Consider the following 94,034-nt stretch of genomic DNA (forward strand, 5'->3'; position numbering starts at 1 on the left):
AGCGACTCGGCGTACCGCTTGGCACCATCAAGTCCCGGCTGCGACTGGCCCTGCAGAAACTCAAAGAGCAGGTGGAACGTCATGATGCATAGCCTCGTCATGACCAGGAGCGACCCTGTGATGGGTGGTGCCCCGGGGCCAGGCTCATATCGATCGCACATATTTATGGAGCAGTATCATGATTAAATCCCATCCGACCGAGCAGATGCTGCGTGCCTTCGCGGCCAACGAGCTCCCCCTGCCCCTGGCGGTCGGGGTATCGGCCCATTGCGAGCTCTGCCCCGAATGTGCCGCCCGGGTGACGTTGTGGGAGGCGCAGCTGGCCGAGGCACTCGAGGCCGCCCCCCTGCCGGATCAGGTCGCCCCCGAGCTGGACGCCATGCTGGCCATGATAGTGCAGCAACCCCTGCCCGAACTCATCCCTGTGTCTCACACCGACACCCAGCTTGAGGTAGCGGGTCGGTGTTATCGGTTGCCGAGGGTGCTGGCCCGTTACCGCTCCCCCAAGTGGCGGCATTTTGGACCCGTTCGCCAACATAGCCTGCCCCTGGGGGAGTTGGGGGTGCGGGCCAGCCTGTTGCACATCGATGCGGGCGGTGCCATTCCCGAGCATACCCATCAGGGCTATGAACTGACCTTGCTGCTGGCGGGCAGCATGCAGGATGGCGATCAGCGCTACGGGGCCGGTGATTTCATCTGGCGAGATAGTCGCCATGCACACAGTCCGCACACGGTCGATGGCTGTCTCTGCTACACGGTGCAGGATGCCCCCATCCAGTTCACCAAGGGGCTGTCGCGCTTGCTCAATGGTATCTCTGGGCATCTCTATTGAGGCCAAGGGCTCGGCGGGGCAGCACCGCCATTCACGCATCAAAAAAGGGACCCTGGGGTCCCTTTTCACATTCAAGCCTGATTCGTCACGGCAGATTAATGCACGAACACCATGTAGACGGCGAAGGCGACGACGAAGCGATAGATGGCAAAAGGCACGAAATCGAGGCGACGGATCAGCGCCAGGAAGGTGCGGATGGCGAACATGGCCACCACGAAGGCGGTGACAAAACCGACCGCAAACATGGGGAAATCGGTCATGGAGAGGAAGTCCCGGCTCTTGTAGAGATCCAGGCCGCTCGCCGCGATCATCATGGGGACCGCCAGTATGAAGGAGAACTCGGCCGCCGCCTGGCGACTGATCCCCATCAGCATGCCGCCACTGATGGTGGCTCCCGAGCGGGAGAAACCGGGCCAGAGTGCCAGACACTGGAACAGACCTATGCCAAAGGCTTGCTGGTAGCTGATGTCATCCAGGGTTTCGGAGCGCACCGCAGGGCGTTTCCATTCGGCGATCAACAGCAGTATGCCGCCGGCGACCAGGGCATACATCACCGTCTGGGGGCCGAACAGATTTGCCTTGATCCAGCTATGAATGGCGAGGCCTATCACCACGGCGGGCAACATACCGAGGATGATGTGCACCAGAGAGAGGGTGGCGTGATCCTGAGGGGGCTTCTGGCCAAAATGAATGCCGATGAGGCCGAACAGTCGGCGCCAGAACACGACGACGACTGCCAGGATGGAGCCCAGCTGGATCACCACCTCGAAGGTGGCGGCCTTGGGGCCTTCGAAGCCCAGCAGATGGCCGACGATGATCAGATGGCCGGTGGAGGAAACGGGCAGAAACTCGGTCAGGCCTTCCACTACGCCTAACACGAATGCGACAAACAGGGTGTAGTACTCTGTCATGGATCGGATCTCTTGGTTGTCTGGATATGATGCGCCCCCGCAAGCGGGGGCGCGCCAATGATGGCGGAAAACCACGCAGGCAACCAGAGAATATTGCCGCTGGCTCAGTCGAGGGCGGTCAGGATCCGCTGCTGCCAGGCTGTATCCAGAGGGGGCTGAGCCAGGGCCTGAACGGCGCTGACGATCTGTTCTGGCCTGCTGGCGCCAATGAGGGCGCTGCTGACCACTGCATCGCGCAGCACCCACTGCAGCGCCAGCTGTGACAGGCTCTGTCCGCGCTCCTCGGCCAGGGTGTGCAGGGCACGTATCCGGGCCAGTTTTTCCGCCGTGAGCTGGTCCGGCTTGAGGAAGGGGCTAGGGCTGGCGGCGCGGGAATCGGCAGGAATGCCCGCCAGGTAGCGGTCGCTGAGCAGGCCTCCCGCCAGGGGCGAGAAGGCCACCACGCCCATGCCTTGTTCACGGCAGACCGGCAGGGTCTGCTCTTCAATCTCCCGCTGAAACAGGGAGTATTTGAGCTGATTGACCAGGCAGGGAGTGCCCAGCTCTGCCAGCCGGATCGCGGCCTGACGGGCCAGCTCGGCGGGATAGTTGGAGAGACCGACATAGAGCGCCTTGCCCTGACGCACCATGAGTGCCAGGGCCTGACAAGTCTCTTCCAGGGGCGTGTGCGAGTCCGGCCTGTGGTGATAGAAGATGTCCACATAGTCGAGGCCGAGGCGGCGCAGGCTCTGGTGCAGGCTGGCAAACAGATACTTGGCACTGCCGCCATCGCCATAGGGGCCATCCCACATCACGTAGCCCGCCTTGGTACTGATGATCAGCTCATCGCGATGGGCGGCCAGATCCTGCTTGAGCAGGCGACCGAAGCTTGTCTCGGCACTGCCCGGCGGCGGCCCGTAGTTGTTGGCCAGATCGAAGTGAGTGATACCCAGGTCGAATGCCTGACGCACCATGGCGCTCATCTGCTGGGGGGCAGCCTCTGCCCCGAAGTTATGCCAGAGCCCGAGGGCGATGGCGGGCAGGCGCAAGCCGTGGCGACCGACGGCGCGATAGGGCTGCTGCTGGTAGCGAGCCGGGTTGGCCTGATAGGGCTGATCCATACAAGTTCCTTTTGAATATCAATGTCATCGATTTCAGTGGCTCGGGCCAGTCATGCCCGACATGGCAGACCTCTCCTGCTCGCTCAGGGTCAGCGCCTCTCGCTGACCGCTCAAACCCGTGCTGGTTCAGCGAGGCTCAAAGCGGTAGCGGGTGAGGTGGTGATAGCGCTGACCCGGCAGCAGCCAGGGATCCCCCAGCTCGGGTCTGTTCGGGCTGTCCGGCAGCTGCTGGGCCTCCAGGCAGAGGCCGTCGTAATCCTGATAGCGCTGCCCGTCACGACCCTGGGTCTTGGCCAGCCAGTTGCCGGTGTAGAGCTGCAGCGAGGGCTGATTGGTATGCACCTCCATCGCCAGCTGTCCGTCACCCGAGACCAGCAGGGCGGCCCATTCCGATGGTGGCCCATTGAGCAGGAAGGCGTGATCGTAGCCCTTGGCCTGACGTTGCTGGGGGTGGCTCAGCCACTCATCCCCAAGGAGGCGACCGCCACGAAGATCGAAGGGGCCCTCGACAGCGTGGGGCGCCAAGGGCAGGCCGCTGGCATCCGTGGCGAGGAAGCGGTCCGCCTTCAGGGTGAGCTTGTGATGACGCACATCTCCCCCCCCATCGAGGTTGAAGTAGGCGTGGCTGGTCAGGCTGACCGGGGTCGGCGCATCGGTACTGGCCCAGCACTCCACCACCAGATCCCGCTCCTCGAGCCGGTATTCCAGCGCTACCCTGAGGTTGCCGGGAAAGCCCTGATCCCCATCCGGGGAGAACAGGCTGAGCCGCACCCGGCTGGCCTCCAGGGTTTCAATCTGCCAGGGTTGGCGATGAAAACCCCCCGCCCCCCCATGGAGGGTGTGGGGAGGCTGATTGGCATCCAATGGCCAGCATTGGCCGTCTCGCGCAAGGGTTGCGCCCCCGATACGGTTGGCAAAACGTCCCGCCACCGCCCCCAGCCACACCTGCTGGGTCGGATAGTCGGCGTCGGAGCAGCCGAGCAGCAGCTCTCGCCTCATCCCACCAACCGGCAGGCTCAGGGAGCTCAGGGTGGCACCAACATCGAGGCCGCGTAGCCGCAGCCCGCACTCATTTTCCAGCTCGAAGGATCTCACAGCCGACCCGCTCCGGCGCTGGCGCGGCAGACATAGCTGTCGGCCTGCAGGCCAAAACGGGCGGGATATTCGACGTCGATGGCGGCGATCACCTCATTCAAGCGCTCCGGGCGCAGCAGGGCGACCACGCAACCCCCGAAGCCACCGCCGGTCATGCGCACCCCGCCTTCGCTGCCAATCTTTGCCTTGATGATCTCCACCAGGCCATCGATGGGGGGCACTGTGATTTCGAAGTCATCGCGCATGGCGGCATGGGACTGCGCCATCAGTTCGCCGAGGCGTACCAGATCCCCTGAGGCGAGCGCCTCTGCGGCGGCCAGGGTGCGGCCATTCTCGCCGACGATGTGGCGGGCACGGCGATAGCAGGCCTCGTCCAGCCCGGTTTTATTCGCCTCCAGGGTGGCGGCATCGAGGTCGCGCAGCGCCTTGACGCCGTAGTGACGGGCCGCGGCCTCGCACTGCTGGCGGCGCAGGTTGTATTCGCTGTCCACCAGGCCACGGCGCACGTTGGAGTTGATGATGAGCACAGCGAGATCCATCGGCATGGGGATGAGCCGACTCTCCAGACTGCGGCAATCGAGCAGCAGGGCATGGTCCGGCTTGGCGCAGGCCGAGATCATCTGATCCATGATGCCGCAGTTGCAGCCGACAAACTGGTTCTCCGCCTGCTGACCGTTGAGGGCTATCTCGGCCTGGCTGATGTCGAGGTTCAGCGCCTCCTTGAAGGCCTGGCCGATGGCCACCTCCAGGGAGGCGGAAGAGGAGAGCCCGGCCCCCTGGGGCACATTGCCGGAGACCACCAGGTCCAGGCCGCGCAGGGGCTGGCCCCGCGCTTGCAGGTACTTCACCACGCCACGGATATAGTCGCTCCAGCGCTGGTCCGGGTGGTGCTCGATGGGAGCATCCAGGGAGAACTCGTCGTGCTCCTCCCCGTAGTCGGCGGCGATGACCCTCACCCTGGCATCCTGGCGCAGGCCGATGGCGACGCAGGTCTCGTAATCGATGGCGCAGGGCAGCACGAAGCCGTCGTTATAGTCGGTGTGCTCGCCGATGAGGTTGACCCGACCGGGCGCGCGTATCATCAGGTCGGCGGCCCGGCCAAACACCTTGTGGAAGAGGGCGCTGGCCCTGTGGCTGGGGTGATTCATGGGGTGGATCCTTGCATCTTGTAGTGGATGGGGCTCAAGGTACGCAGTCGCTCGGCGGCCTGCTCCGGGGTGAGATCACGCTGGGTCTCGGCCAGCATCTCGAAGCCCACCATGAACTTGCGCACAGTGGCAGAGCGCAGCAGGGGCGGGTAGAAGTGGGCATGAAGCTGCCAGGCCTCGGGGCAAGTCGAGTGCGGCGGCGCGAAGTGCCAGCCCATGGAGTAGGGGAAGCTGCACTCGAACAGGTTGTCGTAGCGGCTGGTGAGCTCCTTGAGGGCCAGGGCCAGGTCTTGCTGCTGCGCCGGGCTGAGATCCAGCATGGAGGGCACATGGGCCTTGGGCAGCAACAGGGTTTCGAACGGCCAGGCGGCCCAGAAGGGCACCACCGCCAACCAGTGGGCGCTCTCCACCACGATGCGGGATCTATCTTTCAGCTCCCGTTCCACATAGTCGAGCAGCAGGGGGCGGCCATGCTCGGCCAGCCACTGCTGCTGGCGCTCCTGCTCCCTGGCTATCTCGTTGGGCAGAAAATCGCTGCCCCAGATCTGACCATGGGGGTGAGGGTTGGAGCAGCCCATGACGGCGCCCTTGTTTTCAAAGACTTGCACCCAATCCCACTGCTGGGAGAGCTCGGCCACCTGGTCGCGCCAGGTCTGGATCACCGCCTCTATCTCGGGCAGGGCCAGCTCGGGCAGGGTCTTGCCGTGATCCGGCGAGAAGCAGATGACCCGGCTGGTGCCACGGGCCGCCTCCAGTTGCAGCAGCGGATCCTGGCCCTCCTGCGCAGCCGGGGTGTCCTGCATCAGGGCGGCGAAGTCGTTGGTGAAGACGAAGGTGTCGCTGTAGTCGGGGTTCTTGTCGCCACTGACACGGGTATTGCCGGCGCAGAGAAAACAGTCGGGATCATGGGCGTGGCCCGGCGCCTCGCTTATCTTCTCAATCTGGCCCTGCCAGGGGCGCTTGGCCCTGTGGGGGGAGACCAGCACATACTGGCCGGTCAGGGGATTGAAGCGGCGGTGGGGGTGATCCAGGGGATCGAACATCATCACACCTCGTGACTGTCTGTCATGGAAAGGGAGGCTATGGCACCGGGCCGTAGCGAGCGGGTAGCGGCGGTCAGCAAGCGGCTCATTGGTCATAACCCTGGGGGTTGAGGGATTGCCAGCGCCAGCTGTCGGCGCACATGGCCGGGAGATCCCGGGTGGCATGCCAGCCCAGCTCACGTTCGGCCTTGGCGGGATCGGCCCAGCACTCGGCGATGTCTCCCGGGCGCCTTGGTTCCAAGGCGTAGGGAACAGGTCGGCCGCATGCCTGCTCGAATGCCTGAACCATTTGCAATACGCTCTGGGGCTGGCCCGTTCCCAGGTTATAGGCATGAACGCCGGGGCGACTGACGCAGTGTTGCAGCGCCTTGACGTGGCCCTCTGCGAGATCCATCACATGGATATAGTCGCGAACACCTGTGCCATCCAGGGTGGGGTAATCGTTACCAAATACCGATAATTGCGGGCGTCTGCCGATGGCCACCTGAGTCAAAAAGGGCATGAGATTGTTGGGTATGCCCTGGGGATCCTCCCCCATGGTGCCGGATGCATGGGCACCAACCGGATTGAAATAACGCAGTTGCGTCATGCTCCACTGGGGTTCGGCGGCCTGCAGATCCTCGAGGATCTGCTCGATGATCAGCTTGGATCTGCCATAGGGGTTGGTGGCCGAGCGGGGGAACTCCTCGCGGATCGGCACGCTGGCCGGATCGCCATAGACAGTAGCCGAGGAGCTGAATACCAGGTTGTGCACCCGGGCCCGCGCCATGGCCTGTAGCAAATCCAAGGTACCGGCGACATTGTTCTGGTAATAGGCCAGCGGGATCCGGGTCGATTCTCCCACTGCCTTGAGTGCGGCAAAGTGGATGACGGCGTCAATCTCATGCTCGGTGAAGATGCGAGCCAGCAGGGCGGAATCCCTGATATCCCCTTGATAAAAAACAGGCTTCTGACCAGAAATGGTGGCGATGCGATCCAGCACGGCCAGCTTGCTGTTGCAGAGATTATCCAGGATCAGCGGTGTGATACCCGCGGCCTGCAGTGCGAGGCAAGTGTGGCTGCCTATGTAGCCGCAACCGCCTGTGACCAATACCTTCATCCCTTGTCTCCGGTAAAGGGGGTGTGGATCAGGAGTCTAGCCGAGCCTCTGATGGCTAAACTGTGAGCGGGTTAACAATATCGTGTAAACGATTACACTCTTTTGTTTATAGCCGACTCGGGGGCAGTGCGCTTTTCCCCTGTTATCAAAGGGATTGCTGGTTATAATGGCCCGGTCGCGGTCAGTGAAAAGAGTGAAAACAGCATGAGCACCATCAAGGATGTCGCCCGTCTTGCCAATGTCTCGGTGGCAACGGTTTCACGGGTGATGAACAACTCTCCCAAGGCGAGTGCCACCTCGCGCGCCCTGGTCCAGCAGGCCATGGCAGAGCTGGGTTACACCCCCAACGCCAACGCGCGGGCCCTGGTCAGCCGTACCTGTGACACCATGGGGGTGGTGGTCAATGATGTGGCCGATCCCTTCTTCGGTGCCCTGATCAAGGGGGTGTCCGGGGTCGCCGTGGAGCGGGGCTTGCACCTGTTGATGGGTAATGGTTTTCACAATGCGGAGCAGGAGCGGGGCGCCATCGAGCTGCTGATCGGCAAACGCTGTGAGGCCCTGGTGGTTCACAGCAAGGTGCTCAGTGACGAAGTGCTGATTGATTACGCCATGCGAGTACCTGGTATGGTGTTGATTAACCGAGACATTCCCGCCTTGAAGGGGCGCTGTATCTCCCTCAACAACAGCTTGGGGGCCGCCACCGCCACGCGCCACCTGCTGGAGCTGGGTCATCGCCGTATTGGCTTCCTCGGCTCGGATCACGCCATCGAAGATGCCAGCTCCCGGTTGCAGGGCTATCGCGACGCCCTGAGCGATGCGGGGGTAGTGGCAGATGCCGAACTGGTGGAGTGTGGCACCCCCAATGAAGAGGGGGGAGAGCGCGCCATGCTCAATCTGCTCGCCAAGGGGCTGAAGGTGACCGCTCTGGTGGCCTACAACGACGCCATGGCGGCCGGCGCCATCTCCGTGTTGGCCGATAACGGCTTCAAGGTGCCGGAGGAGGTGTCCGTGGTCGGCTTCGATGACATCATCTACGCCAGATACCTGAGACCCAAACTCTCTACCATGCGCTACCCCATCGAGCTCATGGCGGCCCAGGCGGCCAAGTTGGCGCTGCAGCTGGCCGCAGGTGAAGGTGAGGCGCAACAGAGCCGCATCTATACGCCGACCCTGATCAATCGTCACTCGGTCGCCCCCCTGCGCAGTTAAATCCCCACCTTGGCCTCGTTTAGACAGCAGACCCGCCTGATGGCGGGTCTGCTGTTTCTGGCATATTCAGCGATGCCACCGTGGCAGGAGGCTGAGGGATCTGCGGCCAGCTCCCCCGATCGACGGGACAATGCGGGTTGCTCGCATGATGGCTATTGTGACTCTCACCCCGCATTATCCCGGCCTTATATATCGAAGTGTAATCGTTTACATCTTTGTGAGGCAGATCGCCGTTTCCCCATAAAAACTTCACTACACTGCAGCTGTTTTCCGAATAATCAGGGAGAGGAAACATGCTCAGGGAGATTCTGGCGCGCCGAGACTGGCAGAACCAAGGGGTAACCTCGGTCAATCGCCTGGCAGCGCATACCCCCCTCGCCAGTTGGCGCGACGAAGAGGCGGCACGTGCCGATCTGCCCTCCGACTCCCGCTTGCTGCTCGACGGCGACTGGCACTTCTCCTTCTTCGAGACTCCCGAGCTGGTGCCCGAGCAGTGGATTCAGCAGGATCTGGCCGATGCCTGCCTCATCCGGGTGCCCGGCAACTGGCAACTAGATGGTGCCTATCCGGGCACACGGCCGCAGACCGATGGCCCCATCTACACCAATATCAAGTACCCCTTCCCCTGTGATCCCCCTCGGGTGCCAAGCCAGAATCCGACCGGTTGCTACTCTCGCAACCTGCATTTACCCGCCAATTGGCTGGCTTCTGGACAGACGCGCATCATCCTGGATGGAGTCAGCAGCGCCTGCCATCTGTTTTGCAACGGCCACTGGGTCGGTTATTCCCAGGACAGCCGCCTGCCCGCCGAGTTCGACCTGACCCCTTGTCTGCGCGAGGGGGAGAACCGGATAGCCCTGTTGGTGCTGCGCTGGTCCGATGGTTCTTATCTCGAGGATCAGGACATGTGGTGGCTTTCCGGCATCTTCCGCTCGGTCACGCTGCTCCATAAGCCTGAGCGCCACATCGCCGATCTGCGTATCACCCCGTTGCTCGATGCCTGCTACCGGGATGCGCGGCTCACGCTGGCGGTGCGGGTGGCGGGTGGCGCCGGACTGAGTCTGAGAGCCACCCTCTATCAGGGTGATCAGCCGGTGACCAGTCTGGAGCAGGGAGTGGGTACGGCCATCATCGATGAGAAAGGGAGCTTTGAGGACCATGCCGAACTGATCCTGAAGGTGGACAATCCCGCCAAGTGGAGCGCCGAGACCCCGCACCTCTATCGTCTGACCCTGACCCTGCTCGATGAGCGGGGTACCCCCATAGAGAGCGAGGCCCATGATGTGGGCTTTCGGGCGGTGGAGATCCAGGGCGGCCTGCTGCGGCTCAACGGTCAGCCCTTGCTGATCCGTGGCGCCAATCGTCATGAGCATGATCCCGCCCGGGGTCATGCCATCGATGTAGCCAGCATGGCGCGGGATCTGATCCTGATGAAGCGGCACAACTTCAACGCGGTGCGCTGCGCCCATTACCCCAACCATCCCGAATTCTACCGGCTCTGTGACAGGCTGGGTCTCTATGTGGTGGATGAGGCCAATCTGGAGACCCACGGCATGAGTCCCATGGGGCGCCTGGCGCAGGATCCTGACTGGAGCGGGGCCTTTTTGGAACGGATCACCCGGCTGGTCGCTCGCGATTTCAACCACCCCAGCATCATCACCTGGTCCCTGGGCAATGAGTCCGGCTATGGGGCGGCCCACGATGCCATGTATGCCTGGGTCAAGCGGGCAGACCCGAGCCGGCCGGTCCAGTACGAGGGGGGCGGTGCCGACACCCCGGCCACCGACATCATCTGCCCCATGTATGCCCGTACCCATCAGGATCAACCCTTCCCGGCGGTGCCCAAGTGGGCGCTGACCAAGTGGATCGGCCTGCCTGGCGAGCAGCGGCCGCTGATCCTGTGCGAATACGCCCACGCCATGGGCAACAGTTTGGGTGGCTTCGCCGAATATTGGCGGGCATTTCGTGACCATCCTCGCCTGCAGGGTGGCTTTGTCTGGGATTGGGTCGATCAGGGACTCGACAAGTTGACCGAGGATGGCCGTCATTTCTGGGCCTATGGCGGTGATTTTGGCGATCTGCAAAACGATCGCCAGTTCTGCATCAACGGCTTGCTGTTCCCGGACAGGACGCCCCATCCCGCATTGTTCGAGGCCAAGCGGGCCCAGCAGCCGTTCCGCTTCGAGCTGCTGTCACACAGCCCTCTGGTGGTGCGCATCGAGAGCGAGCTGCTGTTTCGCGTGACGGATAACGAGCGGCTACGTTGGCGGTTGTGCGAGCAAGGGGTGGTGCTGCAAGAGGGTGAGTGCCCACTCACTTTGGCGCCTCAGGCGGCGCTGACCCTGACCCTGCTGCCCACTCTGCCTGCTTTCGCTGCCGGTACGCTGGCCTGGCTGGATCTCTGCATCGAGCAAGTGAATGCCACCCCCTGGTCAGCCCAGGATCATGACGTAGGGCGCCAGCAGTTTTCCCTGCCGACCCCCCTCGCACTCCCTCAACCCCGGACATCGGCTCGATTGATGGAGCAGGCCGAGAGTTGGCTCGTGCTGGCCGGTGAGAGCCAATGGTGTCTGGACAAGGAGAGTGGCCGCATCACGGGCTGGCGCAAGGGTGGCCGTGAGCGTCTCCTCGGGGAGCTGGCGGATCACTTCTACCGTGCGCCACTGGATAACGACATCGGCACCAGCGAGGCGGATCATCAGGATCCCCACTCCTGGATTGCTCGCTGGCAGCAGGCCGGGCTCGGCGAGCTGAGCCACCGTTGCCTGGGGATAACGCGAGTGGGGGAGGCCAGCTTGCAGGTGGAACATGGCTACTTCGTCGGCGAGCAACTGAAGATTCTGACTCACTGGCGCCACGACTTCGAGGCAGGCGGCGCCATGAGGCTTGCCATCGACGCCCTGGTGAGTGATGACTTCCCCTCCTTGCCCCGGATTGGCGCCAGCCTCTGGTTGGCGGAGACAGTCGACAGTATCGAGTGGCTAGGCCGTGGCCCTCATGAGAACTATCCGGATCGCTGTCTGAGCGCGGACCTCGGTCGTTGGCAACTGCCCATTGCCGCGCTGCACACCCCCTATATTTTCCCCACCGACAATGGCCTGCGTACTCAGGTTCGGGAGTTGCAGCTCGCCGACCTCAGGGTCGAGGGGGAGTTTCACTTCAGCATCAGTCCCTACCGTCAGTCGCAGCTGACCGAGGCCCGCCATCAGACCGACCTGATTGCAGAGGGGGGTCTGCACCTGTGCCTCGATGGTTTCTATATGGGGATCGGGGGGGATGACTCCTGGAGCCAGAGCGTGCGCCCTGAATATTGGCTGACACCGGGGAGATACTATTGGAACTCTGTACTAAGCTGACTTCGGCGACAGAAGCTGACATTTACCCCAGTGACAGAAAGGTTCAAACAGGCCTCAAGTTAATATAACCATTTGTTTTATATCAAACAAATCACAATGTAACAGAGTGTAAACGTTTTCATTTTGTCGTCAGGATCACAGATTAAATGACAACAACCTGATTACATTAGAGTTACACCAGCTCGATTGGTGTACAGCTTTCCTACAAAACAGATAGACACACCGGAGCATAACAATGAGAAAAATCACGACAGTTGCCGCCCTGCTGATGGGACTGACGGCAGGCGCCACCGCCCACGCTGAAACCCGTATCGGGGTTACCGTCTATAAGTACGACGATAACTTCATGGCAGTTGTTCGCAAGGCGATCGAGAAGGAAGCGGCGGCGACCCCGAGTGTGGAACTGCTGATGAATGACTCCCAGAATGACCAGTCCAAGCAGAACGACCAGATCGACGTGCTGTTGGCCAAGGGCGTCAAGGCCCTGGCGATCAACCTGGTCGATCCGGCCGCAGCCCCTGTCGTGATTGAGAAGGCCCGTGGCGAAGAGATCCCGGTTGTGTTCTACAACAAGGAACCGAGTGCCGCCGATCTGGCCAGCTATGACAAGGCCTACTACGTGGGCACCGACTCCAAGGAGTCGGGCATCATCCAGGGTCAGCTGATCGCCAAACACTGGAAAGCTCACCCTGAGTGGGACTTGAACAAAGATGGCATCATCCAGTTCGTACTGCTCAAGGGCGAGCCGGGCCACCCGGATGCGGAAGCCCGTACCACCTACGTCATCAAGACCCTGAACGATGGCGGCCTCAAGACCGATCAACTGCACATGGATACCGGTATGTGGGATACCGCCATGGCCAAAGACAAGATGGATGCCTGGATCTCCGGCCCCAACGCCAACAAGATTGAAGTCGTCATCGCCAACAACGATGGCATGGCAATGGGCGCCGTCGAGTCGCTGAAGGCGCAAGGCAAGTCAGCGATTCCGGTATTCGGTGTCGATGCGCTGCCCGAGGCGCTGGCCATGGTCAAGAGCGGTGCCATGGCAGGTACAGTGCTGAACGATGCGGCCAACCAGGCGAAAGCCACCTTCGATCTGACCAAGAATCTGGCGGAAGGCAAACCGGCCGGGGAAGGTACCAAGTGGAACATCGTCGACAAGGTCGTCCGTGTTGCCTACGTGGGTGTAGATAAAGACAACCTGTCTCAATTCGAGTAATCCCCCCTCCAGGGCAAGGGAGATCCCCTTGCCCTTTTTTCAACCAGATGTGATGGCTGATATGACAACACAGCAACAATCAGAATGGCTGTTGGAGATGATTGACGTCAGTAAGAGTTTTCCTGGCGTCAAGGCACTCGATAATGTCAATTTACGGGTCCGTCCTCATTCTGTGCATGCGTTGATGGGCGAGAACGGGGCAGGTAAATCCACGCTGCTCAAATGCCTGTTCGGCATCTATGAGAAAGATCAGGGCAAGATCTTCTTCAAGGGACAAGAGATCAACTTCACCTCCTCCAAAGAGGCGCTGGAGAACGGCGTCTCCATGGTGCACCAGGAGTTGAACCTGGTATTGCAACGCACCGTGATGGACAACATGTGGCTCGGCCGCTACCCCACCAAGGGTTGGTTCGTCGATCACAACAAGATGTACCAGGACACCAAACACATTTTTGACGAGCTGGATATCGACATCGATCCCCGGGTCAAAGTGGGCACCCTGTCGGTGTCCCAGATGCAGATGATCGAGATCGCCAAGGCATTCTCCTACGATGCCAAGATTGTCATCATGGATGAGCCCACCTCCTCCCTGACCGAGAAAGAGGTCAACCACCTCTTCAAGATCATCAACAAGCTGAAAGAGAAGGGCTGCGGCATCGTCTACATCTCCCACAAGATGGAGGAGATCTTCCAGCTATGTGACGAGATCACCATATTGCGGGATGGCCAATGGGTGGCGACTCAACCGCTCAAGGGCATGACCATGGATCAGATCATCGGCATGATGGTCGGTCGTGAATTGACCCAGCGCTTCCCGGAAAAAACCAACCAGCCGAAAGAGGTGATCCTCGAGGTCGAGCACCTGACGGCCAAGAACCAACCCTCCATTCAAGACGTGACCTTCAACCTGCACAAGGGCGAGATCCTCGGTATCGCCGGGCTGGTGGGGGCCAAGCGCACCGACATCGTCGAGACCCTGTTCGGGATCCGCGACCACAGCGAAGGGGTCATCAAGCTTCATGGCAAGCAAGTGGCGAACCATACGGCCCACGAGGCCATCTTGAACGGTTTCGCCTTGGTGACGGAGGAGCGCCGCTCCACCGGTATCTATTCGCGCCTCGATATCGCCTTCAACTCCCTGATCGCCAACATGGACAGCTACAAGGGCTCCATGGGGCTGCTCAGCAACAAAAAGATGAAGAGCGACACCCAGTGGGTCATCGACTCCATGCGGGTCAAGACCCCGACCCAACAGACGCAGATCGGCTCCCTGTCCGGCGGCAACCAGCAGAAGGTCATCATCGGCCGCTGGCTGCTGACTCAGCCGGAAATTCTGATGCTGGATGAGCCGACTCGCGGCATTGATGTGGGCGCCAAGTTCGAGATCTACCAACTCATCCTGGAGCTGGCCAAGAAGGACAAGGGCATCATCATTATCTCGTCAGAGATGCCTGAGCTGCTGGGGATCACAGACCGCATCATGGTCATGAGCAATGGCCGGGTCGCCGGGATCGTCAATACCAAAGAGACTGACCAGAGCGAGATATTGCGCCTGGCTTCTCTGTACCTCTAGAGACAGGAAGATATTTATGGAGTCGGCTAAAAATTTCAATCTGATGCAGGCGCTCAAAGAGAACGCCATCTACTTGGTGCTGCTGGTGCTGCTCATGATCATCGTGATCCAGGAGCCATCCTTCCTGAGCCTCACCAACCTCAGCAACATCCTGACCCAGTCTTCGGTGCGGGTCATCATAGCGTTGGGTGTGGCAGGTATCATCATCACCCAGGGCACCGACTTGTCGGCGGGTCGTCAAGTTGGCCTGGCGGCGCTGATCGCGGCCACCATGCTGCAGTCGCTGACCAACGTCAACAAGGTGTTCCCCGCCCTGGGGGAGGTGCCCATTCCCATGGTGATCCTGTTGGTCTGTGCCGTGGGTGCCCTGATAGGCCTCGTCAATGGCCTGATCGTGGCCTACCTGAACGTGACGCCCTTCATCACCACCCTGGGCACCATGATCATCGTCTACGGCATCAACTCGCTGTACTTCGATTCCGTGGGCGCCTCTCCGGTGGCGGGCTTTGACCCCCGCTTCTCCAGTTTCGCCCAGGGGTTCATCAGGATAGGCAGCTTCAAGCTCTCCTATCTCACCTTCTATGCGGCCATCGCCAGCGTCTTCGTCTGGGTGTTGTGGAACAAGACCCGCTTTGGCAAAAACATCTTCGCCATCGGCGGCAACCCCGAAGCCGCCAAGGTGTCCGGCGTCAACGTGGCCGTCAACCTGGTGATGATCTATGCCCTGGCCGGTGTCTTCTACGCCTTCGGCGGCATGCTGGAAGCGGGGCGGGTCGGCAGCGCCACCAACAACCTCGGCTTCATGTATGAGCTCGATGCCATCGCGGCCTGCGTGGTGGGCGGTGTCTCCTTTGCCGGTGGTGTGGGCACGGTTGCCGGGGTGATCACCGGGGTGCTCATCTTCACCCTGATCAACTACGGCCTGACCTATATCGGCGTCAGCCCTTATTGGCAGTTCATCATCAAGGGCGGCATCATCATATTGGCGGTGGCGTTGGACTCGATGAAGTACGCCAAGAAGAAGTAAGCAGATTGGCAGCTAGAAAACGCAGGTTCGCCCTGCGTTTTCTTTTGGAGGTACCATGGCTTTTAAGATCAAGATATATGCGCTCCTGCTTCTGGCCATTTTGATCACGGTCGCCACCTCCTGGGTGAGCGTCAATCACTTCATCAGCGGTTACATCCGTGACCAGGCAAGCCACAACATCGATGAGCAGATAACCCTGGTCAAAGAGAAGCTGGCGGGGGACATCAATCAGAAGATAGTGCTGGCGGCCAACCTCAACTTCGGGGTGACCAACGTCAAGAAGACCCTGGAGGAGACAGGGTTCCTCAACATCGTCAAGGTGATTGGGGACATGGCCTTCGACACCAACGGCGTCATCAAGGAGCCGGCCCGGGTCGAGGCGCTGCGCCAGCTGATCCCCCAGGCCCGCAATCAGATCCAGGTGAGCGGTTTGCAACAGATAGAGGGCAAGCCTGCCATCTCCATCCTGGTGCCGCGCGGTGATGATTCTGCCTACATCTATTACCTCGACATGAGTGAGTTCAGCGCCCTGCTGCAGAAGATGAGTGGCGAAGGACGTCACTTCGAACTGGCCGATAGCCAGGGGCAGCTGCTCTATAGCGACAAACCGGATGGCGAGTCCCTCCCCAAGCTGCATGAGCTGGACATTCGCGGTCAGCCATGGCGACTGACCGGCTTCGTCGACCAGGCCTACATCCGGGCCATGACCCAGGCCATCAACGGCAAGATCACCCTGGCTCTGCTGGGGGTGGCTCTGGTGGTGATGGTGCTGGCCATGGTGGCGTTCAACCTGGCTTATAGACCTATTTTGTCCTTGAAGGGATTGGTGCTGGCCCTCTCCGAGGGGAATGGGGATCTGACCCGGCGTTTACAGGTGACAAGCCATGATGATCTCGGCCAGATCTCGGCGGGCATCAATCGCTTCATCGCCCAGCTGCAGGAGATGATGCAGGAGGTGAGCCAGGCCAGCGGTCAGTTGCATAGCGAGATAGGGGGACTGACCGGGCAAACCCAGGCAGCTCAACGGCTGCTGGCAACCCATGTCAGCGAGACGGAACAGGTCGTCACGGCAGTCAACGAGATGAGCGCCACCGCCGTCTCAGTCTCCCGTAGCGCCGCCGATACTGCCACGCTCACTCGCCAGAGCGAACAGCTTGCCAATGCCTCACGGGCGGTGGTGGATGACGCCATGCGCAGCGTCATGGCCCTGGTGGACGAGGTGGAAGCGACCTCGGGTTCGGTACAAGCCATGCAGCAAGAGGTGCAGCAGATTGGCTCTGTCTTGGGCGTCATCGGCAGCATTGCCGAGCAGACGAATTTATTGGCGCTCAATGCCGCCATTGAAGCGGCGCGTGCCGGCGAGCAGGGGCGGGGGTTTGCGGTGGTGGCCGATGAGGTTCGCTCCCTGGCGGCACGCACTCAACAGAGCACGGCAGAGATACAGGCCATGCTGACCCGTTTGCAGCGCGGCAGCAGTGGGGTGGTGGAGGCCATGTCCATGACAAGGCAACGCTGCCAGAGCGCCGCCGAGAACACGACACGGGTCAATGAGTCTCTGGATACGATGATGGGCGAGGTGGTGGAGATCAATGGCCTCATCACTCATATCGCCACTGCCGCTGAGCAGCAGAGTGCCGTCGCCGAGGAGATCAATCGCAACATGAGTGCCATCGCCGAGGTGATCCGCCAACTGAAGGGCAATGGTGAGGCGACGGTGGCAAGCTCGGGGGCCATGAAGCAGACTTATGACCGGCTGGGCCGGATAGTGGCGCACTTTCGTCTGGCGTAGCCAGAGGGGAGATAAGCAGAAGAGTGAGTACGACTCACGCAGTGATGAAGCGGGGTGGCGAAAGCCGCCCTTTACTATTGATGCGGGGAGCTTGTGGCAAAAATCCAAAAAAGATGGGGGCGACTTGCGTCGCCCCCGATAGTCTTATCGTTCATATCCGTGAACGAAGTTGCTCCCTGCAATCCCTGACTATACCTCTTCCTTTAGGTTTCCCCTTCCCAATCCTTTGGGGTGTCCTTTAGCCATCATGGCCTGACGAGTCATCCATTCCCGTCGCACTTTCTCCATCCTGGGAGGTGTCCTTTACCACATCCTGTGGTGAGTCCATTTGCCCAACCCTGGCAGCCAATCTTCCTGATTGACTTCAACTGCGTCCGTGCAGGAGTAACTATAAGGATTTTCGACTGGCTCACAACGCCATCTTGAAAAACGTTTTAGCTGGTCGCCTTGTCATTCATGTTGCGTTGTATTTTTTCGATTATAAATCAATTGATTATAATTTATTTATGCTGTTTATAAGATCTATCAATCCGATTATACCTGTCCAGTAATGGGCGTATTGCTCACGCATTCAGTGGCGAATATCTCACAACTTCTTCAAGCCAGTCTCAGTCGGGCTCACTCGAATGGATTAAGCCACAGGTTCTGCATCTGTTGGTGCGGGTGATGGCGTCGGGAGCAGCTGCCATGGCGGCATGGGTTGTGGGGCTTGGCGCCCGGATTCTTGTTCAGGATACCGGGGTGAACCGCCAGGCAAGTTTCAGCAAGGTGCCTCTCAAGACGGGGAAGGCGAGCGATGCAGCCCGTGCCATGCCGGTCACCATGGCGACAGGAGGAGAGGGGTAGCCGTCGGGGGACGCAGGGCGCTCTGGCAGCGAATGGCAGGGCAGGCGCGTAACGATCGGATATGACTATTGGGGGATGGGGAGAAGATGCAAGGGAAGGCTCGCCTTCCCTTGCATTGCAGCTTAGTAGTGTTGAGTGCCACCGCGCCAGATGCAGACATATTCGGGTACCAGCATTTGCGGCATGTTGTCGACATGGCATACCACCAGCGGCATGGCGGGGGCACCGTCTGCCTGAGCCAGGGTTGGCGTCATGGGCAGAACCAGCGCGGCAAGCAGAAGCAGGGGTTTGATGTTCATGGAGCTCTCCTTGATGACATTTATGACGGAAGCGTTAACGTCATATGGATACCGTTGTGATCCGGATCACTTTTCTAGTTAAGTTGAGCAAACCCCCACTGCAAGGATTTGTCATAAATTCAACTAATGAAAAAAGTTTCAAAATAGTGGAAGTCGATGTCATGGGAGGGACAAGCCGCAAGATGCGGTTTTATTGCATAGTCAGCCGGACAGCCCCATTTCTCTTGGGGCCAGCAGCCCTTCCCCCACTATCCTGAGTCCCTTGCTTTGATCCAGAACAATAAAATATCTATGCACGAAATCGTAGGGAGATGACTTTTTATCTCGCTGAGCTCCCCGCAATGGCGAGTGAAAAATTCAAACTCTTGCATATAAAGCCAGTCATGGCTGAGCGTCACATTTAAGTTGTTGTATTAATTTAATTAAAATTGTATTTGGTACTTATGTAATATGAGTTTACCCCATGGCAACCTGGCCGAGAAAAGGAATAAAAGCGTATGGAAATGAATGATTATGCGATGCATCCAGGGGATTAATTGCTGGTTATGTCGGTGGGGTCAAATAAATGCGCTGCATTTTATTCAGCTATGGCTCGATGTGATCTAAGTCTGGTTTTTCATGTTTTCACAGACCTAATCTCTACCTCGAAAGGCAGAGGCAGGATAGAACACAAGCCGAGTACCCTACAAAAAGAATATCCCGCCTTGGCCATGAGAAAGAATAGAAGGAGTCTATTCAATCACTCGCATGGACCCCAGAAAGACGGAATATAACCATGAGCAAATTTTATGTAGGTTCTGAAGTTGGCCAACTGCGTCGTGTCATGTTGCATCGCCCCAATCTCAGTCTCAAGCGTCTGACCCCTTCCAACTGTCAGGACCTGCTGTTTGACGATGTCCTCTCTGTTGAGCGGGCTGGCGAGGAGCATGACAAGTTCGCCCAAGTGCTGCGCGATCAGAATGTCGAAGTCTTCCTGCTGACCAACCTGCTGGCCGAAACCCTGGATGTGCCAGAAGCCAAAGCCTGGCTGCTGCAACATCAGGTCTCCGATTATCGCCTCGGCACCGCCTTGGCCAATGACGTGCGCTGCTTCCTGGCTGACATGCCGCACCGCGAGCTGGCCCGCATCCTCTCCGGCGGCCTGACCTACGCCGAGATGCCCTTCAGCGGCGTCAACATGGTAGTGGGCATGCACGCTCCGACCGACTTCATCATAGAGCCGCTGCCCAACCACCTTTTCACCCGTGATACCTCCTGCTGGGTTTACGGTGGCGTCTCCATCAACCCCATGGCCAAGGCCGCCCGTCGCCGCGAGACCAACCATGTGAAGGCCATCTACCGCTGGCACCCGCAGTTTGCCGGTCAGGACTTCATCAAGTACTTCGGTGACGAGGATCGTGACTACGACAACTCCACCATCGAAGGCGGTGACGTCCTGGTCATCGGCCGTGGCGCCGTGCTCATCGGCATGTCCGAGCGCACCACGCCGCAAGGGGTGGAGCACCTGGCCCGCGGCCTGTTCAAGCACGGTCAGGCCAAACAGGTCATCGCCATGCAACTGCCGAAACACCGCAGCTGCATGCACCTGGATACCGTCATGACCCACATGGACATAGACACCTTCTCCGTCTATCCGGAAGTCATCCGCAAGGATGTGAACTGCTGGAGCCTGACCCCGGGCGGTGCCAGTGGCATGAACATCAAGGAAGAGGGTTACTTCGTGACCGCCATCGAGAAGGCGCTGGGTGTGGATCAGCTCAAGCTCATCACCACCGGTGGCGACAGCTTCGAAGCCGAGCGCGAGCAGTGGAACGATGCCAACAACGTGCTGACCGTGCGTCCTGGCGTGGTCGTGGGTTACGAGCGCAACACCTACACCAACGAGAAGTACGATAAGGCCGGCATCACTGTGCTGTCCATCCCGGGTGAAGAGCTGGGACGTGGCCGCGGCGGCGCCCGCTGCATGAGCTGCCCGATGGAACGTGACGGCATCTAACAAGACGGCGTGGCGCCGGCAGAGGCTGGCGCCACACAGACCCCGAATCGAGATCAACCACTATGAAAAAACCAACTGTCGTCGTCGCCCTGGGGGGCAATGCCCTGCTCCGTCGCGGTGAGCCGCTTGAAGCTGATATCCAGCGCAAGAACATCGCCACCGCCGCCAAGACCATCGCCCAGATCGCTCAGGAATACAACGTGGTGCTGGTGCACGGCAACGGCCCGCAGGTCGGCCTGCTGGCCCTGCAAAACAGTGCCTATACCAAGGTCTCCCCCTATCCGCTGGATGTGCTGGGCGCCGAGACCCAGGGCATGATCGGTTACATGCTGATCCAGGAGCTGAAGAACCTGATGCCGAGCAGCAACGTCACCGCGCTGCTGACCCAGGTGCAGGTCGACCCGCAAGATCCGGCCTTCGCCAATCCGACCAAGTTTATCGGTCCCGTCTATGAAGAGGCCGAAGCCCGCGCCCTGGCGGTCGAGAAGCAGTGGAGTGTCAAGGCCGACGGCAAGTTCTTCCGCCGCGTGGTGCCGTCCCCGCTGCCCCAGCGCATCGTCGAAGGCGATGCCATCGAGACCCTGATTGCCCAGGGGCACCTCATCATCTGTACCGGTGGTGGCGGCATTCCGGTGACCTGGGATGGCCAGCGTCTGACCGGCATCGAAGCCGTCATCGACAAAGACATGTCTGCCGCCTACCTGGCCAGACAGATCAAGGCCGACGCCCTGCTGATCCTGACCGACGCCGATGCCGTCTACCTGGATTGGGGCAAGCCGACCCAGCACCCGCTGCGGGTCACCAGCCCGGATGAGCTGGCTGGCGTCAAGTTCGATGCCGGCTCCATGGGGCCCAAGGTCGAAGCCTCCTGCGAATTCGTCAAGGCAACCGGCGGCATGGTCGGGATCGGTTCCCTGGAAGATGGCCTCGCCATCCTCAAAGGCGAAGCCGGCACCAATATAGTCGCCACCCATACCGTGAATGCCTGAGTAACCGAACAACTTTGAACTGTGTACTGCGTAGTCAGTAACACCGCCCGAATGCGGCCTGAACAACTTTGTAATGTGTATGCGTAGTCAATAACACTGCCCAAATTGGTCTGAACAAATATAGAGAGAACTCATCATGGCTTTTAATCTGCGTAACCGTAACTTCCTGAAACTGCTGGACTTCACCCCGCGCGAAATCCAATACATGATCGATCTGGCCATCGACCTGAAAAAAGCCAAATACGGTGGCTATGAGCGCAAACACCTGACCGGCAAGAATATCGCCCTCATCTTCGAGAAGACCTCCACCCGCACCCGTTGTGCCTTCGAAGTCGCGGCCTTCGACCAGGGCGCCCAGGTCTCCTACCTTGGCCCAAGCGGTTCCCAGATCGGTCACAAGGAGTCCATGAAGGACACCGCTCGTGTGCTGGGCCGCATGTATGACGGCATCGAATACCGTGGCTACGGCCAGGAGATAGTCGAAGAGCTGGGCGCCCATGCCGGCGTCCCGGTCTGGAACGGCCTGACCAACGAATTCCACCCGACCCAGATCCTGGCGGACTTCATGACCATGCTGGAGCACGGCAAGGGCAAACGTCTGGATCAGATCAAGTTCGCCTACCTGGGTGATGCCCGCAACAACATGGGCAACTCCCTGATGGTCGGTGCCGCCAAGATGGGCATGGACATCCGCCTGGTTGCGCCCAAGGCCTTCTGGCCGGAAGAGGAGCTGGTCGCCAGGTGCCGCCAGATCGCCGAAGAGACAGGTGCGCGCATTCACCTGACCGAAGACGTGAAAGAGGGCGTGCTGGGTACCGACTTCCTCTACACCGACGTCTGGGTCTCCATGGGTGAAGCGAAGGAAGCCTGGGATCAACGGGTGAAACTGATGACCCCCTATCAGATCAACATGGACGTCATCAACGCCACCAAGAACCCGGATGTGAAGTTCATGCACTGCCTGCCGGCGTTCCATAACGATGAGACCACCATGGGCAAGGAAGTGGCTGACAAATATGGCATGAAGGGTCTGGAAGTGACCGAGGACGTGTTCGAATCCGAGCACAGCATAGTCTTCGACGAGGCCGAAAACCGGATGCACACCATCAAGGCAGTGATGGTGGCTACGCTGGGCGACTAAGGTCGCCGGTGGTGCCGGGGGGTGACCCCCGGCTTTTCGACCATGTGACGGCGGCATAACACCTCTAACCCTACGACCCGCAGATACATGGATACCGCACCACAGAAGGAAGCTGGACCATGACCAAATTCAAGTTCCCGTCAGCCTACACCATATTGTTTGTGCTGATCGCCCTGGTGGCCGCCCTGAGCTGGATAGTGCCAGCCGGCAAATACGACATGGTAATGAATGAAGCCCTCGGCAAAGAAGTGCCGGTGGCTGGCACCTACAAGCTGGTAGAGGCCAATCCCCAGGGCATCGTCGACGTGCTGCTGGCACCCATCGACGGCCTCTACAACCACGATACCTATGAGGCTGGCGCCATCGACGTCTCCCTCTTCATCCTGATCATCGGCGGCTTCCTTGGCATAGTGACCAAGACCGGCGCCATCGATGCCGGTATCGAGCGCGTCACCGATCGTCTGCGTGGCCGCGAGGAGTGGATGATCCCGATCCTGATGGCGCTGTTCGCCGCAGGGGGCACCATCTACGGCATGGCGGAAGAGTCACTGCCCTTCTACACCCTGCTGGTGCCGGTGATGATGGCCGCCCGCTTCGACCCCGTGGTCGCCGCCGCGACCGTGCTGCTCGGCGCCGGTATTGGGACGCTGGGCTCCACCATCAACCCGTTTGCCACCGTGATTGCCGCCAACGCGGCCGGCATCTCCTTCACCGACGGTATCTGGCTGCGGGTCGCCATGCTGGTGGCCGGCTGGCTGCTGTGCGTGGCTTACGTGATGCGCTACGCCAAGATGGTGCGCAACGACCCCAGCAAGTCCCTGGTGGCCGACAAGTGGGATGAGAACCGTGCCCACTTCCTCGGCAACAAGAGTGACGAGATGCTGGAGTTCACCCTGACCCGCAAGATAGTGCTGGGTATCTTCGTGGCCTCCTTCGCAGTGATGATCTACGGGGTGGCCGTGCTCGGCTGGTGGATGGCGCAGATCTCCGGCGTCTTCCTGGCCGCCGCCATCATAGTCGGTGTGATTTCTCGCATGAGCGAGGAGGAGCTGACCTCCAACTTCATCGACGGTGCCCGTGACCTGCTCGGTGTGGCCCTCATCATTGGTATCGCCCGCGGTATCGTGGTGGTGATGGACAACGGCATGATCACCCACACCATCTTGAACAGTGCGGAAGGGATCGTCACCGGCCTCTCCACAGTGGTGTTCATCAACGTGATGTTCGTGCTGGAAGTGGTGCTCTCCTTCCTGGTGCCGTCCTCCTCCGGTCTGGCGGTGCTGACCATGCCGATCATGGCGCCCCTTGCCGACTTCGCCAACGTGGGTCGCGAGCTGGTGGTCACTGCCTACCAATCCGCCTCCGGTCTGGTGAACCTGGTGACCCCGACCTCCGCCGTGGTCATGGGTGGCCTGGCCATCGCCAAGGTGCCTTATGTGCGCTGGCTGAAGTGGGTGGCACCGCTGCTCGGCATCCTGACCGTGCTGATCGTGGTCTGCCTGAGCCTGGGGGCCATGCTGTCCTAAGCCTTACCCTTGTGATGAAACGGGAGCCGCTGGCTCCCGTTTTTTATGGCTGGAAAAAGTGGCTGGCCATTTGCCGTGGAGCAATTTGGACGGCGTGGGGGAAAACGGCAGCGGCGGATGATGATACGAGCGGCGCTCAGGCAAGAAAAAGGCGACCCAGAGGTCGCCTTGCTGCATTCGGGGCTGGTTTAGCGCGCCTGGGCCAGGGTGCGCAGCACGGCTTCATGAGCCTGATGGGTGCGACTGATGTGGCGCGGGGCGACCAGCACCACATCATTGCCCGCGACGGCGCCCAGGATCTCGGGATTCGCATGACGATCCAGCAGTCGAGCCACCACGGTGGCGGCGCCCGGGGTGGTGTGGATCAGCACCAGCTGGCGGTTATGGTCGACGGAGCGCACCATGTCGTGCACAGAACGGCTGCAACCGGCAGGCTCCAGTTGATCCTCCACTAGCGTGTAAATCTTCTTGCCGCTGGCATTCTGGGCCTTGGCCACGCCGAGACGGCGCAGCAGCCGGGAGATGGTGGACTGGCTGATGTCGGTGAAGCCCTGCTTGGCAAGCTCGTGGCGGATCTCTTCCTGGGTGCTGAAGCAGTGCTGGCCTATGATGCGGCGGCAGGCATCGAGCTGAGCCGTGTCTGTTTCCTGCTCCAACGGGTGGAAATGGGTCTTGACCAAGATGGATGTCCTTTGCCCTTGTCATCAGTGAGATCTATGCCAGGGCGTGACAACACTGGTGGGATCGACTGACAAGAAAGTATCGGGTAGTGGATCCATGGGGCTAACCATGGCTGAGATGGCAAATTATAGCTAAACGACAGCTGCGGGCTGTGACCCGTATCAAAAATGGGCCCCTTGGGGCCCAGTCGAAGATGGAACATTCCTCTTGCCAGGCCCAGTGGCCCGGATATCAGTAACGCTCGCTGACGATATCCTGGGTGAAGGACTTCTCGCAGTATTTGCACTTCATGCGTACCGCACCCTTGACCTCGCGCACGCTGAAGTAGCTATCCACCGGCTCGTTGTGGGAGATGCAGTTGGAGTTGGGGCAGTGGAACACCCCGGTGATGAACTCCGGCAGGGCCAGCTGGTGCTTCTTCACCACGTTGAAGTTTTCGATGATGTTGACGGTCGCATTGGGGGCGAACAGCGCCAGCTGGTTGGCCTGCTGTTCGGTCAGGCGGGTGTTCTCAATCTTGATGAGATCCTTCTTGCCGAGGGCACCGGATTTGAGGTTGAAGCCGACGGTGATCCGCTCCTGGGTCTCGATCAGCTGGAACAGTTTCAGGATCTTGATGCCCTGACCGGCAGGGACGTGGTCGATGACGGAGCCGTGACGGATGGCTTCGACTTGCAGTTGGTTCTTGTCAGGCATGATATTCCCCTCAGACGAATTCATTCAGCACCAGTGTCTGGCGCGCAATAGAGTGACGGATTGCCGCTGGCCGGGCCAGGAAGCGCTCCTTAAACGGTTTCGTTCAGCACCAGAGCAAGCAGTGCCTGGCGCGCATAGACCCCATTTTCCGCCTGCTGGAAGTAGTAGGCGTGAGGGGTCTTGTCGACGGCGACGTCTATTTCGTCAACCCGGGGCAGGGGGTGCAGTATCTTCATGCCCGGCTTGGCGCCGGCCAGGGTACTGAGATCCAGCACGAACTTGGCGGCCATGTGCTTGTATTCGGTCTCGTCGAAGCGCTCTTTCTGGACCCGGGTCATGTAGAGGATGTCCAGCTCCGGCATCACCTCTTCCATGGTCTCGTGCACGCTGAACTGGATGCCCTTCTCTTCCAGCTCTTCGCACAGGTAGTCCGGCATCGCCAGCGCTTCCGGAGAGATAAAGAAGAAGCGGCAGTTGAACAGGCTCAGGGCCTGGGCCAGGGAGTGCACGGTGCGGCCGTACTTGAGGTCGCCGACGAAGGCCACGTTGAGGCCGTCCAGCTTGCCTTGGGTCTCCCGGATGGAGAAGAGATCGAGCAGGGTCTGGGTCGGATGTTGATTGGAGCCGTCACCGCCGTTGATGACAGGCACCCGGGAGAACTCGGAGGCGAGGCGGGCAGCCCCTTCCTTGGGGTGACGCATCACCACGGCATCGGAGTAGGAGCCGATGATCTTGATGGAGTCGGCCAGGGTCTCGCCCTTCTTGGCGCTGGTGTTGCCGCCGTCGGCGAAACCGATGATGTTGCCGCCCAGGCGCTGTACTGCGGTCTCGAAGGAGAGTCGAGTACGGGTGGAGGCTTCGAAGAAACAGCTGGCGACCAACTTGTTGTGCAACAGCTGGGTGTTGGGTTCGGCCTTCAACCGCTGAGCGGTCTCGACCACCAGTTCCATCTCGGCGCGGGTCAGATCCGAGATAGAGATGACGTGTTTGTTATAGAGTGGATTGGTCATCGTCTGCATTCCCTTTGGCATCTATGAAGGTTTTTCTGGCACAAAAAAAAGCCCCTGAAACAGGGGCTCTTCTCAAAATAAGTTGGGGATCTGTGGGTCGGGAACCGGAAACAACGGGGCCGCTCTGGTGCGCTCCACCCGTCTGCAAGGCTGTTTTCTTGTTCAAAAACTGCATCGTCATGTCCCGACCTTTTTCAAAACCGGACAGATTATAGAGTCGCTTTTTGAATTGTCAAAAATTTATTTCTTAGGCACTTTTACGGCAAAAAAACGTTTAACTGTTGCGAATGGGGCGACAAAGCCAGATCTGGTGCAGAGGCTGCTGCGAGGCCCCCTCGAAGGCCATGGCCCGTAAATAGGCGAGCCGATGATGTCCCTCCAGCAGACAATAGGGGGCAGGCATGGCTCGGCCGTCCGGGTACCGGCTCTGCTCATCGGTCGCCAGCACTATGATGGGCTCGGGCCAGCTACCCTGACTCAGCATGTAGTCACCGAGCCAGGAGCGGCGCACGTAACTGTTGTGGTTGAGCAGCTCCTGCCAACGTGCGATCGCCTCCATGTGGCGGGAGCCGACCTGGGTGACAATCTGCGCCGTGGGCCAGGCTTCACACTCGAATCGGTGCTGGGCGAGGTCGATAAAGCTCCAGTTGGACTCAAAACCGCGCCAATGACGGTAAATCCACTGGGCCAGCACATTTTGGGGAATGAAGGGCACCAGCGGGGCGACCCGATCGAGATAGTCGGGCAGGGACTCGGTGTTGCGTTCATCCCTGAAGTTGAGCGGTGCAAGTTGTTGAAGTAATCGGTAATTGAGCATGAGCAGCCTCCTCTTGCCAAGATCCACCCTACCCCCATTAGTGGGCCTTTCCTACCCTGGCAAGGCTGCAAATACAGCAAGTTACCCGGTGAAGTTGTGCAAATAACCCTGAGTTGCTCGTCATTTGTGCAATCGCATCGAAAGTGAGAAAAAAGCCTTTACCTTTGATCCCGGCTTTGTATAATTCGCCTCGTTTGTTGCAGGGGCGTAGTTCCAATTGGTAGAACAGCGGTCTCCAAAACCGATGGTTGCGGGTTCGAGTCCTGCCGCCCCTGCCATTTTTAGAAAGGCCAGCTCATTGAGCTGGCCTTTCGCATTTCTGCGTTTCCTGCTCTCCAGGGCGACCTTGCTCGTTTGTCTCCCCTGACGCCTGCTGCTCACCCCCGGTGTCCCCTGCTTTTCAGGCCAGGTCGCCCTTCGCTCGTCCTTGTTGCCGTTTTCTACCCTGCCGTTTCCGGCAATGGTGCCATCCGTTTCCTTGCGCGACACCACATGGACTGTGCCACCCAGTGCCGGGAGGTTGCGTGAGCGGTTCGTCGGCCTGGCTGCTCCAGCCGCAGGCGGGCGGGCGGCCTCATTGTGCGTTTTGCTCTTCGGTGGGCGTGGTGGCGGGCACCGCCTATTGACCTATCAAAAATTAAGCAGTGGTGGTTCATGGTCGGGTGTTTTCGGTCGATATAGACCACATAAGGTGTGCAGTTTTTATTTGACACCCTCTCTACCGTTATGAGGAGTTTCCATGAACCTTTCCCTTCGCGGCAAGTTGCTGGCGACCAGTTTGGGGGTCGTAGTGCTGACTGTCTGCCTGCTGGGCTCGATCGTCTACTTCAGCCTGAAGAGCCAGACCCTGAATGCCATCGACAGCGAGGCACGCAACTACGCTGGCGCCCACGCGGAAGGGATAGGCAACTGGATGCAGGACAGGCGGGAGAGCCTCAGTGCCCAGGTGGATGTGATTGCCCGGTATCCGGAGGCGGATCTGGTGTCTCATCTGCAGCAGACCCTGCGCTCCGGTGGCTTCGGACTGGCCTACTACGGTTCGACCGAGGGGGTGATGACCCGCAACGACCCTGCCCTCAACAAGGGGGATTATGACCCCAGGGAGCGACCCTGGTATCAGGATGCCGCCAAGGTGGGCGGGCTCATCATCACCGAGCCCTATGTCAGCGTCACCATGCAGCAACTGGTGGTCACTTTGGCCGCGCCCGTGATGCAGCAAGGCAGGCTGGCCGGCGTGGTCGGTGCCAACCTGGCATTGGACAAGTTGATCAAGGACGTGCTGGCCATGAGGGTGCACGGAGATGGCTACGCCATGTTGCTGGACAAGAGCGGCCTCATCGTCGCCCATCCCGACCAGGCGCTGACCCTGAAGCGGAGCCAGGATCTGGATGCCAATCTGGATGTCGCCCATCTGCAAGCCATGAGTCAGCAGGGGTCACTGCAGGAGGTCGAGATAGGCGGCCAGGCCAGCATGGTGCTGGTGCGGGCCATTCCCAATACCGACTGGCTGCTGACCATGGTCATGAAGCGGGATGTATTGCTGGCCCCCCTCGACAGCCTGCTCTGGCAGTTGGTGATGATAGGCGGCGGCCTCTTGCTGCTGTTTGGCCTGATCCTGACCAGCACCTTCAAGTACCTGTTCCAGGATCTGGGCCGGGTGGCGAGCGCTCTCAATGACATCGCCCATGGCGAGGGCGATCTCACCGTCCAGATCCAGACTCGCAGCCAGGATGAGGTGGGCCAGCTTGCCCGCAGCTTCAACCAGTTTGTGGCCCGGTTGCACGGTATCGTCAGCCGGCTGCGGGAGGTGGGTCAGCAACTGGCCGAACAGTCTCGCAGTCAGGCAGCCGGTGCCCAGGCCCGCAGCCAGCAGGTGCGTCAACAGCAGGACGAGATCGTCATGGTGGCGACCGCGGTGACCGAGATGGCGTCAGCCACCCAGGAGATAGCGGGTAATGCCGAATTTGCTGCCACCACCTCGGGGGAGGCGGTCAAGCTGGCCGTCGCCGGTCAGTCCCAAGTCGGTCAGAGTCAGCGCAGCATCACCGGGCTGGCGGACGAGGTGGCCGATGCCAGCCAGATCATCCACGAGCTCGATGCCCACGCCCAGAAGATTAGCGGCATATTGGCCACCATCAGCGGCATCGCCGAGCAGACCAACCTGCTGGCGTTGAACGCCGCCATCGAGGCGGCCAGGGCCGGTGAGCAGGGCCGTGGCTTCGCCGTGGTCGCCGACGAGGTACGGGTGCTCTCCAAGCGCACCCATGACTCCACCGACGAGATTCAACAGATGATAGAGACACTGCAGCAGACCACTCGCCGAGCGGTAAGTGGCATGGAGACCAGTCGTCAGCTGGCGGGCACCAGCGTCGAGGATGCGGAATCGGCCAACCAGAGCCTGAGCCGGATCAACGAGGCCATCGGCACCATCAGCGACATGGCGACCCAGATAGCGGCGGCAGCGGAGGAGCAGACCTCGGTCACCGGCGAGATCAGCCGCAACACCGAAAATATCCGCCATGTCTCCCAGGAGCTGGCCGAGCAGGCGCAGGAAGAGGCGGCTCAGGCCGCCGAGCTCAAGTCGTTGACCGAGCGCCTGGCCGAGGAGTTGGGGCGCTTCCGGCTCTAGGGGCAGACCCTGATGTGACAAAGGCGACCCGGGGTCGCCTTTATTCATCCGGTGTATGGATATTTTGTCACCATGCACCCACTGAATAATGCCGAATTCTGGGCTCGAAACCGGACCGGTCAGGGGCTCAGAGCGGCTTGATCTAGCTGTAGGAGTCGATGTCCCGCTGGTCGCCGTGCCCCTCGTAGAGGGCCTGGGCACCCTGATTGTCGGTGGCGGCGCTCAGGCGGCTTCGGGCTGGGCAGGCAGCCGGTCGCCCGATATTGCACGAACAGGGGAGTGACCCGGGGAGTGTCCGGCGGGGTGGCCTGGAAGATCTTCAAGGTGTGTTCCCGGCCGGATCCTGGCTGACCCAGATAAGCTGGTCGGTGGCAAAGCCCAGCCCCCTGGCCTTGGCGATCAGCGCATCCACCTTGGCCTTTGGCGGCTGGGGGGAGCGGGAGAGGATCCACAGGTAGTCGTGGTTGTAGCTGGTCACCAGGGAGAGCTGGTAGTCGGGGTCCAGATCGATGACGTTGTAGCCGCCGTAGAAGGGGCCGAAGAAGCTCACCTTGAGCCGCGCCTCGGTAGGCTTGTCCACGAAGTAGGCCTTGCCTTCGGCCTCGCGCCAGCTGCCATCGCTCTGCAGGCCGCGGTTGAGCACCTTGACGCCGCCGTCGTCACGCAGGCTGTAGGTGGCGCTCACCCGCTCCAGCCCCCGCTCGAAGCTGTGGTCGAGACGGGCGATTTCGTACCAGGTGCCGAGGTAGCGATCGAGCTGGAAGCCGGTGACGGGGCGGATGCCGTCGGCGAGGCCGGTACAGGCCGTCAGTAGCCAGGCGGTGAGCAGACAAAGCAGTGAACGCATGGGGGATCCCTCTCTGTTAGCCTTCGATGATGTGCAACTGGCCTTCCCGGAAGCGGGAGGCCTGATCCGTCGGCGTGCTGCCGAAGAAGCGCTTGTACTCCCGGCTGAACTGGGAGTTGCTCTCGTAGCCGACCCTGGCCGCCGCCGCTCCCGCCTTGATGCCGTCGTGCAGCATCATCATGCGCGCCTTGTGCAGGCGAAACGACTTGATGTACTGCAGGGGCGAGGTGGCGGTGACCGCCTTGAAGTGGTGGTGGAAGGCGGAGACGCTCATGTTCACCTCCCGGGCCAGCTCCTCCATGGTCAGGGTGTCGGCGTAGCGCGCCTCTATCATACGCAGCACCCGGGCTATCTGGCCCACATGATTGTGACGATTGGCCAGCGCCTGCAGCGCCGGGCCGCCCCCCTCGTGCAGGGCGTAGAACAGCATCTCCCGCACCGTCTGCGGCCCCAGCACCCGGGCGTGGTGGGGCTTGTCCATCAGATCGATCAATCGCTCGGCGGCACAGAACATGTCTTCGGACAGGGGGACAGAGTGCACGCCGCTCTTTTGCACAGCCGGGGCGGGCAGGGAATCCCCCAGCTCCAGCAGCAGTTCTTGCAGGGTGGCGACGTTGATCTCCAGGGAGAAGCCGATGAGGGGCTGCTCGGGGGAGGCGAAGCACTCGCACTCGCAGGGCAGCGGCAGTGTCATCAGCAGGTAGTGGCTGGGGTCGTAGCGAAACACCTGATCCGCCAGATAGCCCACCTTGTGTCCCTGCAATATGACGATCATCCGGGGCTGGTAGAGCACGGGCGTGCGGCCGTGATACTCGGTGGTGTAGATGAGGTTCACCTGATCCACCGGGGAGGGGGTGATGCCCGGGGTGGTGACGTGGCGGGCCAGCCTGGCGGCGAGATCGGCGTAACGGTTGGACATGGTCGCTCCGGGTGGATTCTGATGGTTTGTAGAAATAGGCAAACAATGTGCAGAATGTTGCCTTGATGGTAGGTGTTGTCTGTAGAAAAATGCAATCAACATTTTGCGGCCAGGCCGCCGGACTATCAGAAGAAGGCAATGTCGATGAACAACTTTACTCTCCATACCCCCACCAAGGTGCTGTTCGGCAAGGGCCAGGTGGCCCAGCTGCGCGGCCAGATCCCGGCCGACGCCCGTGTCCTCATCACCTACGGTGGCGGCAGCGTGGTGCGCAGCGGCCTGCTGGCGCAGATCCGCAGCGAGCTGGCGGGCCTGACCCTGTTCGAGTTCGGCGGCATAGAGCCCAACCCGGCTTACGAGACCCTGATGGGGGCGGTCGAGCTGGCCCGTGCCGAGCAGATCGACTTTCTGCTCGCCGTCGGCGGCGGCTCGGTGCTCGATGGCACCAAGTTCATCGCCGCCGCCGCTCACTACGATCTGGCCAGGGAGCCCTGGCACATCCTCGAGACGGTCGGTGGCGAGGTGGCTTCCGCCATTCCCCTGGGCGCCGTGCTGACCCTGCCGGCCACCGGCTCCGAGATGAACATGGGGGCCGTCATCACTCGCAGGAGCAGCGGCGACAAGCAGCACTTCTTCTCGCCGTTGGTGATGCCGCGCTTCGCCGTGCTGGATCCCGTGCTCACCTATACCCTGCCGGCCCGCCAGGTGGCGAACGGCGTGGTGGATGCCTTCATCCACACCCTGGAGCAGTACCTCACCTACCCGGTCAACGCCAAGGTGCAGGATCGCTTTGCCGAAGGCCTGCTGCTGACCCTGGCTGAGGATGGCCCCAAGGCGCTGGTGGAGCCGGAAAATTACGAGGTGCGCGCCAACATCATGTGGAGTGCCACCCTGGCGCTCAACGGCCTGATCGGGGCCGGCGTGCCCCAGGACTGGGCCACCCACATGCTGGGCCATGAGCTGACCGCCCTGCACGGCCTCGACCACGCCCAGACCCTGGCGGTGGTGCTGCCCGCCCTGCTCGCTGCCAAGCGTGAACAGAAGCACGCCAAGCTGCTGCAATACGCCGAGCGGGTCTGGGATCTGCGCAGCGGCAGCGAAGAAGAGCGCATCGACGGCGCCATCAAAGCCACCCGCGACTTCTTCGAGCGGATGGGGGTCAAGACCCGGCTGCGGGACTACGGCCTGGCCGACGCCAATATCGACACCCTGCTGGCCAAGCTCGAAGAGCACGGCATGACGGCGCTCGGGGAACACGGCGACATCGACCTGGTGCAGAGCCGGCATATTTATGAAGCCGCCTGGTAAGGGGAGCATTCACCTTACCACCGCACTAAACGACTGACAGTAGGGGCCGGATCCTGCCATTTTGGCGGGGGATCGGCCCCTTCCTTGTTACGAAACCGTTACTTTTACCCTGTTCACTCCGATATCTGCGATTGGAGTGAATTTCGTAAGAACAAAAAGCGCTAAGATAGAGGGCCAGCAAAACATTTTTTTTGACTGGTTGGATCACTTTTTCCAGTGCTTTTTACTGGTATAAGTCGCTAATTTGGTTTGTTTTTTTAAATCACGGTCCTGGATGGGCTGATTTCTGTACGCGTACCATCCGGACGGCGGTTGTAATAAAACTCCAAAATTTGATACTAATCACCTTCGCACCTGAAAAGCGGGGGCCTGACCATGACAGGAGGTTGCGGAAGAGCCTGCTGATTTTCATAACAAAGAGTCCTTGGCCTGCAATTTGGCCGCGCCTTGTTTCGCGAGAGATGAGACACTAGGTCGCGATTATTTATTAACCATCAGGGAATAGTCATGCAGATTGGAATACCGAGAGAGAGTCTCGCCGGTGAGACCCGGGTCGCAGCGACCCCGGCCACCGTTGAGCAGCTGAAAAAGCTCGGCTTCGAGGTTGCTGTCGAGACTGGCGCCGGCCAGTTGGCCAGCTTCGATGACGCCGCCTTCGAGGCTGCCGGTGCCAGCGTGGTGCCGAACGTCTGGCAAGCCGACCTTATCTTCAAGGTCAACGCCCCGACCGACGCCGAGATCGCCGAAATTAAAGATGGTGCCACCCTGGTGAGCTTCATCTGGCCCGCTCAGAACCCCGAGCTGGTCAAGAAGCTGTCGACACGCAACATCAATGTGATGGCGATGGACATGGTGCCGCGGATCTCCCGTGCCCAATCCCTCGACGCCCTCTCTTCCATGGCCAACATCGGTGGCTATCGCGCCGTGGTCGAAGCGGCGCACCAGTTTGGTCGCTTCTTCACCGGTCAAATCACCGCAGCTGGCAAGGTACCCCCTGCCAAGGTATTGGTGATCGGCGCCGGTGTGGCCGGTCTGGCTGCCATCGGCACCGCCGGTTCCCTGGGCGCCATAGTGCGTGCCTTCGATACCCGTCTGGAAGTGGCCGAGCAGATTGAGTCCATGGGGGGCAGTTTCCTCAAGCTCGACTTCGGCGGCGAAGATGGTGCCTCCAGCGATGGTTACGCCAAGGTCATGTCCGATGAGTTCATCAAGGCCGAGATGGAGCTGTTTGCCCAGCAGGCCAAGGAAGTGGACATCATCATCACCACCGCCCTGATCCCGGGTCGTCCCGCTCCCAAGCTGATCACCAAAGAGATGGTCGACAGCATGAAGCCGGGTTCGGTGATCGTGGACTTGGCAGCGGCCACCGGTGGTAACTGTGAATACACCAAGCCGACCGAGTTGTTCGTGACCCCGAACGGCGTCAAGGTGATAGGTTACACCGACCTGCCTGGCCGCCTGCCTGCCCAATCCTCCCAGCTCTACGGTACCAACCTGGTCAACCTGATGAAGCTGATGTGCAAGGAGAAGGACGGCCAGGTTGCCATCGACTTCGAGGATGTGGTTCAGCGCAACATGACGGTGATCCAGGCCGGTGACGTGACCTTCCCGCCCCCCGCCATTGCCGTCTCTGCCGCGCCGCAAAAACCGGCAGCCGCCCCGCTCAAGAAGGCCGAAGCCAAGAAGCCATCCAACAAGAAGTATGTGTTTGGTGCCCTCGGCATCGCCGCCTTCGGTTGGGTCGCCGCCGTGGCACCTGCCGCCTTCTTGTCCCACTTCACCGTATTTATCCTGGCCTGTGTGGTCGGTTACTACGTGGTGTGGAACGTATCTCACTCCTTGCACACGCCGCTGATGTCGGTCACCAATGCCATCTCCGGCATTATCGTGGTCGGTGCCTTGCTGCAGATTGGTCAGGGTTCGACACTCGTCACCGCGCTCTCGTTTGTCGCCGTGCTGATTGCCAGTATCAACATCTTCGGTGGCTTCACCGTGACTCAGCGCATGCTGAAGATGTTCCGTAAGGATTAAGGGGGTTTAACGTGTCTCAAGGACTGGTAACAGCATCCTATATCGTTGCCGCCGTGCTCTTCATCCTCAGTCTCGCCGGACTGTCGAAGCAAGAAACGGCCAAGCATGGCAACCTGTTCGGTATCGCGGGGATGGCCATCGCCCTCGTCGCCACCGTACTCAACCCGGAAACCAGTGGTGTGCACTGGATCATTCTGGCCATGGTCATCGGCGGCGCCATCGGCGTGCGGCTGGCACTCAAGGTCGAGATGACCGAGATGCCCGAGCTGGTGGCGGTGCTGCACAGCTTCGTGGGCATGGCGGCGGTGCTGGTGGGCTTCAACAGCTTCATCGATCTGCACCCCTCCGCACCGGCGGCTGTCGTGGTCTCTGTCGGTTCCAATCTGGATGCGACTCTGGCCGCGGCCCGGGCGGCGTTCGAGCAGGCGGCCAGTGCCGCTCAGGCCGAGCACCTCACCGGCGCCATGCTGAACATCCACCTGGTGGAAGTCTTCCTCGGTATCTTCATCGGCGCCGTGACCTTCACCGGTTCCATCGTGGCGTTCGGCAAGTTGCGTGGCCTGATCTCCTCCAAGCCGCTGATGCTGCCCCATCGCCACAAGCTGAACCTGCTGGCCGTGCTGGTTTCGCTGGCGCTGATGGTGCACTTCGTCAACGCCGGTGGTTCCACCATGGCGGTGGTGCTGATGACCCTGATCGCCTTCGCGTTCGGCTGGCATCTGGTGGCCTCCATCGGTGGCGCCGACATGCCGGTGGTGGTCTCCATGCTCAACTCCTACTCCGGTTGGGCGGCGGCGGCGGCGGGCTTCATGCTCTCCAACGACCTGCTTATCGTGGTCGGTGCCCTGGTGGGCTCCTCCGGTGCCATCCTCTCTTACATCATGTGTAAAGCGATGAACCGCTCCTTCATCTCGGTCATCGCCGGTGGCTTCGGCTCCGACGGTGTCGCCTCTACGGCTGATCAGGAGATGGGTGAATACCGCGAAACCAACGCCGAAGATGTGGCCGACATGCTGAAGAACGCCAGCTCCGTCATCATCACTCCGGGCTACGGCATGGCGGTGGCGCAGGCCCAGTACCCGGTGGCCGAGATCACCCAGAAGCTGCGGGATCGCGGCGTCAAGGTGCGCTTCGGTATCCACCCGGTTGCCGGTCGTCTGCCAGGTCACATGAATGTGCTGCTGGCGGAAGCCAAGGTGCCGTATGACATCGTTCTGGAAATGGACGAGATCAATGACGACTTCACCGATACCGACGTGGTACTGGTGATCGGTGCCAACGACACCGTCAACCCGGCCGCCATGGAAGATCCGGGCAGCCCCATCGCCGGCATGCCGGTGCTGGAAGTGTGGAAAGCGCAGAACGTCATCGGCTTCAAGCGCTCCATGAACACAGGCTATGCCGGTGTCCAGAACCCGCTGTTCTTCAAGGAGAACACCCAGATGCTGTTTGGCGATGCCAAGGCCAGCGTCGAGGCTATCCTCAAGGCGCTCTGATCCAGGTCACAGCAAGAGTATTCAAGGGGGCCAAGGCCCCCTTTTCTGTGCCTGCCGTTTGGCGTTCTGATGGCGTCGGGCCCTGTGGTGCCTTGCCCTGAGCATGTCTCATCGCCTGACAGACGCCAGGTGGTGGCCTCGTTGAAGTGGATGGCCGAGGGCGATAGCCACTCGGCCCTCACTGCCGATTCCTCAGATTTGATCCCGCCATTATTCCCAGGGCTTGGTTGTGGTAATCGCTCAAAAGTCGGGCATAATGCCTGCCATCACGCCGGGGTTTATCAACTAATTTTTAGTTTTCCCGCAATATTTAGTATGTCGGACATAGAAGAGGCGCCGCGCCAGACCATGGAGCACTTGCAGATGAAGTCACAATGGATCGAATTTATTGCCCTGCTCAAGCGTGAGGTCGTGCCGGCCCTGGGGTGCACCGAACCCATGTCGGTGGCCCTGGCCGCCGCCAATTGCCGCCGTCTGCTGGGCCAGACGCCGCAGCGCCTGAGCGTCTGGGTCAGTGGCAATCTGTTCAAGAACGGCATGGGGGTCGGGGTACCCGGTACCGGCATGATAGGCCTGCCTGTGGCTGCGGCGGTGGGCATCACGGGGGGTAACCCCGATGGTGGGCTGGAGGTGCTCAAGCAACTCACTCCGGCCCAGGTGGAAGCCGCCAAAGCGTTGCTGCCTCTCATCAAGGTCGATGTGAAGGATGTGCCGGACGTGCTCTACGCCGAGGTGCTGGCGGAGGCCGATGGTCACAGTGCCCGGGTGGTGATTTGCACGGATCACACCCGCATCGTGCTGATGGAGAAGGATGGCGAGGTGCTGATGGAGCAAGCCAGCGCCCCCGGGGTGCAGATCCAGCCAGCCAGATCGGCCAAGCCCGCCCTGACCCTGAAGGAGATAGTCGAGTTTTCTCTCGAGGTGCCGCTTGCCGACATTACCTTCATTGGCGAGGCGGCCAGCATGAATCAGGCCCTGGCTGACGAAGGGTTGCAGGGTTATGGCCTGAGCATCGGCAAGATGTTGACCGATCAGGTGGAGCGCAAGCTGCTCTCCGACGATCTGATGACCCTGGCCATGCGACTGTCGTCTGCCGCCTCCGATGCGCGCATGGACGGCGCCATGCTGCCCGCCATGTCTAATTCGGGCTCGGGCAACCAGGGCATTGCCGCCACCATGCCGGTGGTCGCCGCCGCCCGCTTCCTCGCATCGAGCGAGGAGCAGCTGATCCGGGCACTGGTGATGAGCCATCTGGTGGCCATCTACATCAAGATGCATCAGAACAAGCTCTCCGCCCTGTGCGCGGCCAGTACCGCTGCCATGGGGGCGGGATCCGCCATCACCTGGCTGCTGGGCGGCAAGTTCGAACAGATAAGCCACTGCATCAACAACATGATTGGCGATGTTTCCGGCATCATCTGTGACGGCGCCGGCAGTGCCTGCTCCATGAAGGTGTCGACCTCTACCTCGGCGGCGGTCAAATCCTCCCTGATGGCGATCAACAACCTGCGGGTGCCTCAGAGCGAGGGCATCGTCTCGGATGACGTGGATCAGACCATTGCCAACCTGGGTCAGCTATCCAGGAAGGGCATGCTGGATACCGATATCGAGATCATCAACATCATGCGAGCCAAGCAGCGCAACTGAGTCAGTCGTGTGGCGGGGCGCGAGTTGTAGGCTGCTGTGCCCCTACCCGAAGAAGATATTGCCGGGCAGCGTCGTATCGACAGGCAAAAAAAAACCGATGGCCGGGGCCATCGGTTTCTGTTCGGGTAGAGGTGATCAGCCCTTGGCGTGCCGGTTTTCCGGGTAGTTCTTGCCAAGCACTTCGCGGGCGTGCTGGGCCAGAGTTGGCATCTTGAGGGTGTCGTAGGACTCGATCATGATCTCCAGCGCCTCTTCGGTCTCCGGCGTGTCCGGGTAGGTCTCAACCACCTGCTTGGCGCGGTTGGCGGCGGCGATCAGCGCATCACGCTTTACATAATATTTGGCCACGCTCAGATCGTAGCGCGCGAGGCGGTTTTTCAGGCCTATCATGCGCGCACGGGCATCGGCGGCGTAACTGCTGTTCGGATAGTTCTGCAGCAGGGTCTTGAAGTCCTGGAACGCCTGACGGGCATAGGAGGGATCCTTGTCATCCCGCTCTATGCCGAGCTGATCCTGGAAGAAATTGTAATCGCCCGCCATGTTGGTCAAGCCACGCATATAGAAGACGTAATCTATATTTTTGTGCGCCGGATTGAGGCGGATAAAGCGGTCGATATTGGCAGTCGCCTGGGCGGTATCATCCTGCTTGTAATAGGCATAGATGAGGTCGAGCTGCACCTGATTAGAGTAGGCGCCGAAGGGATAACGAGAGTCCAATGCTTCCAATAACTCGATAGCATTCACATAGTTACCGGCATCCAGCTTGAGGCGTGCTTTCTGGTACAGGGTCTCCGGCGGTTCGTCGGGTACCTTGGGTTTGGTGCTGGAACAGCCAGTGATCAGGGTAGCGACCAAGGCGAGCGACATCAGCAGGTGAGACTTCTTTCCCATCAACAACATCCGGTCCATTTCCACGAAATTGGCAAAGTATCCGTTATGCTTGGCTAAAAGAAAAGCTAGAATACCCGGATTATTTCGAATTGAAACCCCCGCTCAAGAGACCATACATGAGCCAGCATATTGAATTAACAGGCGAATTCCAGGATCACCAATTCGGGCAGCGACTCGATCAGGCTCTGGCAGAAATATTTCCCGACTACTCCCGCACCCGGATCAAGGAGTGGATCCTGCAAGACAGAGTGACCCTGGATGGTCAGGTTGCCAACATCCCCCGTGAGAAAGTCATCTCGGGGCAGCAGGTCCATGTCACGGTCGAGCTGGAAGACGACACCCGCTGGGATGCCCAGAATATAGCGCTCAACATCGTTTTCGAAGATGAGCATATTCTGGTGATCGACAAGCCGGCTGGTCTGGTGGTTCACCCGGGGGCAGGCACGCCGGACGGCACAGTGCTGAACGCCTTGCTGCACCTCTATCCCGAGATAGCCGAAGTGCCTCGCGCCGGCATTGTCCACCGTCTGGACAAGGACACCACTGGCTTGATGGTCATCGCCAAGACAATCCCGGCGCAGACCCATCTGGTGGAGGCGCTGCAGGCCCGCCAGATCACCCGTGAGTATGAAGCGGTTGCCATCGGTCACATGACCGCTGGCGGTACCGTGGATGCGCCCATAGGCCGTCATCCTACCCAGCGTACCCACATGGCTGTCATTCCCAATGGCCGTGATTCCGTGACCCACTATCGGGTGCATGAGAAGTTTCGTGGCCACACCCGCCTGCGACTGCGACTGGAAACCGGTCGTACTCACCAGATCCGGGTACACATGGCGCACATCAAGCACCCGCTGGTGGGCGATCCCGCCTACGGTGGTCGCATGCGTCTGCTGCGCAACGGCACCCCCGAGCTGACTGCTGCCCTGCGCGGCTTCCACCGTCAGGCCCTGCACGCCACCATGCTGCAACTGGCTCACCCCATCACCGGCGAAGTCATGCAGTGGCACTCCTCAACGCCGCAGGACATGCTGGATCTGATGGAGGCAATGCGTGCCGATACCCTGGCCAATCCGGATGATCTGATCTGGGGCTAAGCGCGTCGACCAGGCCGGATGATACGGAGTGGTCCAAGAGAGTGCGAAGGGCGGGGTACCCAGTGGGTGCCCCGTTTTTTATGGTATTTTTTCATGATTGATAAGGAGTCAGTGATGGAGACGATAGTACCGAACTGGCCTGCCCCGGCGCGGGTCCGGGCCCTTTCCACCACCCGGGATGGCGGCCTGAGCCAAGGCGCCTTTGCCGGTCTCAACCTGGGGGCCCATGTCGGGGATGACGCTGCCTTGGTCGAGGCCAATCGTGGCTTGTTGCAACAAGCCGCCGGGATCCCGGGTCGGCTCAACTGGCTCAATCAGGTGCACGGCATCGCCGTCCACCCCGTCAGCAACGAATACGACGGGGCACCGGAGGCCGATGCCGCCTGCGCCCACGAGGCGGGGTTGGCCTGCATAGTGATGACGGCCGACTGCCTGCCGGTGCTGCTGTGCGACCGGGCGGGCACCGTGGTGGCTGCCGCCCATGCCGGTTGGCGTGGTCTGCAAAATGGCGTACTGGAGGCCAGCATCAAAGCCATGGGCTGCAAGCCCGCCGAGATACTCGCCTGGCTGGGCCCGGCCATAGGGCCCAGTGCCTTTGAAGTCGGTGGCGAGGTGCGCGACGCTTTTCTCGCCGAGCAGGCCGAAGCCGTTGCCGCCTTCATCCCGTCTGCCAACGAGGGCAAGTGGCTGGCAGATATCTACCAGCTGGCCCGGCTGCGCCTGGCCCGCGCCGGAGTGAGCGCCGTCTATGGGGGCGAGCACTGCACCTTCAGCGACCGCGAGCGTTTCTACTCCTATCGCCGGGATGGCCAGACCGGCCGCATGGCCTCCCTCATTTGGCTGGCAGAGTAGACAGGTGGGCGCTCAGCGAAGCCGGTGAGCGCCCACCTATGAATGCCTGTCCCTCTGGCCGGAACAGCGCACCGGCTCGCCCCTTGCCGGATAACGCGCCGCCCTCTCTGAAACCGCCATTGAGGAAAAAATAAACAACCACTCCCCTTGAAATCCTGGCCGCAGACCTCATCTTCCTTATCAGAAAGTTCCGTTGTTGCCGCCCAAGGCGGCGTCTGTTTCAAAGGGAGGAGTGCAATGCGCCTCGATCGCCTGACCAGTAAATTCCAAGTAGCTATTTCTGATGCCCAGTCCCTCGCGCTGGGTCGTGATCACCAATTTATCGAACCCGTCCATCTGATGACCGCCCTGGTCAATCAGGATGGTGGGTCTAGCCGTCCCTTGCTGACCCTGTGCGGGATAGACATCAATGCCCTGCGCTCCCGCCTCGGCGAGGAGCTCGACCGCCTGCCCAAGGTGAGCGGCGTCGAGGGCGATGTACAGCTCTCCAATGGCCTGGGTCGTCTGCTCAACGTCTGTGACAAGCTGGCTCAGCAGCGCAAGGATCAGTTCATCTCATCCGAGCTCTTTCTGCTGGCGGCTCTCGATGAGAAGGGCAACCTGGGCGAGCTGCTGCGCAGCCAGGGTCTGACCAAAGAGAAACTCGAGCAGGCCATCGACAAGGTCCGTGGCGGCAAGAAGATCGATGACGCCAATGCCGAGGAGAATCGCCAGGCGTTGGAGAAGTACACCATCGATCTCACCGAGCGCGCCGAAATAGGCAAGCTTGACCCCGTGATCGGCCGGGACGAAGAGATCCGTCGCACCATCCAGGTGCTGCAGCGCCGTACCAAGAACAACCCCGTGCTGATCGGTGCCCCCGGGGTCGGCAAGACCGCCATCGTCGAGGGGCTGGCTCAGCGCATCATCAACGGCGAGGTGCCGGAAGGGCTCAAGAACAAGCGGGTGCTCTCCCTGGACATGGGGGCCCTGGTCGCGGGCGCCAAGTATCGCGGTGAGTTTGAAGAGCGCCTCAAAGCCGTGCTCAGCGATCTCGCCAAGGAGGAGGGCAACGTCATCCTCTTCGTCGACGAGCTGCACACCATGGTCGGCGCCGGCAAGGGCGAGGGGGCCATGGACGCGGGCAACATGCTCAAACCGGCCCTGGCGCGCGGTGAGCTGCACTGCGTCGGCGCCACCACCCTCGATGAATACAGACAGTATGTGGAGAAAGATGCCGCCCTGGAGCGCCGCTTCCAGAAGGTGCTGGTGGAGGAGCCCTCGGTGGAGGACACCATCGCCATCCTGCGTGGCCTTAAAGAACGCTACGAGCTGCACCACCATGTGCAGATCACGGATCCGGCTATCGTCGCGGCGGCTCAGCTGTCCCACCGTTACATCGCCGATCGCCAGCTGCCGGACAAGGCCATCGACCTCATCGACGAGGCGGCGGCCAGCATCCGGCTGCAGATCGACTCCAAGCCGGAGTCGCTGGATCGGCTGGAGCGGCGCATCATCCAGCTCAAGCTGGAGCAGCAGGCGCTGCTCAAAGAAGATGACGACGCCAGTCGCAAGCGCTTGGAGTTGCTCAGTCAGGAGCTGACCGAGAAGGAGCGCGACTACAACGAGCTGGAAGAGATCTGGAAGGCGGAGAAGGCGGCGCTGGCCGGTACCCAGCACATCAAGGCCGCGCTGGAGCAGGCCCGTCAGGATCTCGACGTCGCACGCCGCGCCGGGGACCTGGCCCGCATGTCCGAACTGCAATACGGCCGCATCCCCGAGTTGGAGAAGCAGCTCGATCTCGCCACTCAGGCCGAGATGCAGGAGACCAGCCTGCTGCGCAACCGGGTCACCGATGTGGAGATCGCAGACGTGCTGGCGCGCTGGACCGGGATCCCGGTGGCGCGGATGCTGGAAGGGGAGCGCGACAAGCTGCTGCGGATGGAAGATCAGCTGCACAGCCGGGTGATCGGCCAGGAAGAGGCGGTGGAAGCCGTCTCCAACGCCATTCGCCGCTCCCGGGCCGGGCTGTCCGATCCGAACCGACCGATCGGCTCCTTCCTGTTCCTCGGCCCGACCGGGGTGGGCAAGACCGAGCTGTGCAAGGCGCTGGCGGAGTTTCTGTTCGATACCCAGGACGCCATGGTGCGCATCGACATGTCCGAGTTCATGGAGAAGCACAGCGTGGCGCGGCTGGTGGGGGCGCCTCCCGGCTACGTGGGTTACGAGGAGGGGGGTTATTTGACCGAGGCGGTACGCCGTCGCCCCTACTCGGTGATCCTGCTCGACGAGGTGGAAAAAGCCCACCCGGATGTGTTCAACATCCTGTTGCAGGTGCTGGACGATGGTCGCCTGACCGATGGTCAGGGCCGCACTGTGGACTTCCGCAATACCGTGGTGATCATGACCTCCAACCTCGGCTCGGATCTCATCCAGGAGCACTATGCCGAGAAGGACTATGAGGAGATGAAGGCCCTGCTGATGGAGTTGCTGACCCGCAGCTTCCGGCCGGAATTCATCAACCGGATCGACGAGACTGTGGTGTTCCACCCCCTCGGCGAGGATCACATCAAGTCCATCGCCCGGATCCAGCTCAAGAGCCTGATGGGCCGTCTGGAGTCCCAGGGCTTCGAGGTGGAGGTGAGCGAGGAGCTGCTGACCAAGCTGGTGCATGCCGGTTTCGATCCCGTCTACGGGGCGCGACCCCTCAAGCGGGCTATCCAGCAGAAGGTGGAGAACCCCTTGGCCCAGGCCCTGCTCAGTGGTCGGGTTGTCCCAGGCAAGCTGTTGAGCCTAGGGGCCGACAGCCAGGGTCTCACCATCTCGCAATGAGGCCAGTGATCTCATCCGTTATAACAACGCCAGCCCTCGGGCTGGCGTTTTCTTTGGCCAGATCGGACCACTGGAGAGCAGCTATGCTATGGCTACCCCTCTTCGATAGGGGGTGTTACCCTGACAAGTAATATGGATTTTACCGCTGTTGATTGGAGATACATCCTTGTCGATAAAGATGCGAGCACTGCTCACCACCCTGTTGACCTGTCTGGTGCCCCCTTTGGCCCAGGCCGCTCAGGCAACCCAGGATGTACCCCAAATCTGTGCCACCTGCCATGGTCTGAATGGCGTGCCGAAAGAGTCCAATATTCCCAGCCTCTGGGGACAATCAGAAGCCTATCTGACTGAGCAACTGCACGCCTTTCGCAGCGGAAAACGGGTCAGCGACTTCATGAATCCCATCATCTATCAACTCAGCGACGAGCAGATAAAGCGTGCAGCCAACCACTTCGCCAGCCAGTCGGCGGCCAAGGAAGTGGTGCTGCATTGGAGCGGAGACAAGTGGCCGGGAGATATGGAGGCTGGTGAGCGGCTGGCTCTGGCGGGCAAACCGGATCGTAACTTGCCTGCCTGTGTTGCCTGTCATGGGCCCAGTGGCATAGGGGTCATGCCCCTGTTTCCCCGCCTCGCCGGCCAGGATCCGGCCTACCTCAAGCGTCAGCTGATGTATTGGAAAGCGGATAAGCGTCCGGCGGGCGCCATGGGATCCATGTCTGCCATCGCCAAGTCGCTTAGCGAGTCAGAAGTGGAGGCCGTAGCCAACTACTTCGCCGCCCAGGGGGTGACGAAATGAAATATCTCTATCTGATGAGCTGCCTGCTGGCTGGGCTGGTCCATGCCGAATCCTTTGATGATCAGTTCAGCGTCCCCCTTGGAGAGAAGGCGCAGGATGGCAACTATCACAAGGTGCCCGACTGGTCTGCGGTGCCGGATGGTGAGATGGGTGCCGCCATCAAGCGGGGCTACAGCCTGTTCGTCAACACCCAGCAACTCAAGGGGCAGGGTCAGCCCGGTAATGGCCTGCAGTGCAGCAATTGCCATCTGGGTTCCGGGATCATTCCCGGCGCCAGTCCGCTGTGGGGTGCCTATCCTTCCTATCCCGCCTATCGCAAGAAGAACAACAAGGTGAACACCTATGAGGATCGGCTGCAAGGCTGCTTCCTCTATTCGATGAATGCCAAGGGGGGGCAGCCTCCCGCCTATGACAGCCCTGCCATCCGCGATCTGGTGGCCTACTCCTACTGGCTGGCGAGCGGTGCCCCCATCAGTGACAAGCTGCCGGGTCGCAACTTCTTCACCATCGCCACCCCTCCCCAGTCCCCCGACTTCAAGCGGGGCCAGAGCGTCTATGCCGAGCGGTGTGCCGATTGCCACGGCGCCGAGGGGGAGGGCAAGAAGGTAGTGGATCGCTACGTCTTCCCGCCACTGTGGGGCAAGGAGAGCTACAACTGGGGCGCGGGTATGCACGGCATCGACAAGGCGGCCGCCTTCATCAAGAGCAACATGCCGCTCTCTCAGGGGGGAAGCCTGAGCGACCAGCAGGCCTGGGATGTGTCGCTTTACATCAATAGTCAGGAAAGGCCCCAGGATCCCCGCTTCAAGGGCGACCTTGGTCAGACCACCAAGGCGTTTCATGGCAAGAACTCCCAGTACGGCTTACCCTCGCCGGTCGATGGTCACTTGCTGGGCAGCAAGGCATATTGAGCCTTCATGGGAGACAAGCTCGCTGAGACGCTATGCGCAGTGTCAGTGAGCCGCCAGGGCCAACGTTAGCCTGACAAGCGTCGACACTATCCGCCGTTTTTCGCATTGCAGCGAAAGACGGCGGATTTTTTCATGGCATTGCCAAGTCCGAAGGGGGCCGCTGTGTGCTGAGCCGCTGCCGTTGGGATCATGATGGGGCTGGCAAAGGAGGGGCTTGAAGTCGCAGCATGGCGGGGCCCCTTGTGGCTGGGGGCCAGCCGAGCTCAGGAAAATCGAGTTCTTTCAGCTTGCGGGTGAGGGTTGCTCCAGCGCCGTCTCCAGCATGATGCGTTCGGGCGTTGGAGCATGGCGTCGGTCGATATTCAGGAGAAATCGAGTTCCTTGAGCTTGCGGGTGAGGGTGTTACGACCCCAGCCAAGCAGGCGTGCCGCTTCCTGCTTGTGACCATGGGTATGCTCCAGCGCCGTCTCCAGCATGATGCGTTCGAACTGAGGCATGGCATCGGCCAGTATGTCTATCTCTCCCAGAGCCAGCTTGGCTGCGACCCAGTCGCGCAGCTGTTGCTGCCAGCCACCGGCCAGTGCAGGCTGCCCCGGCTCGGCGACGCTGGTGATCGGGGTCAGCAGCTCGGGAGGCAGATCGGCGACCAGCACCTCCTGTCCCGAGGCCATGACGGTCAGCCAGCGGCAGACGTTTTCCAACTGACGCACGTTGCCAGGCCAGGGGAGCCGGCTGATGAACACCTGGGTATCCGGGTGCAGACTCTTGGCCTCGACGTTGAGCTCCTTGGCGGCTCGCAGCAGGAAGTGGTGCGCCAACTGGGGGATATCCTCACGGCGCTCCTTGAGGGCCGGGATATGGATGCGGATGACGTTGAGGCGGTGGAACAGATCCTCCCGGAATTCGCCATCGGCGACCCGCTTCTCCAGATTCTGGTGGGTGGCGGCGATGATGCGCACGTCCACCTGTACTGGCTGATGGCCGCCGACGCGATAGAACTGGCCATCGGCCAGTACCCGCAACAGCCGGGTCTGCACATCGAGTGGCATGTCGCCGATTTCATCGAGAAACAGGGTACCGCCATCCGCTTGCTCGAAGCGGCCATGGCGAATGTTGTTGGCCCCGGTGAAAGCGCCCTTCTCATGGCCGAACAGCTCAGATTCGATGAGATCTTTCGGGATGGCCGCCATGTTGAGGGCAATGAAGTTTTTGTGGGCACGCGGGCTGTGGCGATGGAGGGCGTGGGCGACCAGCTCCTTGCCGGTGCCGCTCTGGCCGTTGATCAGCACCGAGATGCTGGACCGCGACAGCCGGCCTATGGCGCGAAACACCTCCTGCATGGCGGGGGCTTCACCGATGATCTCCGGGCTGCTGCTGGCGTCTTGCGGGCGGGTCTTGCGTTTGGTGCGCTGCTCTTTCAGGTGATTCTCGGCGCGGCGCACCAGGGTGACCGCCTCCTCGATATCGAACGGCTTGGGCAGATATTCGAAGGCGCCACGCTGGTAGGCGTTGACGGCGGAATCGAGATCCGAGTGGGCGGTCATGATGATGATGGGCAAGTCCGCCTGACGACGATGGATCTGTTCCAGCAGGCTGAGGCCATCGATGCCGGGCATGCGGATGTCGGACAGGATCACATCGGGAGATCGTGCCTCCAGGGAGTGCAGCAGGGCCTCGCCATCGGCGAAGCTCTCGCACTCGAAACCCTCGTTGCCCAGGGTGCGCTCCAGCACCCAGCGGATCGAACTGTCGTCATCGACGATCCATACTTTTGCGGTCATGACGTTCCCTTATTTGCGAAGCGGTAGATAAACGGTGAACTCGGTATGTCCTGGCCAACTGATGCAGTCGATACGGCCCTTGTGCTGATCGATCAGGTTCTGGGCGATGGAGAGGCCGAGCCCCGTTCCCCCCTCTTTACCGGTGATCATGGGGTAGAAGAGGGTGTCACGGATGGCATCCGGGATGCCGGGTCCGTTGTCGATGATCTTTATCTCGGCGGCGAGCCGGTAACGCTGGCCATGGATGGTGATCTGGAACACGGTGCGGGTGCGCAGGCTGATCAGGCCCGTCTGGCTGACCAGTGCCTCGGCGGCGTTGCGCACTATGTTGAGGAAGGCCTGTTGCAGCTGATCCGGTTCCATCTCGAATTCAGGAATGCTGGGGTCATAGTCCCGCTCTATGCGGATCCCGCCGGGCAGTTCCAGCTCCACCAGGCGGCGAACCTGCTCCAGTACCGAGTGGACATTGTGAACCTGATGGCGGCCGGGACGCTGGGGGCCAAGCAGGCGATCGACCAGCAACCGCAACCTGTCAGCCTGCTCGATGATGATGCCGGTATATTCACGCAAGGCCGGATCCGGCAGCTCCTTTTGCAGCAACTGGGCCGCACCACGCAGGCCACCCAGGGGGTTTTTAATCTCGTGGGCCAGACCGCGCACCAGCTCTCTGGCCGCCTGCTGTTGAGCATGCTGCTGCAACTCCTGACTGATCTTCTTCTGCTGGTCGATTTTGCGCAGCTCTACCACGATCAAACGCTGTTCATGGTCGGCCAGGGGGCTGGCACTGAGTTCGACCAGGCGAGGTTCCCCTTCCACGACCAGGGTCACCTCGCTGTCGGTGAAGCCCTGCCCCGAGATGAGGCACTGACGAAAGCGTTGCAAGTCGAGGGAGATGTGTTCCAGCAGATGGGGCAGTTCCAGCCCGATCAGCCGGCGTTGACTGAGGGAGAGCAGCTGTTCTGCCGCAGGATTGACGTGCTGAATGCAGAGACGTTCGTCCATCAGGATGACGGCAGTCAGCAGGTTGTCGAGTAATGTCTTGGCTTGATCCGAGCGGACTGGCACAGGTTTCTCCCTAAAACGGTGCTACACACCGGCAATGCACCAATATAGTGCATTCAGTCTACCCGCATAGGTGCAGAGGATCACCCTTTATGAGGCGTAGGGCCCAGGGTGGCTGCCTGATTGGCTCTGGTTCTGTGCAGATAGAAAGTCACAACTTCTGATTTAGCAAGGATCGTACCGTCTTTTGCCAGTAGCTCGAGCTGCACCCTATGGGTGCCCCGATCCAGGTTTTCCAGGCGGATGATCAGCGTGTTGTGGATCCGGACCCGCTCCTTGCCATCGAGCAAGAGACGCAGGTCGAACTGGGGTGGGGGGACTGGGGTGACCTGGGCTTCGAACACTATGTTGCCCGTGTTGTCGCGCAGGGTGCTGTCTGGCTCGGGGGAGAGCAGGGAGATGGCCAGTTCGGCCTGTCTGACATCGGCGCCAATGAGGTGGTTGTAATTATCGACCTGTACCGAATGGGTGCTGGTGCCGACCAGGGGGGCGACCCGCAGATCGATTTCCTGAGTTTGCTGACCGGCAGGAGGGGTGCTGGTGTAGTGGGTGATCCCCCTGCTGTCGATCCAGGAGTAGATCTTGGCCCCCTGGGCGCTCAGGCAGATCAGCAGCAAGAACCCGGCATAGCGGCTCATTCTCATCCATCTCTCCTTGGTGGGATCTCGCCTAAAGCCTATCAGAGAAAAAACCCGCCATGAGGCGGGTTTTTTCTCTATTGGGTTCTGACTGTATCTGTTAGACAGAGTAGTACAGTTCAAACTCCAGCGGGTGCGGGGTCATGCGGACGCGGTCCACGTCGTGCTGCTTCAGCTCCAGGTAGGAGTTGATGAAGTCATCGCTGAACACGCCACCACGGGTCAGGAACTCGCGATCTGCATCCAGACCTGCCAGGGCCTCGTCCAGAGAGCCGGCAACGGTCGGCACTTCTGCGGCTTCTTCCGGCGGCAGGTCGTACAAGTTCTTGTCCATGGCATCGCCCGGATGGATCTTGTTGATGATGCCGTCCAGACCGGCCATCAGCTGGGCCGCGAAGGCCAGGTAGGGGTTGGCAGCCGGATCCGGGAAGCGCACTTCGATGCGACGTGCTTTCGGGCTAGGTACGACCGGGATACGGATGGAAGCGGAACGGTTACGGGCGGAGTAAGCCAGCATGACCGGGGCTTCGTAGCCTGGTACCAGACGCTTGTAGGAGTTGGTGGTCGGGTTGGCGAAGGCGTTGATGGCCTTGGCGTGCTTGATGATGCCGCCGATGTAGTGCAGTGCCATCTCGGACAGGCCGCCGTACAGGTCACCGGCGAACAGGTTGACGCCGTTCTTGACCAGGGACTGGTGGCAGTGCATGCCGGAGCCGTTGTCGCCAAACATGGGTTTTGGCATGAAGGTGACTGTCTTGTTGTAGGCGTGGGCCACGTTGTGGATCACGTACTTCAGCACCTGAACTTCATCAGCCTTCAGGGTGAGGGTGTTGAAGCGAGTGGCGATCTCGTTCTGACCGGCGGTAGCCACCTCATGGTGGTGCGCCTCGACGACCTGACCCATCTCTTCCAGCACCAGACACATGGCGGCGCGGATGTCCTGGGAGGAGTCAACCGGTGCAACCGGGAAGTAACCACCCTTGACGAAGGGACGGTGACCCTTGTTGCCGTGCTCGTAGGCGGTACCCGAGTTCCAGGCGGCTTCTTCGGATTCAATCTTGACGAAGCTGTGGCCCATGGTGTTCGAGAAGGTGATGTTGTCGAACATGAAGAATTCGGGCTCTGGTCCAAACAGGACGGTATCGGCAATGCCGCTGGACTTCAGGAAGTCTTCGGCACGCTTGGCGATGGAGCGCGGATCGCGATCGTAGCCTTGCATGGTGGCCGGTTCCAGGATGTCACAGACGATGTTCAGGGTGGTCTCTTCGGTGAACGGATCCAGCTTGGCGGAGGCCGCATCCGGCATCAGCACCATGTCAGACTCGTTAATACCTTTCCAGCCGCCGATGGAGGAGCCATCGAACATCTTGCCGTCTTCGAAGAACTCTTCGTTGACCTGGTGGGAAGGGATGGAAACGTGCTGCTCTTTACCCTTGGTGTCGGTAAAGCGCAGGTCGACAAACTTGACTTCATGTTCCTGGATCAAGGCCATTACGTTCTGAGCTGACATGCTAAGTAACCTCCGGTGTTAAAACTCTTTGGGTGAATTCGTCATCACATTCACATAAGCGAGTATCGTGCCAAGTTTGTGACAGCATGATTTCAGGGCAGTTGCCGCATCTTGGCGTCCCAAAATCTGCTGCTCCCGCCCTACATTGCACCAACTTGGTGCTATCCAGGATCTTTTTGGTGCGCCAAACAAGTGCAAGAGGGCAGGAACCCCCATATAAACAGGCTTGTTGGCGCGGGTCTATGATCCAGATCCATTGCAGTGCGTGAATCTACTGCGATTCTGCTAGGCAGATCACAAAGGCGAGAGTACAATTAGCGCCCAATTTTACCCGGTGATTGAGGCGAGAATGTTAGAGAATTTACGCAATATTGCGATTATTGCGCACGTAGACCACGGCAAAACTACCCTGGTTGATAAACTGCTGCAGCAGTCTGGAACCCTCGACCGTACCACTGATGGTCAAGAGCGTCTGATGGATTCCAACGATCTGGAAAAAGAACGTGGTATTACCATTCTCGCCAAGAACACTGCAATCCGTTGGAACGACTACCGCATCAACATCGTTGATACCCCGGGTCACGCCGACTTCGGTGGTGAAGTAGAGCGTGTCATGTCCATGGTTGACTCCGTGTTGCTGCTGGTTGACGCCGTTGACGGCCCAATGCCGCAAACCCGTTTCGTCACCCAGAAAGCATTCGCCCAGGGTCTGAAGCCGATCGTCGTCATCAACAAGATCGACCGTCCGGGTGCTCGCCCTGACTGGGTAATGGATCAGGTCTTCGATCTGTTCGACAACCTGGGTGCCACCGATGAGCAGCTGGACTTCAAAGTTGTCTACGCCTCAGCACTGAACGGTTGGGCCACCATGGACCAAAGCGTTGAGTCCGACAACATGGAACCCCTGTTCCAGGCCATCGTTGACAACGTGGAAGCACCTGCGGCTGATGTCGACGGCGGTTTCCAGATGCAGATCTCCCAGCTGGATTACAACTCCTACGTCGGTGTTATCGGTATCGGCCGTATCACCCGTGGTCGCGTCAAGACCAACCAGCAAGTCACCATCGTCGGTGCCAACGGCAAGAACCGGACCGGTAAAGTGGGTCAGGTACTGGGCTACCTGGGTCTGTCCCGTACCGAAGTGGCCGACGCGCAAGCGGGCGACATCATTGCCATCACCGGTCTGGGCGAGCTGAAAATCTCCGACACCATCTGTGACAACAATGCTGTCCAAGCCCTGCCGCCGCTCTCCGTCGACGAGCCGACCGTGAACATGACCTTCCAGGTCAACACCTCACCGTTCGCCGGTAAAGAAGGCAAGTTCGTGACCTCCCGCAACATCATGGAGCGTCTGACCCATGAACTGGTCCACAACGTGGCCCTGCGCGTGGAAGAGACTGAAGATCCGGACAAGTTCCGCGTCTCCGGCCGTGGTGAACTGCACCTGTCCATCCTGATCGAAAACATGCGTCGCGAAGGTTACGAGCTGGCGGTTTCCCGCCCGGAAGTTATCCTGCGCACCATCGACGGCGTCCTGCACGAGCCGTTCGAAACCGTTACTGTGGACGTGGAAGAGACCCACCAGGGTTCTGTCATGGAGCAACTCGGCCTGCGTAAGGGCGAGATGACCAACATGACCCCGGATGGCAAGGGTCGTGTCCGTCTTGACTTCATGATCCCGAGCCGTGGCCTGATCGGTTTCCAGACCGAATTCCTGACCATGACCTCAGGTACCGGTCTGCTGTACCACACCTTCGACCATTACGGCCCGCACAAGGGTGGCAGCATCGGCGAGCGTCAGAACGGCGTGCTGATCTCCAACGCGACTGGTAAGGCCCTGACCTTCGCCCTGTTCGGTCTGCAAGACCGTGGTCGTCTGTTCATCGGTCACGCGACCGAAGTGTACGAAGGCCAGGTGATCGGGATTCACTCCCGTTCCAACGATCTGACCGTGAACTGCCTGAAGGGCAAGCAGCTGACCAACATGCGTGCCTCCGGTACCGATGAAGCTCAAGTGCTGACTCCGCCGATCCGCATGACCCTGGAACAGGCTCTCGAGTTCATCGACAACGATGAATTGGTAGAGATCACTCCCAAGGCAGTACGTATTCGTAAGAAGCTGCTGACCGAGATGGATCGCAAGCGCTCCGGTCGCGCCTGATCTCTCTCCCATCAGGCCGCTAATCCGGTCTGATGGTGGTGATAAAAAATCCGAACACCCCTGGTGTTCGGATTTTTTTATGGGCGCATGCCAGGGAAGGCGTCGGGAATGGGGTGGTGATCCGGGCTCGGCGACCCTCATCGGGGCAGTCGCAGAGATGACGCCGTCAGGTCGGAAACAGGACTCATTTTATCTGGGGTCGGGCAATCCCGTGGCGAGTCTGACACAATAGGGGGCAGGATCTGTCTCGTAGGACGTTAATATGCAACATCATTTTCGCCAGCAACTGGCGCACGCCTCCGCATTCTTGCGCCACGATGGCCGCCATTTTGCCCACTTCGTCTGGGGTCGTTTTCAACAAGACCGGCTGACGGTCACTGCGGGCTATCTGGCGTATGTGACCCTGCTCTCTCTGGTGCCCATGATAGCGGTCGTGTTTGGCATGATGTCGGCTTTCCCGGTGTTTGAAGGGATCAAGCAGGCGATGGAGCAGTTCGTCTACGCCAACTTCGTGCCGACGGCGGGAGATGCCCTCAAACAGTACATCGATGGCTTCGTTGCCAATGCCACCAATACCACGGCCGTGGGGATAGGGGCGCTGGTGGTGGTGGCGCTGATGCTCATCTCGGCCATCGACAAGAACCTCAACTACATCTGGCGCTCTACCCGGGGCCGACCCCTCGGCCAGGCATTCGCCATGTACTGGATGATCCTGACCCTGGGCCCTGTGCTCATCGGGGCCAGCATTGCCGTCTCCTCCTATATCATCTCGCTGCGGATCTTCCAGGGAGAGGCGCTGTTCGGGGTCGGTTACTGGCTACTGCGGGGCCTGCCTTTCCTCTTCTCCGTCATTGGTTTTCTGCTTATTTATACTGTGGTGCCCAACTGCAAGGTGCGGCTCTCCCACGCCCTGGTCGGTGCCCTGGTCGCGGCCGTGTTGTTTGAGTTGGCCAAGCGTGGCTTCGCGCTCTACATCACCAATTTCCCCTCTTATCAGGCCATCTATGGTGCCCTGGCGACCATCCCCATCCTCTTTGTCTGGGTCTATCTGAGTTGGCTGGTGGTACTACTGGGCGCCGAGACTACCGCCTGCTTGGGAGAATATGAGAAACCGGGTGCTGAAGAGTTGGGCTAGCTCGACAGGCGCCCTCCGGGCCTATCCTGTTTGTCTGGCTATGTGAGCTTGTTCAGCTCGCTGCCGAGACCACGGCCTGTCTCGGAGTATGAGAAGCCGGCCACTGAGGAACTGGGCTGACTCGGCCTCTTGTTGGTAACATGGACGACCGCCCCGGGGCGGTCGTTTCATTTCAAGCTGTACCAGGCAAAGGAGTCGCGGATGATTGCATTGATTCAAAGGGTTAGCGAGGCCAGCGTCACCGTTGAGGGGGAGGTGGTTGGCGCCATAGATCAGGGGCTGCTGGTGCTGCTCGGGGTGGAGCAGGGGGATGACGAGGCCAAGGCCGACAAGCTGCTGCACAAGGTGAGCGGCTATCGCATCTTCTCCGACGAGAACGGCAAGATGAATCTCAATGTGAGCCAGGTGAGTGGCAGTCTGCTGGTGGTATCCCAATTTACCCTGGCGGCGGACACCGGCAAGGGGATGAGGCCCAGCTTCTCGGGGGGCGCCAGGCCGGAGGAGGCCAACAGGCTCTATGAATACTTTATCGACCAGGCCAGGGGGGCGGGTCTGCGGACCGAGACCGGGCGATTCGCCGCGGACATGAAGGTGGCACTGCTCAACGATGGCCCCGTCACCTTCTGGTTGCAGGTATGAGGCTTCTCAGGCTTGGCGAGCATGGACTATCTGGTTGATGCAACCCGGCACCCCCCTCAACTGCGGCTGGCCTATCCAGCGCTCGACCAGCAGCAACACCTGATCCCGCTCTCGTCCGGTTCTGGGCAGCAGATTGATGATGAGTTCACCGCGCAGTCGACTCGCCAGGGCTTGATAGAAGTGGGGGCTGAACAGCAGGGGCGGGTTGCCGTCCTGACTGAACAAGTCCACCAGGATGAGATCGTAGTCACCGCTCTGCTCGAGCAGGAAGGCGAGGGCATCGGCCTGATGCAGGCACTGGCGCTCCGCACTTCCCGTCGTCATGAAGAAGTCGCGATAGAGGCTGATCACCTCGGCGTCGAGATCCACGCTGTCGAGGCTGGCCTCTGGCCAGCGACCCAGCAGGTGACGGCCTATGTCGCCGCCGCCGAGACCCAGCTCAAGTATGCGTTCGGCCCTTGCTGGCAGCAGGTTGGCGATGGCTTGCTGGTGGGGCAGACAGAGCTGTTGCGGGGCGGCGCGCACCATGGCGGATTGCACCACGCCATCTATCTCCAGCCAGCGATGAGCGCTATTTTGCTGAACGCAGATGCGGCGGCTCGGACTGACTCCCAGATGTAATAACTGTTCGGCCTGATACGTCTGTAGATTGAAGTCCATGAAATTGCACGGCAAGATGGCTTTCGACCAGTGTAACCCAAGGATGTCGCTATGTACCGGGTGGTAACCCCTCAAACAGAGTCAGAGCTGGATGCTTATTACCAGCTGCGCTGGGAACTGCTGCGCAAGCCATTCAACTTTCCCCCTGGCTCCGAGCGAGACGAATATGACTCAGTCGCCATTCATCGCATGATGCTGGCCCCCGATGGTACCCCCATCGCCGTGGGCCGCCTGTTCGTGGGTGGAGACGAGGCCCAGATCCGCTTCATGGCCATGCTGCCCGAGTACCGTGGTCAGGGGTTGGGGATGCGCATGGTCGCGGATCTGGAACAGCTCGCCTGTGAGGAGAAGGTCAAGCGACTGGTGATGAATGCCCGCCAGGAGGCGGTAGAGTTCTATCGCAGATGCGGCTTCATCGAGGTGGGTGAGGGCCCCGTCTCGTTCGGTCGTATTCCCCACCGTCAGATGATCAAGTCCCTGAGCCCGCTGCAGACCATAGAGTACAGACCCCAATGGTGCCAGGATCTCACCACCCGCTGGTCGAGGGGCATTCCCATCAGCGAAAAGATGGGGGTACACATCACCCATTACGACGGCCAGACCTTCCATCTCAAGGCCAATCTGGCGGCCAACCTCAATGTCCATGAGACCATGTTCGCCGGCAGCATCTATAGCCAGTGCGTGCTGGCAGGCTGGGGCCTGATCTGGCTGCAACTGAAGGAAGAGGGACTGGTCGGTGATACCGTGCTGGCGGAGGGGGATATCAAGTATTACCGCCCGGTGACCAAGGAGCCGGAGGCCAGGGTGGCTCGTGAGGGGATGCCCGCCGTGCTGCAACCGTTGCGGGAGGGGAAATCGGCCAAGTTCAGCCTCAAAATAAAGCTGTTCAGCGGCAGCCAGCTCGCCGCCGAGTTCCTCGGCCGCTATGTGGTGCAGCCAGCGAAGCGCAGCTAGGACGCAAGCATCAGAGGCCTCCCCTGGGAGGCCTCTGTGCTGATGGGGAGAGCATCAGCAGGGCTCAGCCACCTGAGTTCGCCGCCGACGGACTATCGGGGGTTGGGGGGCGATGGAGCGGGGTGTCACGCCCCTGAGCGGGGTAGCTGACCCCAACCTGCCAGTCGCAACTTGCCTTGGCTGCACTGAACTGCCAGGCGAGTTCGGGGGCCGCGAGCGGACCGCGCCATTGGCCGATGAGCTCGGCGCACCCCTCTCGATTGAGGGCGCCTATGTCGAGTTGCCACAGATCGCCGCCCAGATCCAGACCGCCGCTCAAGGCGAGCAAGTGGGTGATGGTGGAGGCGCCACCGCGGGTCAGTTGTAGCTTGCCCCCCTGAATAGTCGCGGCCAGGGCTAGCTGGTAGAAGGGGGTATCGCCCCCCTGCATGGCTTGCCAAAGGGCGTCCTGACTCAGGCCCGGGGGCGTGGCTTGGGCAAACCACTCATCGAGGAGAGGATCCAGTTTCACACCGTCCCAGAAGGGGTCCTTGGCATCCAGACTCAGGGTGCCGCTCAGGCTGGTGCGCCACTCTGGCAAGCTGGCTTGCAGATCCATGGCGAGATCGGCCTTGCCGGCAAAGGAGAGCGGGCTGTGGAGCAGCTTGCCCCATTGAGCCAGATCCAGCTTCTCGCCCTTGAGGGTGAGGCTGGAGGGGAGTTGCGCCTCGCGGCTCCACTGGCCATTGACTGCCAGACTGCCCTCATCGGGCAACTGGCTGCTGAGCTTGCTCAGTTGCCAGAGCCCGGGGGCCGCGCTGAGGGCCAGCTGACCATTGCGGGCCGAGAGGCCGTCCCAGGCCAGCTCTATCCAGTCGCTGTTGAGGAGCCCCTGTTCGCTCAGGGCCAGGGGCTGTCTGCCATCCAGCCCCAGCTGCTGCAGATCCAGGTTCCAGCCGCTCAGGGAGAGTGGCAGGGCCTCATCGAAGGAGAGCACCCTCAGCTTGTCGAAATGGAGCTGGCTTATCTCGAGCCGTGCTGGACGCGCGGCCTGCCAGGCTTGCCACCACCCCTGGGGCAGGCTGATGTCCATGCCAGTCAGGCTCAGCTGGCGCAGGCGCAACTGCTGGCGATCGGGATCCAGGCTGAACATGGCATCGAAGCTGCCGTCATAGCCTTTGCCCTTGAGAGTGGCGTTGATCTGCTGACCGGAGAAGCTCAGCTGCCCCTCGATATCTTCCAGCTGAAACAGGCCGCGCCCCGCATCTCCCAGGCTGCCGAGCAGCTGGCCGCTGGCCGCGCTGCCCCTCTGCCACTCGAACTGGTTCAATTCACCATTGAAGTCATTGAGGGAGAACTCGCCCTCCAGGGAGTTGAGGCTGACATGCTGGAAGTCGCCGCGATCCAGACTGACCCGGCGCAGGGGCCAGGGTTGGTCGCCAAGGTCCGCCAGCTCGATGCGCAGCCTCCTGGCCTTGAGATCCTGCAGGCGCAGGCTGCGGGCGGGCCAGTCCAGCACCACGCCAGCCTCGGCGACACCGTCAAACAACTGAGTCACCAGTCTATCCGTGGTCAGCACCTGACCCTGCAGCTTGCCAGCCAGCGCCAGGCGGGTCAGGGTCAGTTTGGGCGTCTCCAGCCGGTTGATGTTGAGCGAGAGATCCGCCAGTACGGGTTGGCCCGGACTGAGCAGCTGCCAGTTGCTCAGGGTGGCGCTGGCCCCCTGCAGCTTGAGCCCATCGCTGATGAGGTTGAGCCCGTCAATCTTGCTGTCTTGCACTGTGAGGGATCGCAGCGGCAGGCTCGGCAGCTGGTTGGGCAGTGGCCAGCGGATGCTGGGCTTGATCAGGTCCAGATGGGCGAGGCGCACATCCCGGCTGAGCCAGTCTATGCTGTTGACCTCGATGTAGACCTTGTCAAACTTGACCGCCTCGCCATAGCTCACCTGTTCCGCCAGCAGGGTATAGGGGTGGAGCGGGTTGAACACCAGCCGGCCTATGGCCACGGGTTCACCGGTCTGGCGGCTGAGCCAGTTGGCGATGGGGTCCTTGGCGCGCTCGGCATCGAACAGCCCCAGTCCCATCCAGACGAACAGCAACAGGAAAGCGAGCGTGTAGAGCAGGGCGCGTAACCAGGCATTCATGAGTCACAGCCTCCTTGGCATCAGATTAAGTGGCAACAGAGTGGGGCTCCCCGGGGTCAGGCATTGGAGTAGTGATCCCGCAGACCCAGCCAGCGGCGGATCAGGGGCTCGACATGATCAGGGTGCTGATCCATCAGATAGCGGGCCAGCTTCTGCACCTGGGGAATGAGCGCCTGGTCGCGTACCAGATCGGCTATCTTGAGATCCGCCAAGCCGGTCTGGCGGGTACCGAGCAGCTCGCCGGGGCCACGCAACTCCAGATCGCGCTGGGCGATCAGGAAGCCGTCATTGGTCTCCCGCAACACCCCGAGCCGGCTCTGGGCCGTCTTGGAGAGCGGGGCGTGATAGAGCAACACGCAGTGGGAGGCGACCGAGCCCCGGCCGACCCGGCCCCGCAGCTGATGCAACTGGGCCAGTCCGAGTCGCTCCGGGTTCTCGATGATCATCAGGCTGGCGTTGGGCACATCCACCCCCACCTCGATGACGGTGGTGGCGACCAGTAGCTGCAAGATGCCCGCCTTGAACTCCTCCATGACCCGCTGCTTCTCGATGGGGCGCATCCGGCCGTGGACCAGACCGATATGCAGGCCGGGCAGCAGGGTCTGCAGCTCGCTGGCGGTATCTTCGGCGGCCTGGCACTCGAGCACCTCGGACTCCTCGATCAGGGTGCAGACCCAGTAGGCCTGCTTGCCCTCCTGGCAGGCGAGCTTGACCCGCTCTATCACGTCGCCACGGCGGCTGTCCGGCAGGGCGACCGTGGTGACTGGAGTGCGGCCCGGCGGCAGTTCATCGATGACGGAGGTATCGAGATCCGCATAGGCGGTCATGGCCAGGGTGCGGGGAATGGGGGTTGCGGTCATGATGAGCTGGTGGGGGTGGACCCCCTCCCGCTCTCCCTTCTCGCGCAGGGCGAGGCGCTGATGCACCCCGAATCTGTGCTGTTCGTCTATGATGACCAGCCCGAGGCGCTCGAACACCACCTGCTGCTGGAAGATGGCGTGGGTGCCGACAATCATGCGCACCCTGCCATCGGCAATGGCAGCCAGCGCCTCCTCCCTCGCCTTGCCTTTCTGCTTGCCCGCCAGCCAGCCGACCTGGATCCCCAGGGGAGCCAGCCAGTGATTGAAGTTGATGGCGTGTTGTTCGGCCAACAGCTCGGTCGGCGCCATCAATCCCACCTGGCAGCCGCTGCCGATGGCCTGCAGTGCCGCCAAGGCCGCCACCAGGGTCTTGCCCGAGCCCACGTCCCCCTGTACCAGCCGCATCATGGGATGGCTCTGTTGCAGATCGTGGCTTATCTCCGCCACTACCCGGCTCTGGGCGCCGGTGGGGCTGAAGGGCAGGGCACCCAGCAGACGCTGAACCAGCTCGGGGGCGGGCGCCAGGGCGTGGGCATGCTGGGTCTGGGCCTGGGCCCGTACTTTCAATATCGACAGGTTGTGGGCCAGCAGCTCCTCGAGCACCAGACGGCGCTGGGCCGGATGTTGACCGCTGTCGAGTTGATCCAGGGCGACCGAGGGGGGTGGCCTGTGCAGCAATTGCAGGGCGGCAGCCAGATCCGTCTGCTGGGGATAGAGACCGGCGGGCAACAGCTCTTCCACCCCGTGTTGTGCCAGCAATAGCAACGCTTGATCGGTGAGATTACGCAGGGTGAGCTGACGCAGCCCCTCGGTGGCGGGATAGACGGGGGTGAGCGCCTCTTCGGTCTGACCGGCCTGCTCCTCACCGAGCAGCTTGTATTCGGGGTGGGCCATCTCCAGGCCGAACTTGCCGGGTCGGGTCTCGCCGAAGCAACGGATGAGTCTGCCCTGGGCCAGGCTGTTTTTCTGGGCGGCGGTGAAATTGAAGAATCGCAGGGTGAGGGAGCCGGTACCGTCGCTGATGCGGCACACCAGCATGCGGCGACGGCCCATCACCAGCTGGGTATCCTGGATCTCTCCCTCGACCGCCCCATGCAGACCGGGAATGAGATCGCCGATGGGCCACACCTGAGTGCGATCTTCGTAGCGGTGGGGCAGGTGGAACAGCAGATCCTGCACGGTGGCCAGTCCGAGCCGCTCGAACTTCTCCTGCATCTTGCTGCCGACGCCCTTCAGGCTATCGAGAGGAATTTTATCCAATTTCATCAATTAGATGCCCGCGAATACTGTAAATATGTCCAGATGATAGGGGTTATTGAGGTTGCGGTGCAAGCCGCGTTGCAGCGACAAGCAGCCAGCCGCCATGACAAAGGCCTGCCGAAAACGGCAGGCCTTTGTTGTTGGGCGCAGCATGGGCAGGGGATCAGATAATGCGTTTCAACAACAGGTGCGCCTTGACCCTGTGGATCCGGGCCAGCAGCTTGCGCACCTGCTCCGGGTAGTCCTTGGGCTCTTCCACCTGGCTGTAGTTGCCGATGCGGCTGGTGTTGGCCAGTATGTTGGCCTTCTCGGTGGCAAACTGTTCGGCCAGCTGGCGATCCCTGTCCTGAATGAGCAGGCCATTCTCGAGATCCAGCGCCCAGGCGCGCGGGTTGAGGTTGTTGCCGGTGAGCAGGGCCCACTCCTCATCGACGAAGATGCCCTTGAGGTGATAGGAGTTGCGCTCATGACGCCACAGCATGAGGTTGAGTCGACCCGCATCGATGTGATGCTGATTGCGCTCGGCGAACTTGCGCAAATTGGTCTCATACAGATAGGGCAAGCCGCCGATGGTGCTGAACTTCTCACCGGGGGGGATAAAGAAGTCGTTGGCCGTCTTGTCACCCACCACTATGGTCACCTTGCAACCCCGGTTGAGCAGGGACTCTATGTCCTTGTTCAGCTCCTTGGGCGGGTTGAAATAGGGGGTGCAGATAAAGATCTCCCGCTCGGTGGCGCGCACCAGATTACGAATGGTGCGGTTGAGCAGGTTGTTGCGCTTGCCCAGGCCCGCCAGCGGCGTGATGGCGATCTGCTGGCCATCGGCCTTGCTGGTGTTGAAGCGATATTGGCTCTGGCGCAGGCTCATCTTGAAGCGGCGGATAGGTCCCTTGAGCTGCTTGGCCGTCGGGATCTCGGCACTGTCGAGGCGCTGAACGGCGGGATTGGCGACGAACTGGTCATCCACGTAGTTGACCATGGCGCGGCACAGCTCTGTGCTCTCTATCTGGTGGTAGCGGTCGAAGCGGTAACGTTCCTGCTGATGCAGATAGATGTCATTCAGGCTGGCACCGGAATAGAGCAGGGTGTCATCGAAGATGAAGCCCTTGAGATGCAGTACCCCCAGCAGCTCGCGCCCCTTGACCGGTACGCCGTAGGTTTCGATCTGGTACGGATGCTGGGCAGCCATCTCTTGATACATCAGATGGTTGCCCCCCTGTTTGCCCTTGCCGATCAGGCCGCGCTGGGCACGGTGAAAATCGACGAACAGCTTGATGTCGAGGGCTGGATTGCGTTGTTTGGCGGCGTAGAGGGCGGCCATGATTTCACGGCCAGCCTCGTCATCTTGCAGGTAGAGGGCGACCAGATAGATGCGCTGACGGGCGTGCTGGATAAGCGACAGGATCCGGCTCTTGAAATCCCGGGCACTGTAGAGTGTCTGGAACTGTTGTGCGGCGACGGCAATCTGGGGCAAGTTCGCCAACAGGTGTCGATAATGGGCCGATGAATGCATAGAGAAACCTGATATCACTGAGTTAAGCGTTCCACTCGGGGCGACGAATAGGCGATTCTAGCAATCTCACCCCCTCAGCCAAAGCAACAATCATCAGAAAGGTGAAAAAGGCCTCAGGATGGAGGCCTTTTATTGACAGGCTTGTGCTTAAAGCAGGCTGAAAATGGTCATGGCGACCACGCCGCCCGTGGTGCCGATGATGGTCTCCATCACCGTCCAGGTCTGCAGTGTCTGCTTCTCGGTGAGCCCCAGATAACGGTTCGCCAGCCAGAAACCGGAGTCGTTGACGTGGGACAGCACGATGGAGCCAACGGCATGCCCGAGTTGCACATGCTGATGCCCGTGCTCGGCGACTTGCAGAAGACGGGGTACAAGGTCGCCCTGGTCACCGATGGTCGTCTCTCCGGCGCCTCCGGCAAGATACCGGCCGCCATCCACGTCACGCCGGAGGCACTGCATGGCGGCGCCATCGGCCTGCTGCGCGACGGCGACATGTTGCGTCTGGATGCAGAGTCCGGCCGCCTCGATTGCCTGAGCGAATTGACTGGCCGCACTCAGGCCGAGATCGATCTCAGCCTGGAGCAAGAGGGGTGGGGCCGTTAACTGTTCAGTGTGATGCGTCGCACCGTATCGAGCGCCGAGTGTGGCGCCACCATTTTCGAGTAATGACGAGTCGAATAAGGAAAAGACGATGAAAAACTGGAAACTGACCCCGGCCGAGGTGTTTGCCGCCTCTCCGCTGGTGCCTGTCATGGTTATCAATGAACTGGATCAGGCGCTGCCCATGGTCAGAGCCCTGCTGGCCGGTGGCATCTCGGTGTTCGAGATCACCCTGCGTACCCCGGTGGCGTTGGAGGCCATCAAGCTGATCGCCGAGGCGATGCCGGACGCCATGGTGGGCGCCGGTACTGTGCTCAACAGTGCCCAGTATGATGCCGCTGTGGCCGCCGGGGCGCGCTTCGTCATCTCCCCGGGCATGACACCGGCACTGCTGGCCCATGGCGCCAGCGGCACGGCGCCACTGATCCCGGGGGTGGCCACCGCCTCCGAGGTGATGCAGGCGCTGGAAGCCGGTTATGACCATCTCAAGTTCTTCCCGGCCGAAGCCAATGGCGGCACCAAGGCGCTTGCCTCCATCGCCGCGCCCCTGCCGCAGATCCGCTTCTGTCCCACAGGTGGCATAGGCCCGCACAATGTCGCCGACTACCTGGCACTGAAATGCGTTGCCACCGTCGGCGGCTCCTGGATGCTGCCAGCCGAGGCGCTCAAGAGTGGCAACTGGGCAGAGGTGACCCGCCTCTCCCGCGAGGCGGTTGCCTTGGTGGCACGCTAAGCAAGCGTTGATCAAGAGCCCATCTCCCCGGGTCCGTGACGGCACCCCACAAGAGAGGCCACCCCAGGGTGGCCTCTCTTTTATATTGCGCGCGACCCAGCGTGCTGTGGATGAGGGGAATTCAGCCCAGGCTGTCACCTTGATAGAGGGTGAAACCGAGATCGATCCGGGTATGGGGCACTGGGTTGCCGGCGAGCCTCGCCATCAGCAGGGTGGTGACCTCGCGCCCCATGGCTTCACGGGGGGTAATGATACTGGCCAGGCTGGGGCTCATGGCGCGGCCAATGTCCAGGGCATTGCTGCCGGCGATGGCGAGCCGCTCTGGTACCGCTATGCCCAGCGCCTGGCAGCGCAGCAGGGCGCCGACCGCGAGATCGTCGTTGGTGCAGTAGAGGCCATCGAGATCCGGATACTCGGCCAGGGCCTGCTCCAGCAGTTCCCCCCCAGGGTGAAGCTGGAGGCGCGCTCGGTCAGCAGGTGGCGACCGGGCAGATTAGCCTACGCCATGGCCTGGTCATAACCCTCCATCCGCAGTCGGGTACGTACATCGAGTCGGGCTCCCAGATAGATGGGGCGGCGGCCCCGACTCAGCATCTCTGTTACCATGGCCCGGGCGGCGGCGCGATGATCCATGCCGACCACCAGATCGATGGGCTGCTCCGGCAGATCCATGGTCTCCACCACCGGGATGCCGGCGGTGGCAATCATCTTGCGGGTGCGGGGGTATGCAGGCTGTCCGAGAGGATCAAGGCATCCACATGATAGGAGAGCAGGGAGGCCACCTGCTCCTCTTCCCGCTCCGGGCTGTAGCCCTAGTGAGCGAGCAGCGTCTGATAGCCAGCGGGCCGGGTCACCGACGCTATGCCACGCACCAGGGCCGAGAACACCTGGTTGGAGAGGGAGGGGATCAGGATGCCGATGGCGCGGCTGGTGGCGTTGGAGAGAATCTCCGGCGCCCGGTTGGGTATGTAGCCAAGCTGCTCGACGGCGGCGGCGATCCGCTCCCGTGTAGCCTCGGCCACGGCCTGGGGATCGCGCAGGTAGCGGCTCACCGTCATCTTGGTCACGCCAGTCAGATCGGCAATGTCCTGCAGGGTAGGGCGGCGTTTACGGCTGTCGTTCATGATGGGATCCCGGGGTAATGCTACGTGTGACCTTACCGTTTTTGCGCAAAAAGTTAGCATATGACGCCAGTGAAGAGGAGAGAATCATGGTGAAGGGCAAGACATTCCAGGGGCACAGGTTCGAGGCCGATGAGGTGGAGGGGGAGCAATTCGAGCACTGCCTCTTTCTGGGGTGCAACTTCTCCTGGCTGGATCTGCGGGAGTGTCGCTTCGTGGAGTGTCGCTTCTATGACAGGGAGACGGAGCAGCACTGCCTGCTGCAGGGTTGCGATCTGCGCGAGGCCAGTTTCTTGCGCTGCGATCTCACCCTGGCGGATCTTAGCCGCAGCCAGTGCCTGGGATTGGAGATGCGCGACTGCCAGGCGGTGGGCATCAACCTCGCCCAGGCCAGCTTCGCCAACCAGATCACCCCCAAGAGCTACTTCTGCGAGGCCTATCTGACCGGCAACAACTTCAGCTTCGCCAATCTGGAGTCCTGTCTGCTGGAGCGTTGCGAGCTGAGCAACAACCGCTGGCAGAACGCGAACCTGAGAGGGGCTTCCCTGGTGGGCTCGGATCTGAGTCATGGGGAGTTTGGCCAATTTGACTGGCAGAGTGTCACGCTCACCGGCTGCGATCTGCGTGGCTGCGATCTGCCCGGTCTGGATCTGCGCCGGGTTGATCTCCAGGGGGTCCAGATCAGCGAGTACCAGCAGCAGGGCCTGCTGGAAACCCTGGGCATCCAGGTCTTCCCCTGAGCCCTCGTCAGTCGGGGAGCGGTAGACAACAAAGAGCCCGCAGTCGCGGGCTCTTTGTGTGAACTGATGAGTGGTCTTAGCGGCGCGCCAGCCACTTGCTGGGGTTGATCGCCTCGCCCTGGTAGCGGATTTCGAAGTAGAGACCGGGCCTGTCCTGGCCACCGCTGTCACCGACCAAGGCGACGGGCTCACCCTGCTCTACCTTCTGACCGGTCTGGCGTAGCAGCGACTGGTTATGGCCATACAGACTCATGTAGCCCTTTCCATGGTCAATCACCAACAACATGCCGAAGCCATCCAGCCAGTCAGCATAGACCACCTGCCCCGGCGCCACTGCCTTGACCTGAGCCCCTTCGTTGGCACCGATCAGGGTGCCTTTCCACTTGAGCTGGCCGGTGCGCTGGGAGCCGTAAGAGATGAGGATGGGGCCCTGCACCGGCCAGCGCAGGCTGCCGTTGGTGCTGAGGCCGCCGTAGCCGTTGGCAGCTGCCTTGGCGCTGTTGCGGGCGGTGGCTTGCTGCTGTGCAACCCTGCCTTGTTGCGCGGCGACTCGCTGCTGCTCAGCGGCGAGCCGCTTTTGCTCGCCGACCTTCTGCTGCGCGGCCGCGATCCGCTGCTGTTCGGCAATCCGCTTCTGCTCGGCGGCCAGGCGTTGCGCCTCCAGACGGCGCTGGCGCTCCTGCTCGGCCTTCAACTTGGCCAGTCGCTCCCGCTCGGCCCGTTCACGGCGTTCCTGCTCTTCCCGTTGGCGACGCAGCTCTTCCAGCCGGGCCTTCAGGGCTTTCTCCGCCTTGACCAGCTTGGTCAGCTTCTGTTCGTCGTCTTGTACCGATTGCTGCAGCTGGTTGCGCACCTTGGCGCGGCTCTGCTGGCTGGCCAGCAGGCTCTGGTGATGCTCTTGCTGCTCGCCAAGCAGGCTCTGCAGTGCCTGTTCGGTCTGCTGGGTGGCTTGCTGGTTCTTGGCGAGCTTGGTGCGGGTGGCTCTCAGGGCATCGATGGCCTCGATGCGCGCCTTGTTGAGGTAGTCGTAATAGTCGAGGGAGCGGCTGATCTTGGCCGGATCCTGCTGATTAAGCAGCAGTTTGAGATAGTCGTGATTACCGGCCTGGAAGGCGCTCTCGGCCTGTTTGGCCAGCAGTTGCTTCTGGTGCTTGGCCTCTTGCTCCAGCTCGCTCTTGTTCTGTTGCAGTTCAACCAGCTTGCGCTGGTTCTGCTGCAGCTGCCGCCTGGTGTCGTTGAGTTTGGCGGCCGCCGCGGAAATGGATTGCTCATCTTGCTTCAACTGATTGTTGAGCTTGGCGAGTTCGCCCTTGCTGAGCTTGATGGTCTTGCGCTGATCCTTTATCTGGGACTGCATCTGACCGAGTTCGTTGGCTGCCGACACAGGGGCCGGGCCAAACGCAAAAAACAGCGCGCCTGCCAACAGGCAGACGCGACTGGTTTTGAGTGAAATATATCCGCATCCCCGCATGGGGCAGGATTATTTCAGAATCATCAGGGGCTTGCCAGTCATTTCCGGCGGCACCGGCAGACCCATCAGGGTCAGCATGGTCGGGGCCAGATCGGACAATTTACCATCTTGCGCCACTTCAGCCTTGCGGCCGAAATAGATGAGCGGCACAGGCAGGTTGGTGTGGGCGGTGTGGGCCTGACCGGTCTCTTCGTCCAGCATCTTCTCGGCGTTGCCATGGTCGGCGGTGATCAGGCATTCGCCACCCACTTCCGCCAGGGCTTCGGTGACGCGGCCGATGCAGTGGTCAACGGCTTCACAGGCTTTGACTGCGGCATCGAACACACCGGTGTGGCCGACCATGTCGCCGTTCGGGTAGTTGCAGATGATGACATCGTACTTGCCGCTCTTGATGGCGCCGACCAGCTTGTCGGTCAGCTCTTCCGAGCTCATCTCCGGCTGCAGGTCATAGGTGGCCACTTTCGGGCTGGCGACGATCTCGCGATCCTCGCCGGGGAAGCAGGCCTCTTCGCCACCGTTGAAGAAGAAGGTGACGTGGGCGTACTTCTCGGTTTCGGAGATGCGCAGCTGGGTCTTGCCCTGCTTGGCCAGCCACTCACCCAGGGTGTTGACCAGCGCGGTGGGCGGATAGGCGCAGACGGCTTTGATGTCGGCCGCGTATTCGGTCAGCATCACGAAGTTCAGGGCCGGGGTCGCTTCGCGGGCAAAGCCGGTGAAATCGCTATCGACGAAGGCACGGGTGATTTCGCGGGCACGGTCGGCACGGAAGTTCATGAAGATCAGCGCATCGCCGTCGTTCATGGGCGCGGCGGCACCGATGCGGGTGGCCTTGACGAACTCGTCGTTCTCGTCGCGGGCATAGGCGGCGGCCAGGGCGTCGCTGGCGTTGTCGGCGGTGAACTCGCCCTTGCCCTGGGTCATCAGGTCATAGGCTTGCTGCACGCGATCCCAGCGGTTGTCGCGGTCCATGGCGAAGTAGCGGCCGATCATGGAGGCGAAGCGACCCTTGCCCAGACGGGCAAACAGGGCATCGAACTGCTCGATGGAGGATTGGGCGGAGCGCGGCGGGACGTCGCGGCCATCCAGGAAGGCGTGGAAGTAGATCTGCTCGGCGCCACGCTTGGCGGCCATCTCGATCATACCCATGATGTGTTCTTCATGGCTGTGTACGCCACCCGGAGACATCAGGCCCATGATGTGCACGGCCTTGCCGTTGCTGACGGCGCTGTCGACGGCTTTGCCCAGCTCGACGTTATTGAAGAAAGTACCTTCAGCAATGTCCTTGGAGATACGGGTCAATTCTTGATAGACGATGCGACCGGCGCCAATGTTGACGTGGCCCACTTCGGAGTTGCCCATCTGGCCATCGGGCAGGCCCACGTCCAGGCCGGAGCCTGAGATGAGGGTGCTGGTGTAGTCATGGGCCAGGCGGTCCAGGTTCGGGGTCTTGGCGGCGGCAACGGCATTGTGCTCTTGCTTGGTGCTGTAGCCCCAACCGTCCATGATGACCAAAACCAGGGGTTTTTTCGCTGTTGACATAAAGCTATGTCCTCTCGGATAGGAATGAACTGGGGAATCGAAACTAGCGTAATATTACTACATCTGCCGAAATAGTCACCTGATCCCCAAGCGCCTCTCCCCCTTGGATTTTTCGCTGTTATCGAGCCGTTTTCGGCATGTTGTCAGCTTGTCTATCGAGGGTTATCCCGTTGCCCAAGATGACCATCAAGCCTCCCTCCTTATATAGAAGACGGCCCATTGAGGGGGAGGTGGCCCGAGGCGGCACCTTGATGGGAGCCCGCTCTCGCTTTGCCGCCAAGATGGCTGATCTTCACTGGGGGCCCATGTATACTCGGCCACTTGTCTCGGTCTTTGGATAGTAAAAGATGCAAGAGTATTTGGATTTTGCGACCCGCAATCCGCTGTTGTCGGCGGCTTGGTTGGGTCTGGCGGGCACCCTGATCTACACCACGGTACGTGCCAGCCTCTCTCCGGTTAAAACGGTAAATAACCACGGTGCAACGCTGCTCATCAACCGTGAGAACGCCATCGTGGTTGATACCCGTAGCCAGGACGAATATGCCAAGGGTCATCTGGCCGGTGCCCAGCACCTGCCCGCCAGCCAGATCCAGGCCAATAATCTGGGCGCGGTTGAAAAGCATAAAGATGCCCCCATCATAGTGGTGTGCGAGTCGGGGATGACCGCTGGTGGCGCGGCCCGTCAGTTGAGCAAGGCCGGCTTCAAGCAGGTGTATGTGCTCAGCGGTGGCATGGCCCAATGGCGTGCAGACAATCTGCCGGTAACCAAAAAACGCTGATTTAAGGGCGTGCGCCCAACATTTTTATCAAAGGAATCAAAAGAATGGCTGACGAAATCAACAACCAGGAAGTACAACCGGAATTCCACATCCAGCGTGTTTACACCAAGGATGTCTCCTTCGAAGCGCCGAACACGCCGCACATCTTCCAGAAAGAGTGGCAACCGGACGTCAAGCTGGACATGGACACCAAGACCAGCGTCCTGGCTGACGGCGTGTATGAGGTTGTACTGACCCTGACCGTCACCTGCAAGCTGGAAACCGAGACCGCCTTCCTGTGTGAAGTGCAGCAAGCCGGTATCTTCAGCATCGGCAACCTGCCGGAGCCACAGCTGGCGCATTGCCTGGCCGCTTTCTGCCCGAACATTCTGTTCCCTTATGCCCGCGAAGCCGTGGCCAACCTGGTCAGCAAGGGTTCCTTCCCGCAGCTGAACCTGGCACCGGTCAACTTCGATGCCCTGTTTGCCCAGCACATGGCACAGGCTCAGGTTCAACAGGCAACAGCGGAAGCCTGATCAATGGCCGACCCGATCGCGATTTCGGTGTTGGGGGCGGGGTCTTATGGCTCCGCCCTTGCCATTTCTCTGGCCCGTAACGGTCATTCGACCCTGCTATGGGGCCATAATCCGGCTCATGTCGCCGTGTTGGAAGCCGATCGTTGCAACAAGGCCTTCCTGCCGGATGTGCCCTTCCCCGCTACGCTGCAGCTGAGCGCGGATCTCGAGCAGGCGGTACAAGCCGCTCCCGTGCTGCTGCTGGTGGTGCCGAGTCATGTCTTTGGCCAGGTGCTGACCGAGATCAAACCCTTCCTGCGTCCCGATACTCGTATCGCCTGGGCCACCAAGGGATTGGAGCCGGACAGCGGCCGGCTGCTGCAGGATGTGGCCCGCGAGATACTGGGGGAGGAGATACCGCTGGCGGTCATCTCGGGTCCTACCTTCGCCAAAGAGCTGGCCGCCGGTTTGCCGACGGCCATCTCGGTCGCCTCGACCCACGACGATTTCGCCGACGACCTCTCCCATCTGCTCCATTGCGGCCGATCATTCCGGGTCTATACCAATCCGGACTTCATCGGTCTGCAACTGGGGGGGGCGGTCAAGAACGTCATCGCCATCGGCGCCGGCCTCTCCGACGGCTTGGGTTTTGGCGCCAACGCCAGAACCGCGCTCATCACCCGGGGTCTGGTGGAGATGCAGCGCCTCGGTGCGGCCCTGGGTGCCGATGCCAAGACCTTTATGGGGATGGCGGGGCTCGGGGATCTGGTGCTTACCTGTACCGACAACCAGTCCCGCAACCGCCGCTTCGGTCTGGCGCTCGGGGCCGGTAAAGAGGTGGATACCGCCATGGCCGAGATCGGTCAGGTGGTGGAAGGCTATCGCAACACCAAGGAAGTGCATCTGCTGGCGGCCCGTTACGGGGTCGAGATGCCCATCTGCGAGCAGATCTTCCAGGTGCTCTATCAGGGCCGCAACCCGAAAGAGGCTGCCATCGCCCTGCTCAGTCGCGACAAGCGCGACGAATGATCCCTGGTTGATCCCGGCATATCCGATAGCAAAAAGCCCCGCCAAATTGGCGGGGCTTTTTCATGGGTAATGTACGAGGGGGCAGGGCAACCTCAATGGATAACGGACATGAGCACAGGGGTACTCATGCCTGCGCTATCAATAGTAGGAGTGATCGCCACGCTGGTGCTCGGTGGCATCTTTGACGCCGTTGAGCTCGCCCGGGAATTTCTCCAGTAGCTGCTTCTCGATCCCCTCTTTCAGGGTGTAATCCACCTGTGAACAGCCGTTGCAACCACCACCGAACTGCAAAATCGCCAGCTTGTCGTCGGTGATGTCAATCAAGGTCACCTTGCCACCGTGACCGGCCAGCATGGGGTTGACCTCTGACATCAGCACGTATTCGATGCGATCGGCCAGGGGGGCATCGTCGGCCACCTTGCGCATCTTGGCGTTGGGTGCCTTGAGGGTGAGCTGGGAGCCCATCTGATCGGTGACGAAGTCGATGGTGGCATCGACCAGGTAAGGGGCGCTCAGGGGATCGACCAGGCAGTCGAAGCCGCTGTAAGGGAGGTGTTGATCTTCCGGATCCACCGCATCCGGTGGGCAGTAAGAGACGCCGCACTCGGCGTTCTGGGTTCCCGGATTGACCACAAACACCCGGATGTTGGTGCCATCAGGCTGATTTTCCAGCAGCTTGCGGAAATGCGCCTGGGCGGTGTCGGAAATGCTGATCATCACTATCCTCATAAACCTGAGTGTACGACTAGGGTATTCATGATAACGCGGTTGCCGCCCCTTGGATAGCGCGTGTTCAAGGCTTGGACGCGCAGCCATGGCACGCAGGATCTACACCTCACGCCGCCCGATGGCACTGTTATGTTGCCACTGTTCCGGTTGGCTCACAGGACCGCAGTTACTTGACATGGGGCAGGGTACGGCACAGCGCCCACACCTCGACTCTTGCTATCCCGCTCTCATGGAGCAGGCGGGTGAGCTGACCCGCCGTAGCACCCGTCGTGACCACATCGTCGAGCAGGGCGACATGCTGGTAGTGATGGGGAGCGATGTGGAAGGCCCCCTTGAGATTGCGGCGGCGCTGGCTGGCGCTGAGCTGGGTCTGCTGAGGGGTCGCCCGGATGCGGCGAATGACCCGAAGATCGAGAGGGATGCCGGTTAAACGGCTCAGACAGAGACCCAGCTGCTCGGCCTGATTGAAACCACGGCGCCACTGGCGCCACCAATGCAAGGGCACCGGGATGATGGCCTCGGGGGGATCCTCCAGGGTCAGGTGATCGGCCAGCAGCCTGGCGAGCAGGGGGGCCAGCAGCAAGTCGCCACCATATTTCAGGCGAGGAATAAGCCAGGGGTAGGGCGGCAGATAGTCCCCTATGACTTGCAACCTGTCCCAGGGGGGCGGCCTGCGCTGACAGCGGCCACAGAGTGGCCACCTCTCTTCGAGAGGGGTGGCACAGAGTCGGCAGCGATGCTCTTGCTGGCGCAGGCTGGTACGACACCAGTGGCAGAGCAGGGGATCGGTGTCACAGGGTTGTCGACAGAGCAGGCAGAGTCCCAACCAGTCGACCGGGGTACCGAGGATCGGACTTGCTTTGGCGAGCAGGCGCTTTAACATGCGACCCCAATGAATGGATGTGAGGGAGTCTGATGAGCATAGTGGTGGAGCGCCTCGGTCAGGGGCCAGATCTGGTGTTGTTGCATGGTTGGGGCATGAATGGTGCCGTCTGGCACGGGATAGCCCCCCTGCTCAGCCCGCATTTTCGGTTGCATCTGATCGACTTGCCCGGCTTTGGCGCCAGCCCGCTGGCCGAGGGGGTGGATTATGACCTCAACTGGCTGGCGCGGCAGGTCGCCGCGGTATTGCCGCCGCGCGCCCACCTGCTCGGCTGGTCCCTCGGTGGTCTGGTGGCGAGCCGCATTGCCCTCGATACACCGGAGCGGGTCGCCTCCCTCATCACCGTTGCCAGCTCCCCCTGCTTCATGGCGCGAGAGGAGTGGCCCGGTATAGCTCCCAAGGTGCTGGAGGGTTTCATGACGGCGCTGGGGGGGGATTTTCGCCAGACGGTGGAGCGCTTCCTGGCCATTCAGGCCATGGGCAGCGAACATGCCCGGGACGATATCCGCCAGTTGAAACAGTGGTTGGCGCAGCGGCCTGCGCCGCAGCTGGCTGCTCTCACGGCGGGCCTGACCATGCTGGCCGAAGTGGACTTGCGCGAGGAGCTGGCGCAGCTGGCTCTGCCCTGGCTACGAGTCTATGGTCGCCTCGACTCCCTGGTGCCCAGGGCCAGCATTGCGCTGCTCGATGAACGCTATCCTCGCAGCAAGAGCCAGATACTGGCCAAGGCCTCCCATGCTCCCTTTATTTCTCACCCTGAGCCTTTTGTCAGCGGTCTGAGGGAGTGGCTCGCCATGGGGGCTGACTGCGCTGATTAAAAATCGAGCGCCATGCTTTGATAATCCCGCGAGGCGGTGGATACTTACTCCACTGTCAGGGAGATAGCACCATGCAAATTGATTCCGCCTTTACCACTGGCCTGCAGGGATATCAGCGGGCCGAGCAGAGGGTTGACCAGGCAAGCGAGGCCATTGCCAGCGTCAATGTGGCGCGGCCTGAACCCGAGGCGGCCCCGGTGGCGCTCACCGACGAGCTGATCAACCTCAAGATCGGTGAGCTGCAGGCCGGTGCCTCGGCCAGGGTGATCCAGACGGCCAGTGACATGCTCGGCAGCCTGATCGACATTCGGGTCTAAGAGGCCTGCTTGGCCACCCTTGGGGTGGCCGAGCACTATCATGAGCCTCAACGTCACGCTTCCCCCCAGCCTGCCCAACGCGCTGCAACCTCAGACGGAAGCGGCGCGCACCGACAATCGCCGTGCCGAACTGATCCCCCAGCCCCCCCAGGGTGCTGCCGCTAGCGGCAGCCAGAAATCGGCCAGTCAGCAGGATCAGGAGAGGCAGACCCTCCGCCAGGGGTTGCTCCGTGACGGTGCGATGCGGGAGGGGGCGGGCACCCTCTCATCGGCTCCTCATTCGCTACCTCAGCGGGTCGATGAGCGTGGGCATCAGGACGGCCAGGGCAGCCAGCAAGGGACGCATCGGGAGAGTCATCAAGATGCCGAGCGGGCAGGGGATCAGAGGGGCAGCCACGGGATCGCCTCGGCGTTGGTGTTCGGTGGTGGGCTACCAACCCGAGTTGGCCAATATGCTCATCCCGGCATGCAAGGCGGGGTGTTGAATGCCTACATGGAGATACGCAGCCAGGCCATCGCCCAGCGCTATCGCACGGCTAGCCGACCCGCCACGCCCCAGCAATTCGATCTGAAAATCTGAACCGCCGTTGCCATGACAGGGCTCCTTGAGCCTGATGCTAGCGGCAGAGAAGGGGAGATCCCCTACAACAAGAAGCCCCTCGCGGGGCTTCCTGTTTATCCGGGCATTTGAGGCGCTATTTTTTAGCCTTGGCAAACGCGGCCGCAAAGGCGTTGCCGAAGGCGGCACTCTCGGCCGGTTTGCTGCCTGGCTGTGGGGGGCGAGCCGGTTTGGCAGCCTGCCCCCGGGGCGCCGCCCGGTCGTTTATCTCTGCTCTGGGCTTGCGTCCCCCCTGATTGCCGGCCTGCTGATCCAGGCGCATGGTCAGGCTGATGCGTTTGCGGGGGGCATCCACCTCCAGCACCTTGACCCTGACCACGTCCCCTGTCTTGACCACTTCCCGGGGATCCTTGATGAAGCGATCGGTCAGGGAGCTGATATGCACCAGGCCATCCTGATGGACCCCTATGTCGACGAAGGCGCCGAAGTTGGTGACGTTGGTGACCACCCCTTCCAGCACCATCTCGGGTTGCAGGTCGCTTATCTTCTCCACCCCCTCCTTGAAGGTGGCGGTCTTGAACTCGGGACGGGGATCCCGGCCCGGCTTGTCCAGCTCGCCAATGATATCGGTGACAGTCGGCACCCCGAATTTGTCATCGACATAGTCGGCTGGCTTGAGGCTACGTAGCAGGGGGCCGTTGCCGAGCAGGTCGTCTACCGCCTGCTGGAGCTGCGCCAGGATCCGTTCCACCACAGGGTAAGACTCGGGATGCACCGCCGAGCCATCGAGGGGATGAGTGCCGCCACGAATGCGCAGGAAACCGGCACACTGCTCGAACGCCTTGGGGCCGAGTCGACTCACCTTGAGCAACTGCTGGCGGCTCTTGAAGGCGCCATGTTCATCACGGTAAGCCACTATGTTCTGGGCCAGGGTCTGGGAGAGGCCGGAGACCCGGGTCAGCAACGGTACCGAGGCGGTATTCACATCCACGCCGACCGCGTTCACGCAATCTTCCACCACGGCATCGAGCTTGCGGGCCAGCTGGCTCTGACCGACATCATGCTGGTACTGGCCCACCCCTATGCTCTTGGGATCTATCTTGACCAGCTCGGCCAGGGGATCTTGCAGGCGGCGGGCGATGGAGACTGCGCCGCGGATGGAGACATCAAGATCCGGAAACTCCTGGGAGGCGAGCTCGGAGGCGGAGTAGACGGAGGCACCCGCCTCGCTGACCACGATCTGCTGAGCACGGGCCTCCGGGTAGCGTTTGAACAGTTCAGCCGTCAGGCGATCCGTCTCGCGGGAGGCGGTGCCATTGCCGATGCTGACCAGCTCTACTTTATGTTTGACGCAGAGATCGCGCAGGGTGGCCAGGCTCTGTTCCACCTGCTTTCTCGGCTCGAAGGGATAGATGGTGGCGCTATCGACCAGCTTGCCGGTGGCGTCGACCACCGCCACCTTGACCCCGGTGCGGATGCCGGGATCCAGCCCCATGGTGCAACGCATGCCGGCCGGCGCCGCCATCAGCAGATCCTGGAGATTCATGGCGAACACCTTGATCGCCTCTTCTTCGGCCTGTTCGCGGACTTGGCCGATGAGCTCGGTCTCCATCTGCAAGGAGAGTTTGATGCGCCAAGTCCAGCTCACCACCCCTTGCAGCCACTTGTCGGCGGGACGGCCCTGGGCCTTGACGCCGACCTGCTGGGCGATGATGCCCTCGCAGGGGTGGCTGGCCTCATCCTCACCCACTATCAGCGCCAGGTTGAGCATCCCTTCGTTGCGGCCGCGCAACATGGCCAGCACCCGATGGGAGGGGGCCTTGTGCAGCGGTTCGTCATGTTCGAAGTAGTCCTTGAACTTGGCTCCCTCCTGCTCCTTGCCCTCGACCAGCCGGGCGTGCAGGGTGGCGTTGTGCCACAGATAATCGCGCAGCCGGGCGAGCAGGGGGGCTTGCTCCGCGAAGCGCTCCATCAAGATGTAGCGGGCACCGTCGAGGGACGCCTTGGTATCGGCTATGCCAGCCTCGATATTGATAAAGGCGGCGGCCTCTCGCTCGGGATCCAGATTGGGATTGGCGAACAGGCGATCGGCCAGGGGTTCCAGCCCAGCCTCTATGGCCATCTGCCCCTTGGTGCGGCGTTTGGGTTTGTAGGGCAGGTAGAGATCTTCGAGGCGGGTCTTGGTATCGGCCTCGCCCAAAGCACGGGCCAGTTCCGGGGTCAGCTTGCCCTGCTCCTTGACGGAGTTGAGGATCACCTGGCGCCTCTCTTCCAGTTCGCGCAGATAACCGAGCCGGGTCTCCAGAGTACGTAACTGGCTGTCATCCAGCCCGTCGGTGACCTCCTTGCGGTAGCGGGCGATGAAGGGCACAGTGGCCCCTTCGTCCAGCAGGCGGATGGCGGCTTGTACCTGCTGTGGCCGAGCATTCAGCTCGCTGGCTATCTGTCGTTCTATGGTTTGCATCTGTGCTCTGGGTCTCCATGGTCACTGGTTGGCGGCTCGCGGGCCCACCCCACGCGGGGTTAGAATAGAACCCAAGTGGCAAGGACATGTAAAGATGAAAAAAAGCGATTATATCACCCGTGAAGGGTGGCTCGAACTGGATCGGGAATTCAAGGCCCTCTGGAAGGAGGAGCGGCCCAGGGTGACGCAGGCGGTGTCGGAGGCCGCGGCCCTCGGCGACCGATCCGAGAATGCCGAGTACATCTATGGCAAGAAGCGACTGCGGGAAATAGACCGGCGGCTGCGCTTTCTTGGCAAGCGGCTCGATGCCCTCACCATAGTGGATCCCAGCCCCCAGCAGGAGGGGCGGGTCTTCTTCGGCGCCTGGGTTGAGCTGGAAGATGAAGCCGGTCAGCGGGTGCGCTATCGATTGGTGGGGCCCGACGAGTTCAACCTCTCTGAAGGCAAACTCAGCGTGGACTCCCCCCTGGCGCGTGCCCTGCTCAAGAAACAGGTCGATGACGAGGTGGAGGTGAGCACGCCGTCCGGCTTGCAGTTCTGGTATATCAACGAAATTCGTTACAGCCCCTTCGAGGCGCGGGCAACGCTCCCAAGCAATAACCGGTAACACTTTTCGTCTTGGCCGGGGCAGGGCAAGCGCCTAGGATGACCCCTCATGGGTAAGGAGAGGCAAAATGAGTCAGCAATACAAGGTGTTGGTGGTCGATGATGACCTCAAGCTGCGGGCCCTGCTGGAGCGTTATCTGAGCGAACAGGGGTTCGGGGTGCGCGGCGTCGCCAATGGTGAGCAGGCCGATCGCCTGCTGGCGCGGGAGAACTTCAGCCTGATGGTGCTCGATCTCATGCTGCCCGGGGAAGATGGCCTCTCCATCTGTCGCCGTCTGCGCGAAGCGGGCAACCAGATCCCGGTGTTGATGCTCACCGCCAAGGGGGACGAGGTCGATCGCATTGTCGGCCTGGAGATGGGCGCCGATGACTATCTGCCCAAACCGTTCAACCCGCGGGAGCTGCTGGCCCGGATCCGTGCCGTGCTGCGCCGCCATCAGGTGGAGCTGCCGGGAGCCCCCTCCGCCACCGAGAAGGTCGTCAGCTTTGGTGCCTACCGCCTCGATCTCGCGACCCGAGAGCTGACCCGGGACCATGAACCCCTCTCCCTGACCAGCGGCGAGTTCGCCGTGCTCAAGGTGCTGGTCAGTCATCCCCGTGAGCCGCTATCCCGTGACAAATTGATGAATCTGGCCCGTGGCCGCGAATATACCGCCACCGAGCGCAGCATCGATGTGCAGGTGTCGCGCCTGCGTCGCTTGCTGGAGCAGGATCCGGCCCAACCCAGGTATCTGCAGACCGTCTGGGGTCTGGGCTATGTGTTTGTACCGGACGGAGAGAGCCGATGAGGCGCACGACCAGCATGTTCTCCCGTACCCTCTGGTTTCTGGGCTCGGTGCTGTTGGTCTATCAGCTGGTCTCCTATGCCGCCTTCTACAACTATCTGCTGGAGCCCACGGTCAAGCAGATCAGTCACCTGCTGGCCAATCAGGTCAAGCTCATCTTCCCCGCCGAACTGGACGGTACCCTGCCCGATGAAGCTGAGGCCCTGGTCCACATGGCGACGGGCATCGATATTTACAGTCAGCACGAGGCTGAGCAGCACGGCCTGAAGATGGCCAAGCGTTATGAATATCTGGAGGAGGGGATCAGTCATGAGCTGGGCGGCCCGGCCCAGGTGCGGGTCGAGATCCAGGATCACTACATCATCTGGATCCAGCCGCCCCAGGCGAGCGAGATCTGGCTGCGGGTGCCGCTCACCGAGATAGATGATGACGACATTCAGCCACTGCTCCTTTATCTGAGCATATTGCTGGTAGTGGTGCTGTTTGGCGCCTGGCATTTTGCCCGTCAGTTGATGCGCCCGCTCGAGGCGCTGGAGGCGGGGGCTGTCGCCGTGGCAAGGGGACAATTCCCCGATGCACTGCCCGAGAAGGGCTCGCGGGAGCTGCGCCGGCTGACCCGCAGCTTCAACCACATGTCCCATTCCATCAAGGATCTGATCGAGGAGCGTAACCTGATGATGGCTGGCGTCTCCCACGATTTGCGCACCCCGCTCACCCGCATCCGTCTCGCCACCGAGATGATGTCGTCCCGGGAAGAGGGACTCAAGGAGAGCATCAACGCCGACATCGATGAAACCAATGCCATCATCGATCAGTTCATCGACTACATAAGACCGGCTGGCGAGATCGAAACCCGGACCACCGACCTGACCCAGCTGATCCACGATGTGCTGCTGCTACAGGGGGATCAGGGACTGGAATTGGAGCTGGCCCTGCCAACCGAGGCCGTGCTAGTCGAGTGCCACCCCCTTGGCTTGCGCCGGGTGCTCAATAATCTGTGCGGTAATGCCCAGCGTTATGGCGCCAGTCGGGTACATGCTGAGCTGAGGGACGATGGTCACTGGGTCCGCCTGCGGCTGTCCGATGATGGCCCAGGCATCCCGGAGGGAGATTATCAGCGGGTGCTCAAACCCTTCACCCAGGGCAGCCTGGCGCGCACCGGAGGGGGCAGTGGCCTGGGGCTCGCTATCGTCGCCAAGATAGTGGCGCAGCACCACGGCACATTGCGGCTCGGCGTTTCGATGTGGGACGGCTTGCTGGTCGAGATCCGCCTGCCCAAACAGCAGCCCCTGGAGTGGGTTGACTAATGGGGTCAATCTAGAGACAGAGAGGGGGCCAATGGCCCCCTCTCTGTTATCCGACATCTTGCTCAGGCATCTGGCGTGGCTGGTTGGCGGTAGCGTTTGCCGTATTTGAGCTGCTGCACCAGCAAGGCGATGACGATGAGAGCCAGGCCTATGGGGGTGGCCGGATGTATCTCCTCGCCGATCAGCAGGTTGAGCAGGATCAGGGAGGCGAAGGGGGAGATGAAGATAAGATTGCTGAGCGGCGCCGTGTCCGTGGCACTGCGCATGGCCATCAACCAGAGCACGAAGCCAAAGCCCATCTCGAACAGACCGACATAGATGGCACCAGCCCAGCCTTGCCAGGCGGTCATGCGGAAGTCGGCCAGCCACCAGGTCGCCACCAGAATGAGCGGCAGGCTGAGCAGGAAGCCGAGCAACAGACTGACGATGGGATCCCCCTGATTACGGGTGTTGAGGATCCAGTAGCCCGCCCAGATCAGGGTAGAGAGCAGTGCCAGCCCCACCCCGAGCGGGCTGTCGAACTGCAGGCCGAGCAGATCACCCTTGGTGGCGATCACCAGGGCGCCGAAGTAGCCGAGCAGTATGGCCACCCCATCCCGGCGGCGCAGTTTCTGACCGAGGAAGGGCACGGCCAGCAGACTCAGGCTGATGGCCCATGTGTAGTTGATGGTCTGCGCCTGTTGCGCCGGCAGCAGGTCATAGGCTTTGAACAACAGCAGGTAATAGAGGAAAGGATTGAGAGTGCCCAGCGCCAGATAGTAGAGAGGGCGCTCTCGCAAGTAGAGCCCCAGCAGCGGCAGCTTGCCCTGTTTGAGCACCAGGGCACCCAGAGCCAGGGTCGAGGTGAGGGCGGCGACCAGTAGCAGTTGTACCGGCTCGAAGTAACGCAGCGACAGCTTGAAGGCGGTGGCAACCGTGGACCAGAGAGCCACGGCGCACAGACCGTATTGATAGGCTCTCTTCTGATTTTTCAACATACTGCAGATCCTTGCATGATCAGCTGAAGGGGCAATTGGCTCCGCAGTCTAGCAGTCTGACCCCGCTACTGTCGTTAGCTGGATGGGATTGGCGGCTGTCCGGAGGTCTGGGTCTCCGGGGAGAACCATTGCGGGTAAAAATTGCGCACTATCTGCACGAGTCAGCTTGCGCCAATTGAAAATATCCGTATAATTCCCCCCGCTTACCCATGAGGTAAGCCAGACGATATGTCTGCATGCTGAGCTTCCCGTTTACGAGTCGCCAGCCTTACAGTCCTCCCGATATGGGGGGAAACGTGAAAAATCACACCTCTGGCGGGATAATTCCCAGTCGGGCGGTGTTGATTTATGTTCTTTTATCTATTGGAGCTCTGTCAATGCAGAACCAAAGAATCCGTATTCGCCTGAAGGCTTTTGATCATCGTCTGATAGATCAGTCCACAGCGGAAATCGTTGAAACTGCAAAGCGCACTGGCGCGCAGGTTCGCGGTCCTATCCCGCTGCCGACTCGCAAAGAGCGCTTCACCGTCCTGATCTCCCCGCACGTCAACAAAGATGCGCGTGATCAGTACGAGATCCGCACTCACAAGCGTCTGGTAGACATCGTTGAGCCGACTGACAAGACCGTAGACGCCCTGATGCGTCTGGATCTGGCAGCCGGTGTAGACGTCCAGATCAGCCTGGGCTAATTACGGAAAGGATTGATAACAATGACAATCGGTCTTGTAGGTCGCAAAGTGGGTATGACTCGCATCTTCACTGAAGATGGCGTTTCTATCCCGGTGACTGTTATCGAAGTTGAAGCTAACCGTGTAACTCAGGTCAAATCTGTAGAAACCGATGGCTACAACGCTATTCAGGTTACCACTGGCGCCAAAAAAGCCAGCCGTGTGACCAAGCCGGAAGCGGGCCACTTCGCCAAAGCTGGTGTAGAAGCCGGTCGCGGTCTGTGGGAATTCCGTCTGAACAACGGTGAAACTTTCACTGTTGGCGGCGAGTTGAAAGTAGATCTTTTCGCTGACGTTAAGCTGGTAGATGTTACTGGCACATCCAAGGGTAAAGGTTTTGCCGGTACTGTTAAGCGCTGGAACTTCCGCACCCAGGATATGACCCACGGTAACTCCTTGTCTCACCGCGCTCCGGGTTCTATCGGTCAGAACCAATCCCCGGGTAAGGTATTCAAGGGCAAAAAGATGGCTGGTCACATGGGAGCTGAGCGTGTAACGACTCAGAACCTGGAACTGGTTCGTGTTGACGCTGAACGCAACCTGCTGCTCATCAAAGGTGCAGTACCGGGTGCTACCAACGGCAACGTGATCGTCAAACCTGCCGTTAAAGCGTAACGTCTGAGGAGATAGTAATGGAATTGGTAATGAAAGACGCCAAGAGCGCTCTTGAAGTTTCCGAGACTACCTTCGGGCGCGAATTCAACGAAGCTCTGGTTCACCAGGTCGTCGTTGCATATGCCGCAGGTGCCCGTCAGGGTACTCGCGCGCAGCTGACTCGCTCTGAAGTGTCTGGTGGCGGCAAAAAGCCGTGGCGTCAGAAGGGTACTGGTCGTGCCCGTGCTGGCTCCATCCGTTCGCCTATTTGGCGTTCCGGTGGTGTGACTTTTGCTGCTAAGCCGCAAGATCACAGCCAAAAAGTAAACAAGAAGATGTACCGCGGCGCTATCCGTAGCATCCTGTCCGAGCTGGTACGTCAAGAGCGCCTGATCGTTGTCGAGAAATTCGGCATCGAAGCGCCGAAGACCAAAGAACTGATCGCCAAGCTGAAAGAGATGGAACTGAAAGACGTTCTGATCGTGACTGCTGAAGTCGATGAGAACCTGTTCCTCGCCGCTCGCAACCTGTACAAGGTCGATGTGCGTGACGTAGCCGGTATCGACCCCGTCAGCTTGATCGCTTTCGACAAGGTTCTGATGACTGCTGATGCAGTTAAGCAAATCGAGGAGATGCTGGCATGATCCGCGAAGAGCGTCTGTTGAAAGTTCTGAAGGCTCCGCATATCTCTGAAAAGAGCACCATGGTCGCCGAGAAGCAGAACACTATCGTGTTCAAAATTGCTGTCGACGCCACCAAGGCGGAAGTCAAAGCTGCAGTTGCGAAACTGTTCGAGGTCGAAGTTGAGACCGTCCGTACCCTGAACATGAAGGGTAAGACCAAGCGCTCAGGTGCGCGTGTAGGCCGTCGTTCCGATTGGAAAAAGGCTTATGTGACCCTGAAAGCTGGTCAGGACATCGACTTCATGGGCGCAGCCGAGTAAGAGGAGTTCTGAAAAATGGCAATCGTTAAGTGCAAGCCTACTTCTCCGGGCCGCCGCCACGTCGTTAAGATCGTCAACCAAGAGCTGTACAAGGGCAAGCCCTTCGCCGCTCTGCTGGACAGCAAAAGCAAGTCCGGTGGTCGTAACAACAACGGTCGTATCACTACCCGTCATATCGGTGGTGGTCACAAGCAGCATTACCGTATCGTCGACTTCAAACGCGACAAAGACGGCATTCCTGCCAAAGTAGAGCGTCTGGAATACGATCCTAACCGTACCGCTAACATCGCCCTGGTGTTGTATGCAGACGGTGAGCGTCGTTACATCCTGGCCCCTAAAGGCCTGAAAGCTGGCGATCCGATCGCTTCTGGTGCTGATGCTGCCATCAAGGTGGGTAACTCCCTGCCGATGCGCAACATCCCGGTCGGTTCTACCGTTCACGCCGTTGAGATGAAACCTGGTAAAGGTGCCCAGCTGGCTCGTTCCGCTGGTACTTTCATCCAGATCCTGGCTCGTGAAGGTAACTATGTAACTCTGCGTCTGCGTTCCGGCGAAGTACGTAAAGTTCTGTCCGAGTGCCGCGCTACCATCGGCGAAGTGGGTAACTCCGAGCACATGTTGCGTCAACTGGGTAAAGCCGGTGCCAACCGCTGGCGTGGTATTCGTCCGACCGTTCGCGGTATGGCGATGAACCCGGTTGATCACCCGCACGGTGGTGGTGAAGGTCGTAACAAGGGCATGCAGCCTGTGTCCCCTTGGGGCCAGAAGGCTAAGGGCTTCAAGACCCGTAAGAACAAGCGTACCGACAAGTACATCGTACGTCGTCGTAACAAGTAATTGTTAACATAGAGGAATCACCATGCCACGTTCTCTCAAGAAGGGTCCATTTATTGACCTGCACTTGCTGAAGAAGGTAGAGAAAGCGGTGGAAAGCGGGGATAAAAAGCCGGTTAAAACCTGGTCCCGTCGCTCAATGATCATCCCGAACATGATCGGTTTGACCATCGCTGTCCATAATGGTCGTCAGCACGTTCCGGTTTTCGTTACCGAAGAAATGATCGGTCACAAACTGGGTGAATTCGCACCGACTCGTACTTATCGCGGCCATGCTGCTGATAAGAAGGCTAAGAAGCGCTAAGGGATAAATGATGGAAGCTATCGCTAAACACCGTTATGCCCGTACTTCTGCCCAGAAAGCTCGTCTGGTAGCCGATCAAGTACGTGGTCTGTCCGTAGACAAGGCTCTGACTCTCCTGACCTTCAGCCCGAAAAAGGCTGCAGTGCTGGTGAAGAAGGTGCTGGAATCTGCCATTGCAAACGCTGAGCACAACGAAGGCGCCGATATCGACGCCCTGCGTGTTGCTACTATCATGGTCGACGAAGGTCCCTCCATGAAGCGCATCCGTCCTCGTGCCAAAGGTCGCGCGGATCGTATCCTCAAGCGTACCGCTCACATCACTGTAGTGGTATCCGACGCTAAGGCTGGGAGATAAGCAATGGGTCAGAAAGTACATCCTAATGGCATTCGCCTGGGTATTACCAAGCCTTGGAATTCTACCTGGTTCGCGAACACCAAAGACTTCGCTGACAACCTGTACAGCGATTTCCAAGTACGCCAGTTCCTGACCAAGGAGCTGAAAAACGCTTCCTTGTCCAAGATCACCATCGAGCGTCCGGCCAAGAGCATCCGTGTGACTATTCACACTGCTCGTCCGGGTGTCGTGATCGGCAAGAAAGGCGAAGACGTTGAGAAACTGCGCAAAGCTGTCGCCGCTATCGCTGGCGTACCTGCACAGATCAACATTTCCGAAGTCCGCAAGCCGGAGCTGGATGGCAAACTTGTTGCTGACAGCATCACTTCCCAACTGGAACGTCGCGTAATGTTCCGTCGTGCTATGAAGCGCGCCGTACAAAACGCAATGCGCCTGGGTGCCAAGGGCATCAAAGTGGAAGTGTCTGGTCGTCTGGGCGGCGCTGAAATCGCGCGTACCGAATGGTACCGTGAAGGTCGTGTGCCTTTGCACACCCTGCGTGCCGACATCGACTACGCAACTTCTGAAGCCCACACCACCTACGGTGTGATCGGCGTTAAGGTTTGGATCTTCAAGGGCGAAGTTCTGGGTGGTCTGGCTGCAGTTAATGCTGCCGCTGCTCAAGAGCAAGCTCCTGCGAAGCCCAAGCGCGATAACAAACGCCGCGGTAAGTAAGGAGATTCGGTAAATGTTGCAACCAAAGCGTACTAAATTCCGCAAGACCCATAAGGGTCGTAACCGCGGTCTGGCCAACTCTGGTAACGAAGTATCCTTCGGTACCTTTGGCCTGAAGGCGACATCCCGTGGTCAACTGACTGCTCGTCAAATCGAAGCAGCCCGTCGTGCCATGACCCGTCACGTCAAGCGTCAGGGTAAAATCTGGATCCGTGTGTTCCCGGACAAACCCATTACCGAAAAGCCCCTCGAAGTTCGTATGGGTAAAGGTAAGGGTAACGTCGAATACTGGGTATGCCCGATCCAACCTGGCAAGGTTCTGTACGAGATGGACGGTGTTCCCGAGGCTCTGGCCCGTGAAGCATTCGCCCTGGCCGCTGCTAAGCTGTCCGTTCAGACCACTTTCGTAATTAAGACGGTGATGTGATGAAAGCTCAAGATCTGCGTCAAAAGAGCGTCGATGAACTGAACCAGGAGCTGCTGGGTCTGCTGCGTGAGCAATTCAACATGCGCATGCAAGCTTCCACTGGCCAACTGGCTCAGACTCACACTCTGAAGCAAGTGCGTCGTGACGTCGCACGTATCAAGACTGTACTGACTGAGAAGGCAGGTGCGTAATGACTGACAAAATCCGTACTCTGCAAGGTCGTGTAATTAGCGACAAGATGGATAAATCCATCACCGTCGCTATCGAGCGCAAGGTAAAGCACCCGATCTACGGTAAGATCATCAAGCGCACTACCAAGCTGCACGTACACGATGAGACCAACGAGTGTAAAGCTGGCGATCTCGTGGAAATCCGCGAGTGCCGTCCGCTGTCCAAGACCAAGTCTTGGACCCTGGTCGGGATCCTGGAAAAGGCTTAATCAGCCTTTTGTAGTCCAAACGGCCCCCATCGGGGGCCGTTTGTTTTTTAGGCTACCTTTTCCAATTTCTCTGTGTTATAGTTTCGCGCCTTTTGAAGGCAGCCAGATCCCGTAAGGGATAAGAAGTAAACAAAGCGGAGCACTAAAATGATCCAGATGCAAAGTATGCTGGGTGTAGCCGACAACTCCGGCGCTCGCAGTGTAATGTGTATTAAGGTTCTGGGTGGCTCGCACCGCCGTTATGCCGGCATCGGCGACATCATCAAAGTTTCCATCAAGGAAGCCATTCCTCGCGGTAAAGTGAAGAAAGGTGATGTATATAACGCGGTGGTCGTACGCACCCGTAAAGGCGTTCGTCGTCCGGACGGCTCAGTCATCCGTTTCGACAACAATGCGGCTGTTTTGCTTAACGGCAACCAACAGCCAATCGGTACTCGTATTTTTGGCCCGGTGACCCGTGAACTCCGTAATGAGAAGTTCATGAAGATTGTGTCCCTGGCACCCGAAGTACTGTAAGGAGTCGAACGATGGCAGCTAAAATCCGTCGCGAAGACGAAGTGATAGTTCTTACCGGCAAAGACAAGGGCAAGCGTGGCAAAGTCACTCAAGTTCTGATTGCTAAAGGTAAGGTTCTCGTGGAAGGCATCAACCAGGTGAAGAAACACCAGAAGCCGGTACCCGCTTTGGGTCAGGCTGGCGGTATCGTCACCAAAGAAGCCCCCCTCGATGTTTCAAATGTAGCACTGTTCAACTCTGCCACTGGCAAGGCTGACCGTGTTGGTTTCCGGATTGAAGACGGCAAAAAAGTTCGTTTCTTCAAGTCTACCGGCGAACTTGTGAAGTAATTGGAGTTTAACGATGGCGAAACTGCATGATTACTACAGATCCGATGTAGCACAAGAACTGTCAAAGCAGTTCGGTTACAAGACGATCATGCAAGTCCCTCGGATCGAGAAAATCACCCTGAACATGGGTGTTGGTGAGGCGATTTCTGATAAGAAACTGCTGGAAAATGCTGCTGCCGATATGGCTGCCATTTCCGGTCAGAAGCCGCTGATCACCAAAGCTCGCAAATCTGTTGCGGGCTTCAAGATTCGTGAAGGCTACCCGATAGGTTGTAAAGTAACCCTGCGTGGCGAGCGTATGTGGGAGTTCCTGGAACGGCTGATTTGCATCTCCGTACCGCGTATCCGTGACTTCCGTGGCCTGAATGCTAAAGCGTTCGATGGTCGTGGTAACTACTCCATGGGCGTGCGTGAGCAAATCATCTTCCCGGAAATCGACTATGACAAAGTCGATCGCGTCCGTGGTCTGGATATCACCATCACCACTTCCGCGAATACCGATGAAGAAGGCCGTGCTCTGCTGGCTGCCTTTAACTTCCCATTCCGCAAGTAAGGTTAGGGTTATGGCTAAAACATCCATGAAAGCACGTGAAGCAAAGCGTGCGAAGCTGGTAGCCAAGTTCGCCACTAAGCGAACCGAGCTGAAAGCTATCATCGTTGATATGAACGCTTCTGAAGAAGCGCGTTGGGATGCTGTCTTGCAACTGCAACAGCTGCCCCGTGATTCCAGTCCGTCCCGCCAGCGTAACCGTTGCAATATTACTGGTCGTCCGCACGGTTTCCTGCGCAAGTTTGGCCTGTCTCGCATCAAGGTGCGTGAGCATGCCATGAAGGGCGAAATTCCAGGTCTCAAAAAGGCCTCTTGGTAAGAATCTCGGGAGTTAGACTATGAGCATGCAAGATCCGATCGCGGACATGCTGACCCGCATCCGTAACGGTCAAGCGGCGAGCAAAGTTGCGGTTTCCATGCCTTCTTCCAAGCTGAAAGTGGCTATCGCCCACGTGCTGAAAGAAGAAGGTTACATCACTGGCTACTCCGTAGCTGGCGATGTGAAACCGGAACTGGAAATTGAACTGAAATATTTCCAGGGCAAACCGGTTGTAGAACTGATCCAACGCGTAAGCCGTCCCGGCCTGCGTATTTATAAGCGCACTACTGACCTGCCGAAAGTTATGGGCGGTCTCGGTGTTGCTATCGTGTCCACGTCTAAAGGTGTGATGACTGACCGTGCAGCTCGTAAAGCTTGCATGGGCGGTGAGATCATCTGCTACGTCGCTTAATAGGAGGTAGGATATGTCTCGTGTTGCTAAGGCACCCGTCACTATTCCTGCTGGCGTAGAGGTGACTCTGAACGGTCAGGAACTGTCCATCAAAGGTGGTAAAGGTTCCCTGGTTCGTTCTATTCACGCCGGTGTAGAAGTGACCAAAGAAGACAATGTACTCAAGTTCGCCCCGCGCGACGGCTCCACTGGTGCCGACGCTCAGGCTGGTACTGCACGTGCATTGGTCAACAACATGGTAATCGGTGTTACCCAAGGCTTCGAGCGTAAGCTGCAGCTGGTTGGTGTAGGTTATAAAGCCTCCATCAAGGGCAATGCTGTCGCGCTGGCCCTGGGCTTCTCTCACCCGGTTGAGCATGCGCTGCCGGCTGGTGTGACCGCTGAGTGTCCTACTGCTACTGAGATCATTCTCCGTGGTGTAGACAAGCAGATGGTTGGCCAAGTCGCCGCCGATATCCGTGCTTACCGCGCTCCGGAGCCCTACAAGGGCAAGGGTGTACGCTATGCCAACGAGCAAGTGCGTACTAAAGAAGCTAAGAAGAAGTAAGGTAACACTATGGACAAGAAAGCAGCTCGTCTCCGTCGTGCTACTCGTGCTCGGAAGAAGATGCAGGAACTGGGAGCAACCCGTCTGGTTGTTCACCGTACCCCGCGTCATATCTACGCGCAGGTAATCGCAGCCAACGGTTCCGAAGTTCTGGCCTCTGCTTCCACAGTAGAGAAAGCCATCAGTGAAGCAATCAAGTACTCCGGTAATGCAGATGCAGCTACCGCAGTCGGTAAAGCTATCGCTGAGCGAGCTATCGCCAAAGGCATTCAGAACGTATCTTTCGATCGTTCCGGTTTCAAGTATCACGGTCGTGTAGCCGCTCTGGCTACCGCTGCTCGTGACGCTGGTCTTCAGTTCTAAGCTAGGAGTCGAAGATGGCTAAAGTCGAATCTCAAGCCGGCGAACTGCAAGAAAAGCTGATTGCAGTAAACCGTGTTTCGAAAACTGTTAAAGGTGGTCGTATCATGTCCTTCACCGCGTTGACCGTGGTGGGTGATGGTAACGGCCGTGTAGGTTACGGTTACGGTAAGGCCCGTGAAGTTCCCGCCGCTATTCAAAAAGCGATGGAACAGGCTAAACGTAACCTGAGCAAGGTAGAACTGAACAATGGCACTCTGCACCACCCGGTGCAAGGCGTTCACTCTGGTTCCACCGTGTTCATGAAGCCGGCCTCTGAAGGTACTGGTATCATTGCAGGCGGCGCCATGCGTGCTGTGCTGGAAGTTGCTGGTATCCACAACGTGCTGGCAAAGACCTACGGTTCCACTAACCCGATCAACGTTGTTCGCGCAACTGTAGACGCTCTGGTACAGGGTCAATCCCCGGCCCAGATCGCTGCCAAGCGTGGTCTGCGCGTTGAAGAAATTCTGGGGTAATGCGACATGGCTAACACTGTAAAAGTAACTCAAACGCGCAGCTCTATCGGCCGTCTGCCTAAGCATAAGGCGACTCTGCGTGGTCTGGGTCTGCGTCGCATTGGTCACACCGTTGAGCTGGAGGATACTCCTTGCGTCCGTGGTATGATCAACCAGGTTTACTACATGGTTAAGGTGGAGGGCTAAGCATGCGTCTGAACACTCTGTCTCCGGCCCCAGGCTCTAAGTCTGTCAAGCACCGTCCAGGCCGTGGTATTGGTTCTGGTCTGGGCAAGACTGGTGGTCGTGGTGTTAAAGGTCAGACCTCTCGTTCCGGTGGCGGTAAAGTCCGCGCTGGTTTCGAAGGCGGCCAGATGCCTTTGAAAATCCGTCTGCCGAAGTTCGGTTTCTTCTCTCGCAAATCTTTGGTTTCTGCCGAAGTGCGTCTGAACGAAATCGCCATGGTAGAAGGTGATGTGGTCGATGTGAGCACTTTGAAGCAAGCCGGCGTTCTGACTAAGAACATCGTTTTCGCTAAAATTGTTCTGTCTGGCAACATTGACCGTGCTGTGACCGTTCGTGGTGTGTCCGTCACCAAAGGTGCACGTGCAGCCATCGAGGCCGCTGGCGGTAAAATCGAGGAATAATCAGTACAATGGCTAAGAAACCAGGATTGGATGTTAAAGCGCAGGGTGGTCTGAGCGAACTGAAGAGCCGTCTGCTCTTCGTTCTCGGGGCGATTATCGTTTTCCGTGCAGGCTCTTATGTGCCGATTCCTGGTATTGACGCCGCCGTACTGGCCGAGTTGTTCCAGCAACAGAAGGGCACCATCATTGAGATGTTCAACATGTTCAGTGGTGGTGCACTCTCGCGTGCTTCTATTCTTGCGTTGGGGATCATGCCGTACATTTCGGCGTCGATCATCATCCAGTTACTGACCGTGGTTCATCCCGCTCTTGCTGAACTCAAGAAAGAAGGTGAATCCGGCCGTCGCAAGATCAATCAGTATACCCGCTGGGGTACATTGATTTTGGGAACCTTCCAGGCCATTGGTATCGCAACCGGTCTGCCGAATATGATGCAAGGACTCGTGACTCATCCGGGTTTGGGCTTCTATTTCACGGCGGTTGTGAGTCTGGTTACCGGCACCATGTTTTTAATGTGGTTAGGTGAACAGATTACCGAGCGTGGTATCGGTAACGGCATCTCGTTGATTATTTTCACCGGGATCGTTGCTGGGCTGCCTCATGCCATTGGTGCTACGGCCGAACAGGCACGTCAAGGGGAATTGCACATCCTGCTGTTGTTGTTGCTGGGCTTGATTGTTTTCGCAGTGACTTACTTTGTGGTGTTCGTAGAGCGTGGTCAGCGTCGTATCGTCGTTAACTATGCAAAACGTCAACAAGGCCGCCAGGTATTTGCCGCGCAAAGCACACACCTGCCATTGAAAGTGAATATGGCCGGTGTGATTCCTGCGATTTTCGCATCCAGTATCATCCTCTTCCCAGGGACCATCACCTCTTGGTTTGGTCAGGGCGAGGGCAAGGTAGCAGACGTTCTGCAGCAGGTCTCTATGGTCCTGCAGCCGGGTCAGCCCTTGTATGAGATGCTGTATGCAGCAGCCATTATCTTCTTCTGTTTCTTCTATACTGCGTTGGTGTTCAATCCACGCGAGACGGCAGATAACCTGAAGAAGAGTGGAGCCTTTATCCCGGGGATCCGCCCGGGCGAGCAGACAGCACGTTATATCGATAAGGTTATGACTCGCCTGACATTGGCAGGTGCACTCTATATAACCTTTATCTGTCTGGTACCCCAGTTCCTGATGACTGCCTGGAACGTACAGTTCTATTTCGGCGGCACTTCGCTGCTGATTATCGTGGTGGTTATCATGGACTTCATGGCTCAGGTACAAACCCATATGATGTCTCATCAATATGGCGACGTCCTGAGGAAGGCCAACCTGAAGGGCTACGGCCGCTAAAGGTCGGCGTAGTTACGGAGTTAAGCAATGAAAGTTCGTGCTTCCGTTAAGGCAATCTGCCGTAACTGCAAAATCATCAAGCGTCACGGTGTGGTGCGTGTGATTTGCAGCGAGCCAAAGCATAAACAGCGCCAAGGCTAATTTTTTACGGTTAGGACTTGCAACAAACAGTTGTGCTGGCTAATATAGCCAGCCAACTTTTGTTGTGTATTGGTTGACCGCCACGTATCCGCTCACGGGCTTTGTGGTGGTCGTTATCTACTCTATGTAGGAGTGAACAGTGGCCCGTATCGCTGGCATTAACATTCCTGACCATAAGCATGCAGTCATTGCGTTGACTGCGATTTATGGCGTCGGTCGTACCCGCTCCAAGGCCATCTGTGCCGCAGCCGGTATCGCTGAGAATGTGAAAATTAAAGACTTGGACGAAGCTCAGATCGAGAGTCTGCGCGAGCAAGTAGGTAAATTCACCGTTGAAGGTGACTTGCGTCGTCAGATATCCATGAACATCAAACGCTTGATGGATCTGGGTTGCTACCGTGGTTTGCGTCACCGTCGTAGCCTGCCTGTTCGTGGTCAACGTACCAAGACCAATGCTCGTACCCGTAAGGGTCCGCGCAAGGCTATCAAGAAGTAACGGGAAGGTAGAAAATGGCTAAAACTCCGACTCGTGCTCGCAAGCGCGTTAAAAAGCAAGTGAGCGACGGTATTGCACACGTTCATGCATCTTTCAACAACACAATCGTGACCATTACTGACCGTCAGGGCAATGCTCTGTCATGGGCTACCTCTGGTGGTTCAGGTTTCCGTGGTTCCCGTAAGTCCACTCCGTTTGCTGCCCAGGTAGCTGCTGAGCGTGCTGGTGAGATCGCCAAAGAATACGGCGTGAAGAACCTGGAAGTCATGGTCAAAGGTCCGGGTCCCGGTCGAGAGTCCTCCATCCGCGCGCTGAACGCGGCTGGTTTCCGCATCACTAATATTACTGATGTGACTCCGATCCCGCACAACGGTTGTCGTCCTCCCAAGAAGCGCCGCGTATAACGCTGTTGCTTATTGGTCTAGGATTGTTGGAGAAAGAAGATGGCAAGATATATCGGTCCTAAGCTTAAGCTTAGCCGTCGTGAGGGCACCGACCTCTTCCTGAAGTCAGGTGTTCGTGCGATAGATTCCAAGTGCAAGATTGACACTGCTCCTGGTCAACACGGTGCGCGTAAAGCGCGTCTGTCTGACTACGGCGTGCAACTGCGCGAGAAACAAAAAGTTCGTCGTATCTACGGCGTGTTGGAAAAACAGTTCCGCAACTACTACCGCGATGCTGCCCGTCAAAAAGGCAACACCGGCGAAAACCTGTTGCAGCTGCTGGAAGGTCGTTTGGATAACGTCGTTTATCGCATGGGCTTTGGCGCTACCCGCGCTGAATCACGTCAGCTGGTGAGCCACAAGGCTATCCTGGTAAACGGTCGCGTTGTTAACATTCCTTCTTTCCAGGTTTCCCCTGAGGACGTGATCTGCGTTCGTGAGAAGGCTAAGAAGCAAGCGCGTATCAAAGCTTCCCTGGAAGTTGCTGGTCAGCGTGAGAAGCCGACTTGGGTAGAGGTTGATACCGCTAAAATGGAAGGTGCCTTCAAGCGCCTGCCAGAGCGTTCTGACCTGTCTGCCGACATTAACGAGCAGCTGATCGTCGAGCTTTACTCCAAGTAAAGCTAGCTTCTAAAGAGAGGACACAATGCTGGGTTCTGTAACAGATTTTCTTAAGCCGCGGCTAGTTGACATCGAGCAAGTTAGCCCGACTCACGCAAAAGTGACTCTTGAGCCACTTGAGCGTGGTTTTGGTCACACGCTGGGTAACGCCCTGCGTCGTATTTTGCTGTCATCTATGCCCGGTTGTGCAGTCACAGAAGTCGAGATCGACGGCGTGCTGCATGAGTACAGCAGCAAAGAAGGTGTACAGGAAGACATTCTTGAAATCCTGCTCAACCTGAAAGGTATCGCTGTGAAGCTGGAAGGCAAGGACGAGGTAACTCTGTCCCTGACCAAGTCTGGAACAGGCCCCGTTACCGCAGGTGATATCACTCACGGTGATGAAGTCGAGATTGTTAACCCGGAGCACGTAATCTGCCACCTGACTGGTGCAAACGCTGAGATCAGCATGCGCCTGAAAGTTCAGCGCGGTCGTGGTTATGTGCCTGCTTCTGCTCGTGTTCACAACGATGATGAAGAGCGTCCTATCGGTCGCCTGTTGCTGGACTCTGCGTTCAGCCCCATCGTTCGTATTGCCTACAATGTTGAGGCAGCACGTGTGGAACAGCGTACCGACTTGGACAAGCTGGTCATCGACATGGAGACCAATGGTACTCTGGATCCTGAAGAAGCTATCCGTCGTTCTGCCACTATTCTGGCTGAGCAACTGGAAGCCTTCGTGGATCTGCGCGATGTCAGCGTGCCCGAGAAGAAAGAAGAGAAACCCGAGTTCGATCCGATCCTGCTGCGTCCTGTCGATGATTTGGAGCTGACAGTTCGTTCTGCGAACTGTCTGAAGGCAGAAGCTATCCACTATATTGGTGATCTGGTACAGCGTACCGAGGTTGAGTTGCTTAAGACTCCCAACCTCGGTAAGAAGTCCCTGACTGAGATCAAGGATGTGTTGGCCTCCCGTGGTCTGTCTCTTGGCATGCGCCTTGAGAATTGGCCGCCCGCCAGCATCGCTGACGAGTAATCCAGATTACGGGTTTCACAGATTTAGTTAGAAGGATAAGGTCATGCGCCATCGTTTGAGTGGTCGTCAACTGAACCGGAACAGCAGCCATCGTCAGGCTATGTTCCGCAACATGGCCAGCTCCCTGGTTCGTCATGAGATCATCAAGACGACTCTGCCTAAGGCAAAAGAGCTGCGTCGTGTCGTTGAACCGCTGATCACCCTTGCCAAGACCGATAGCGTTGCTAATCGTCGTCTGGCATTTGCCCGCACTCGCGACAACGCGATTGTGGCTAAGCTGTTCAATGAACTGGGCCCGCGCTACCTGGAGCGCGCCGGCGGTTATACTCGCATTTTGAAATGCGGTTTCCGTGCCGGCGACAACGCTCCGATGGCTTACATCGAGCTGGTAGACCGCCCGGCCGCTGCTGAAGCAGCTGCTGAGTGATAAAGAAAAAGCCGGGCTTGTCCCGGCTTTTCTTTTAATGGAACCTGATACTGCCTCAACTGCCTCAACTGCCTCAACTGCCTCAACTGCCTCAACTGCCTCAACTGCCTCAACTGCCTCAACTGCCTCAACTGCCTCAACTGCCTCAACTGC

95 protein-coding genes, 1 tRNA gene and 3 pseudogenes (1 of these 99 cut by a window edge) are annotated in these 94,034 nt (G+C 59.7%); 69 read left to right on the forward strand and 30 right to left on the reverse strand.

All coding sequences use genetic code 11. The features are described 5' to 3' along the window. Positions 1-92, forward strand: partial view of a sigma-70 family RNA polymerase sigma factor gene (locus tag M2367_RS14415; protein ID WP_224431504.1) — the final stretch only. Its footprint begins 484 nt before the window's first position; only the last 92 of its 576 coding nucleotides appear in the window; its start codon lies off the left edge, out of view; its stop codon occupies positions 90-92. Positions 93-178: 86 nt separating this feature from the next. Further along, positions 179-832 carry a ChrR family anti-sigma-E factor gene (locus tag M2367_RS14420; protein WP_224431503.1) on the forward strand — a complete coding sequence of 218 codons (654 nt, stop codon included), beginning with the start codon at positions 179-181 and terminating at the stop codon, positions 830-832. Between the two features lie 95 nt (positions 833-927). Here M2367_RS14420 and bacA read toward each other — a convergent pair whose 3' ends face one another. The 6 genes from bacA to galE all read right to left on the reverse strand — a co-directional run bounded on the left by bacA (position 928) and on the right by galE (position 7,228). Further along, entirely contained in the window at positions 928-1,743 is an 816-nt protein-coding gene (bacA, locus tag M2367_RS14425) for an undecaprenyl-diphosphate phosphatase (protein ID WP_224431502.1), read from the reverse strand. 104 nt (positions 1,744-1,847) lie between these two features. Beyond that, positions 1,848-2,843 carry an aldo/keto reductase gene (locus M2367_RS14430; RefSeq protein ID WP_259237092.1) on the reverse strand — a complete coding sequence of 332 codons (996 nt, stop codon included), beginning with the start codon at positions 2,841-2,843 and terminating at the stop codon, positions 1,848-1,850. A 126-nt stretch (positions 2,844-2,969) separates the two neighbouring features. Continuing rightward, complete coding sequence (locus tag M2367_RS14435) at positions 2,970-3,938, reverse strand: galactose-1-epimerase (RefSeq protein ID WP_259237093.1); 969 nt, start codon at positions 3,936-3,938, stop codon at positions 2,970-2,972. Then, positions 3,935-5,086 (reverse strand): galactokinase, encoded by a 1,152-nt coding sequence (gene galK, locus M2367_RS14440; RefSeq protein WP_259237094.1) that lies wholly within the window; start codon positions 5,084-5,086, stop codon positions 3,935-3,937. Before galK ends, M2367_RS14435 begins: the two co-directional genes overlap by 4 nt. After that, positions 5,083-6,129, reverse strand: coding sequence for a UDP-glucose--hexose-1-phosphate uridylyltransferase (locus tag M2367_RS14445; protein WP_259237129.1), 1,047 nt, complete (start codon positions 6,127-6,129; stop codon positions 5,083-5,085). The genes galK and M2367_RS14445 overlap by 4 nt, the downstream gene beginning before the upstream one ends. Before the next feature lie 85 nt (positions 6,130-6,214). Beyond that, positions 6,215-7,228, reverse strand: coding sequence for a UDP-glucose 4-epimerase GalE (galE, locus tag M2367_RS14450; RefSeq protein ID WP_259237095.1), 1,014 nt, complete (start codon positions 7,226-7,228; stop codon positions 6,215-6,217). Between the two features lie 204 nt (positions 7,229-7,432). On the opposite strand from galE, the gene M2367_RS14455 reads away from it, so the two are divergent. The 7 genes from M2367_RS14455 (at position 7,433) to M2367_RS14485 (ending at position 18,250) form a co-directional block, all read left to right on the forward strand. After that, a complete protein-coding gene (locus M2367_RS14455; protein WP_042042586.1) occupies positions 7,433-8,437 on the forward strand; it encodes a substrate-binding domain-containing protein in 1,005 nt (334 codons plus the stop codon). A 293-nt stretch (positions 8,438-8,730) separates the two neighbouring features. Further along, positions 8,731-11,793 (forward strand): beta-galactosidase, encoded by a 3,063-nt coding sequence (locus tag M2367_RS14460; RefSeq protein ID WP_259237096.1) that lies wholly within the window; start codon positions 8,731-8,733, stop codon positions 11,791-11,793. Between the two features lie 235 nt (positions 11,794-12,028). Then, positions 12,029-13,015 carry a galactose/glucose ABC transporter substrate-binding protein MglB gene (mglB, locus tag M2367_RS14465; protein ID WP_042042590.1) on the forward strand — a complete coding sequence of 329 codons (987 nt, stop codon included), beginning with the start codon at positions 12,029-12,031 and terminating at the stop codon, positions 13,013-13,015. A gap of 52 nt (positions 13,016-13,067) precedes the next feature. Continuing rightward, positions 13,068-14,588 carry a galactose/methyl galactoside ABC transporter ATP-binding protein MglA gene (mglA, locus tag M2367_RS14470; RefSeq protein ID WP_224431495.1) on the forward strand — a complete coding sequence of 507 codons (1,521 nt, stop codon included), beginning with the start codon at positions 13,068-13,070 and terminating at the stop codon, positions 14,586-14,588. Between the two features lie 16 nt (positions 14,589-14,604). Then, the gene (gene mglC, locus M2367_RS14475) at positions 14,605-15,615 is read left to right on the forward strand and encodes a galactose/methyl galactoside ABC transporter permease MglC (protein ID WP_042042592.1); all 1,011 of its coding nucleotides are present in this window, start codon (positions 14,605-14,607) and stop codon (positions 15,613-15,615) included. A 55-nt stretch (positions 15,616-15,670) separates the two neighbouring features. Continuing rightward, the gene (locus M2367_RS14480) at positions 15,671-17,404 is read left to right on the forward strand and encodes a methyl-accepting chemotaxis protein (protein WP_224431493.1); all 1,734 of its coding nucleotides are present in this window, start codon (positions 15,671-15,673) and stop codon (positions 17,402-17,404) included. Between the two features lie 687 nt (positions 17,405-18,091). Next, positions 18,092-18,250 carry a hypothetical protein gene (locus M2367_RS14485; RefSeq protein ID WP_157014018.1) on the forward strand — a complete coding sequence of 53 codons (159 nt, stop codon included), beginning with the start codon at positions 18,092-18,094 and terminating at the stop codon, positions 18,248-18,250. 122 nt (positions 18,251-18,372) lie between these two features. On the opposite strand, the gene M2367_RS14490 is transcribed toward M2367_RS14485, so the two are convergent. Next, positions 18,373-18,549 (reverse strand): hypothetical protein, encoded by a 177-nt coding sequence (locus M2367_RS14490; protein ID WP_198135285.1) that lies wholly within the window; start codon positions 18,547-18,549, stop codon positions 18,373-18,375. 775 nt (positions 18,550-19,324) lie between these two features. Here M2367_RS14490 and arcA point away from each other — a divergent pair. From arcA to M2367_RS14510, 4 genes are all read left to right on the forward strand, one after another. Beyond that, complete coding sequence (arcA, locus tag M2367_RS14495; RefSeq protein WP_259237097.1) at positions 19,325-20,545, forward strand: arginine deiminase; 1,221 nt, start codon at positions 19,325-19,327, stop codon at positions 20,543-20,545. Between the two features lie 62 nt (positions 20,546-20,607). Further along, positions 20,608-21,534 carry a carbamate kinase gene (gene arcC, locus M2367_RS14500; RefSeq protein WP_259237098.1) on the forward strand — a complete coding sequence of 309 codons (927 nt, stop codon included), beginning with the start codon at positions 20,608-20,610 and terminating at the stop codon, positions 21,532-21,534. A 136-nt stretch (positions 21,535-21,670) separates the two neighbouring features. Beyond that, positions 21,671-22,675, forward strand: a complete 1,005-nt coding sequence (gene argF / locus M2367_RS14505; protein ID WP_259237099.1) for an ornithine carbamoyltransferase — start codon at positions 21,671-21,673, stop codon at positions 22,673-22,675. Between the two features lie 119 nt (positions 22,676-22,794). Further along, complete coding sequence (locus M2367_RS14510; protein ID WP_259237100.1) at positions 22,795-24,201, forward strand: YfcC family protein; 1,407 nt, start codon at positions 22,795-22,797, stop codon at positions 24,199-24,201. A 188-nt stretch (positions 24,202-24,389) separates the two neighbouring features. On the opposite strand, the gene M2367_RS14515 is transcribed toward M2367_RS14510, so the two are convergent. The 4 genes from M2367_RS14515 to M2367_RS14530 form a co-directional block, all read right to left on the reverse strand. Next, positions 24,390-24,881 carry an arginine repressor gene (locus tag M2367_RS14515; protein ID WP_224431487.1) on the reverse strand — a complete coding sequence of 164 codons (492 nt, stop codon included), beginning with the start codon at positions 24,879-24,881 and terminating at the stop codon, positions 24,390-24,392. Positions 24,882-25,113: 232 nt separating this feature from the next. Then, the gene (gene pyrI, locus M2367_RS14520; protein ID WP_005890729.1) at positions 25,114-25,578 is read right to left on the reverse strand and encodes an aspartate carbamoyltransferase regulatory subunit; all 465 of its coding nucleotides are present in this window, start codon (positions 25,576-25,578) and stop codon (positions 25,114-25,116) included. Between the two features lie 89 nt (positions 25,579-25,667). Next, complete coding sequence (gene pyrB / locus M2367_RS14525) at positions 25,668-26,588, reverse strand: aspartate carbamoyltransferase (protein ID WP_259237101.1); 921 nt, start codon at positions 26,586-26,588, stop codon at positions 25,668-25,670. 274 nt (positions 26,589-26,862) lie between these two features. Continuing rightward, a complete protein-coding gene (locus tag M2367_RS14530; RefSeq protein ID WP_259237102.1) occupies positions 26,863-27,405 on the reverse strand; it encodes a hypothetical protein in 543 nt (180 codons plus the stop codon). Between the two features lie 201 nt (positions 27,406-27,606). Here M2367_RS14530 and M2367_RS14535 point away from each other — a divergent pair. Then, positions 27,607-27,683, forward strand: a tRNA-Trp gene (locus tag M2367_RS14535). 461 nt (positions 27,684-28,144) lie between these two features. Next, positions 28,145-30,034, forward strand: coding sequence for a methyl-accepting chemotaxis protein (locus M2367_RS14540; protein WP_259237103.1), 1,890 nt, complete (start codon positions 28,145-28,147; stop codon positions 30,032-30,034). A 319-nt stretch (positions 30,035-30,353) separates the two neighbouring features. Here the strand turns inward: M2367_RS14540 and M2367_RS14545 are convergent, their stop codons facing one another. Then, the gene (locus M2367_RS14545) at positions 30,354-30,881 is read right to left on the reverse strand and encodes a lipocalin family protein (protein WP_168236008.1); all 528 of its coding nucleotides are present in this window, start codon (positions 30,879-30,881) and stop codon (positions 30,354-30,356) included. 16 nt (positions 30,882-30,897) lie between these two features. Then, positions 30,898-31,800 (reverse strand): AraC family transcriptional regulator, encoded by a 903-nt coding sequence (locus M2367_RS14550; protein WP_259237104.1) that lies wholly within the window; start codon positions 31,798-31,800, stop codon positions 30,898-30,900. A gap of 144 nt (positions 31,801-31,944) precedes the next feature. On the opposite strand from M2367_RS14550, the gene yqhD reads away from it, so the two are divergent. The 4 genes from yqhD (at position 31,945) to M2367_RS14570 (ending at position 38,282) form a co-directional block, all read left to right on the forward strand. Continuing rightward, positions 31,945-33,108 (forward strand): alcohol dehydrogenase, encoded by a 1,164-nt coding sequence (gene yqhD / locus M2367_RS14555; RefSeq protein WP_259237105.1) that lies wholly within the window; start codon positions 31,945-31,947, stop codon positions 33,106-33,108. 507 nt (positions 33,109-33,615) lie between these two features. Further along, positions 33,616-35,139, forward strand: coding sequence for a Re/Si-specific NAD(P)(+) transhydrogenase subunit alpha (locus M2367_RS14560; RefSeq protein ID WP_259237106.1), 1,524 nt, complete (start codon positions 33,616-33,618; stop codon positions 35,137-35,139). A gap of 11 nt (positions 35,140-35,150) precedes the next feature. Then, positions 35,151-36,635 carry a Re/Si-specific NAD(P)(+) transhydrogenase subunit beta gene (pntB, locus tag M2367_RS14565; protein WP_042042613.1) on the forward strand — a complete coding sequence of 495 codons (1,485 nt, stop codon included), beginning with the start codon at positions 35,151-35,153 and terminating at the stop codon, positions 36,633-36,635. Between the two features lie 363 nt (positions 36,636-36,998). Further along, a complete protein-coding gene (locus M2367_RS14570; protein WP_396021404.1) occupies positions 36,999-38,282 on the forward strand; it encodes a serine dehydratase subunit alpha family protein in 1,284 nt (427 codons plus the stop codon). A 135-nt stretch (positions 38,283-38,417) separates the two neighbouring features. Here M2367_RS14570 and M2367_RS14575 read toward each other — a convergent pair whose 3' ends face one another. Continuing rightward, positions 38,418-39,173 (reverse strand): outer membrane protein assembly factor BamD, encoded by a 756-nt coding sequence (locus M2367_RS14575; RefSeq protein WP_259237107.1) that lies wholly within the window; start codon positions 39,171-39,173, stop codon positions 38,418-38,420. A 116-nt stretch (positions 39,174-39,289) separates the two neighbouring features. On the opposite strand from M2367_RS14575, the gene rluD reads away from it, so the two are divergent. From rluD to M2367_RS20500, 6 genes and pseudogenes are all read left to right on the forward strand, one after another. Next, complete coding sequence (rluD, locus tag M2367_RS14580; RefSeq protein ID WP_042042615.1) at positions 39,290-40,270, forward strand: 23S rRNA pseudouridine(1911/1915/1917) synthase RluD; 981 nt, start codon at positions 39,290-39,292, stop codon at positions 40,268-40,270. A 114-nt stretch (positions 40,271-40,384) separates the two neighbouring features. After that, the gene (gene pgeF, locus M2367_RS14585; protein ID WP_259237108.1) at positions 40,385-41,122 is read left to right on the forward strand and encodes a peptidoglycan editing factor PgeF; all 738 of its coding nucleotides are present in this window, start codon (positions 40,385-40,387) and stop codon (positions 41,120-41,122) included. 237 nt (positions 41,123-41,359) lie between these two features. Continuing rightward, complete coding sequence (gene clpB, locus M2367_RS14590; RefSeq protein WP_259237109.1) at positions 41,360-43,933, forward strand: ATP-dependent chaperone ClpB; 2,574 nt, start codon at positions 41,360-41,362, stop codon at positions 43,931-43,933. Positions 43,934-44,099: 166 nt separating this feature from the next. After that, entirely contained in the window at positions 44,100-44,729 is a 630-nt protein-coding gene (locus M2367_RS14595; protein ID WP_259237110.1) for a cytochrome c, read from the forward strand. 146 nt (positions 44,730-44,875) lie between these two features. Continuing rightward, positions 44,876-45,142: pseudogene (locus M2367_RS20495) on the forward strand (c-type cytochrome); the annotation flags it as partial. A gap of 21 nt (positions 45,143-45,163) precedes the next feature. Next, positions 45,164-45,640 (forward strand): c-type cytochrome, encoded by a 477-nt coding sequence (locus tag M2367_RS20500; protein ID WP_404972880.1) that lies wholly within the window; start codon positions 45,164-45,166, stop codon positions 45,638-45,640. A 362-nt stretch (positions 45,641-46,002) separates the two neighbouring features. On the opposite strand, the gene glnG is transcribed toward M2367_RS20500, so the two are convergent. The 4 genes from glnG to glnA form a co-directional block, all read right to left on the reverse strand. Further along, positions 46,003-47,421, reverse strand: a complete 1,419-nt coding sequence (glnG, locus tag M2367_RS14605) for a nitrogen regulation protein NR(I) (protein WP_042042621.1) — start codon at positions 47,419-47,421, stop codon at positions 46,003-46,005. A gap of 9 nt (positions 47,422-47,430) precedes the next feature. Then, entirely contained in the window at positions 47,431-48,486 is a 1,056-nt protein-coding gene (gene glnL, locus M2367_RS14610) for a nitrogen regulation protein NR(II) (protein WP_005890758.1), read from the reverse strand. Positions 48,487-48,566: 80 nt separating this feature from the next. Then, positions 48,567-49,121 (reverse strand): DUF4124 domain-containing protein, encoded by a 555-nt coding sequence (locus tag M2367_RS14615; protein WP_259237130.1) that lies wholly within the window; start codon positions 49,119-49,121, stop codon positions 48,567-48,569. 100 nt (positions 49,122-49,221) lie between these two features. After that, positions 49,222-50,631, reverse strand: coding sequence for a glutamate--ammonia ligase (gene glnA / locus M2367_RS14620; protein ID WP_042042627.1), 1,410 nt, complete (start codon positions 50,629-50,631; stop codon positions 49,222-49,224). A 349-nt stretch (positions 50,632-50,980) separates the two neighbouring features. Between glnA and typA the strand changes: the two genes are divergently transcribed. The 3 genes from typA to dtd all read left to right on the forward strand — a co-directional run bounded on the left by typA (position 50,981) and on the right by dtd (position 54,566). After that, a complete protein-coding gene (gene typA / locus M2367_RS14625; RefSeq protein WP_042042628.1) occupies positions 50,981-52,792 on the forward strand; it encodes a translational GTPase TypA in 1,812 nt (603 codons plus the stop codon). A 262-nt stretch (positions 52,793-53,054) separates the two neighbouring features. Beyond that, positions 53,055-53,927 carry a virulence factor BrkB family protein gene (locus tag M2367_RS14630; protein ID WP_224431473.1) on the forward strand — a complete coding sequence of 291 codons (873 nt, stop codon included), beginning with the start codon at positions 53,055-53,057 and terminating at the stop codon, positions 53,925-53,927. Positions 53,928-54,128: 201 nt separating this feature from the next. Then, on the forward strand, positions 54,129-54,566 hold the full coding sequence (gene dtd, locus M2367_RS14635) for a D-aminoacyl-tRNA deacylase (protein ID WP_259237112.1): 438 nt from the start codon (positions 54,129-54,131) through the stop codon (positions 54,564-54,566). Positions 54,567-54,572: 6 nt separating this feature from the next. On the opposite strand, the gene M2367_RS14640 is transcribed toward dtd, so the two are convergent. After that, positions 54,573-55,226, reverse strand: a complete 654-nt coding sequence (locus tag M2367_RS14640; RefSeq protein ID WP_259237113.1) for a spermidine synthase — start codon at positions 55,224-55,226, stop codon at positions 54,573-54,575. 51 nt (positions 55,227-55,277) lie between these two features. Here M2367_RS14640 and M2367_RS14645 point away from each other — a divergent pair, with 51 nt between their 5' ends. After that, the gene (locus M2367_RS14645; RefSeq protein WP_259237114.1) at positions 55,278-56,180 is read left to right on the forward strand and encodes a bifunctional GNAT family N-acetyltransferase/hotdog fold thioesterase; all 903 of its coding nucleotides are present in this window, start codon (positions 55,278-55,280) and stop codon (positions 56,178-56,180) included. Positions 56,181-56,244: 64 nt separating this feature from the next. Here M2367_RS14645 and M2367_RS14650 read toward each other — a convergent pair whose 3' ends face one another. The 4 genes from M2367_RS14650 to M2367_RS14665 all read right to left on the reverse strand — a co-directional run bounded on the left by M2367_RS14650 (position 56,245) and on the right by M2367_RS14665 (position 62,328). Further along, positions 56,245-58,302, reverse strand: coding sequence for a membrane assembly protein AsmA (locus M2367_RS14650; RefSeq protein WP_259237115.1), 2,058 nt, complete (start codon positions 58,300-58,302; stop codon positions 56,245-56,247). Positions 58,303-58,358: 56 nt separating this feature from the next. Next, complete coding sequence (gene recG / locus M2367_RS14655; RefSeq protein ID WP_259237116.1) at positions 58,359-60,428, reverse strand: ATP-dependent DNA helicase RecG; 2,070 nt, start codon at positions 60,426-60,428, stop codon at positions 58,359-58,361. 157 nt (positions 60,429-60,585) lie between these two features. Continuing rightward, a complete protein-coding gene (gene pssA, locus M2367_RS14660) occupies positions 60,586-61,935 on the reverse strand; it encodes a CDP-diacylglycerol--serine O-phosphatidyltransferase (RefSeq protein WP_224431469.1) in 1,350 nt (449 codons plus the stop codon). A gap of 147 nt (positions 61,936-62,082) precedes the next feature. Then, a complete protein-coding gene (locus M2367_RS14665; protein WP_259237131.1) occupies positions 62,083-62,328 on the reverse strand; it encodes a hypothetical protein in 246 nt (81 codons plus the stop codon). On the opposite strand from M2367_RS14665, the pseudogene M2367_RS14670 reads away from it, so the two are divergent. Both M2367_RS14670 and M2367_RS14675 read left to right on the forward strand, forming a co-directional pair. Next, a pseudogene (locus tag M2367_RS14670) lies at positions 62,239-62,601 on the forward strand (dihydroxy-acid dehydratase); the annotation flags it as partial. The gene M2367_RS14665 and the pseudogene M2367_RS14670 overlap by 90 nt on opposite strands. Before the next feature lie 25 nt (positions 62,602-62,626). After that, positions 62,627-63,268, forward strand: a complete 642-nt coding sequence (locus tag M2367_RS14675) for a bifunctional 4-hydroxy-2-oxoglutarate aldolase/2-dehydro-3-deoxy-phosphogluconate aldolase (protein WP_259237117.1) — start codon at positions 62,627-62,629, stop codon at positions 63,266-63,268. Between the two features lie 121 nt (positions 63,269-63,389). On the opposite strand, the pseudogene M2367_RS14680 reads toward M2367_RS14675, so the two are convergent. Further along, a pseudogene (locus M2367_RS14680) lies at positions 63,390-64,392 on the reverse strand (substrate-binding domain-containing protein). 86 nt (positions 64,393-64,478) lie between these two features. Here M2367_RS14680 and M2367_RS14685 point away from each other — a divergent pair. Continuing rightward, the gene (locus M2367_RS14685) at positions 64,479-65,129 is read left to right on the forward strand and encodes a Qnr family pentapeptide repeat protein (protein WP_259237118.1); all 651 of its coding nucleotides are present in this window, start codon (positions 64,479-64,481) and stop codon (positions 65,127-65,129) included. A 76-nt stretch (positions 65,130-65,205) separates the two neighbouring features. Here the strand turns inward: M2367_RS14685 and M2367_RS14690 are convergent, their stop codons facing one another. Next, complete coding sequence (locus M2367_RS14690) at positions 65,206-66,600, reverse strand: peptidoglycan DD-metalloendopeptidase family protein (protein WP_259237119.1); 1,395 nt, start codon at positions 66,598-66,600, stop codon at positions 65,206-65,208. 9 nt (positions 66,601-66,609) lie between these two features. Continuing rightward, the gene (gene gpmM, locus M2367_RS14695) at positions 66,610-68,139 is read right to left on the reverse strand and encodes a 2,3-bisphosphoglycerate-independent phosphoglycerate mutase (protein ID WP_042042644.1); all 1,530 of its coding nucleotides are present in this window, start codon (positions 68,137-68,139) and stop codon (positions 66,610-66,612) included. Between the two features lie 347 nt (positions 68,140-68,486). Here gpmM and M2367_RS14700 point away from each other — a divergent pair, with 347 nt between their 5' ends. From M2367_RS14700 to gpsA, 3 genes are read left to right on the forward strand one after another with little or no spacing between them, the layout of a single operon-like run. After that, complete coding sequence (locus M2367_RS14700; protein ID WP_005890807.1) at positions 68,487-68,918, forward strand: rhodanese-like domain-containing protein; 432 nt, start codon at positions 68,487-68,489, stop codon at positions 68,916-68,918. Positions 68,919-68,962: 44 nt separating this feature from the next. Next, the gene (secB, locus tag M2367_RS14705; protein WP_042042645.1) at positions 68,963-69,433 is read left to right on the forward strand and encodes a protein-export chaperone SecB; all 471 of its coding nucleotides are present in this window, start codon (positions 68,963-68,965) and stop codon (positions 69,431-69,433) included. A 3-nt stretch (positions 69,434-69,436) separates the two neighbouring features. Further along, complete coding sequence (gene gpsA / locus M2367_RS14710; RefSeq protein ID WP_259237120.1) at positions 69,437-70,441, forward strand: NAD(P)H-dependent glycerol-3-phosphate dehydrogenase; 1,005 nt, start codon at positions 69,437-69,439, stop codon at positions 70,439-70,441. Between the two features lie 138 nt (positions 70,442-70,579). Here the strand turns inward: gpsA and nfuA are convergent, their stop codons facing one another. Next, a complete protein-coding gene (gene nfuA, locus M2367_RS14715) occupies positions 70,580-71,158 on the reverse strand; it encodes a Fe-S biogenesis protein NfuA (RefSeq protein WP_042042648.1) in 579 nt (192 codons plus the stop codon). Positions 71,159-71,336: 178 nt separating this feature from the next. Further along, positions 71,337-72,053 (reverse strand): ComF family protein, encoded by a 717-nt coding sequence (locus M2367_RS14720; RefSeq protein ID WP_042042651.1) that lies wholly within the window; start codon positions 72,051-72,053, stop codon positions 71,337-71,339. Positions 72,054-72,085: 32 nt separating this feature from the next. Between M2367_RS14720 and bioH the strand changes: the two genes are divergently transcribed. The 3 genes from bioH to M2367_RS14735 all read left to right on the forward strand — a co-directional run bounded on the left by bioH (position 72,086) and on the right by M2367_RS14735 (position 73,768). Then, positions 72,086-72,871: a pimeloyl-ACP methyl ester esterase BioH gene (gene bioH, locus M2367_RS14725; RefSeq protein ID WP_259237121.1), complete on the forward strand. Its 786-nt coding sequence runs from the start codon at positions 72,086-72,088 to the stop codon at positions 72,869-72,871. Between the two features lie 71 nt (positions 72,872-72,942). Next, positions 72,943-73,188: a hypothetical protein gene (locus M2367_RS14730; protein WP_042042655.1), complete on the forward strand. Its 246-nt coding sequence runs from the start codon at positions 72,943-72,945 to the stop codon at positions 73,186-73,188. Positions 73,189-73,228: 40 nt separating this feature from the next. After that, on the forward strand, positions 73,229-73,768 hold the full coding sequence (locus M2367_RS14735; protein WP_052448233.1) for a hypothetical protein: 540 nt from the start codon (positions 73,229-73,231) through the stop codon (positions 73,766-73,768). A 115-nt stretch (positions 73,769-73,883) separates the two neighbouring features. On the opposite strand, the gene M2367_RS14740 is transcribed toward M2367_RS14735, so the two are convergent. Then, positions 73,884-76,211, reverse strand: a complete 2,328-nt coding sequence (locus tag M2367_RS14740) for a Tex family protein (RefSeq protein WP_259237122.1) — start codon at positions 76,209-76,211, stop codon at positions 73,884-73,886. 94 nt (positions 76,212-76,305) lie between these two features. Between M2367_RS14740 and greB the strand changes: the two genes are divergently transcribed. From greB to envZ, 3 genes are all read left to right on the forward strand, one after another. After that, positions 76,306-76,818, forward strand: a complete 513-nt coding sequence (gene greB / locus M2367_RS14745) for a transcription elongation factor GreB (protein WP_259237123.1) — start codon at positions 76,306-76,308, stop codon at positions 76,816-76,818. A 67-nt stretch (positions 76,819-76,885) separates the two neighbouring features. Beyond that, the gene (gene ompR / locus M2367_RS14750; RefSeq protein ID WP_005890831.1) at positions 76,886-77,605 is read left to right on the forward strand and encodes a two-component system response regulator OmpR; all 720 of its coding nucleotides are present in this window, start codon (positions 76,886-76,888) and stop codon (positions 77,603-77,605) included. After that, complete coding sequence (envZ, locus tag M2367_RS14755) at positions 77,602-78,909, forward strand: two-component system sensor histidine kinase EnvZ (RefSeq protein ID WP_259237124.1); 1,308 nt, start codon at positions 77,602-77,604, stop codon at positions 78,907-78,909. The genes ompR and envZ overlap by 4 nt, the downstream gene beginning before the upstream one ends. A gap of 62 nt (positions 78,910-78,971) precedes the next feature. Here envZ and M2367_RS14760 read toward each other — a convergent pair whose 3' ends face one another. After that, a complete protein-coding gene (locus tag M2367_RS14760; protein ID WP_259237125.1) occupies positions 78,972-79,886 on the reverse strand; it encodes a DMT family transporter in 915 nt (304 codons plus the stop codon). Positions 79,887-80,263: 377 nt separating this feature from the next. Here M2367_RS14760 and rpsJ point away from each other — a divergent pair, with 377 nt between their 5' ends. From rpsJ to rplQ, 28 genes are all read left to right on the forward strand, one after another. Further along, positions 80,264-80,575, forward strand: a complete 312-nt coding sequence (rpsJ, locus tag M2367_RS14765) for a 30S ribosomal protein S10 (RefSeq protein ID WP_005307944.1) — start codon at positions 80,264-80,266, stop codon at positions 80,573-80,575. Between the two features lie 21 nt (positions 80,576-80,596). After that, positions 80,597-81,229, forward strand: coding sequence for a 50S ribosomal protein L3 (gene rplC, locus M2367_RS14770; protein WP_042042661.1), 633 nt, complete (start codon positions 80,597-80,599; stop codon positions 81,227-81,229). Positions 81,230-81,246: 17 nt separating this feature from the next. Then, on the forward strand, positions 81,247-81,852 hold the full coding sequence (gene rplD / locus M2367_RS14775) for a 50S ribosomal protein L4 (protein WP_005890881.1): 606 nt from the start codon (positions 81,247-81,249) through the stop codon (positions 81,850-81,852). After that, a complete protein-coding gene (rplW, locus tag M2367_RS14780; protein WP_005319747.1) occupies positions 81,849-82,151 on the forward strand; it encodes a 50S ribosomal protein L23 in 303 nt (100 codons plus the stop codon). The genes rplD and rplW overlap by 4 nt, the downstream gene beginning before the upstream one ends. A 15-nt stretch (positions 82,152-82,166) precedes the next feature. Continuing rightward, the gene (gene rplB / locus M2367_RS14785) at positions 82,167-82,988 is read left to right on the forward strand and encodes a 50S ribosomal protein L2 (RefSeq protein WP_042042663.1); all 822 of its coding nucleotides are present in this window, start codon (positions 82,167-82,169) and stop codon (positions 82,986-82,988) included. 22 nt (positions 82,989-83,010) lie between these two features. Then, complete coding sequence (gene rpsS, locus M2367_RS14790; protein ID WP_005307960.1) at positions 83,011-83,289, forward strand: 30S ribosomal protein S19; 279 nt, start codon at positions 83,011-83,013, stop codon at positions 83,287-83,289. 10 nt (positions 83,290-83,299) lie between these two features. Then, positions 83,300-83,644 carry a 50S ribosomal protein L22 gene (gene rplV / locus M2367_RS14795; RefSeq protein WP_005890899.1) on the forward strand — a complete coding sequence of 115 codons (345 nt, stop codon included), beginning with the start codon at positions 83,300-83,302 and terminating at the stop codon, positions 83,642-83,644. 3 nt (positions 83,645-83,647) lie between these two features. Next, positions 83,648-84,358 (forward strand): 30S ribosomal protein S3, encoded by a 711-nt coding sequence (rpsC, locus tag M2367_RS14800; RefSeq protein WP_005890900.1) that lies wholly within the window; start codon positions 83,648-83,650, stop codon positions 84,356-84,358. A gap of 13 nt (positions 84,359-84,371) precedes the next feature. Next, positions 84,372-84,785, forward strand: a complete 414-nt coding sequence (rplP, locus tag M2367_RS14805) for a 50S ribosomal protein L16 (RefSeq protein ID WP_005307963.1) — start codon at positions 84,372-84,374, stop codon at positions 84,783-84,785. After that, positions 84,785-84,976, forward strand: coding sequence for a 50S ribosomal protein L29 (gene rpmC, locus M2367_RS14810; protein ID WP_005319733.1), 192 nt, complete (start codon positions 84,785-84,787; stop codon positions 84,974-84,976). The genes rplP and rpmC overlap by 1 nt, the downstream gene beginning before the upstream one ends. Further along, the gene (rpsQ, locus tag M2367_RS14815) at positions 84,976-85,224 is read left to right on the forward strand and encodes a 30S ribosomal protein S17 (protein ID WP_005890905.1); all 249 of its coding nucleotides are present in this window, start codon (positions 84,976-84,978) and stop codon (positions 85,222-85,224) included. The genes rpmC and rpsQ overlap by 1 nt, the downstream gene beginning before the upstream one ends. A gap of 147 nt (positions 85,225-85,371) precedes the next feature. Beyond that, the gene (gene rplN, locus M2367_RS14820) at positions 85,372-85,740 is read left to right on the forward strand and encodes a 50S ribosomal protein L14 (protein ID WP_005890908.1); all 369 of its coding nucleotides are present in this window, start codon (positions 85,372-85,374) and stop codon (positions 85,738-85,740) included. Between the two features lie 11 nt (positions 85,741-85,751). Further along, entirely contained in the window at positions 85,752-86,069 is a 318-nt protein-coding gene (gene rplX, locus M2367_RS14825) for a 50S ribosomal protein L24 (RefSeq protein ID WP_005890910.1), read from the forward strand. A 13-nt stretch (positions 86,070-86,082) separates the two neighbouring features. Next, positions 86,083-86,622: a 50S ribosomal protein L5 gene (gene rplE / locus M2367_RS14830; RefSeq protein ID WP_005890912.1), complete on the forward strand. Its 540-nt coding sequence runs from the start codon at positions 86,083-86,085 to the stop codon at positions 86,620-86,622. Between the two features lie 10 nt (positions 86,623-86,632). Then, a complete protein-coding gene (gene rpsN, locus M2367_RS14835) occupies positions 86,633-86,938 on the forward strand; it encodes a 30S ribosomal protein S14 (RefSeq protein WP_005319722.1) in 306 nt (101 codons plus the stop codon). A 19-nt stretch (positions 86,939-86,957) separates the two neighbouring features. Beyond that, positions 86,958-87,350: a 30S ribosomal protein S8 gene (gene rpsH, locus M2367_RS14840; protein WP_005890915.1), complete on the forward strand. Its 393-nt coding sequence runs from the start codon at positions 86,958-86,960 to the stop codon at positions 87,348-87,350. Between the two features lie 13 nt (positions 87,351-87,363). Then, the gene (rplF, locus tag M2367_RS14845) at positions 87,364-87,897 is read left to right on the forward strand and encodes a 50S ribosomal protein L6 (protein ID WP_005890917.1); all 534 of its coding nucleotides are present in this window, start codon (positions 87,364-87,366) and stop codon (positions 87,895-87,897) included. 9 nt (positions 87,898-87,906) lie between these two features. Then, positions 87,907-88,260: a 50S ribosomal protein L18 gene (gene rplR / locus M2367_RS14850; RefSeq protein ID WP_005890919.1), complete on the forward strand. Its 354-nt coding sequence runs from the start codon at positions 87,907-87,909 to the stop codon at positions 88,258-88,260. 14 nt (positions 88,261-88,274) lie between these two features. Then, positions 88,275-88,775, forward strand: coding sequence for a 30S ribosomal protein S5 (gene rpsE / locus M2367_RS14855; protein ID WP_005890922.1), 501 nt, complete (start codon positions 88,275-88,277; stop codon positions 88,773-88,775). A gap of 6 nt (positions 88,776-88,781) precedes the next feature. Next, complete coding sequence (gene rpmD / locus M2367_RS14860) at positions 88,782-88,961, forward strand: 50S ribosomal protein L30 (protein ID WP_005307985.1); 180 nt, start codon at positions 88,782-88,784, stop codon at positions 88,959-88,961. 2 nt (positions 88,962-88,963) lie between these two features. Further along, the gene (gene rplO / locus M2367_RS14865) at positions 88,964-89,401 is read left to right on the forward strand and encodes a 50S ribosomal protein L15 (RefSeq protein ID WP_005890925.1); all 438 of its coding nucleotides are present in this window, start codon (positions 88,964-88,966) and stop codon (positions 89,399-89,401) included. 8 nt (positions 89,402-89,409) lie between these two features. After that, positions 89,410-90,738 carry a preprotein translocase subunit SecY gene (secY, locus tag M2367_RS14870; protein WP_005890927.1) on the forward strand — a complete coding sequence of 443 codons (1,329 nt, stop codon included), beginning with the start codon at positions 89,410-89,412 and terminating at the stop codon, positions 90,736-90,738. Positions 90,739-90,765: 27 nt separating this feature from the next. Next, the gene (rpmJ, locus tag M2367_RS14875) at positions 90,766-90,879 is read left to right on the forward strand and encodes a 50S ribosomal protein L36 (RefSeq protein ID WP_005319705.1); all 114 of its coding nucleotides are present in this window, start codon (positions 90,766-90,768) and stop codon (positions 90,877-90,879) included. A gap of 139 nt (positions 90,880-91,018) precedes the next feature. Continuing rightward, positions 91,019-91,375, forward strand: coding sequence for a 30S ribosomal protein S13 (rpsM, locus tag M2367_RS14880; protein WP_005307991.1), 357 nt, complete (start codon positions 91,019-91,021; stop codon positions 91,373-91,375). Between the two features lie 14 nt (positions 91,376-91,389). Next, positions 91,390-91,779, forward strand: a complete 390-nt coding sequence (gene rpsK, locus M2367_RS14885; RefSeq protein WP_005319702.1) for a 30S ribosomal protein S11 — start codon at positions 91,390-91,392, stop codon at positions 91,777-91,779. 39 nt (positions 91,780-91,818) lie between these two features. Next, entirely contained in the window at positions 91,819-92,439 is a 621-nt protein-coding gene (rpsD, locus tag M2367_RS14890; RefSeq protein ID WP_005890929.1) for a 30S ribosomal protein S4, read from the forward strand. Between the two features lie 25 nt (positions 92,440-92,464). Continuing rightward, on the forward strand, positions 92,465-93,454 hold the full coding sequence (locus tag M2367_RS14895; protein WP_005307997.1) for a DNA-directed RNA polymerase subunit alpha: 990 nt from the start codon (positions 92,465-92,467) through the stop codon (positions 93,452-93,454). A 43-nt stretch (positions 93,455-93,497) separates the two neighbouring features. Beyond that, the gene (gene rplQ, locus M2367_RS14900; RefSeq protein WP_005307999.1) at positions 93,498-93,881 is read left to right on the forward strand and encodes a 50S ribosomal protein L17; all 384 of its coding nucleotides are present in this window, start codon (positions 93,498-93,500) and stop codon (positions 93,879-93,881) included. Positions 93,882-94,034: the final 153 nt, after the last annotated feature.

Origin of the sequence: Aeromonas sp. BIGb0445 (assembly GCF_024809075.1) — a bacterium.
GTDB lineage: Bacteria > Pseudomonadota > Gammaproteobacteria > Enterobacterales > Aeromonadaceae > Aeromonas > Aeromonas rivuli.

Excerpts from the sequence above, each read along its gene's own strand:
- clpB (WP_259237109.1), top strand. The coding sequence starts at position 41,360 with ATGCGCCTCGATCGCCTGACCAGTAAATTCCAAGTAGCTATTTCTGAT.
- M2367_RS14480 (WP_224431493.1), top strand. The coding sequence starts at position 15,671 with ATGGCTTTTAAGATCAAGATATATGCGCTCCTGCTTCTGGCCATTTTG.
- envZ (WP_259237124.1), top strand. The coding sequence starts at position 77,602 with ATGAGGCGCACGACCAGCATGTTCTCCCGTACCCTCTGGTTTCTGGGC.
- rplF (WP_005890917.1), top strand. The coding sequence starts at position 87,364 with ATGTCTCGTGTTGCTAAGGCACCCGTCACTATTCCTGCTGGCGTAGAG.
- arcC (WP_259237098.1), top strand. The coding sequence starts at position 20,608 with ATGAAAAAACCAACTGTCGTCGTCGCCCTGGGGGGCAATGCCCTGCTC.
- M2367_RS14575 (WP_259237107.1), bottom strand. The coding sequence starts at position 39,173 with ATGGGAAAGAAGTCTCACCTGCTGATGTCGCTCGCCTTGGTCGCTACC.
- rplD (WP_005890881.1), top strand. The coding sequence starts at position 81,247 with ATGGAATTGGTAATGAAAGACGCCAAGAGCGCTCTTGAAGTTTCCGAG.
- mglC (WP_042042592.1), top strand. The coding sequence starts at position 14,605 with ATGGAGTCGGCTAAAAATTTCAATCTGATGCAGGCGCTCAAAGAGAAC.
- M2367_RS14560 (WP_259237106.1), top strand. The coding sequence starts at position 33,616 with ATGCAGATTGGAATACCGAGAGAGAGTCTCGCCGGTGAGACCCGGGTC.
- argF (WP_259237099.1), top strand. The coding sequence starts at position 21,671 with ATGGCTTTTAATCTGCGTAACCGTAACTTCCTGAAACTGCTGGACTTC.
- M2367_RS14895 (WP_005307997.1), top strand. The coding sequence starts at position 92,465 with ATGCTGGGTTCTGTAACAGATTTTCTTAAGCCGCGGCTAGTTGACATC.
- M2367_RS14460 (WP_259237096.1), top strand. The coding sequence starts at position 8,731 with ATGCTCAGGGAGATTCTGGCGCGCCGAGACTGGCAGAACCAAGGGGTA.
- M2367_RS14650 (WP_259237115.1), bottom strand. The coding sequence starts at position 58,302 with ATGAATGCCTGGTTACGCGCCCTGCTCTACACGCTCGCTTTCCTGTTG.
- typA (WP_042042628.1), top strand. The coding sequence starts at position 50,981 with ATGTTAGAGAATTTACGCAATATTGCGATTATTGCGCACGTAGACCAC.
- bacA (WP_224431502.1), bottom strand. The coding sequence starts at position 1,743 with ATGACAGAGTACTACACCCTGTTTGTCGCATTCGTGTTAGGCGTAGTG.
- dtd (WP_259237112.1), top strand. The coding sequence starts at position 54,129 with ATGATTGCATTGATTCAAAGGGTTAGCGAGGCCAGCGTCACCGTTGAG.
- M2367_RS14685 (WP_259237118.1), top strand. The coding sequence starts at position 64,479 with ATGGTGAAGGGCAAGACATTCCAGGGGCACAGGTTCGAGGCCGATGAG.
- M2367_RS14700 (WP_005890807.1), top strand. The coding sequence starts at position 68,487 with ATGCAAGAGTATTTGGATTTTGCGACCCGCAATCCGCTGTTGTCGGCG.
- ompR (WP_005890831.1), top strand. The coding sequence starts at position 76,886 with ATGAGTCAGCAATACAAGGTGTTGGTGGTCGATGATGACCTCAAGCTG.
- mglB (WP_042042590.1), top strand. The coding sequence starts at position 12,029 with ATGAGAAAAATCACGACAGTTGCCGCCCTGCTGATGGGACTGACGGCA.
- rplE (WP_005890912.1), top strand. The coding sequence starts at position 86,083 with ATGGCGAAACTGCATGATTACTACAGATCCGATGTAGCACAAGAACTG.
- M2367_RS14485 (WP_157014018.1), top strand. The coding sequence starts at position 18,092 with ATGGCGGCATGGGTTGTGGGGCTTGGCGCCCGGATTCTTGTTCAGGAT.
- M2367_RS14540 (WP_259237103.1), top strand. The coding sequence starts at position 28,145 with ATGAACCTTTCCCTTCGCGGCAAGTTGCTGGCGACCAGTTTGGGGGTC.
- M2367_RS14445 (WP_259237129.1), bottom strand. The coding sequence starts at position 6,129 with ATGTTCGATCCCCTGGATCACCCCCACCGCCGCTTCAATCCCCTGACC.
- M2367_RS14730 (WP_042042655.1), top strand. The coding sequence starts at position 72,943 with ATGCAAATTGATTCCGCCTTTACCACTGGCCTGCAGGGATATCAGCGG.
- rpsJ (WP_005307944.1), top strand. The coding sequence starts at position 80,264 with ATGCAGAACCAAAGAATCCGTATTCGCCTGAAGGCTTTTGATCATCGT.
- M2367_RS14690 (WP_259237119.1), bottom strand. The coding sequence starts at position 66,600 with ATGCGGGGATGCGGATATATTTCACTCAAAACCAGTCGCGTCTGCCTG.
- M2367_RS14760 (WP_259237125.1), bottom strand. The coding sequence starts at position 79,886 with ATGTTGAAAAATCAGAAGAGAGCCTATCAATACGGTCTGTGCGCCGTG.
- rplV (WP_005890899.1), top strand. The coding sequence starts at position 83,300 with ATGGAAGCTATCGCTAAACACCGTTATGCCCGTACTTCTGCCCAGAAA.
- gpsA (WP_259237120.1), top strand. The coding sequence starts at position 69,437 with ATGGCCGACCCGATCGCGATTTCGGTGTTGGGGGCGGGGTCTTATGGC.
- rplN (WP_005890908.1), top strand. The coding sequence starts at position 85,372 with ATGATCCAGATGCAAAGTATGCTGGGTGTAGCCGACAACTCCGGCGCT.
- rpsE (WP_005890922.1), top strand. The coding sequence starts at position 88,275 with ATGGCTAAAGTCGAATCTCAAGCCGGCGAACTGCAAGAAAAGCTGATT.
- rplX (WP_005890910.1), top strand. The coding sequence starts at position 85,752 with ATGGCAGCTAAAATCCGTCGCGAAGACGAAGTGATAGTTCTTACCGGC.
- rluD (WP_042042615.1), top strand. The coding sequence starts at position 39,290 with ATGAGCCAGCATATTGAATTAACAGGCGAATTCCAGGATCACCAATTC.
- M2367_RS14530 (WP_259237102.1), bottom strand. The coding sequence starts at position 27,405 with ATGCTCAATTACCGATTACTTCAACAACTTGCACCGCTCAACTTCAGG.
- rpsC (WP_005890900.1), top strand. The coding sequence starts at position 83,648 with ATGGGTCAGAAAGTACATCCTAATGGCATTCGCCTGGGTATTACCAAG.
- glnG (WP_042042621.1), bottom strand. The coding sequence starts at position 47,421 with ATGACCGCAAAAGTATGGATCGTCGATGACGACAGTTCGATCCGCTGG.
- mglA (WP_224431495.1), top strand. The coding sequence starts at position 13,068 with ATGGCTGATATGACAACACAGCAACAATCAGAATGGCTGTTGGAGATG.
- secB (WP_042042645.1), top strand. The coding sequence starts at position 68,963 with ATGGCTGACGAAATCAACAACCAGGAAGTACAACCGGAATTCCACATC.
- rplC (WP_042042661.1), top strand. The coding sequence starts at position 80,597 with ATGACAATCGGTCTTGTAGGTCGCAAAGTGGGTATGACTCGCATCTTC.
- rpmD (WP_005307985.1), top strand. The coding sequence starts at position 88,782 with ATGGCTAACACTGTAAAAGTAACTCAAACGCGCAGCTCTATCGGCCGT.
- rplB (WP_042042663.1), top strand. The coding sequence starts at position 82,167 with ATGGCAATCGTTAAGTGCAAGCCTACTTCTCCGGGCCGCCGCCACGTC.
- M2367_RS14420 (WP_224431503.1), top strand. The coding sequence starts at position 179 with ATGATTAAATCCCATCCGACCGAGCAGATGCTGCGTGCCTTCGCGGCC.
- M2367_RS14430 (WP_259237092.1), bottom strand. The coding sequence starts at position 2,843 with ATGGATCAGCCCTATCAGGCCAACCCGGCTCGCTACCAGCAGCAGCCC.
- M2367_RS14490 (WP_198135285.1), bottom strand. The coding sequence starts at position 18,549 with ATGAACATCAAACCCCTGCTTCTGCTTGCCGCGCTGGTTCTGCCCATG.
- M2367_RS14645 (WP_259237114.1), top strand. The coding sequence starts at position 55,278 with ATGTACCGGGTGGTAACCCCTCAAACAGAGTCAGAGCTGGATGCTTAT.
- bioH (WP_259237121.1), top strand. The coding sequence starts at position 72,086 with ATGAGCATAGTGGTGGAGCGCCTCGGTCAGGGGCCAGATCTGGTGTTG.
- pyrI (WP_005890729.1), bottom strand. The coding sequence starts at position 25,578 with ATGCCTGACAAGAACCAACTGCAAGTCGAAGCCATCCGTCACGGCTCC.
- M2367_RS14740 (WP_259237122.1), bottom strand. The coding sequence starts at position 76,211 with ATGCAAACCATAGAACGACAGATAGCCAGCGAGCTGAATGCTCGGCCA.
- M2367_RS14550 (WP_259237104.1), bottom strand. The coding sequence starts at position 31,800 with ATGTCCAACCGTTACGCCGATCTCGCCGCCAGGCTGGCCCGCCACGTC.
- rpmJ (WP_005319705.1), top strand. The coding sequence starts at position 90,766 with ATGAAAGTTCGTGCTTCCGTTAAGGCAATCTGCCGTAACTGCAAAATC.
- rplR (WP_005890919.1), top strand. The coding sequence starts at position 87,907 with ATGGACAAGAAAGCAGCTCGTCTCCGTCGTGCTACTCGTGCTCGGAAG.
- galK (WP_259237094.1), bottom strand. The coding sequence starts at position 5,086 with ATGAATCACCCCAGCCACAGGGCCAGCGCCCTCTTCCACAAGGTGTTT.
- rpmC (WP_005319733.1), top strand. The coding sequence starts at position 84,785 with ATGAAAGCTCAAGATCTGCGTCAAAAGAGCGTCGATGAACTGAACCAG.
- rplQ (WP_005307999.1), top strand. The coding sequence starts at position 93,498 with ATGCGCCATCGTTTGAGTGGTCGTCAACTGAACCGGAACAGCAGCCAT.
- yqhD (WP_259237105.1), top strand. The coding sequence starts at position 31,945 with ATGAACAACTTTACTCTCCATACCCCCACCAAGGTGCTGTTCGGCAAG.
- rpsD (WP_005890929.1), top strand. The coding sequence starts at position 91,819 with ATGGCAAGATATATCGGTCCTAAGCTTAAGCTTAGCCGTCGTGAGGGC.
- galE (WP_259237095.1), bottom strand. The coding sequence starts at position 7,228 with ATGAAGGTATTGGTCACAGGCGGTTGCGGCTACATAGGCAGCCACACT.
- secY (WP_005890927.1), top strand. The coding sequence starts at position 89,410 with ATGGCTAAGAAACCAGGATTGGATGTTAAAGCGCAGGGTGGTCTGAGC.
- pssA (WP_224431469.1), bottom strand. The coding sequence starts at position 61,935 with ATGCATTCATCGGCCCATTATCGACACCTGTTGGCGAACTTGCCCCAG.
- M2367_RS14455 (WP_042042586.1), top strand. The coding sequence starts at position 7,433 with ATGAGCACCATCAAGGATGTCGCCCGTCTTGCCAATGTCTCGGTGGCA.
- rplO (WP_005890925.1), top strand. The coding sequence starts at position 88,964 with ATGCGTCTGAACACTCTGTCTCCGGCCCCAGGCTCTAAGTCTGTCAAG.
- M2367_RS14735 (WP_052448233.1), top strand. The coding sequence starts at position 73,229 with ATGAGCCTCAACGTCACGCTTCCCCCCAGCCTGCCCAACGCGCTGCAA.
- pyrB (WP_259237101.1), bottom strand. The coding sequence starts at position 26,588 with ATGACCAATCCACTCTATAACAAACACGTCATCTCTATCTCGGATCTG.
- M2367_RS14570 (WP_396021404.1), top strand. The coding sequence starts at position 36,999 with ATGAAGTCACAATGGATCGAATTTATTGCCCTGCTCAAGCGTGAGGTC.
- M2367_RS14615 (WP_259237130.1), bottom strand. The coding sequence starts at position 49,121 with ATGAGCCGCTATGCCGGGTTCTTGCTGCTGATCTGCCTGAGCGCCCAG.
- glnA (WP_042042627.1), bottom strand. The coding sequence starts at position 50,631 with ATGTCAGCTCAGAACGTAATGGCCTTGATCCAGGAACATGAAGTCAAG.
- rpsN (WP_005319722.1), top strand. The coding sequence starts at position 86,633 with ATGGCTAAAACATCCATGAAAGCACGTGAAGCAAAGCGTGCGAAGCTG.
- M2367_RS14545 (WP_168236008.1), bottom strand. The coding sequence starts at position 30,881 with ATGCGTTCACTGCTTTGTCTGCTCACCGCCTGGCTACTGACGGCCTGT.
- M2367_RS14640 (WP_259237113.1), bottom strand. The coding sequence starts at position 55,226 with ATGGACTTCAATCTACAGACGTATCAGGCCGAACAGTTATTACATCTG.
- gpmM (WP_042042644.1), bottom strand. The coding sequence starts at position 68,139 with ATGTCAACAGCGAAAAAACCCCTGGTTTTGGTCATCATGGACGGTTGG.
- greB (WP_259237123.1), top strand. The coding sequence starts at position 76,306 with ATGAAAAAAAGCGATTATATCACCCGTGAAGGGTGGCTCGAACTGGAT.
- pgeF (WP_259237108.1), top strand. The coding sequence starts at position 40,385 with ATGGAGACGATAGTACCGAACTGGCCTGCCCCGGCGCGGGTCCGGGCC.
- recG (WP_259237116.1), bottom strand. The coding sequence starts at position 60,428 with ATGAAATTGGATAAAATTCCTCTCGATAGCCTGAAGGGCGTCGGCAGC.
- M2367_RS14675 (WP_259237117.1), top strand. The coding sequence starts at position 62,627 with ATGAAAAACTGGAAACTGACCCCGGCCGAGGTGTTTGCCGCCTCTCCG.
- M2367_RS14630 (WP_224431473.1), top strand. The coding sequence starts at position 53,055 with ATGCAACATCATTTTCGCCAGCAACTGGCGCACGCCTCCGCATTCTTG.
- rplW (WP_005319747.1), top strand. The coding sequence starts at position 81,849 with ATGATCCGCGAAGAGCGTCTGTTGAAAGTTCTGAAGGCTCCGCATATC.
- rpsQ (WP_005890905.1), top strand. The coding sequence starts at position 84,976 with ATGACTGACAAAATCCGTACTCTGCAAGGTCGTGTAATTAGCGACAAG.
- rpsK (WP_005319702.1), top strand. The coding sequence starts at position 91,390 with ATGGCTAAAACTCCGACTCGTGCTCGCAAGCGCGTTAAAAAGCAAGTG.
- rplP (WP_005307963.1), top strand. The coding sequence starts at position 84,372 with ATGTTGCAACCAAAGCGTACTAAATTCCGCAAGACCCATAAGGGTCGT.
- M2367_RS14720 (WP_042042651.1), bottom strand. The coding sequence starts at position 72,053 with ATGTTAAAGCGCCTGCTCGCCAAAGCAAGTCCGATCCTCGGTACCCCG.
- rpsH (WP_005890915.1), top strand. The coding sequence starts at position 86,958 with ATGAGCATGCAAGATCCGATCGCGGACATGCTGACCCGCATCCGTAAC.
- arcA (WP_259237097.1), top strand. The coding sequence starts at position 19,325 with ATGAGCAAATTTTATGTAGGTTCTGAAGTTGGCCAACTGCGTCGTGTC.
- M2367_RS14510 (WP_259237100.1), top strand. The coding sequence starts at position 22,795 with ATGACCAAATTCAAGTTCCCGTCAGCCTACACCATATTGTTTGTGCTG.
- nfuA (WP_042042648.1), bottom strand. The coding sequence starts at position 71,158 with ATGATCAGCATTTCCGACACCGCCCAGGCGCATTTCCGCAAGCTGCTG.
- rpsS (WP_005307960.1), top strand. The coding sequence starts at position 83,011 with ATGCCACGTTCTCTCAAGAAGGGTCCATTTATTGACCTGCACTTGCTG.